At 63.9% G+C, this 115,343-nt stretch carries 100 protein-coding genes (2 of these 100 cut by a window edge); 61 read left to right on the forward strand and 39 right to left on the reverse strand.

What is annotated here, in order from left to right; translation table 11 throughout:
- Window positions 1–183, reverse strand: partial view of a helicase C-terminal domain-containing protein gene (locus KP001_RS18225; protein ID WP_217286969.1) — the 5' end (the start) only. The gene continues 2,313 nt to the left of window position 1, outside the view; 183 of the gene's 2,496 nt are visible here — the first part of the coding sequence; the start codon lies at window positions 181–183; the stop codon falls past the left edge of the window.
- Between the two features lie 383 nt (window positions 184–566).
- Between KP001_RS18225 and mnmL the strand changes: the two genes are divergently transcribed.
- Window positions 567–1,532: a tRNA modification radical SAM protein MnmL/YtqA gene (gene mnmL / locus KP001_RS18230; protein WP_217286970.1), complete on the forward strand. Its 966-nt coding sequence runs from the start codon at window positions 567–569 to the stop codon at window positions 1,530–1,532.
- A 211-nt stretch (window positions 1,533–1,743) separates the two neighbouring features.
- On the opposite strand, the gene KP001_RS18235 is transcribed toward mnmL, so the two are convergent.
- On the reverse strand, window positions 1,744–2,421 hold the full coding sequence (locus KP001_RS18235; RefSeq protein ID WP_217286971.1) for a hypothetical protein: 678 nt from the start codon (window positions 2,419–2,421) through the stop codon (window positions 1,744–1,746).
- Between the two features lie 161 nt (window positions 2,422–2,582).
- Between KP001_RS18235 and pdxR the strand changes: the two genes are divergently transcribed.
- Window positions 2,583–4,025: a MocR-like pyridoxine biosynthesis transcription factor PdxR gene (gene pdxR, locus KP001_RS18240; protein WP_217286972.1), complete on the forward strand. Its 1,443-nt coding sequence runs from the start codon at window positions 2,583–2,585 to the stop codon at window positions 4,023–4,025.
- 1 nt (window position 4,026) lies between these two features.
- Here pdxR and KP001_RS18245 read toward each other — a convergent pair whose 3' ends face one another.
- Complete coding sequence (locus KP001_RS18245) at window positions 4,027–5,013, reverse strand: hypothetical protein (protein WP_217286973.1); 987 nt, start codon at window positions 5,011–5,013, stop codon at window positions 4,027–4,029.
- A 159-nt stretch (window positions 5,014–5,172) separates the two neighbouring features.
- Between KP001_RS18245 and KP001_RS18250 the strand changes: the two genes are divergently transcribed.
- Entirely contained in the window at window positions 5,173–5,970 is a 798-nt protein-coding gene (locus KP001_RS18250) for an FRG domain-containing protein (RefSeq protein ID WP_217286974.1), read from the forward strand.
- A gap of 232 nt (window positions 5,971–6,202) precedes the next feature.
- Here the strand turns inward: KP001_RS18250 and KP001_RS18255 are convergent, their stop codons facing one another.
- Window positions 6,203–7,501 carry a BamA/TamA family outer membrane protein gene (locus tag KP001_RS18255; protein ID WP_302466976.1) on the reverse strand — a complete coding sequence of 433 codons (1,299 nt, stop codon included), beginning with the start codon at window positions 7,499–7,501 and terminating at the stop codon, window positions 6,203–6,205.
- A gap of 277 nt (window positions 7,502–7,778) precedes the next feature.
- On the opposite strand from KP001_RS18255, the gene flhA reads away from it, so the two are divergent.
- The 26 genes from flhA (at window position 7,779) to flaF (ending at window position 33,816) form a co-directional block, all read left to right on the forward strand.
- Window positions 7,779–9,860 carry a flagellar biosynthesis protein FlhA gene (flhA, locus tag KP001_RS18260; protein ID WP_217286975.1) on the forward strand — a complete coding sequence of 694 codons (2,082 nt, stop codon included), beginning with the start codon at window positions 7,779–7,781 and terminating at the stop codon, window positions 9,858–9,860.
- Window positions 9,850–11,268, forward strand: coding sequence for a flagellar biosynthesis protein FlhF (locus tag KP001_RS18265; RefSeq protein WP_217286976.1), 1,419 nt, complete (start codon window positions 9,850–9,852; stop codon window positions 11,266–11,268). Before flhA ends, KP001_RS18265 begins: the two co-directional genes overlap by 11 nt.
- 5 nt (window positions 11,269–11,273) lie before the next feature.
- Complete coding sequence (locus KP001_RS18270) at window positions 11,274–12,185, forward strand: AAA family ATPase (RefSeq protein ID WP_239027819.1); 912 nt, start codon at window positions 11,274–11,276, stop codon at window positions 12,183–12,185.
- Window positions 12,169–12,921 (forward strand): FliA/WhiG family RNA polymerase sigma factor, encoded by a 753-nt coding sequence (locus KP001_RS18275; RefSeq protein WP_199395706.1) that lies wholly within the window; start codon window positions 12,169–12,171, stop codon window positions 12,919–12,921. The genes KP001_RS18270 and KP001_RS18275 overlap by 17 nt, the downstream gene beginning before the upstream one ends.
- A gap of 9 nt (window positions 12,922–12,930) precedes the next feature.
- Entirely contained in the window at window positions 12,931–13,647 is a 717-nt protein-coding gene (flgF, locus tag KP001_RS18280; RefSeq protein ID WP_217286978.1) for a flagellar basal-body rod protein FlgF, read from the forward strand.
- Window positions 13,648–13,693: 46 nt separating this feature from the next.
- Window positions 13,694–14,482 carry a flagellar basal-body rod protein FlgG gene (flgG, locus tag KP001_RS18285; protein WP_217286979.1) on the forward strand — a complete coding sequence of 263 codons (789 nt, stop codon included), beginning with the start codon at window positions 13,694–13,696 and terminating at the stop codon, window positions 14,480–14,482.
- A gap of 6 nt (window positions 14,483–14,488) precedes the next feature.
- Complete coding sequence (gene flgA / locus KP001_RS18290; RefSeq protein WP_217286980.1) at window positions 14,489–15,208, forward strand: flagellar basal body P-ring formation chaperone FlgA; 720 nt, start codon at window positions 14,489–14,491, stop codon at window positions 15,206–15,208.
- A gap of 32 nt (window positions 15,209–15,240) precedes the next feature.
- Window positions 15,241–15,909, forward strand: coding sequence for a flagellar basal body L-ring protein FlgH (locus tag KP001_RS18295; protein ID WP_404813563.1), 669 nt, complete (start codon window positions 15,241–15,243; stop codon window positions 15,907–15,909).
- Between the two features lie 92 nt (window positions 15,910–16,001).
- On the forward strand, window positions 16,002–17,093 hold the full coding sequence (locus tag KP001_RS18300; RefSeq protein WP_217289652.1) for a flagellar basal body P-ring protein FlgI: 1,092 nt from the start codon (window positions 16,002–16,004) through the stop codon (window positions 17,091–17,093).
- Between the two features lie 13 nt (window positions 17,094–17,106).
- Window positions 17,107–17,448: a rod-binding protein gene (locus KP001_RS18305; protein WP_217286982.1), complete on the forward strand. Its 342-nt coding sequence runs from the start codon at window positions 17,107–17,109 to the stop codon at window positions 17,446–17,448.
- Window positions 17,438–17,740 (forward strand): flagellar biosynthesis anti-sigma factor FlgM, encoded by a 303-nt coding sequence (gene flgM, locus KP001_RS18310; RefSeq protein ID WP_217286983.1) that lies wholly within the window; start codon window positions 17,438–17,440, stop codon window positions 17,738–17,740. Before KP001_RS18305 ends, flgM begins: the two co-directional genes overlap by 11 nt.
- A 10-nt stretch (window positions 17,741–17,750) precedes the next feature.
- Window positions 17,751–18,251, forward strand: coding sequence for a flagellar protein FlgN (locus KP001_RS18315; protein ID WP_217286984.1), 501 nt, complete (start codon window positions 17,751–17,753; stop codon window positions 18,249–18,251).
- A 1-nt stretch (window position 18,252) separates the two neighbouring features.
- Complete coding sequence (flgK, locus tag KP001_RS18320; RefSeq protein WP_217286985.1) at window positions 18,253–19,698, forward strand: flagellar hook-associated protein FlgK; 1,446 nt, start codon at window positions 18,253–18,255, stop codon at window positions 19,696–19,698.
- Between the two features lie 11 nt (window positions 19,699–19,709).
- The gene (locus KP001_RS22095) at window positions 19,710–20,240 is read left to right on the forward strand and encodes a flagellin N-terminal helical domain-containing protein (RefSeq protein WP_239027820.1); all 531 of its coding nucleotides are present in this window, start codon (window positions 19,710–19,712) and stop codon (window positions 20,238–20,240) included.
- A 23-nt stretch (window positions 20,241–20,263) separates the two neighbouring features.
- Entirely contained in the window at window positions 20,264–20,629 is a 366-nt protein-coding gene (locus tag KP001_RS22100; RefSeq protein WP_239027821.1) for a flagellin, read from the forward strand.
- Window positions 20,630–20,786: 157 nt separating this feature from the next.
- On the forward strand, window positions 20,787–21,044 hold the full coding sequence (locus tag KP001_RS18330) for a flagellar FlbD family protein (protein WP_217286986.1): 258 nt from the start codon (window positions 20,787–20,789) through the stop codon (window positions 21,042–21,044).
- A 40-nt stretch (window positions 21,045–21,084) separates the two neighbouring features.
- Window positions 21,085–21,849 carry a flagellar motor protein gene (locus tag KP001_RS18335; RefSeq protein ID WP_217286987.1) on the forward strand — a complete coding sequence of 255 codons (765 nt, stop codon included), beginning with the start codon at window positions 21,085–21,087 and terminating at the stop codon, window positions 21,847–21,849.
- Entirely contained in the window at window positions 21,850–22,620 is a 771-nt protein-coding gene (locus KP001_RS18340) for a flagellar motor protein MotB (protein ID WP_217286988.1), read from the forward strand. It begins immediately after the preceding gene.
- 221 nt (window positions 22,621–22,841) lie between these two features.
- Window positions 22,842–23,894, forward strand: coding sequence for a glycosyltransferase family 4 protein (locus KP001_RS18345; protein ID WP_217286989.1), 1,053 nt, complete (start codon window positions 22,842–22,844; stop codon window positions 23,892–23,894).
- Entirely contained in the window at window positions 23,887–27,390 is a 3,504-nt protein-coding gene (locus KP001_RS18350) for a tetratricopeptide repeat protein (protein ID WP_239027822.1), read from the forward strand. The genes KP001_RS18345 and KP001_RS18350 overlap by 8 nt, the downstream gene beginning before the upstream one ends.
- 92 nt (window positions 27,391–27,482) lie before the next feature.
- Window positions 27,483–28,226, forward strand: coding sequence for a glycosyltransferase family 9 protein (locus KP001_RS22105; RefSeq protein ID WP_239027823.1), 744 nt, complete (start codon window positions 27,483–27,485; stop codon window positions 28,224–28,226).
- Window positions 28,227–28,229: 3 nt separating this feature from the next.
- Complete coding sequence (locus KP001_RS18355) at window positions 28,230–31,202, forward strand: tetratricopeptide repeat protein (RefSeq protein ID WP_217286990.1); 2,973 nt, start codon at window positions 28,230–28,232, stop codon at window positions 31,200–31,202.
- Between the two features lie 218 nt (window positions 31,203–31,420).
- On the forward strand, window positions 31,421–32,239 hold the full coding sequence (locus KP001_RS18360; protein WP_217286991.1) for a flagellin N-terminal helical domain-containing protein: 819 nt from the start codon (window positions 31,421–31,423) through the stop codon (window positions 32,237–32,239).
- 59 nt (window positions 32,240–32,298) lie between these two features.
- On the forward strand, window positions 32,299–33,042 hold the full coding sequence (locus KP001_RS18365) for a hypothetical protein (protein ID WP_217286992.1): 744 nt from the start codon (window positions 32,299–32,301) through the stop codon (window positions 33,040–33,042).
- Between the two features lie 5 nt (window positions 33,043–33,047).
- Entirely contained in the window at window positions 33,048–33,437 is a 390-nt protein-coding gene (locus tag KP001_RS18370) for a flagellar biosynthesis repressor FlbT (protein WP_217286993.1), read from the forward strand.
- Window positions 33,427–33,816, forward strand: a complete 390-nt coding sequence (gene flaF / locus KP001_RS18375) for a flagellar biosynthesis regulator FlaF (RefSeq protein WP_217286994.1) — start codon at window positions 33,427–33,429, stop codon at window positions 33,814–33,816. The genes KP001_RS18370 and flaF overlap by 11 nt, the downstream gene beginning before the upstream one ends.
- 233 nt (window positions 33,817–34,049) lie before the next feature.
- Here the strand turns inward: flaF and KP001_RS22110 are convergent, their stop codons facing one another.
- The 26 genes from KP001_RS22110 to KP001_RS18500 all read right to left on the reverse strand — a co-directional run bounded on the left by KP001_RS22110 (window position 34,050) and on the right by KP001_RS18500 (window position 73,753).
- A complete protein-coding gene (locus tag KP001_RS22110) occupies window positions 34,050–34,604 on the reverse strand; it encodes an O-linked N-acetylglucosamine transferase family protein (RefSeq protein WP_239027824.1) in 555 nt (184 codons plus the stop codon).
- Between the two features lie 8 nt (window positions 34,605–34,612).
- On the reverse strand, window positions 34,613–35,833 hold the full coding sequence (locus KP001_RS18380) for an O-linked N-acetylglucosamine transferase, SPINDLY family protein (RefSeq protein ID WP_239027825.1): 1,221 nt from the start codon (window positions 35,831–35,833) through the stop codon (window positions 34,613–34,615).
- 1 nt (window position 35,834) lies between these two features.
- On the reverse strand, window positions 35,835–39,152 hold the full coding sequence (locus tag KP001_RS18385) for an O-linked N-acetylglucosamine transferase family protein (protein WP_217286995.1): 3,318 nt from the start codon (window positions 39,150–39,152) through the stop codon (window positions 35,835–35,837).
- A complete protein-coding gene (locus KP001_RS18390) occupies window positions 39,149–43,045 on the reverse strand; it encodes a glycosyltransferase (protein ID WP_239027826.1) in 3,897 nt (1,298 codons plus the stop codon). Before KP001_RS18390 ends, KP001_RS18385 begins: the two co-directional genes overlap by 4 nt.
- A complete protein-coding gene (locus KP001_RS18395; RefSeq protein ID WP_217286996.1) occupies window positions 43,042–45,123 on the reverse strand; it encodes a glycosyltransferase in 2,082 nt (693 codons plus the stop codon). The genes KP001_RS18390 and KP001_RS18395 overlap by 4 nt, the downstream gene beginning before the upstream one ends.
- Entirely contained in the window at window positions 45,120–46,667 is a 1,548-nt protein-coding gene (locus tag KP001_RS18400) for an AMP-binding protein (protein ID WP_217286997.1), read from the reverse strand. The genes KP001_RS18395 and KP001_RS18400 overlap by 4 nt, the downstream gene beginning before the upstream one ends.
- Before the next feature lie 172 nt (window positions 46,668–46,839).
- The gene (locus tag KP001_RS18405) at window positions 46,840–47,898 is read right to left on the reverse strand and encodes a hypothetical protein (protein ID WP_217286998.1); all 1,059 of its coding nucleotides are present in this window, start codon (window positions 47,896–47,898) and stop codon (window positions 46,840–46,842) included.
- A 4-nt stretch (window positions 47,899–47,902) separates the two neighbouring features.
- On the reverse strand, window positions 47,903–49,504 hold the full coding sequence (locus KP001_RS18410; RefSeq protein ID WP_217286999.1) for a hypothetical protein: 1,602 nt from the start codon (window positions 49,502–49,504) through the stop codon (window positions 47,903–47,905).
- Window positions 49,505–49,512: 8 nt separating this feature from the next.
- Window positions 49,513–50,439, reverse strand: coding sequence for a glycosyltransferase family 2 protein (locus KP001_RS18415; RefSeq protein ID WP_217287000.1), 927 nt, complete (start codon window positions 50,437–50,439; stop codon window positions 49,513–49,515).
- Window positions 50,436–51,899, reverse strand: coding sequence for a B12-binding domain-containing radical SAM protein (locus tag KP001_RS18420; RefSeq protein WP_217287001.1), 1,464 nt, complete (start codon window positions 51,897–51,899; stop codon window positions 50,436–50,438). Before KP001_RS18420 ends, KP001_RS18415 begins: the two co-directional genes overlap by 4 nt.
- Window positions 51,900–51,913: 14 nt before the next feature.
- Window positions 51,914–52,645, reverse strand: a complete 732-nt coding sequence (locus KP001_RS18425; protein ID WP_217287002.1) for a class I SAM-dependent methyltransferase — start codon at window positions 52,643–52,645, stop codon at window positions 51,914–51,916.
- Window positions 52,624–54,540, reverse strand: coding sequence for an asparagine synthase (glutamine-hydrolyzing) (gene asnB / locus KP001_RS18430; protein WP_217287003.1), 1,917 nt, complete (start codon window positions 54,538–54,540; stop codon window positions 52,624–52,626). Before asnB ends, KP001_RS18425 begins: the two co-directional genes overlap by 22 nt.
- A gap of 102 nt (window positions 54,541–54,642) precedes the next feature.
- Entirely contained in the window at window positions 54,643–56,148 is a 1,506-nt protein-coding gene (locus KP001_RS18435) for a B12-binding domain-containing radical SAM protein (protein WP_217287004.1), read from the reverse strand.
- Complete coding sequence (locus tag KP001_RS18440) at window positions 56,145–57,122, reverse strand: class I SAM-dependent methyltransferase (protein ID WP_217287005.1); 978 nt, start codon at window positions 57,120–57,122, stop codon at window positions 56,145–56,147. The genes KP001_RS18435 and KP001_RS18440 overlap by 4 nt, the downstream gene beginning before the upstream one ends.
- Window positions 57,112–58,323: an N-acetyl sugar amidotransferase gene (locus KP001_RS18445; RefSeq protein WP_217287006.1), complete on the reverse strand. Its 1,212-nt coding sequence runs from the start codon at window positions 58,321–58,323 to the stop codon at window positions 57,112–57,114. Before KP001_RS18445 ends, KP001_RS18440 begins: the two co-directional genes overlap by 11 nt.
- A 161-nt stretch (window positions 58,324–58,484) precedes the next feature.
- Window positions 58,485–59,117, reverse strand: coding sequence for an imidazole glycerol phosphate synthase subunit HisH (gene hisH, locus KP001_RS18450; protein WP_217287007.1), 633 nt, complete (start codon window positions 59,115–59,117; stop codon window positions 58,485–58,487).
- The gene (gene hisF, locus KP001_RS18455) at window positions 59,114–59,869 is read right to left on the reverse strand and encodes an imidazole glycerol phosphate synthase subunit HisF (protein WP_217287008.1); all 756 of its coding nucleotides are present in this window, start codon (window positions 59,867–59,869) and stop codon (window positions 59,114–59,116) included. The genes hisH (KP001_RS18450) and hisF (KP001_RS18455) overlap by 4 nt, the downstream gene beginning before the upstream one ends.
- A complete protein-coding gene (neuC, locus tag KP001_RS18460) occupies window positions 59,866–60,999 on the reverse strand; it encodes a UDP-N-acetylglucosamine 2-epimerase (protein WP_217287009.1) in 1,134 nt (377 codons plus the stop codon). The genes hisF (KP001_RS18455) and neuC overlap by 4 nt, the downstream gene beginning before the upstream one ends.
- Entirely contained in the window at window positions 60,992–62,029 is a 1,038-nt protein-coding gene (locus KP001_RS18465) for an N-acetylneuraminate synthase family protein (RefSeq protein ID WP_217287010.1), read from the reverse strand. The genes neuC and KP001_RS18465 overlap by 8 nt, the downstream gene beginning before the upstream one ends.
- A 2-nt stretch (window positions 62,030–62,031) precedes the next feature.
- Entirely contained in the window at window positions 62,032–62,745 is a 714-nt protein-coding gene (locus KP001_RS18470; protein WP_217287011.1) for an acylneuraminate cytidylyltransferase family protein, read from the reverse strand.
- A gap of 246 nt (window positions 62,746–62,991) precedes the next feature.
- A complete protein-coding gene (locus tag KP001_RS18475) occupies window positions 62,992–65,337 on the reverse strand; it encodes a glycosyltransferase family 2 protein (protein ID WP_217287012.1) in 2,346 nt (781 codons plus the stop codon).
- 295 nt (window positions 65,338–65,632) lie between these two features.
- Window positions 65,633–67,711 (reverse strand): Lcl domain-containing protein, encoded by a 2,079-nt coding sequence (locus KP001_RS18480; protein ID WP_217287013.1) that lies wholly within the window; start codon window positions 67,709–67,711, stop codon window positions 65,633–65,635.
- A gap of 561 nt (window positions 67,712–68,272) precedes the next feature.
- A complete protein-coding gene (locus KP001_RS18485) occupies window positions 68,273–69,493 on the reverse strand; it encodes a tetratricopeptide repeat protein (protein WP_217287014.1) in 1,221 nt (406 codons plus the stop codon).
- A 153-nt stretch (window positions 69,494–69,646) separates the two neighbouring features.
- Entirely contained in the window at window positions 69,647–71,482 is a 1,836-nt protein-coding gene (locus tag KP001_RS18490) for a tetratricopeptide repeat protein (protein WP_217287015.1), read from the reverse strand.
- Between the two features lie 298 nt (window positions 71,483–71,780).
- Window positions 71,781–72,698, reverse strand: a complete 918-nt coding sequence (locus KP001_RS18495) for a glycosyltransferase family 61 protein (RefSeq protein ID WP_217287016.1) — start codon at window positions 72,696–72,698, stop codon at window positions 71,781–71,783.
- A gap of 185 nt (window positions 72,699–72,883) precedes the next feature.
- Complete coding sequence (locus tag KP001_RS18500; protein WP_217287017.1) at window positions 72,884–73,753, reverse strand: EamA family transporter; 870 nt, start codon at window positions 73,751–73,753, stop codon at window positions 72,884–72,886.
- 498 nt (window positions 73,754–74,251) lie between these two features.
- On the opposite strand from KP001_RS18500, the gene KP001_RS18505 reads away from it, so the two are divergent.
- Complete coding sequence (locus tag KP001_RS18505; RefSeq protein WP_217287018.1) at window positions 74,252–74,962, forward strand: cytidylate kinase-like family protein; 711 nt, start codon at window positions 74,252–74,254, stop codon at window positions 74,960–74,962.
- Here the strand turns inward: KP001_RS18505 and KP001_RS18510 are convergent.
- On the reverse strand, window positions 74,959–75,813 hold the full coding sequence (locus tag KP001_RS18510; protein WP_217287019.1) for a metallophosphoesterase: 855 nt from the start codon (window positions 75,811–75,813) through the stop codon (window positions 74,959–74,961). The genes KP001_RS18505 and KP001_RS18510 overlap by 4 nt on opposite strands.
- A 279-nt stretch (window positions 75,814–76,092) precedes the next feature.
- On the opposite strand from KP001_RS18510, the gene KP001_RS18515 reads away from it, so the two are divergent.
- From KP001_RS18515 to recQ, 24 genes are all read left to right on the forward strand, one after another.
- A complete protein-coding gene (locus KP001_RS18515) occupies window positions 76,093–76,521 on the forward strand; it encodes a peptide chain release factor family protein (RefSeq protein ID WP_217287020.1) in 429 nt (142 codons plus the stop codon).
- A gap of 355 nt (window positions 76,522–76,876) precedes the next feature.
- On the forward strand, window positions 76,877–78,124 hold the full coding sequence (gene rho, locus KP001_RS18520) for a transcription termination factor Rho (protein ID WP_135869296.1): 1,248 nt from the start codon (window positions 76,877–76,879) through the stop codon (window positions 78,122–78,124).
- Window positions 78,125–78,223: 99 nt separating this feature from the next.
- Window positions 78,224–78,427 carry a 50S ribosomal protein L31 gene (gene rpmE / locus KP001_RS18525; protein WP_183349277.1) on the forward strand — a complete coding sequence of 68 codons (204 nt, stop codon included), beginning with the start codon at window positions 78,224–78,226 and terminating at the stop codon, window positions 78,425–78,427.
- Between the two features lie 109 nt (window positions 78,428–78,536).
- A complete protein-coding gene (thyX, locus tag KP001_RS18530; protein ID WP_217287021.1) occupies window positions 78,537–79,226 on the forward strand; it encodes an FAD-dependent thymidylate synthase in 690 nt (229 codons plus the stop codon).
- 69 nt (window positions 79,227–79,295) lie between these two features.
- Window positions 79,296–80,201 (forward strand): DUF1385 domain-containing protein, encoded by a 906-nt coding sequence (locus KP001_RS18535; protein ID WP_217287022.1) that lies wholly within the window; start codon window positions 79,296–79,298, stop codon window positions 80,199–80,201.
- Between the two features lie 169 nt (window positions 80,202–80,370).
- Entirely contained in the window at window positions 80,371–81,444 is a 1,074-nt protein-coding gene (gene prfA / locus KP001_RS18540) for a peptide chain release factor 1 (protein WP_217287023.1), read from the forward strand.
- A gap of 58 nt (window positions 81,445–81,502) precedes the next feature.
- Window positions 81,503–82,390 carry a peptide chain release factor N(5)-glutamine methyltransferase gene (gene prmC, locus KP001_RS18545; RefSeq protein ID WP_217287024.1) on the forward strand — a complete coding sequence of 296 codons (888 nt, stop codon included), beginning with the start codon at window positions 81,503–81,505 and terminating at the stop codon, window positions 82,388–82,390.
- 68 nt (window positions 82,391–82,458) lie between these two features.
- Window positions 82,459–83,724 carry a UDP-N-acetylglucosamine 1-carboxyvinyltransferase gene (murA, locus tag KP001_RS18550; RefSeq protein WP_217287025.1) on the forward strand — a complete coding sequence of 422 codons (1,266 nt, stop codon included), beginning with the start codon at window positions 82,459–82,461 and terminating at the stop codon, window positions 83,722–83,724.
- 219 nt (window positions 83,725–83,943) lie between these two features.
- Window positions 83,944–84,582 (forward strand): ATP phosphoribosyltransferase, encoded by a 639-nt coding sequence (hisG, locus tag KP001_RS18555; protein ID WP_183349265.1) that lies wholly within the window; start codon window positions 83,944–83,946, stop codon window positions 84,580–84,582.
- 221 nt (window positions 84,583–84,803) lie between these two features.
- Window positions 84,804–86,093, forward strand: a complete 1,290-nt coding sequence (hisD, locus tag KP001_RS18560) for a histidinol dehydrogenase (protein ID WP_217287026.1) — start codon at window positions 84,804–84,806, stop codon at window positions 86,091–86,093.
- Between the two features lie 45 nt (window positions 86,094–86,138).
- Window positions 86,139–86,726 carry an imidazoleglycerol-phosphate dehydratase HisB gene (gene hisB / locus KP001_RS18565; protein ID WP_217287027.1) on the forward strand — a complete coding sequence of 196 codons (588 nt, stop codon included), beginning with the start codon at window positions 86,139–86,141 and terminating at the stop codon, window positions 86,724–86,726.
- Window positions 86,727–87,081: 355 nt separating this feature from the next.
- Window positions 87,082–87,705 (forward strand): imidazole glycerol phosphate synthase subunit HisH, encoded by a 624-nt coding sequence (gene hisH / locus KP001_RS18570; RefSeq protein ID WP_217287028.1) that lies wholly within the window; start codon window positions 87,082–87,084, stop codon window positions 87,703–87,705.
- A 184-nt stretch (window positions 87,706–87,889) separates the two neighbouring features.
- Window positions 87,890–88,618 (forward strand): 1-(5-phosphoribosyl)-5-[(5-phosphoribosylamino)methylideneamino]imidazole-4-carboxamide isomerase, encoded by a 729-nt coding sequence (gene hisA, locus KP001_RS18575; RefSeq protein WP_216508554.1) that lies wholly within the window; start codon window positions 87,890–87,892, stop codon window positions 88,616–88,618.
- 84 nt (window positions 88,619–88,702) lie between these two features.
- Complete coding sequence (gene hisF, locus KP001_RS18580) at window positions 88,703–89,461, forward strand: imidazole glycerol phosphate synthase subunit HisF (RefSeq protein ID WP_183349255.1); 759 nt, start codon at window positions 88,703–88,705, stop codon at window positions 89,459–89,461.
- Between the two features lie 241 nt (window positions 89,462–89,702).
- Complete coding sequence (locus tag KP001_RS18585) at window positions 89,703–90,032, forward strand: phosphoribosyl-ATP diphosphatase (RefSeq protein ID WP_216508553.1); 330 nt, start codon at window positions 89,703–89,705, stop codon at window positions 90,030–90,032.
- 131 nt (window positions 90,033–90,163) lie between these two features.
- Window positions 90,164–90,361, forward strand: coding sequence for a 30S ribosomal protein S21 (rpsU, locus tag KP001_RS18590; protein WP_183349251.1), 198 nt, complete (start codon window positions 90,164–90,166; stop codon window positions 90,359–90,361).
- Between the two features lie 13 nt (window positions 90,362–90,374).
- Window positions 90,375–90,818 (forward strand): GatB/YqeY domain-containing protein, encoded by a 444-nt coding sequence (locus KP001_RS18595; RefSeq protein ID WP_217287029.1) that lies wholly within the window; start codon window positions 90,375–90,377, stop codon window positions 90,816–90,818.
- 116 nt (window positions 90,819–90,934) lie between these two features.
- Window positions 90,935–91,501, forward strand: a complete 567-nt coding sequence (locus tag KP001_RS18600) for a CvpA family protein (protein WP_217287030.1) — start codon at window positions 90,935–90,937, stop codon at window positions 91,499–91,501.
- A 12-nt stretch (window positions 91,502–91,513) separates the two neighbouring features.
- Entirely contained in the window at window positions 91,514–93,271 is a 1,758-nt protein-coding gene (gene dnaG / locus KP001_RS18605; RefSeq protein ID WP_217287031.1) for a DNA primase, read from the forward strand.
- Window positions 93,272–93,323: 52 nt separating this feature from the next.
- Window positions 93,324–95,078 carry an RNA polymerase sigma factor RpoD gene (gene rpoD, locus KP001_RS18610; RefSeq protein WP_217287032.1) on the forward strand — a complete coding sequence of 585 codons (1,755 nt, stop codon included), beginning with the start codon at window positions 93,324–93,326 and terminating at the stop codon, window positions 95,076–95,078.
- Window positions 95,079–95,283: 205 nt separating this feature from the next.
- Window positions 95,284–95,961 carry a 7-cyano-7-deazaguanine synthase QueC gene (gene queC, locus KP001_RS18615; protein ID WP_217287033.1) on the forward strand — a complete coding sequence of 226 codons (678 nt, stop codon included), beginning with the start codon at window positions 95,284–95,286 and terminating at the stop codon, window positions 95,959–95,961.
- Window positions 95,962–96,131: 170 nt separating this feature from the next.
- The gene (gene folE2 / locus KP001_RS18620) at window positions 96,132–96,929 is read left to right on the forward strand and encodes a GTP cyclohydrolase FolE2 (RefSeq protein WP_217289654.1); all 798 of its coding nucleotides are present in this window, start codon (window positions 96,132–96,134) and stop codon (window positions 96,927–96,929) included.
- 125 nt (window positions 96,930–97,054) lie between these two features.
- Entirely contained in the window at window positions 97,055–97,726 is a 672-nt protein-coding gene (locus tag KP001_RS18625) for a TIGR04282 family arsenosugar biosynthesis glycosyltransferase (RefSeq protein WP_217287034.1), read from the forward strand.
- A gap of 164 nt (window positions 97,727–97,890) precedes the next feature.
- Window positions 97,891–99,693, forward strand: coding sequence for a DNA helicase RecQ (recQ, locus tag KP001_RS18630; protein WP_217287035.1), 1,803 nt, complete (start codon window positions 97,891–97,893; stop codon window positions 99,691–99,693).
- Window positions 99,694–99,895: 202 nt separating this feature from the next.
- On the opposite strand, the gene ilvA is transcribed toward recQ, so the two are convergent.
- The 3 genes from ilvA to KP001_RS18645 are packed head-to-tail and all read right to left on the reverse strand — an operon-like array spanning window position 99,896 to window position 102,916.
- Entirely contained in the window at window positions 99,896–101,104 is a 1,209-nt protein-coding gene (gene ilvA, locus KP001_RS18635; protein ID WP_217287036.1) for a threonine ammonia-lyase, read from the reverse strand.
- Between the two features lie 18 nt (window positions 101,105–101,122).
- Window positions 101,123–102,136: a cation diffusion facilitator family transporter gene (locus KP001_RS18640; RefSeq protein WP_217287037.1), complete on the reverse strand. Its 1,014-nt coding sequence runs from the start codon at window positions 102,134–102,136 to the stop codon at window positions 101,123–101,125.
- A gap of 42 nt (window positions 102,137–102,178) precedes the next feature.
- On the reverse strand, window positions 102,179–102,916 hold the full coding sequence (locus KP001_RS18645) for a hypothetical protein (protein WP_217287038.1): 738 nt from the start codon (window positions 102,914–102,916) through the stop codon (window positions 102,179–102,181).
- Window positions 102,917–103,062: 146 nt separating this feature from the next.
- On the opposite strand from KP001_RS18645, the gene trxB reads away from it, so the two are divergent.
- From trxB to KP001_RS18675, 6 genes are all read left to right on the forward strand, one after another.
- Window positions 103,063–104,013, forward strand: a complete 951-nt coding sequence (gene trxB / locus KP001_RS18650; protein ID WP_217287039.1) for a thioredoxin-disulfide reductase — start codon at window positions 103,063–103,065, stop codon at window positions 104,011–104,013.
- Window positions 104,014–104,140: 127 nt separating this feature from the next.
- On the forward strand, window positions 104,141–105,667 hold the full coding sequence (locus KP001_RS18655; RefSeq protein WP_217287040.1) for a YifB family Mg chelatase-like AAA ATPase: 1,527 nt from the start codon (window positions 104,141–104,143) through the stop codon (window positions 105,665–105,667).
- A 700-nt stretch (window positions 105,668–106,367) separates the two neighbouring features.
- A complete protein-coding gene (locus KP001_RS18660; protein ID WP_217287041.1) occupies window positions 106,368–107,621 on the forward strand; it encodes an amidohydrolase in 1,254 nt (417 codons plus the stop codon).
- A gap of 17 nt (window positions 107,622–107,638) precedes the next feature.
- Window positions 107,639–109,123 (forward strand): MFS transporter, encoded by a 1,485-nt coding sequence (locus KP001_RS18665; RefSeq protein ID WP_217287042.1) that lies wholly within the window; start codon window positions 107,639–107,641, stop codon window positions 109,121–109,123.
- Window positions 109,124–109,142: 19 nt separating this feature from the next.
- A complete protein-coding gene (locus KP001_RS18670) occupies window positions 109,143–109,841 on the forward strand; it encodes a trimeric intracellular cation channel family protein (protein WP_217287043.1) in 699 nt (232 codons plus the stop codon).
- Between the two features lie 570 nt (window positions 109,842–110,411).
- Window positions 110,412–111,653 (forward strand): GGDEF domain-containing protein, encoded by a 1,242-nt coding sequence (locus KP001_RS18675; RefSeq protein WP_217287044.1) that lies wholly within the window; start codon window positions 110,412–110,414, stop codon window positions 111,651–111,653.
- A 330-nt stretch (window positions 111,654–111,983) separates the two neighbouring features.
- Here the strand turns inward: KP001_RS18675 and KP001_RS18680 are convergent, their stop codons facing one another.
- On the reverse strand, window positions 111,984–112,430 hold the full coding sequence (locus KP001_RS18680) for a DUF2383 domain-containing protein (RefSeq protein ID WP_217287045.1): 447 nt from the start codon (window positions 112,428–112,430) through the stop codon (window positions 111,984–111,986).
- Between the two features lie 178 nt (window positions 112,431–112,608).
- Here KP001_RS18680 and KP001_RS18685 point away from each other — a divergent pair, with 178 nt between their 5' ends.
- Complete coding sequence (locus tag KP001_RS18685) at window positions 112,609–113,607, forward strand: YhdH/YhfP family quinone oxidoreductase (RefSeq protein ID WP_217287046.1); 999 nt, start codon at window positions 112,609–112,611, stop codon at window positions 113,605–113,607.
- A gap of 98 nt (window positions 113,608–113,705) precedes the next feature.
- Here KP001_RS18685 and KP001_RS18690 read toward each other — a convergent pair whose 3' ends face one another.
- The 4 genes from KP001_RS18690 to KP001_RS18705 all read right to left on the reverse strand — a co-directional run.
- The gene (locus KP001_RS18690) at window positions 113,706–114,188 is read right to left on the reverse strand and encodes an Hsp20/alpha crystallin family protein (RefSeq protein WP_217287047.1); all 483 of its coding nucleotides are present in this window, start codon (window positions 114,186–114,188) and stop codon (window positions 113,706–113,708) included.
- Between the two features lie 25 nt (window positions 114,189–114,213).
- Window positions 114,214–114,612 (reverse strand): Hsp20/alpha crystallin family protein, encoded by a 399-nt coding sequence (locus KP001_RS18695; protein ID WP_217287048.1) that lies wholly within the window; start codon window positions 114,610–114,612, stop codon window positions 114,214–114,216.
- A gap of 29 nt (window positions 114,613–114,641) precedes the next feature.
- Window positions 114,642–115,088: an Hsp20/alpha crystallin family protein gene (locus KP001_RS18700; RefSeq protein ID WP_217287049.1), complete on the reverse strand. Its 447-nt coding sequence runs from the start codon at window positions 115,086–115,088 to the stop codon at window positions 114,642–114,644.
- Between the two features lie 234 nt (window positions 115,089–115,322).
- On the reverse strand, window positions 115,323–115,343 hold the 3' end of the coding sequence (locus tag KP001_RS18705; protein WP_217287050.1) for a YidB family protein. Its footprint extends 381 nt past the window's final position; the window shows 21 of its 402 coding nt (coding positions 382–402); its start codon lies beyond the right edge, outside the window; it ends in the stop codon at window positions 115,323–115,325.

Genomic DNA, 115,343 nt, shown 5'->3' on the forward strand with positions numbered 1-115,343 from the left:
GCCAAAGGAGCAGGCGATCATGATGGCGGGGACGGCGTCCTTGTTGCCGCGGGCCAGGGGCTCCACGGTTACGACGATGCGCGCCTCGTCGGTGCGACCCAAAAAGAAGACTTCGTTGCCGTTTGCTTCTGCGATGGCGCTGCGGAGATGCTCGATGGCGAGAGCTGAAAAGTATTTTTGCATGGCCCGGTTGAAGATACAGGGTTTACCTGGGGGAGGCAACTGAAAAGCAGGGGCCCTTGGCTCCCCTCTTTTGACGGGAGGGGCCGGGGGGGGACGCCGCCATCATCGTGGAAGGTGGCGCCCTCCCCACCCCCTGCCCCTTCCGCAAGGGGAGTGGGAAGCATCAGCGTGCTGTTGAGCACGAATAAAGCGTTGCGGGCCAAACAGAGGCGGGCGAATGATTATTCGCCCCTACAGGGCAGGCCCTGCGAGACGGTTTTCAACACCCATCCCGCCGTGTTCCGCAGTGCGCTGGTGGATACGGCAGCAACAGGTGCATGGGCGTGGCAGCGTGATTGATCCGACGGGGCGCTATATGTTAGAAGAGAAGCCGAGGAGATTTCATGCAACGCTACAACGCATTTTCTGAAGAGCTGAAGCGGGTGTTCGGCTGCAAGGTGCAGCGGCTCTCGGTGGACGCGGGATTCACCTGCCCCAACCGCGACGGCAGCGTCGGGACGCAAGGGTGCATCTTCTGCGGCGGCAAGGGGTCGGGTTCCTACGGCATCCTGCAGGGGGTGGGGGTGGCCGACCAGCTGGAGCACGCCAAGGAGGTGATGGTCAGAAAGTACAAGGCCTCCCGCTTCATCGCCTACTTCCAGTCCTACTCCAACACCTACGCCCCGGTGGAACACCTGCGCCGGCTCTACGACGAGGCGCTTTCCGTGCCGGAGGTGGTGGGGCTGATCGTCGGCACCCGCCCGGACTGCCTACCGCCCGAAACTCTCGACCTCCTCGCCGAGTACGCCCGGCGCTGCTATTTCTGGCTCGAACTCGGCCTGCAGTCGCCGCTGGACCGCACCCTTTGCGCCATCAACCGCGGGCACGACCTCGCCTCTTTCAGCGCGGCTGTCAGCGAGTGTCAAAAACGCGGCATCAGGGTCTGCGCACATATAATCCTGGGGCTGCCAGGGGAAAGCCGCGAGGAGATGCTCTCCGGCGCGGAGTTTTTGAACCGGGCCGGTGTGGACGGCGTCAAGGTCCACCTCCTGCACGTGATGCGCGGCACCCGCCTGGCTGAGCTGTACCAGGCCGGAGAGGTGTCGCTTCTGGACCGCGACAGCTATGTCGGGCTCGTCAGTGACTTTCTGGAGCGGCTCGACCCGCGCATCGTGGTGCAGCGGCTGACCGGAGACGGCAACAGGAAGGACCTGATCGCGCCGCTCTGGTCGCTCGCCAAGTTCGAGGTGCTGAACTGCATAGACCACGAACTGGAGCGGAGAAAGAGCAGGCAGGGCTCGCGCTTTTGCCAGGCTCGAAGCACTCCGGAAGAAAGCGGACCTCACGCCACCCCGCCGGGGGGTGGGTGAAGCCGCAAAGATTGGGAGGTGATGGCACCTTCCCCCACCCCCTAACCCCCTCCCGCAAGGGGAGGGGGGATGGCGGCGGCAATGATGGCACCTTCCACCCCCTAACCCAGGTCTATAAACCCGCAAGGGGAGGGGGATGGCGAACATCCCACCGGAAGTTGTTGAAACTTTTGCAGGCGGCTCCGGGGCAGTGCCCCGGCTGATCCCGTTTCTAGTTCCAGGCGCGCGGCCTGGTGCTCAGGGGGCGGCTCCCTTCCGCGCGGGCCAGCATCTTCGGAGTTTCAATCCTCTTCGCCAGCGCCGGGCGCCAGAAATACGAGTCCTTCCCTTCCCCGCCGTCATCCCTCTTGATCCTCAGCAGCACGCCGGTTTCAGCGGCAGGTTCATAGCTGAACCTGGTCAGCAGCCGCGCCGGTCTCTTGACCTCGAGGCTGTAGCTGCCGTCTCCTTCCTCCGTCAGGCGGTCCTTGGTCCCCAGCGCGACCACCCCACGGTTACGCTCGACGCCCTGCCCCTCGCGGCGCTTCTCCAGATAGCTCAGCCAGATCTTGTTAGGTTGGCCCACCACCGTTCTCAGACCGACCTCGTCCTCATAACCCATCCTGCCGAAGGAAACCGCCGCGATGTCGTCCCGTGTCAGTCCGGTGACCCCCTTGCCGTTGCCGTCCCTCACGGTGAAGTCGACGTGCAGGGAGCCGTCGTTGGCGACCGTTACCCAGCCTATTTTCAATTCCATGCGTTCTGTCTGTTCGGTTGCAGCGGCTTTATAGGCAGACTTCCCGGCTGTGCCGGACCGTTCTCCGGCCGTGGCGGTCAGGGGAGACGCTGCCAGGAGCGCGGTAGCGATAATGGTGATGAGTGTGACGAGATGTGCGTGTGCCAGTTTCATAAGGTCCTCCTGGGGTGGGTGAAGTATTTACACCGCTTGCGATCTGGTGTAAGGATAGGACTCAAACAGTATCCCTGTGAAGGGCCACATTTCATAAATTTTATGGATACACTTCGTTTACAGTTTTTTTCTCAACTGGCGTAGCTGAGAGAGTGAGTCCCATGATCTACCTGAACCCTGAAAGCAAAAAGCCTTTGTATCAGCAGCTTTATGAGCAGTTAAAGCAGAACATCATCACCGGCGAATACGAGAAGGGGAGCCGGCTGACATCGACCAGGGATCTGGCGAAAAATTTATCCATCGCGCGCAACACGGTGGAGGCGGCCTACGACCAGCTCTGCATCGAAGGGTACGTGGAGGGGCGGCATGGCTCCGGCTACGTGGTGCAGGATCTCCAGGAAGATCTGCTCTATTTTCCTGACATGACAGGGGATGTGGAAGACGTGCAGCTCCTGTCCTCGGGCGGCAAAACTCACGAGCCTGAAGCGCCGCCCCCCGCGCAGGCCAGGGCGGTAAAGTACAACTTTTCCTATGGCGACTTCGATCCGCACTCCTTTCCCCACGCGCTGTGGCGGCGACTTAACAACGAGGTGCTGACCTCCATGAAGGTCGACTCCATCGCCTACTACGGGGACAAACAGGGGGAGCTCCAGCTACGGCGGGAACTGACGAAGTACCTGCGCCAGTCAAGGGGTGTCAAATGTTCGCCGGACCAGATCGTGGTCGGCGCGGGGCTCCAGGACCTGGCGATGATGATCTGCCTTTTATTTCCGCAAGAGGAGCGGATCCTGGGTATGGAGGAGCCCGGTTACGACTTCACCAGGGTCATCTTCGCGAACCACGGATACCGGGTGCTCCCGGTCCCGGTGGGCGAATCGGGCATCGACCCGGCGGAGCTCAAGAAAAGCGGGGCGCGGCTCGCCTACGTCACCCCGTCACATCAGCTTCCCACGGGGGTGGTGATGCCGATCCAGCACCGCATGAGGCTGCTGCAATGGGCGGAGCAAAGCGGCGGGGTCATCATCGAGGACGACTACGACAGCGAGTTCCGCTACCGTACCCGCCCCATCCCGGCCCTGCAGTCGATCGATCGCCAGGAGCGCGTGATCTACCTGGGAACGTTCTCCAAGGCGTTCGCGCCGGGGCTGCGCATGGGATACATGGTGCTGCCGCGATGGCTTTTGTCCAGGTACCACACCGTCTTCGAGCGCTATAAATGCACCGTCCCCAGGCTGCAGCAGTACGTCGCGGCGAGCCTCTTGTCGGGGGGGCACTGGGACCGGCACCTGCGCAAGGTCTGCCTCGTCAACAAGAAGAAGCACGAGGTACTGGTGCAGTCGATTCAAAGGGAGATGGGGGACCGGGTGCGGATCTACGGCTCCAACGCGGGGCTGCACGTCCTTTTGGAGCATTTCACCGGGGAGACCCAGGAAGCGATGGTGGAGCGGGCGGCGGCGTACCAGGTGAAGGTGTCGCCGACCCGGCAGTTCTGGCACAACCCGGACTCCGCGCCGGAAAACCTGATCATGATCGGCTTCGGCGGCCTCTCCGCGGAGGAGATCGCCGAGGGGATAAAGCTGTTGCGGCAGGCATGGTTCGGGTGAATCATTTCGGCGCGAGCGCCGGCTTCCGGGATGTGACGATGCCGGCCCAGTCGGGGGTGGGACTCATTTCAAGCCATGCCAGACTGATTCCGGCTGTGGGCGACGTTTGCCAGTAGTTCGAACGGTAGCCAAGGGACGCGAAGGCGGCATCGAAATTATCGTGAGTATCGTAGCCACCTGGAACGGTGGGGCTTCCGCTGTCGCCTCCACCCGAGGCGAGGCTCACCGTCCTGGCAGCGATGCGTCGAATGGCGGCGCGATTGGTCTCGTCTTTCATCGCTCCGAGGTTGCAAAGTCCCCTGCATCTGGTCGTTGCGTAGAACTGTTCCTGGAACAGGGTCGCGGTGGGAACCCAGCCTGCTTCTCCGAAATCAGCGAGTGCCGCGGCAAGTTCCTTGTAGCTGGCATAGGTCCCGGCGGCCCGGCGGGACTCCTGGGGATCCCCCGCGAGGGAAAGGGCCTTTCGTGCAATGCGTACGATCGCGGCCCCGGTGGCAGTGTCTTTCATTGCGCCGATGGAGCAGTAGGAAGGGAACCTGCAGGAGGGGGCGGCGGTGTAGAACTGCTCCTGGAACAGAACACGGTCTGCCGGGTCGGCCGCACACCAGTCGATACCGGCGAAAACGGCGGTGAACCGGTAGTCCGACCAGACCAGGTGTCTTTGGATCTTCACGAAAATCCGGATCTCCTCACCAGCCGCCGCATGCCTTTTGGTCACGGCAGCCAGGGTGCCGCGCAAGGAGGCGCTGAAATTATCCTGATCCCTGGAGTCGAACTGGGCGTGCGGTACGAGCGCCATGTTGATGACCTTCATGGAGCCCTGGTCGCGGGATACCAGGGCGACGCGGACTGGGCGCAGCGTCGTGGAGGGGGGAGGCTGTTTCAGTGGGATGATGGACAGGGTGGTGGCGCCGGTAATTCCGCAGGCGGCGAGGAGAGGGAGCAGTAACGTCAGGGCCAGGTACAGACAACGGATAGCGTGCGTCATCGTCGCACCTCCAATGAGCTGAAGTAACCGGCCCTTTTAATGTAACACCGATTGGGACTACCGCAGCCGGACGAGGCGACGCAGGGGTGCCTGGAAGATTATTTGTGGTTAACTCTTGTGGTGCTGCCGGTGGACGTTAGGGCGGTCAGGGAGGGCGCTATGGATTTTTCCGGGGAGATCACGTCGTTTGATGACTTCCGCAGGCTGATCATAAAAACGGCCCCGGGGTCGTGGAACTTCTTCCGGGGCGAGAGCCGCGATTTCTACACCCTGATCCCGAAGATCGGGCGGCTTACCCCGGACCCGGGGGGCGCGGGGCGGCGTCCCGCCGGCGAGGTGATGCCGGCCGACATCTACGGCGAGTACCAGGCGTTGCAGGAGTTCAAGAAGTCGGGGCGCCACCTGGTAGAGGTGCAGCCCGCGACGGAATGGGAGTGGCTGGCCCTGGCGCAGCATCACGGTTTGCCGACGCGGCTGCTGGACTGGTCGGTGAACCCGCTGATCGCCCTGTACTTCGCCGTCGCGGAGCCGTACTGCGACCTGGACCTGCGGCGGGACCGGCTCAACAACCCGGACTACTGCGGCGGCGCCGCGCTCTACATCGCCCACACCATGTACGGGCTCTCCGAGATCGACGAGAGGGCCAACCCCTTCGAGGCCGACACCTGTTTCTTCATGGCGCCGGTGATCGCCTCCCGCATCAAGGCGCAAAGCGGGGTGTTCTCGCTGTTAAGGAACCCGTGGCGGCCGCTGGAGCAACAGCTTTCCCCGAGGGAGCACATCCGCAAGTACCGCATTCCCTTCGAGTTCCGTGGTTTCTTGGCCCAGGAGCTGAAGCTTTTGGGGATCAACCACGCCTTCGTCTTCGCCGATCTGGACGGGCTGGCCCGCTACATCCAGGAGAAGGTTTCCGACAAGATCGATCCCCAGCAGTCCCTGGCCCACAGGCACACCTAGCGTCGCCCCCCCTCCCTTGACGGGAGGGGGCTGGGGGTGGGTGAAGCCGCAAGGAGTTGGAGGTGATGGCAGCTTCCCCCACCCCCTCCCGCAAGGGGAGGGGGGATCGTTGGCAAAGTGGCCGAATGCAGAGGGGGACAGGCACCTGCGGAGCCAAATGGAAAGGGGACAGGCACCTGCGGAGCCAGTCCCCTTTGATTTGAAACGTAGAACGTAGAACCTGGAACGTCCGTTAGAAGGGATACCCGAGTCCCACGAACACGGCGGCGCCGTCCTTGCCGAAGCCGACGTCGATGCGTCCCAGGATGTTGGGGCGCACCACGGCGCGGAAGCCGATGCCCGGATTCACCTCGATGTTCCCCGCCCGCAGGTCTCCCATCGTGTCGGCGACCCCGCCGATGTCCACGAAAGGCGCCAGCTCCCAGTCCGCCTTGACGTCGAAAACCTCCCACCGGAACAGCCTGATCCGCTCCTCGAGGTTGCACACCACGTAGCTGCTGTCTATGAAGCGGTTCCTGCCGTACCCCCTGAGGGTGTTCTCGCCGCCCAGGATGCTCTGCTCCAGGAAGGGGATGGAACTCCCGCGCGCCTGTCCCACCGCAAACCTGCCGGCGCTGATGAAACGGCTGTCCGGAACGGGGAAGAACCCTTTTACCTCCCCCTCGTAACGAACGAAGCGCGCGCTGCTCCCGAGCCCGGCCAGGCTCCCCTCGATGGTGGCCCGCGCGCGGATGCCGGAACTGGACATGGCGGCGGCGTCGAGGGTGCTGTAGACCAGTGACACGGATTGCGCGTGCGTGCTGAAGCCGTCGATGCCGGGTACCTCGGCCGCGCTGAACTGCTGCTGCAGGTTCGGGAGCTTTTTGACGGCCCCCTCGTCGATCTCCACCCTTCTCAGGCGATCCCCCAGGTACAGGGTGGTCTTGTCTGAGAGCGGGTACCCCGCCGACACGGTGTAGCCGAATTCGCGGTCGGCGAAGTTGGACTCGTCGGCGGCGCTGCTGCCGGACCCGAAGCCGAAAAAGCGGGCCGAGCCGTCGGTGAAGTTGTAGAGGAAGGCGTTGAGCTCGAGCTTCCGCTCCATGAGACTCTGGTCCCGTAGCCGCACCTCGTAGTCGGAATTCACCTTGCTGGATTTGGAGAGGTTGAACTCGATGCTGCGCAAGGGGGAGGGGTACATGGCGCCGTAGAGGGTCCCGGTCGTGCCGAAGTTCTCGTTGCGGTTCACCTGCGGGGCGAACAGGGCGGAAACCTCGTCCTTGTCGTTGTGCAAAAGGAACGCGGTGAGCGCTCCCCAGGTCACCCCTTCGTTGGGGCTCGAGGCGATGACGGGAAGCGGGATGGTAACCAGCTTCACGTACGGCTGTGCAGGCGAGGGGGCCGGGAGCACCGTCGACGGGATGTAGCTGGTGCAGCCGGTCAGAAGTGAAAAGAGGATCAGCGATAAGAGCGATAGCGCGCGCATTGTGGTCCGTTTCTGGGGAGACTCCTGGGAGAGCTGCGGGGAGCCTCCGTCGGGCGGGGAAAACATAGCGGCTCCCGCTCTTTTTGACAAGAAAAAAAGAATGCTTTAACCGTGAGGGTGCTGCGCCGGTCAAAAAAATGACTGGCGTGACTCTCCAAAACTGACGTCGGCGGCCCCGTCCCCTCCGGCCGCGCCGGATCCCCCCGGATCGCGCTCCCCGCTGTATTCACTCCGGTTTTCGCCCGGCACGCTGCCGCTGAACGGGGCTCCGGAAAATGGCACAGCGGTTGCACAAGGTCCCTCTGCAGAGAAAACCCCCAGGCAAGGCAAAGGAAACTGACGCATGGCAAACCCCTCGACGGACGCCCTGGCGCTCCCGGGACCCAAAAGCAATTCGGACATCTACATGGCCATCGCCCTGATCGGGGTGCTGGCCCTGATGGTGGTCCCCCTGCCTGCGTTCATGCTCGACATCTTCCTGGCGACCAACATCACCGTGGCGCTCGTGATCCTGCTGGTCTGCCTCTACACGGTGCAGCCGCTCGATTTCTCGGTGTTCCCCTCGATACTCCTCGTCACGACGCTGTTCCGGCTGGCCCTCAACATCGCTTCGACCCGGCTCATCCTGATGCATGGCAGCGAGGGTGTGGAGGCGGCCGGCGGCGTCATCAAGGCCTTCGGCCAGTTCGTGGTCGGCGGCAACTACGTGGTCGGCGCCGTCATCTTCCTGATCCTGGTCATCATCAACTTCGTGGTCATCACCAAGGGCGCCGGGCGCGTGGCCGAGGTGGCCGCCCGCTTCACCCTGGACGCCATGCCGGGCAAGCAGATGGCCATCGACGCCGACCTCTCCAACGGCATCCTGACCGACAAGGAAGCGAAGCTCCGCCGCAAGAAAATCGCCCGCGAGGCGGACTTCTACGGTTCCATGGACGGTGCCTCCAAGTTCGTGCGCGGGGACGCCGTCGCCGGGATCATGATCGTTCTCGTGAACATCATCGGCGGCTTCGTGATCGGCGTCTGGCAGAAGGGGATGCCGCTGGACCAGGCGCTGCAGAACTACACCCTGCTCACCATCGGCGAAGGGCTGGTGGCCCAGATCCCGGCCCTGATCATCTCCACCGCGGCAGGTATCATCGTGACCCGCTCCGCCGACGAGAACAACTTCGGGCACGAGATCGCCGGGCAGCTCTTGAACTACCCGAAGGCCTTCCAGGTCGCCTCGGGGGTCCTGTTCCTGTTCGCCATGATCCCCGGCCTGCCGCACTTCGCCTTCTTCCTCCTCTCAGGGGTTTCCTACATGGTGAGCAAGATGGCGGTGGAGAAGAAGGCCGAGATCGAGGACGTGGTGGAAACGACCGCCGGCGGCGCCGAGGAGAGCGACCAGATCAGTTCCATCCGTCCGCTGGACATGCTGGAGCTGGAAGTCGGCTACGGCCTGGTCCCCATGGTGGACGCGAGCCAGCAGGGGGAACTCCTGGACCGGATCCGCTCCATCAGGAAGCAGGTGGCGGACCGCATGGGCTTCATCGTCCCGCCGATCCACATTCACGACAACCTGCAGTTGAAACCCTACGAGTACAACATCCTCATCAATGGCGCCAAGGTCGGCGGCGGCGAGCTCTCGGGGCAGTACCTGGCCATGGACTCCGGCGGCGCGGTCGGGCAGCTGGAAGGGATCAAGACCACGGAGCCGGTCTTCGGCCTCCCGGCGGTCTGGATCAAGGGGAAGGAGCGGGAGAAGGCGCAGGTCTCCGGCTACACCGTGGTGGACAACACCACCATCCTCGCCACCCACATCAGCGAAACCATCAAGAAGCACGCCCACGAGCTGGTGGGGCGGCAGGAGCTGCAGCAGCTTCTGGACAGCATCGCGGCGACCCTGCCCAAGGTGGTCGAGGAGCTGGTTCCGTCGCTCCTCTCCCTGGGGAGCGTGCTGCGCGTGGTGAAGAACCTTCTGAAAGAAAACGTCTCCATCCGCGACCTGCGCTCCATCCTGGAGACCCTGGCCGACTACGGCGGGGTGACCAAGGACCCGGAGATGCTCACCGAGTTCGTGCGGCAGAGCCTCGGGCGCTACATCGTGGAGCAGTACAAGCGCGAGGATGACACCCTCTGCGTGCTCACCCTGGACCACGACATCGAGGAGACCATCATCGACTCGGTCCAGCTTTCGGAGCAGGGGAGCTACCTGGCCATCGACCCGCACGTGGCGCAGCGCGTCCTGGCCGCCATCCGCAGGAACGCCGAGCAGTTCGACGCCATCGGCGCGCTCCCGGTCCTGATGGCTTCCCCCTCCATCCGCCGTCACGTGAAGAAACTCACCGAACGGTTCATGCCCAACCTGGCGGTCATCTCGCACAACGAGATCCCGCCCAACATAAAAATCCAATCCTTAGGCGTGGTGGTGATCAATGCTAGTTAAAACATTCCAAGCAGGCGAGATGTCGGAAGCTCTCAGGATGGTCAAGGCCGAGATGGGTCTGGACGCCATGATCCTCTCCTCCAAGAAGGAGCGCAAGAAGGGTATCCTCGGCTTCTTCTCCAAGCCCTACTACGAGGTGACCGCGGCCCTGGAGCCCAGGCCGCAGCAGCGCCCCAACCCGTACCGGGAGGAGCCGGCGCCGGCGCCCGAGCGCGAACTTTCCACCCGCGAGGAGTTCCAGAACTCGATGCTCGGCCCCCTGGCGCGCGAGGTGCGCGAGCTGAAGCAGCGCATCGAGGCGCTCACCAAGAAGGAGGCGCAGCAGGCGGCACAGCAGGCAGCGCCCCAGGCACAGGAACCCCAGCCGGAAGCCGCCGCCAGGACCTTCGGAAAGGAGGAGCTCGAGGAGATCAAGCAGCTCCTCTACAACGCCGTCTCCGGCAACAAGGAGAAGGGGCAGCCCAAGCCGGTGACCTTCCAACTGGCCGGGCAGGCGCTCGAGCAGACCGTGTCCAAGGGCGCGCTCCAGCCCGACCCCCCGGCAGTCTCCTTCCCGGTCGAGCAGCCCCACGCCCCGGCGCCGGCGCTCAAGCTGGTCAAGGCGGCGGGGAAGGCGAGCGAGGAGGAGCTTCTTTTGGAACAGCTCGCCGACGAGCTCAGGAGCGAGGAGGTCGGACCGGAGGCGGTGGAGGCCCTCACCACGTCGGTGCGCGCCGCAGCCGAGGAGGGGGCGTCCCTGGAGGAGCTCCGCTCGCTGATGGCCGACAACCTGGCCGGCATGGTGAAATGCTCCGGCTCGCTGCGCATCAAGAAGACCGGCCCGCGCATCGTGGCCGTGGTGGGGCCGACCGGCGTCGGCAAGACCACCACCATCGCGAAGATCGCGGCCATGTACGCCTTGAACCGCCGCGTCTCCGTCGCCATGGTCACCATGGACAACTTCAGGGTCGGCGCGGTCGAGCAGCTGAAGACCTACGCCAAGATCATGGACCTCCCGCTGGAGGTGGCCGGCAACTCCCAGGAGCTCTCCGGCGCGCTGGCCCGTCATTCCGACAAGGACCTGATCCTCATCGACACCGCCGGCCGCAGCCCCAAGGATGCCGACCGTCTCGACGAGCTCAAGGGGTACCTGGAGAGCCAGAGCGGCATCGACGTCTACCTCTGCCTGTCGGCCACCACGAGGAGCCGCGAGATCGACGAGATCATCGCCACCTTCGGCACGCTGCCGGTGACCAAGCTCCTCTTCACCAAGCTCGACGAGAGCCGGACCTTCGGCTGCATCGTCGACACCTGTTTGAAGCACAAGATCCCCCTTTCCTATTTCAGCACCGGGCAGAAGGTGCCCGAGGACATCGAGGTGGCGACCTCCAGAAAGCTCGCCGCCATGGTAGTGCAGGAGTCTAACTGATGACAATGTCTTGCCTAGCAACAGACCAGGCCGAATCGCTCAGGAGACTGGCGGGGCGCGCCAACAAGACCGAAGTGCCGGACCAGCTCCAGGTGCGCGAAGGGCTCAGGGTGATCTCGGTCACCAGCGGCAAGGGGGGGGTCGGCAAGACCTCGGTGGTGGTGAACCTGGCCGCCTCCCTCGCCGCCTGCGGCCAGCGGGTGCTGATCGTGGACTCGAATCCCGGGGTAGGCGACATCTGCCTGCGCCTCGGGAAGGACGCCCCCTTCCGCCTGGGGCAGGTGCTCTCCGGGGACATCGCCCTCAACGACACGGTGGTGGACCTGGGTGGCGGCGTGAGCGTCCTTCCCGCGGGAATGGAGATGCAGCAGTACAGCGCCCTCTCCCCCTGGGAGCGGAGCGCCCTCCTGCAGTCGATGCTCCGGCTGCAAAACGATTACGACTGCTTCCTGATCGACACCGGCTCCGGCATGGCCGCCAACCTGACCAGCTTCGCCGCCATCGCCCGCGAGATCATGCTGGTGGTGACCCCCGAGCCCACCTCCATCACCGACGCCTACGCGCTCATCAAGATGCTTTCCGGCCGCGACAGCTCCTTCCGTTTCCGGCTCCTGATCAACATGTGCCGCGACAACCAGGAGGGGGAAACACTCTTTTCAAAATTGGCCGCAATTACGGGCCGCTTTTTGCAGGTACAGTTTGACCACGCAGGAACGATCCTGCACGACGAGCTCCTGGTGGAGTCCGTGAGGCGCCGCGGGGCTTTATGCCGGCTCTTCCCGGATGCCAAGGCGTCGACTGGGTTCAAAAATTTGGCACAGAAAATCAATGCGGAGCGGCCGGGGGGCGCAGCGACCATGCCGGTGGCTTCGGTGGCATCTAGCACCATGTGGAGGAACCATGAACTGTCTTCTTAAGGCGTATGAGCATGAGGCGCAACGCGGGGTCCCGATGAGCAGGGATGAACTGGTGGTCACCCACCTCCCGCTGGTTAAGTTCATTGTCGACCGGATCGCCTCGTCACTCCCCCCGCACCTCGACCGGGACGACCTGAGAAGCGCCGCGGTGATCGGCCTGATCTCCGCCGCCGAGCGCTTCGATCCCAGCCGCGGGGTACAGTTCAAGACCTTCGCGGAGCAGCGCATCCGGGGCACCATCATGGATGAGCTGAGGGCCCAGGACTGGCTCACCAGGAGTCTCCGGGACAAGTTCAAGAAGCTGGAGAAGGAGTTCTCCCAGCTCGAGCAGCGCCTGGGGCGCAACCCCTCCAGCGACGAGGTGGCCACCGCCATGGGGCTCGAGCTGAAGGACTACTTCAGGCTCCTGGAGGAGATCCATCTCCTCTCCTTCGTCTCACTTGACGACGCCTGGCACGACGAGGACGGCGCCCCCTTCGGCCTTCTCGACGTCCTGGAGGACAAGGGGACCGAGAGCCCGCAGAGCCAGCTCATCGCGCGCCAGACCGTGGAGCGGCTCGCCGAGGCGATCGACTCCCTCCCCGAGAAGGAGCGCATCGTCATCACGCTCTACTACTACGAGGAACTGAACCTGAAGGAGATCGGCGCCGTGCTCGATCTCACCGAGTCGCGCATCTCGCAGCTGCACAGCCAGGCCATCGTCAGGCTGCGCGGCAAGATGAAGCGCGTGGCCTAGGGGGAGAGCATGAACGCAGGGATGTACGCAGCCCTAACCGGCAACCTTTCCGCGCAGCGCAGGCTGGACGTGATCTCCAACAACCTGGCCAACGCCAGCACCACCGGTTTCAAGGCGGACCAGATCCAGTTCGAAAGCGTGCTGGCCAATGTCAAAAATTCGACACAGGGGCCGGTGTTCAGCAACGACCGCTACTCGACCGACTTTTCCGCCGGCAGCCTGCAGCGCACCGACAACGCGCTCGACGTGGCGCTGGAGGGTGACGGGTTCTTCGCGGTGAGCACGCCGCAGGGGACGGCCTATACCCGCCAGGGGAACTTCCACCTGGCCTCGAACGGCAGGCTCGTGACCGCGGACGGCTACGAGCTGCAGGGGGGAGGCGGCCCGATCACGGTCCCCGCCAACGGCAAGGTCGAGATCGGCCCCACCGGGCAGGTGAGCGTGAACGGCAACACGGTAGGGACCATCAGCGCGGTCGATTTCGCCAAGCCCTACGCCTTCAACAAGCTTGGCAACGGCCTGTTCCAGCCGGCCGACCCCAACGCCGCGACCACCGCCTCCACGGCCGGGATCAAGCAGGGGTACCTGGAGACCTCCAACGTGAAGGCCGTGGTGGAGATGTCGCGCCTGATCGAGACGAGCCGCTACTTCGAGATCTGCGCCAAGGCCGTCAAGACCTACGACGACCTCACCTCCCGCGCCGCCAACGACCTCGGGAAGGTCTAAACCCCTTAGAACGTAGAACGGCCGTCAAGCCGTTAAGGAGATTTCGATGATCAGAGCACTTTGGACCGCCGCATCCGGGATGCAGGCTCAGCAGCTCAACATAGACGTGGTGGCCAACAACCTGGCCAACTCCAGCACCACCGGCTTCAAGAAAAGCCGCGCGGACTTCCAGGACCTCATGTACCAGACCGAGAAGACCACGGGCGCTCCGGCCACCAACACCACCACCATCCCGACCGGCATCCAGGTCGGCCTCGGCGTCCGCCCCGGCGCGGTGAGCAAGATCTTCACCACCGGGACCATGGTCCACACGGGGAACGAGCTGGACATGGCCATAGAGGGGGACGGCTTCCTCCAGGTGCAGCAGTCCGACGGCACCACCGCCTACACCCGCGCCGGCTCGCTCAAGAAGGACGGGCAGGGGAGGGTGGTCACCTCCGACGGCCAACCGGTAATCCCGGAGATCGTCATCCCCAGCAATGCCACCAGCATCAACATCGGTTCCGACGGCACCGTGTCGGTGCAGCAGGCCGGACAGACCGCCTCCACCACGGTGGGGACCATCCAGCTCGCCTCCTTCACCAACCCCGCCGGGCTCAACGCCATCGGCAAGAACCTCTTCCTCCCCACCGATTCCTCGGGCAACGCCACCACCGGCACCGCCGGGCAGAACGGGCTGGGGACCCTCGAGCAGGGGTACATCGAGCAGAGCAACGTGAGCGTCATGGAGGAGATGGTGAGCATGATCGTCTCCCAGCGCGCCTACGAGATCAACTCCAAGGCGATCCAGGCCTCGGACGACATGCTGCAGCAGGCCGCTGCGCTCAAGAGGTAGCTCCTGATGCGCGGGTTTGTGCTGGCTCTCGCGATGCTCGCCCTGCCGCTCGCAGGCTTCGCCCGCGCCGCGGCCCCGGCCCCGGTCAACGTGGTGAGCGAGGCAACCGTCAAGGCGGCCATCAACGACTACCTGGTGCGGAAGGCGGCCCCCCTGAACGCCGACATCACCGTGAAGAAGATCAACTACCAGGGGGACCTGAAGCTCCCCGCCGGGAAGGTGACCTTCGACGTGGTGGCCCCGGAGCGCTGGGAGGGGTACGGCCCGGCCTCGGTGGCCCTCATGGTGCGGGTCGACGACCAGGTGAAGAAGAACCAGACCGTGCTGGTCGAGGTCGAGGCCCTGGCCGAGATGGTGGTGGCCGCGCGCACCCTGGAGCGGGGCGAGGTGCTCTCGGCCTCCGACCTCGCCATCGTGAAGCGGGACCTGGCCCAGGTGCAGGGGCGTTATTTCAACAACATCGACGAGGCTGTGGGGCTCCGCGTGAAGAGCACGCTCAGGGCCAACGCCCCGGTCAGAAAGGACAATCTCGAGAAGGTGCCCATCGTCAAGAGCGGCCAGGTGGTGACCATCGTGGCAGAGAACGACGTGGTGCGCATCACCGCGACGGGAAGGGCCAAGGGGGCCGGCGCCTCGGGCGACCTGATCACGGTGCAGAACCTCTCCTCGCAGAAGGAGATCGCGGCGCGCGTGATCGACGCGACCACGGTAAAGGTGGATTTTTGATGGACCGCAAGAAAAACGACAGCTTGACCATAGTGAAGGCGGCGGCCCTGTGCCTGCCGCTGTTCTGGCTTTCGGCCTGCGCGCACCAGACCGCGGAGGTGGCCACCCCCACCTTCGATGAACAGATCCCGGCGCCGCAGGTGAGCTACGCCACCGGCTCATTGTGGCAGGCCTCCTCCACGGGGCTCGCCGAGGACATGAAGGCGAGAAGGCGCGGCGACATCATCACCGTGGTGATCTCCGAGAACGCCAGCGCCAGCAAGAAGGCCGCCACCGGGACCTCGCGCGACTCCTCGATCAGCGGTGGCATCCCGAAGCTCCTCGGCCTGGAGAAGACCCCGATCAAGAGCTGGGCCGACCTCGCCAACATGCTGAGCGCAAGCTACGGCTCCAAGTTCGACGGCGCCGGTTCCACCTCGCGCCAGGAAACCCTGCAGGCGACCATCTCCGCCAAGGTGGTGGAGGTGATCCCCAACGGCAACATGCTCATCGAGGGAAGGCGCAACGTCAAGGTGAACAACGAGGACCAGATAATCGTCCTCACCGGCACCGTGCGCGGGCGCGACGTCAGCACGGACAACACCATCAACTCGGCGCTCATCGCCGACGCCAGGATCTCCTATTCCGGCAAGGGGATCATCTCGGACCGCCAGAAACCGGGGTGGCTCTTGAACGCGCTGGACAAGATCTGGCCGTTCTAGGCGGGCCGCCTGTTTGGGAATTGACGCTTCTCTGTCAAGATTCCGACGCGGCGGCCGAAAAGGGTTAGGTGAAACGCTTGAAAATTAACGTTATTTCAAAAAGCTCGCTGGCACTGCTCATCCTTTTGCTGCTCCCCCAGTTCGCCCTGGGGGCGCGCATCAAGGACATCGCCGCCTTCGACGGCGTGCGCGACAACCAGCTCATCGGCTACGGCCTCGTGGTCGGCCTGAATGGCAGCGGCGACTCGGACCAGACCAAGTTCCCGGTGCAGTCCCTGGTGGGCGCCCTGGAGCGGCTGGGGCTTACCGTGAACCGCGCCGACATCACGGTGAAGAACGTGGCCGCCGTCATGGTGACCGCCCAGCTTCCCCCCTTCGCCAAGCAGGGGAACAAGCTCGACGTGCTGGTCTCGTCGATGGGCGACGCCAAGAGCCTCGCCGGCGGCACCCTGATGTTGGCTCCCTTGAAGGGCGCGGACGGCCAGGTCTACGCGGTGGCGCAGGGGCCGGTCTTGACCAACTCCTTCTCCTACGGGGGGCAGGCCACCACCGCGGTGAAGAACCATCCCACCGCGGGCACCGTCCCCGAAGGGGCGCTCGTGGAGCGTGAGATCCCCAACGTGCTGGCCAACCGCCCGGTCTTGAAGCTCAACCTGCACCAGTCCGACTTCACCACCGCCGCCCGGGTCGCCGCCGCCATCAACGGCCGCTTCCAGGGCTCGGCGTCCTTGAACGACCCCGGGAGCGTGCAGATCAGCATCCCGGGCGAGTACAAGAACCGCGTGGTGGAGTTCGTGGCCGACCTGGAGCGGCTCGAGGTGAACCCGGACGTGCTGGCCAAGGTGGTCATGAACGAGCGAACCGGCACCATCGTCATGGGCGAAAACGTGCGCATCTCGACCGTGGCCGTCTCCCACGGCAACCTGACCGTGGTGGTCAAGGAGAGCCCGAGGGTCTCCCAGCCCGCTCCCTTCTCGAAGACCGGCACCACCACCGTGGTCCCGAGGACCGACCTGAAGATCGCCGAGGAGAAGGTGAACCTCTCCCTGGTGCGCGAAGGGGCCAACCTGGGCGAGGTGGTGCGGGGGCTCAACACCCTCGGGGTGACCCCCAGGGACCTCCTCGGCATCATGCAGGCCATCAAGGCCGCCGGTGCGCTCAACGCCGAGCTGAACGTGATGTAGGGAGGGCGCGGCCATGGATGTGAAGCCGATACCGGATAACGCGCTCCCCGTCACCGACCTGAAGGTGCAGAAGCGGAGCCAGGAGCAGAACCCGGAGCAGATCAAGAAGGTGGCGCGCGAGTTCGAGTCGATGTTCGTCGCCATGATGCTGAAGTCGATGCGGGACACGGTGGGAAAGGACACCCTGACCGGCGGGGGGAAAGGCGAAGAGACCTTCCGTTCCCTGCTGGACCAGGAATACGCCAACGCCGCGGTGCAGGGAGGCGGCATAGGACTGGCGCAAACCATAGAGAGGGAGCTGTCGCGCGCCTACGGCACGCCGGCTCCGGCTAAGGGGGTGCGGGATGCGGATTGAAGGTTCAGCTTACGTAGTCGACCTGAACCGATCGCAGCAGGTCCGGAACGACGCGCAACAGACGCAGGCGGTGCAGGGGAGCCGTCCGGCGGGGCGGGTGATCCCGTTCGACCGGGTGGAGATCTCGCCGCAGGCGAAGGAGCTGCAAAAGCTCAAGTCCGAGGTGGCGGCGATGCCCGACGTGAGGACGGACCGGGTGGCGCTCGCCAAGCAGAACCTGCAAAACGGCTCCTACCGCGTGGAGGCGTCGGCGCTGGCGCAAAAGATGATGGACGCGTACAAGACGCGTTAAGGGGGAATCGATGGATCGTAACGTAGTCGAACTGATAGCGGCCCTGTGCGAGAAGGGGGTGCTCCTCGACCAGATGCAGGCGCTGTTGCAGGAGGAGCAGGAGTGCATGGCTTCCCTGGACATGGCCAGGATGGAGGAGAACCAGCAGGAGATCACCGCCGGGATGGAACGGCTCGCCAGGCTCTCCGGGCAGTGCCAGGGGATGATCGCCGCCATAGGCGCCGACCTCGGCATGCCGGGGGAGAGCACGCTGTCGCCCATCATCGAGCGGCTCGGCGCGCCGGAAAAACAGGCGCTCAAGGAGGCGCAGGATTCGGTGACCGGCAACGCCCGCGCGCTGCATGGGGCGCTCGCGCTGCACCGGAGGCTGATAGAGGATTCCCTTAACGTGGTAGGGCGCTCGGTCAACTTCTTCAACCGTCTTTTCAACCCCGGGCAGACCTACGGCGGGGCGGGTGCCTTCGTGAACGCCGGGCGCGGCGCCAGCGGCTTCGTCAGCAAGGAGATCTAGCATGGGCATCAACACCCTCTTCGACATAGCCTCCTCGGGGATCACGGCCAACCGCCTGGCCATCGAGGTCACCGGCGAGAACATCTCCAACGTCAACACCGAGGGGTATTCGCGCCAGCGGGTGATCATGGAGAACAAGCCGGTGGGAACGGCCAACGGCTTTCCGCTTGGGACCGGGGTGCAGATCTCGGCGGTGCAGCGCAGCTACGACAACATGCTGCAACTGCAGCTGGTGAACGCCAACAGCAGCTACCAGGAGGGGCTCGCGCAGCAGTCGGCGCTGGAGCAGATCGAGCCGAGCTTCAACTCGCTCACCTCCGACGGCGTGGGGACCGCGGTCGCCAACTACTTCGGCGCCTTCCAGGACCTCTCCGTCAACCCCTCCGGCGCGGCCGAGCGGCAGGCGGTGCTGACCCGCGCCCAGATCATGGTGGACAGCTTCCACCAGGCCGACTACGGGCTCACCTCGGTCGCCTCGACGGCGGACAGCAACCTGGTCGGCATCACCGCCGAGGTGACCGACAACGCCCGGAACCTCGCCCTGGTGAACCAGCAGATCCTCGCCACGAGCGCCGTGGGGGGGAACCCCAACGAACTTTTGGACCAGCGGGACCTCCTGCTTAGAAAGCTATCCGAACAGACCGGCATGAGCTACAGCATCGCCAACGACAACACCGCCTCGGTCACCCTGGCCGGCGGGGGAACCCTGGTCTCCAGCACCAGGTACGCGACGCTCTACACCAACGCTACCGGTTCGCCCGCGACCAACGACATCATGCTCTCGGGGCTGGGCAACCCGCCCCCGGCCAACGCCCCCGGCACCGACACCCTGGTGGGCACCGTAGGCGACGGCGCAGCGATCGGAGGGAAGCTCGGCGGCACCATGGAGGTGCGTGACAGCATCGTCCCCAAGTACCGCTCCCTTTTGGACGAGATGGCCAACCAGGTCGCCACCCAGGTGAACACGCTGCACAGGGCGGGGTACGCGCTGGACGGCACTACCGGCAACAACTTCTTCGACCCGGCCGGCGTCACCGCCGGGAGCATCGCGCTCGACTCCGGTATCTCCGCCATCAAGATCGCGGCGGCCTTGCCAACCGGAAGTGATCCGATACCGACCAGCAGCGGCAACAACGTGAACGCGGTGAAGCTCGCCAACCTCGGCAGCACCACCTTCGCCTTCAGCACCGGGAGCGCCACCTTCGGCAACTTCTACAACTCGATGGTTTCCCAGGTGGGCGTCGATACCGAGGGGAAGCAGAACGTCACCGCCCAAAACGCCGCCTTCTTGAAGCAGCTGAACGCGCTTCGCTCTTCCAACTCCGAGGTGTCCCTGGACGAGGAACTTCTGAACCTGACCAAGTACCAGCGCGCCTTCCAGGGCTCCGCCAAGATGGTCAACGCGGGGAGCGACATGCTGGACACCATCCTGAACATGGTGCGATAGGAGAAACGATCATGAGAATCACGCCGGGCATGAGCGCCGACAACGCTATTTACAACCTGCAGCAGGGGCGAACCGCCATCGACCAGCTCCAGGAGCAGATCGCCTCGGGCAACAACATCAACCGCCCCAGCGACGATCCCCTTTCCACCAGGCAGCTCCTGGACCTGCAGGAGCAGATCGCCTCGGGGGACCAGTACAGCTCCAACATCACCAAGTCGGAGACGCTCCTGAACGTGACCAACACCGCTCTCTCCGGGATGGCGGACCTCATGCAGCAGGTGAAAAAGATCGCCGGCGACATGGTGGCCGGCACCCTGGACGCCGCCGGCAGCGCGAGCGCGGTGACCAACCTGACCCAGTTGAAGAGCCAGCTGATCGACATGGGTAACACCCGCCTGGGGGACCAGTACGTCTTCGGCGGCTTCTCCACCAGCCAGCCCTTCAGCTCCACCGGCGTCTTCAGCGGCACCACCGATATTCCGCAGGTCGAGATCGCCCCGAACAGCTCAGTGGGGACCACGGTGTCGGGAGGGACCTCCTAAACGGCGGCAAACCGCCGGCGGCGGTGGGGAGCGGGGCCACCGCGGGGCAGGGACCGGTCAACATCCTCGGTTCCATCGACGCGCTGATCCTCGCCATCAACAACAAGGACAGCGCCGGGATCCTGGACGGCGTCAAGAACGTGAAGGCGGGCGCCGACCAGATCACCGTGGCGCAGAGCGACGTCGGGGGGCGCCTGGTGCGCCTGGACAACATGAAGAGCATGATCGCCAACAACCAGAACACGCTGAAGACGGTTTTCGGGGACATCCAGAATGTGGATTACGCCAAGGCCGGCGTGCTGCTCTCCCAGCAGACCACCGCCTTCAACGCGGCGCTGTCGGCCACCTCCAAGCTGAGCCAGCTCTCGCTTTTGGACTACTTGAAGTAGGGTCGCCGCGTACCCCCGCGCCACCAAGGGCCGTGTGAGCTGGCCAGGCTCGCACGGCCTTTTCAGTTTCTTTTTTGACAAGGGCGGTGATAGCGCTAAAGCTTTCGGGGATGCATCCGAAAAACAAACTATCTGCCGCATTCCGCAGGGGGAGCACATGGTCAAGGTGACAACACGAGACGGTACCGAGATGTACCTGAACCCGGACCTGATAGAGGTCATCACGGAGACCCCGGATACGCACATCACCCTTTCCAACGGCAACCGGTACCTGGTGCTGGAGCCGGCGCGGGTGGTGATCGGCCGGATCGTCAACTTCAAGGCGCACCTGTTCCGGCACGCCTCGTCGGGCGTGCCCCGGCGCTACCTGCGCAAACGGGATGCGGAATGCTACCATCCCAACTGCAGGATCTAACCCGCTCGCAGGTGAGCGTTGACACGATCCAGGAAAAGATATGGATTTATCGACCATAATCGGAATCGTCCTGGGGCTTTTCGCCGTTTTCGGCGGCGCGGCCCTGGAAGGGCTGCACATGTCGGCGCTGATACAGCCGACGGCAGCCATCATCGTGCTCGGCGGCACCGCTGCGGCGACCATCGTCAGTTTCCCGCTGCCGATCCTGATGACCGCGGTCAAGGACCTGAAGAAGGTCTTCATGCCCCCCAAGGAAGACCCCGAGGCGGTGATCAAGAACATCATCAACTATGCAGCCAAGGCCCGTAGAAACGGCCTGATCTCCCTGGAGCAGGAAGCCCAGACGGTCAAGGATTCCTTCACCAAGAAGGGGATATCGCTGGTGGTGGACGGCATCGACCCGCAAAAGCTCAGGGAGACCATGGAGATCGAACTCAGCTCCTTCGAGGCGCACGGCAAGCACAGCGCCGAGGTCTTCGAGTCCGCCGGCGGCTTCGCCCCCACCATCGGCATCATCGGCGCGGTGCTCGGCCTGATCCACGTCATGAGTAACCTCTCCGACCCGTCCAAGCTCGGCGGCGGCATCGCCGTCGCCTTCGTCGCCACCATCTACGGCCTGATGACAGCCAACATCTTCTGCATCCCCTTCGGCACCAAGCTGAAGATCCGCCTGAAGGAGGAACTCCTGCAGAAGGAGATGGTGATCGAGGGGCTCATCGCCATCCAGAACGGCGAGAACCCCCACTTCATCGAGCAGAAGCTCAGGGCTTACCTGCATGACGGCGGCGAGAAGAAGGGGAAGTAAATGGCTAGGAAAAAGGAGCACGAAAAAGAACCCAACCACGAGCGCTGGCTGGTATCCTACGCCGACTTCATCACGCTTTTGTTCGCCGTGTTCGTGACGCTCTATGCCATGAGCCAGACCGACAAGAAGAAGGCCGAGGAGGTGCTCGCCTCCATGCGCGAGTCCTTCGGTTACAGCACGACCTCCGCAGGCGCCAAGCCCACCGTCATCGACGCCGGTTCCATGAGCGTCATCCCCTCCATTCACAAGGTGACGCAGGCTCCCAAACGGATGAGCAGCACCAGGACCCGCGGCAGCGAGCAGGATTTCCGTGCCACCAAGGCCTCCATCGAGGCGTACCTGATGAAGGCGGGGGCGCAGAACAAGGTCTCCGTTTCGGTGACCCAGCGCGGCCTGGTGGTGAGCCTGAAGGAGGCGGGATTCTTCGACAGCGGGAGCGCCACGCTCAAGCAGAGTTCGCTGACCCTCCTGAAGGACGTCATCGCCTCCCTGGCCAGCTATTCCAACGCGGTCCGCGTCGAGGGGCACACCGACAACATTCCCATCAGTACCGCCTCCTTCCCGTCCAACTGGGAGCTCTCCACCACGCGTGCCACCAACGTGCTGCAGTATCTCACCAAACAGGAAGATTTCGACCCCGCCAGGATCTCCGCGGCCGGCTACGGCGAGTACCGCCCGGTAGCCGACAACAGCGACGAAGAAGGGCGCGCCAAAAACCGCCGCGTCGACATCGTCCTTCTCTCCGAGCAGAGCGAGCGCAACGAGCCGTAGTCTCGGCGCGCGTCCGAGGGTCCGCCTATTAAAAGGGGACTGGCTCCGCCAGGTGCCTGTCCCCTTTTAATGGGCGGACGCCCTGTCAAACAAATGACCCCATCATCACCGCCCTACCATAAACCCTATTCTTTTCAATGTATTAGCCACCTGGCTACTCCGCTGGTACGGTAGTTGCTCACGTGTAGTGGTCGACCCATCACCACTGAGAGGTTTCTATCATGAAAGTTTCCATGCCCAGCGGCTCCATGCATGGCTGGGGCATTGCCGGCACCTACCTCGAGCGCGAGATCGCCCAGCTCCCCCCGGTACCGGGGGTGACGCTGCATTGCATGTCGCAGAACCTCGCGCCGCTGAACCCCGAGGCCTGGGACAGCATCAACATCGGCTACTGCTTCTTCGAGAACAGCATCGAGATCCTCAACTTCACCCGTCAGGCCGCGCGCCAGTGGGACTTCATCGTGGCCGGCTCCAAGTGGTGCGAGTACCTGCTCCGAATCGGCGGGGTGAAAAACTGCTGCACCATCCTCCAGGGGGTCGACCCCGAACGCTTCTACCCGCTGCCGCTCCCGCCGGATGACCGCTTCGTGGTCTTCTCCGGCGGCAAGTTCGAACTCAGGAAAGGGCAGGACCTGGTCATCGTCGCCATGAAGGTGCTGATGCAGCGCCACAGTGACGTCTACCTCTCCTGCAGCTGGACCAACCAGTGGCCCTTTTCACTTCTCACCATGGAAAACTCCCCTTTCATCACCTACCGCCACGACGACGAGGACTTCCTGAGCGTCCCGGGACGCTGCGCACTCGATAACGGGCTCGACCCGGCGCGCACCTTCGTGCACCCGCTGGTGCACAACGACGCCATCAGGGAAATCTTCGCCGGTACCCACGTGGGCCTGTTCCCGAACCGCTGCGAAGGGGGGAACAACATGGTGATGTGCGAGTACATGGCCTGCGGCAGGTCGGTGATCGCCTCCGACACGAGCGGCCACGCCGACGTGATCAACTCCACCATCGCCTACCCGCTCACCCGCTACCGCCCCATGGTGATCAACAGCGGCGGCGTGCAGACCGGCGTCTGGGAGGAACCGGACCTGGAGGAGATCATCGAAACGCTGGAACAGGTCTACCGCAACCGGCACGAACTCCCGGGTAAGGGGGCGCTGGCCGCCGAGGAGATGAAGAGGCTCACCTGGGGGGGCGCCGCGCGCCAGTTCCACTACCTGGCTACCAAGCTCGCCAACCAGGCGGAGCTCGCCCGGATGCGGGATGCCTAGCCTCATGATGCACAAGGACGACATGGCGCAGGAGTTCTCCCGCGCCCTGCAACTGCAGCGCGCCGGGCGCCTGGCCGAGGCGGAGCCGCTCTACCGCGGATTGGCCTCGGCGGGAGGGGCGCTGGCCGCCGACGCCCATATCAACCTCGGGGCGCTCCTCGATGAGACGGGGCGCCACGAGGAGGCGCTCGAGGAGTACCGCACGGCGCTCTCCCTACGGGAAGGCGACCCGCTCGCCCTGAACAACATGGGCTCTTCACTCTTTAAACTGGGACGCTTCGCCGAGGCCGCCGGGTTGTTCCGCCTCGCGCTTGTCAAGGCGCCCGACGCACTGGAGCCGGCCATCGCACTGGGAGGTGCGCTGCAGCGCAGCGGTGACGTTGACGGCGCCATCGCCTGCTTCAGGGACCTGGTGCGGCGCCGCCCCGACTGCGCCGACGCGCACTGGAACCTGGCCCTGGCCCTCCTCATGGCCGGCGAATTCCGGGAGGGGTGGGCGGAGTACCAGTGGCGCTGGCAACGGGACGACTTCACCTCGCCCAGGCGCGGCTTCCACGCGCCCGCCTGGGACGGCGCTCCGCTCGACGGCCGGCGCATCCTCGTGCACGGGGAGCAGGGGTTCGGGGATACCATCCAGTTCGCCCGCTACCTACCCATGGTGGCGCAGCGCGGCGGCATCGTCATCGCCGAGTGCCAGTCGGCCGCGCTGGCCCCCATCCTGCGCGGCATGCCGGGGGTGGCCGAGGTCTGCGTCATGGGGGAGCCGCTCCCCCCCTTCGACGTCGAGGTCCCACTGCTTTCGCTGCCGCACCTCTTCGATACGACCCTCGCCACCGTTCCCAACCACGTCCCCTACCTCTCCCCGCCGCCGCAGAGGCTCGGGCTCTGGCGGGCGAAGCTCTCCGCGGACGCGGGCTTCAAGGTGGGGGTGGTGTGGGCCGGCAAGCCGGTTCCCGACCCGTTCCGCTCCTGCCCGCTCGCGGCCCTGGCGCCGCTTGGCGGCATCCCGGGGGCGACGCTGTACTCGCTGCAGGTGGGCGAGGCGGCGGCCGCGCCGGGGGAGTACCCGGGGCTCATCGACTTCACCTCCGCCATCCGCGATTTCGGCGACACCGCCGCCTTCATCGCCCAGCTCGACCTGGTTATTTCCATCGATACCTCCGTGGCGCACCTGGCCGGGGCGCTGGGGAAGCCCGTCTGGCTGATGCTTCCCATGGCGGGCGACTACAGGTGGCTGTGCGGACGGGAGGATTCACCCTGGTACCCAACCATGCGCCTGTTCCGGCAGCAGACCCAGGGGGAGTGGGGCGAGGTGGTCGAGCGCCTGGCCGCGGCCCTCGCCGCTGCCGTGCAGGAGTTCCTGGAGCGGCGGCTCGCGGCGCACCCCTTCGACGGCGGTAGCCACTATCTCCTGGGCGCCTTCCTGGCCGCGGCGGGAAAGCCGCGCGAGGCGACGGTCCGCTTCACCAAGGCCGCCCAGCTTCTGCCCCGGCAGTGGCAGCCGCACTATGCCCTGGCGCAGGCACTGCAGCAGCAGGGGCGGTTCGCCGAGGCGGCGGTGAGCCTGGAAGAGGCGCTCGCCCTGGAACGGGAGGTGCCCGAACTGCACGAGGGGGTGGGGATCGTGAAGCAGGTGCTGGGGGAGCTGGAGGGTGCGCTGCAAAGCTACCGCGAGGCCCTGCGGCTTGACCCCGCCCTGGTCAAGGCACGCTACAACCTGGCAACGACTCTGAAGGAGCTGGGGCGCTTCGAGGAGGCGCTTGGCGAGTTCAGGGAAGTGGTGCGGCGCTCCCCGGGGTACGCGGATGCGCACTGGAACCTGGCGGTCTTCCTGCTCATGAACGGGGAGCTTCCCGAGGGGTGGCGCGAGTTCTCCTGGCGTTTCCAGAAAAGCAGCCAGGCGCCGCTGCGCAGGTGGGAGGAGTACCCCGCCTGGGACGGCGCGCCGCTCTCGGGGAGGACCATCCTCCTCTACGGCGAGCAGGGGGCGGGGGACACGCTCCAGTTCGTGCGCTACGCACCGCTGGTGGCCGGGCGCGGGGGGCGGGTGCTGATCGAGGTGCAGTCGCCCGGGCTCGTGCCGCTGGTGGAGACGGTGGCCGGCGTCGAGGCGGTCTTCGCCTGCGGCGACACCATCCCGCGGTTTGAGCTGCAGGCGTCGCTCATGGACCTGCCGGGGATCTTCGGGACCGACCTTGCCGGCATACCGGCAGAGGTCCCCTACCTGCACGTCGATCCCGCCCGGCTGGCGGCGTGCGGCTCCCTCTTCCCCGACGACGGCAGCCTCAAGGTGGGGCTCGCCTGGCGGGGGAACCCCGGACACCCCAACGACCTGAACCGTTCGCTTGCGGCGGAAAAGCTCTCCGCGCTCTCCGCGCTTTCCGGTGTGGGGTTCTACTCCCTGCAGTTCGGCGCCGGGGGCGAGCTCGCCGGGATCCTCCCCGTGACCGATCTCACCCCGGCCATCCGCGACTACGCGGACACCGCCGCGCTCGCCGCCCGGCTCGACCTGGTGCTTTCGGTGGACACCTCGGTGGCGCACCTCTGCGGGGCGCTGGGGCTCCCGGTATGGCTCCTGGTCCCCTTCGTGCCGGACTGGCGCTGGCTGACCCGCCGCGACGACTCGCCATGGTACCCGACCATGCGGCTGTTCCGGCAATCCGCCCCGGGGGATTGGGATGGCGTGCTGCAGCGGGTGGTGCGCGCCCTGGGCGAGCTCATTGCGACAAAACGGGGGGCACGGCAGGCACCGGCGGCGGATTCGATGCGGCAGGCCGAGCGCTACAACGACGAGGGGTGCACCCTCGACGGCGCGGGCAGACATGCCGAGGCCATCGCGCGCTACCGGCAGGCCGTCGCGCTCTGTCCCGGCTTCGCGGCACCGCACTACAACATGGGCAACAGTCTCTACATCTTGGGGCGGTTCGCCGAGGCTGCCGGCTGCTACCGGCACGCCCTGGCCGCCGATCCGTCCCTGGCGCAGGCATGGCACAACCTGGCCCTGACCCTCAAGGAGCAGGGTGAGTTCGAGGGGGCGCTGCAGGCGCTGCAGCGGGCGGTCGCGGTCGCGCCGGACTACCTGGAGGCCCGGCACAACCTGGGCGAGCTGCAGCACGCCATGGGGGACCTCGACACGGCCGCCGCCACCTTCCGCGCCATCCTGGCCGACGACCCCGGCTACCTCCCCTCCTGGAACGCGTTCGGTATCACGCTGCAGGTGCAGGGACGGCTGGAAGAGGCGGTGGCGTGCTACCGCCATGCGCTGCGCATAAAGCCCGACTACCTGCACGCGCTCAACAACCTCGGTGCCGCAAGCCGCGCCCTGTGCGACGTCGACACGGCCGTCGACTGCTACCGGAAGGTGCTCGCCCTCGATCCCGGCTATGCCGACGCGCGCTGGAACCTGGCCCTGGTGCAACTGCAGCTGGGGAGTACCGGGACGGCTGGCAGGGGTACCGAGCGGCGCTTCGACAAGGTGGATCCCTCCCGCGCCTGAACCTGCCGCAACCGCTTTGGGACGGCTCTCCCCTCCAGGGAAAGACCATCCTGCTCCACGCCGAACAGGGGTTTGGCGACACCTTCCAGTTCGTGCGCTACGCGCCTCTCCTGGCGGCGCAGGGGGCGACCGTACTGGTGCAGTGCCAGGCCAGGCCGATAGCGCCGGTGCTGGCCACGGTGCCGGGCGTGGCGCGGGTGCTGGTGCGGGGCGAACCACTCCCCGCGTTCGACTGTCACGCGCCCCTCATGAGTCTGCCGCACCTGTGCGGCACGCTCCTGGAGACGATCCCGGCGCCCATCCCGTACCTTGCTGCCGATGCTACCCTGGTGGAGCGCTGGCGCGCCGCCATGCCGCAGGGCGCTTTCCGCGTCGGGCTCGTGTGGGCGGGTAGGAAAACGTACAAGGACGATCTGAAACGCTCGCTTACCCTCTCGCTCTTCGCGCCGCTGGCGCAGGTTGCCGGGGCCCGCTTCTGCGCCCTGCAGGTCGGGGACGGGGCGGAACAGGCCGCGACCCCGCCGCCGGGGATGGAACTGACCGACCTCGGCGCCGGGATCAAGAGCTTCGCGGACACCGCCGCCATCCTGACCCAGCTCGACCTGGTCATCTCGGCCGACACCGCCGTGGCCCACCTGGCCGGGGGGCTCGGGGTGCCGGTCTGGGTGCTCCTCCCCATGGCCTGCGACTGGCGCTGGCTCATGGAGCGGGAGGATTCCCCCTGGTACCCGACCGCCCGGCTGTTCCGCCAGAAGCGCCGGGGCGAGTGGGGCGAAGTGCTGGAGCGGGTGGCGCGGCAGCTGGAACTGCTGGTCCGGGCCAAAGGAGATCGATAGTAGATGCAAAGCCGCGACGAATTGAAACAGGCCCTGGCGGAAAACCGCGTCGAGCGGGCGGACGAGCTGTGCCGGGAGCAGTTGCGGGAGACGCCCGAGGACGTCGACCTGCTTACCCTCTCGGGCGTGCTCGCGCGTCTCCTGGACCGCCCGGACCAGGCGCTGGAGGCCTTCTCCCGCGCCGCGACCCTCGACCCGGCGCAGGCCGAGCTGCACAACAACCTCGGCGTGATCCTCGAGGACCTGGGACGGTTCGAGGAGGCGCAGCAGCGCTACCGTGCCGCTCTGGAGCTGAAGCCCGATTACCCGGAAGCGATGGGAAACCTCGGCAACGCGCTTCTCAAGCTGGGGCGCCTGGACGAGGCCGTGGCGCGCTTTTGCGACGCCATAGCGCTCGACCCCGGCTACGGCAACGCCTACTACCACCTGGGGCACGCCCTGCGCGCGCAGGGAGAGTGGCAGGGGGCGGCGCGATGCTACAGGAAGGTGGTCGACCTGCAGCCGGACCACCTGAAGGGGTGGGTGAACCTGGGAGGTTCGCTGCTCGCCCTCAACGATTTCGAAGAGGCACTGGCCGCCCTGCGCATGGCGCTGTCGCTCGATCACGACAGCGTCGACGCCCACTGGAACCTCGCCCTCGTCCTCCTCGCCCTCGGGGAGTACCGTGAGGGGTGGCGCGAATACCAGTGGCGCCTGAAGGACCCGGCCGGGGGCTTTTCCGCCGGGGTCCCGGGAAGGCAGATGTGGGACGGGTCGCCGCTTGCGGGGCGGACCCTGCTCGTGCGGGCCGAGCAGGGGTTCGGCGACGCCATCCAGTTCTTCCGCTACGCCCGCCTGCTGGCGCGCCGCGGTGAAAAGGTGGTGCTCGAGTGCCGCCGCGAACTGCTGCCGCTTTTCGCCGCGCAGGGAGACCCGATGCTGCTCTGCGCCGCCGGTGACGCTCCCCCCCCCTTCGACACCTTCACGTATCTCATGAGCCTGCCGCACCTTCTGGGGACCACCCTCGAATCCATCCCGCCGCAGGGGGCGCCGCTCCGGGCCGATGCAGCGCTCAGAGAGCTGTGGCGCGAGCAGGCGGCCAAGGGCCCGGGGCTCAAGGTAGGGGTGGTCTGGGCGGGTAGCGCCGGTTACAAGAGGGACCGCTACCGCTCGCTCCCGGCGCGGGCCTTGGCCCCCCTGGCGTCGCTGCCGGGGGTGACCCTGTTCAACCTGCAGCTGGGCGCGGCTGCCGAGGACCTGGCCATCCTGTCCGCTGCCGGTACCGTTATCGACCTCACTCCCGCCCTCAAGGACTTCGCGCACACCGCCGCCTTGATCGACAACCTCGACCTGGTGGTCTCGGTCGACACCGCCGTGGCCCACCTCGCGGCGGCCATGGGGAAGCCGGTGCACCTCCTGCTCCCCTTCTCCTGCGACTGGCGCTGGCTGCACGGCCGCTCCGACTCCCCCTGGTACCCGAGCGTGACCCTGCACCGCCAGCCGGCTCCGGGGGAGTGGCAGCCGGTGGTCGACTCCGTCAGGGGCCGGATCGCCGCTCTTTGCGGCGGGGGAGGGCAGGACCCGAACCTGTTGTTTCGCGAGGCGAACCGGCTCAGGATGCAGGGGGATACCGACGGCGCCGTCACCCTCTACCGCGCCCTCCTGGCCCGGCTCCCGGAGTGCGCCGAGGTCTACAACAACCTGGGGCTCGCCCTGCAGGACCAGGGGCTTTGGGCCGAGGCGGAGGCGAGCTACCGGCGCGCCATGGAGCTGAAGCCGCAGTTGGCCGACGCCTACAACAACCTGGGGACGCTCCTGGTCGGCCGCGCGGAGCACGACGACGCCGAGCCCCTCTTTCGGCGCGCCGTCGCACTCGACCCGGCCTACCTCCCCGCCTATGTGAACCTGGGTTCCTGCCTGCAGGTGCTGGAAGAGCCGGCCCAGGCGGTCGATCTGTACCGCCATGCCATCGCGCTCGACCCCGGCTACCTGGAGGCGCGCATCAACCTCGGCACCGCCTGGCAGGATCTCATGCAGCCGCAGCAGGCCATAGAAACCTACCGGGAACTGTTGCGCCTGGCGCCCGAACACCCGGAGGCCCACTGGAACCTCGCCCTGAGCCTGCTGTCGGTGGGGGATTTTCAAGAGGGGTGGCGCGAGTACGAGTGGCGCCTGGCGGGATGCCAACCGGAGCTCGCCGTCCCGCTCTGGCGCGGCGAGGAGCTTTCCGGGCGCACCATCCTGTTGCAGTGCGAGCAGGGGCTGGGCGACACGCTGCAGTTCATCCGGTACGCGCCGCTGGTGGCGCAGCGGGGAGGGCGGGTGGTGGTGCGCTGCCAGATCCCGGCGCTCAAGCCCCTCCTGGCGCGGGTTCCCGGAGTGGCGGCGGTCTACGCGCCGGCAGACGAGCTCCCGCCCTGCGACTGGCAGGTCCAGCTCCTTAGCCTGCCGCACCTGTTCGGGACCACGCTCGAAAAGATGCCTCCCTGGCGCCCCTACCTCTTCCCCGAGGAGCGGCGCGCCGCGCTCTGGAGCCTCATGCTGGAGGAGGGGGCGACGCTCAAGGTCGGGCTGGTCTGGCGCGGGGGGCCGCTTCCCAGAAACCGCGCCTGCCCGTTCAAGGAGTTCGCCCCTCTTGCCGATATGCCGGGTGTGATATTTTATTCCCTGCAGCTGGGCGAGGCCCCGGATCCGGACCTCCTCCCCGCCGTCGACCTCGCGCCGCAGATCAAGGACTTCGGCGACACCGCCGCCATCCTGGCCGGGCTCGACCTGCTCGTCACGGTGGACACGGCGGCGGCGCACCTGGCCGGCGGCATGGGGATGCCGGTCTGGCTCCTCCTCCCTTACTCATGCGACTGGCGCTGGTTCGCCGAGCGCGAGGACTCCCCCTGGTACCCCGCCATGCGCATCTTCCGGCAGGGGCGCCCCGGCGACTGGCCCGGCGTGATGGGGCGGATCCGTGCCGCCCTGCAAGAGAGGTTGAGCTGCCAATAATTTGACAAAAATAATCGTAAGGTGGCGCTTTTCCGTTAAAGTTCTGGGGCCGCCGTGTCGATATTCTTTACAAACGCGCAGGACGCGCCGGCGATGAGGGGGTGAAATTCATCAGTTACTCGCCGTAGGGCAGGATGCCCGATAGTGAAGAAGACAGCATCGGCACGGTTTTCAACCCGGCAAGAATGCCGGCAAACACCCAGAAAAGGAGAAGTACCATGGCAACTAGCGACATCTCTCTCACCGCAGGCATGAGGACCAACCTTCTCAACCTCCAATCGACCAGCAAGCTCCTGAACAGGACCCAGGAAAGGCTCTCTTCCGGCAAGCAGGTCAACAGCGCTCTGGACAACCCGACCAACTACTTCGCAGCACAGAACGCCAACCAGCGCGCCAGCGACCTCGCCGACCGTAAGGACGGCATGGCCGAGGCGGTTCAGACGGTTTCGGCTACCAATGCAGGTATCACCGCCATCACCGGCCTGATCAACGCAGCAAAAGGTATCGCGCAATCCGCCCTTTCCACCAGCGACACCGGCACCAGGTCGAAACTGGCCACCCAGTACGACACCATTCGTAGCCAGATCGACAACATCTCCTCTGACTCCGGTTACCGTGGTCTGAACCTGCTGAGCTCCACCAACACCCTGACCGTAAACTTCAACGAAGATGCGAGCTCCAGCCTCAACGTCGTCGGCTTCCTCGGCAACGCAAGCGGCCTGAGCCTCAGCGGCGCCAGCGGCAGCTGGGCTACCAACTCCGACATCACCACCGACACGGCGAAGATGGATACGGCGATCTCGACCCTCAGGTCGAACACCCAGACCCTGGCGGCGAACCTGAACATCATCACCACCCGTCAGAACTTCACCGACTCCATGATCAACACGCTGCAGACCGGTGCTGACAACCTGACCCTGGCCGACATGAACCAGGAAGGTGCCAACATGCTGATGCTGCAGACCCGTCAGAGCTTGGGTACCACCTCGCTCTCGATGTCTTCGCAGGCAGCCCAGGCAGTACTCAGACTGTTCTAACCCTAGCTTTGCGGAGCGGGGTAACCCGCTCCGCAAGCCCTCTTCAGAGGGGGTAGCATATGTTAATAGATCGACTGCAACCCGAGAGCGTTTCAGTCAGCAGTTCCTCTCCCCAACTCACCTCCCTCTCCAGCTCTGTCCAAAATCCCCAACCAGAAAAGCAGAAAGCCGAAGACCCCGCAATCACAGACCAGGTGCTCTTTTCCGGGCAGGGAGACCGCAGGCTGGCGGGTATCCGCCTGCAAAACGAGCGGCAAAACAGCGCCGCAGCCGCCATCAGGGAGACGGACAAGGCGGCCCAGGATCTGGGTCAAAAGATTGACAAGCTGAAGGAACCTCTGGAAACGATAGTTAAAAATTTTCCTCCCTTCGCACCGCAAGACAAGGAAAGGGTCAGGCTCCTGAGAAGCTACACGGCGCTTCGCAAGGAGATCGACCAGCTCACTCTTCCTCCCCCTCCTTCCATCGTCGAGGCCCGCAAGCAGGTGGCGCTTCCCGAGCCGCTCGGTATGAATGCGGACGACAGTCAAATTGCTGACCACGTGGACAAACTTGACGCGGCGGCGCAGTCGCTGACGGCGCTGCGCGGCGACATTGCCGCCGGGACCACCTCGTTTGTGGCCGACGGGCGTTTCGCCAGCATCTTCTCCGCGCCCAAGGGCCCGGAAACACAGGTTTCGGAGCCCATCGCCAGCGAATCGCGCGCGGCAGAAAAAAGTGCCGAGATTGGCCAGCAATTTGCAGAATCGGTAACTCAGGGGGTGGCGCAACAGCACCCTCAATTCCTGAAAGGGTTGAGTTAACCGACATGTCCCTGAAAATTACCTTGAAGAGCAACGAGCGGCTGATCGTAGGCGGCGCCGTGGTCAGAAACGGCGGCAAGGGGACGGTTCTCTTCATCGAGAACACGGTCCCCATACTGCGCGAAAAGGACATCCTGGGCGAAAAGGACACCACCACGCCCTGCAAGAGGGTCTACTTCACCATCCAGCTCATGTATATCGACGAGCCGAACGTCCCGAACTACGTCAAGGCGTACTCGGAACTGGCGGCCGAGATACTGAAGGCGGCCCCGAGCACCAGGAGCTACATCGAGCAGTTGAACGAACGGATAGAGGCCGGGAACTACTACCAGGCACTCAAACTTGCGAAGAATCTCATCGAGTACGAAGAGGAGCTACTGAAAAATGCAAACTAACAACGCGATCAAGGAGTACGTCGGTATCCAGAAGGAGAGCATGTCGGGACGCGAGCTCGAAGCCTCCGTGCTGACCAAGGCGGGGCTGATGCTCAAGGCCGTCCAGGAAAACTGGGATGCCCCGGACCGCGAAGCCAAGATGCTGGAGGCGATAAAGTACAACCAGAAGGTCTGGAGCTTCTTCCAGGCCGAGCTGACCGAGCCCAACCACCCGATGCCCAAGAAGCTGCGCGAGGACCTCTTGAACCTGAGCCTGTTCGTGGACAAGAGGTTCTTCGAGGTGATGGCTTTCCCGACCGCGGAAAAGCTCTCCATCGTCATCGACATCAACTTCAACATCGCCGCGGGCTTGCGGACCAACCCCGAGAACGCGGGTTAGTCGCCGAAGCAGCTGATCTTCGAGGGGGATTGCCACAGGGTGGTCCCCCTCGCTCACGTTCTCACGCGTCGCTATCCCCGCGCGCCCGCATCATCCCGCCCAAGCAGAACATCAAAACCTCGAAACCAAAACCATCAGCCACGGAGAAAATCTGAGGAAATCCGAGAAAGCCTAAAAACACAAGCACGACACTTTGGGGTAAACCCAAAGACGTTAGGTTCCCTCAGAAGTTCTCAGATTTCCTCCGTGGCTAGCTTTTCGCGCGACGTCGCCCAAAGCTCCGCCAGCACCCCCTCCAGTTCCCGCGTGACGCCGGCCGCGTCCAGAAGCGGCGAGCGCCGCATCCTTTCCCGGGCACCCGCCCGGAACTCCCGTAGCGTCTCCCGGTCGCGCGCCACCTGCCGCGCCATGTCGACGTAGGCCGCCTCGCTGGTCGTCACCAGGTCGGCCAGCCCGCAGTTGGTGAGCAGGCTCGCGCCGGTGCGCGAACAGTGGCGGTCGCCGGCGAGGGAGATCACCGGTACCCCCATCCAGAGCGCCTCGCAGGTCGTGGTGGTGCCGTTGTAGGGGAAGGTGTCGAGCCCGATGTCCACGCGCTGGTACTGCTCCAGGTGCTCCCGGGTGCCGGGTTGTCCCTGGTCCAGCTCGATGCGCTCGGCCGCCACCCCCTGCTCCAGGAACTGCTCCAGGATGCGCTGGCGCACCCCCCGGTCCGCCAGCGGCTTCGCCTTCAGGAGCAGGCGCGAGTCGCCGACGGCGCGCAGCACGCGGCTCCAGAGCGCGATCACCTCCGGGGTCACCTTGGAGAGGTTGTTGAACGAGCCGAAGGTGATGTAGCCGTTGGCGCCGCAGGGGGGAGGGGCGATCTCCGGGGCCTCGGCAGGGGGGGCGTAGCAGCAGAAGGAGCGGGGAGCCTGAGCAGCACCTCGCTGTGCAGGCGGTCTTCGATCCCGGGGGGGTCGGCGAGCGCATCGGTGATGCGGTAGTCCATCTCCTTCAGCCCGGTAGTGTCGGGGTAGCCGATCCAGGTGACCTGGATGGGGGCGGGACGATGACAGAAGACGGGGAGCCGGCTGCCGGAGGTGTGCCCGGCCAGGTCGACGAGGATGTCGATGCCGTCGCCGGCGATGAGGGCCGCGGCGTTGTGGTCGGCCATGCCGTGGATGTCGCGCCACTGATCGCAAAGTTCCCTGAGGCGCCCGGTGGTCGCATCGGGAGCGGGGACGTTGGCGTAGCAGAAGATCTCGAAGCGGTCGCGGTCGTGCTGCTTGAGCACCGGCTCGATGAAGCTCGCCACCGCGTGTCCCCGGAAGTCCGGGGAGAGGTAGCCGACCCTGATGCGGCCGCCGCGATGGGGACGGTCCACTGTCTGGCGGTTGGGGCGGAAGGGACGGCTGCGCGCAGCCTTCAGATGCTCGGCGTAGATCCCGCGCCTGGTGAACTGCGGCGCGTAGTGCAGGGCGAAGAGGAGGTTCTGCCGGGCGTCCAGGTGGTCCGGGTCGAGGCGCAGCGTCTCCCGGTAGGCCGCCACCGCTTCCAGGCTCCTCCCCTGCGCGTGCAGCACGTTGGCGAGGTTGTAGGCGAGGCGCACCGAGCCGGGTGCCAGCTCGACCCCTGCGCGCAGCAGCGCCTCGGCCTCGGTCAAGCGCAGCGCCTCCTTCAAAAGGAGGGCGAGGTTGATGCGTGCCTCGCCGAAGCCCGGTTCGATGCGCAGCGCCTGTGCGAAGGCGGCCGCCGCCCGCTCCAGCTGCCCCAGTTGCCGCAGCGCGCCCCCCAGGGCGTTGAGGGCCTTGGTGTTCTCCGGCTCCAGGCTCAGGGTCCGGGCCAGCAAGCCGGCCGCCTCCCGCGCCTGGCCGTCCTCCCCCTTGAGCACCGCGAGTAGGTAGCAGGCCGCGGCGGAAGGAGGCTCCTGCCGCACCAGCTCCTCGAGCCGGGCGCGCGCCTCCTCCTGCATCCCCTTGCGCAGGAGAAGCTCCACGTATTTGAGCTGTGCCTGCCCCGAGTGCTCCTGGTTCATGTCAGCTCCGGTACAGGGTGAGCTGGCGCAGGTAGTCGAGCCGGGTGCCGAAGAGCCGGCAGGTCCCGGGCGTCCAGCGCCTCATCTGCGCCACGGCCAGCGACACGTTGGAGAGGCCGTTGCCCAGGAAGCGGTCGCAGCGCGCGGCGAGGAGGGTGTCGATGAGCACCTCTTCCCCCAGTGCCCGCCGGCTCGCCTGCTTCTGGTAGTGCACCCCCTGCACGTTCGCGGTGCGGGTTGAGACGGTGTAGACGAGCCGGCTGCCGAAGCGTTCCCGGTAGCGGGCCAGGATCCGGTCGTCGTCGGTGCTCAGGAAGATGCGGGCTTGCGGCGTCTCGCGCAAAAGCCGCTCCAACTCCGGGAGGTAGAGGGCGTTCAGCCTGGCGAGCCCCGGGTCCTCCCCCACCTTGTCCCCCCCCCGCACGTGCAGCCCGACGACCGGCGCGCCCGCCAGCTGCTGGCGGTAAAACGCCTCCACCCGCTCCAGGATGCGGGGCTGCACCTTCAGGTAGCGGTCGAACAGGTAGAGGTAGATCTCCTCCGTGGAGCGTCCGTGCAGCGGGTGACCGGCGGGGATCCAGGGGGCGAGGTCGTTGACCGCGTAATGGAAGTCGCTCACCACGACCTCCTCGTTGCGTTCCAGGTTCCAGAGCGCGGAGCAGCGGGACCAGGGACCGTCGAACTTGGCCAGGTTCTCGTGGCGCACGTTGTCGCGCTGCCACTTGGGGGGGTAGAAGCTGCGCCGGCGCGAGATCACGTCGTTGATGGTGACCTGCGAGACCGGCTCGAAGAAGTTGTTGAAGGCGTTCTCCAGCGGATCGTCGCTGAAAAGGGAATTGGTGCCCCAATGCACCACCGGCGAGCGCCCGGTCATCTCGGCCGCGAGGAGCTGCCCCAGCACGTGGTTCACGTCGCTCCAGAAGCCGTAGCCCCAGGCCTTGATGAGCAGCAGACGCTCACCCTGTGGCCGCTGCGGTGGAAGCTCGGCCGCCTGTTGTGCCTTCACCAGGAGGATGCGGGTGGCGCGCGAGTCGTCCCCCTGTTCCAGGGCGCGGGAGAGCGCGGCCGCCGCGGCGCCCGGCTGTCCGATGGCCAGGGCCACCGCGCCGAGGGTACGGCTCACGCGGGGACTCTGGTAGCCGCGGTCCCCGAGGTAGCGGCAGATCAGGTCGGCGGGGGTGACGAACCCCGCGCTGCCGAGAAGCTCGGCGCACTCGGCCAGGGTTTCGCTGGCGATCCCCTCGGCGGGGGATTCCTCTTCCCGTCCCTCCTCGCGCGTCAGGGCGCGCGCCTGGTCGGTGGCGGTCTGGGCGTTCAGGGTGTCCTGGATCTCGGTGAGGGTCGACTTGTCGCCCGCGCGCAGCGGCTCGAGGAAGCGCCGCAGAGCGGCGTCGAGCCTCCCCTCGCGCAACAGGTCGAGCCCCTCCTGTTTCGGGTCCGCTGCGGGAGGGACGTGGCGGCGGCACCATCTCCCCCAGGCGGCCAGCAGTTCCTGTTCCAGTCCCCTGGTGAAGCCGGCGCCGTCGGTGAGCGAGGCGGCGGCCATGGTGGCGCGCAGCGTCTCCCTGAGTCCACGCAGCCGGTGCCGGTCCAGCGCCAGGGCGTGGGCGATCTGCACGAAGCTGCGACCGTCGTGGGCGACGAGGGCGTCCAGCCCGACGCTGTGCAGAAGGGTCGCGCCGACGCGGGAGCGATGCGTGGAGCCGGCGAGCGTCACCACCGGGACCCCCATCCAGAGCGCCTCGCAGGTGGTGGTGGTGCCGTTGTAGGGGAAGGTGTCCAGGGCGATATCGACCCTGCCGTAGAGCGCGAGGTGATCCCGGTAGGACGGGGTGTTGCCGATGAGTTCCAGCCGTTCGCTGTCGATCCCGGCCGCGGTGAAGGCGTCGAGGAAGCGCTGCCGCCCCTGCGGGCAGGCGAGCGAGTATCCCTTGAGCAGGAGCCGTGAGCCGGGGACCGCGCGCAGCACGTCGCCCCACATGGCCAGGGTCTCGCCGGTGATCTTCGCCGGGTTGTTGAACGAGCCGAAGGTGATCCCCCCGGAGGCGAGGCAGGGGAGCGGTGCGACGGCCGGGGCATCCCCGGGGGGCGCGAAGCAGGAGAAGGTGCCCGGGAGCCTGATCAGCTCCTCGCTGTGGTAGCGCTCGGTCTCGCCGGGAGGATCGCAGATGGCGTCGCTGATGCGGTAGTCGATGCCGGTGAGCCCGGTGCTGAAGGGATAGCCGATCCAGGTGACCTGCACCGGCGCCGGCTTGCGGGCGAAGAGCGGCAGGCGGTTCCCCGCGGAGTGGCCGGAAAGGTCGACCAGGATGTCGATGCCGTCCTCGCGCAGCAGCTCTTCCGCCTGGTCGTCGGGGAGCCCGGCGATGTTGACGAAACGGTCGCACCGCTCGGCGAGCTCCGAGCTCTTCCCGTCCGGGACCGCGACGTTGGAATAGCACAGGACCCGGAAGCGGCTCCGGTCGTGGTGGGAGAGGACCGGGGCGATGAAGCGGGCGACGGCGTGCTCCCGGAAGTCGGCGGAAACGTAGCCGATGGTGAGGACCCGGTCCGGGTCGGGGACGTTGGCGTGGGGCTTCACCGCGCGGCGCTGCGAGGCGCCGAAGGCGGCGTGCTCGGCGAAGACGGTCTCTTCCGCGACGTGGGTGCCGTAGAGGAGGGCGAAGAGGAGCGAGCTCTGCGCCTCCAGGTAATCGGGCTTGAGCCGGAGCGCCTCGCGGTAATGGGCGATGGCCTCCTCGTGGCGCCCCTGCGACTTGAGCGCGTTGGCCAGGTTGTGGTGCGCCTCGGGGTAGTCGGGGCGGAGCCTCAGCGCCTGGCGCAGCGACTCGATGGCGGCGGCGCCGTTGCCGAAGCGCTCGTAGAGGATGGCGAGGTTGCTGTGCGGTTCCGGGTAGCGGGGATCGAGGCGGATCGCCTCCTGGAAACTCGCCTGCGCCTCTTCGCCGCGCCCGAGCGCGCTCAGGGCGAGCCCCAGGTTGTTGCGGTATCCGGCGTGGTCGGGCGCCAGGCGGCAGGCCTCTTGGAGTTCGCCCGCCGCCTCCTCCATGCGCCCCACCCGCGCCAGCGCGAAACCGAGGTTGCCGTGCGCCTCGCTCCACTGCGGGACGAGCTGCGCCGCCCGCTCGAAGTGGGGGAGCGCCTCGCCGGGACCGCAGAGCCGCTCCAGGGTGCAGCCCAGGTTGAAGCTGGCCTGGGCGAAATAGGGATCGAGCTGCAGCACGCGCCGGTAGCGCTCGGCGGCGCGGGAAAGGTCGCCGGAGGCGAACAGGGCGTTGGCCGCCGCGAAGAGCTCCTTCAGACTCTGTGACTCGGTCATGGCCGTCCCCCCGCCTGGAGCCGCGCCGCCAGGTCGGCAAGAGGGGCGGCCAAATGCTGCAAGCCGCCTCGCTGCAATCCGCCCGCGTATTCGTTCAGGAAATCGCCGCAGTCAAAGCCCTGTGCCGCCAGGCGCGCCACCTCGGCCTCCCCCCCGGCGCGGTCCCCTTGGAGCAGCAGGCAGACCGCGCAGAGCGAGCGGGCCGCCGGGTAGTCGGGCCACTTCTGCAGCATGGCCCGGCAGCGCGCGAGCGCCGCCGAGGTCTGCCCCAGGTAGAGCTCGCACTTGGCCAGGTTGAAGGTGGCCTCCTTGAGTTCCGGGGCGAGCTCGACCCCCCTCGCGGCGTGGGCCTGCGCCTGCGGGTAATCCCCCGAGCACAAGTACAGGTAGCCCAGGTTGAAGTAGGCCTCGGCATGGTCGGGCTTGACCCGGAGCAGCCGCTGCCAGAGTTGTTCCGCCTCCCCGGTGAGCCCGAGTTCCGTGGCCTGGCGCGCGAGTTCCGCCAGCGCCTCGTGGCTGGTGCCGGTCTCCTCGAGCTTCTGCAGCCCCAGCCGATAGTACAGCTCCTGCTTGGCGCGGTTTCCCGCCTGGTCCAGCTTGCCGTAGTGGTGCACCGGCACGTCGCAGGCGTGGATCGGGATCTCCTCACGGAGCAGGGAGAGCTCCAAAAGCTCGTGCACCGCCCCCTCGAAGCGCAGCGCCGGGAGGTTCGGGAACAGGCGCACCTTGTCGCTGCCGGTCCAGCCGCGCCCCCGCTCCTGTTCCGGGTACTCGCCGCCGTTGGCGACCCAGCCGCGCCGGGCCAGTTCTTCGGTGTAGTTCCTGGTGGTGAAGGAGTAGGCGATGCGCCCACCCTTGCGGGCCAGGTCGGCGAGCGGGCCGAGGTCGGTGGGGGCCAGCACCTCGTCGGCGTCCAGCACCAGGATCCAGTCCCCTGCCGCCTGGGCCAGCGAGAAGTTCCTGGCATCCGCGAAGCTCCCGGTCCAGGGGAACTCGAACAGCCGGGCCCCGAAGATGCGGGCGATGTCGCGGGTCCGATCAGTGGAGCCGGTGTCCACCACGACCAGCTCGTCGGCCAGGCCGCGCAGCGAATCGAGCGCGGCGGCAAGGTCGTGCGCCTCGTCCTTGACGATCATGCAGAGCGAGACGCTCCCGGTGCCTTTCACGGCGGGGGACGGGGCGCCGGCGAGCCCCCGGATCTGCAGGGCGGCGTCGATGCCGGAGTCGTCGAGCCCGAAGCGGGCGGCGGCGCGCTCGATCTCCCGGATCGCCTCGCCGTAGCGGGCGCTCCTGATCAGGAGTTCGATGAGGCCGTAGCAGAGTCCCTTGTGCTCCGGGTAGAGGGCGATGGCGTCGCGCAGGCGCTCCTCTTCGCGCGGCAGGAGGTCGAGCGCGGTGGCGAATTCGTGGTAGCGGCCGAGCGAGGCGATCTGCAGCGGGTCGAGGAGGAAGGCCCGCTCGGCGAGTTGCAGCCCCTGTTTTCTTTCGCCCCGCTCCCAGACCATAGCCGCCAGGGCACAGTAGGCCCGGGCGCAGCCGGGATCGGCCACCAGGACGCGGCGCAGGAGATCCTCGGCCCGGTCCCGCTCGCCCGCCTGCAGCGCCAGCACCCCTTGCTGCTCGAGGAGTTCGGGCGCCTGGTCATCAAGTGCGGCGGCCCGCTCCAGCTCGGAGAGCGCCAGGTCGCGCTCCCCGGCGGCCTCGTGGCAGCGCGCCCGCAACAGGTGCGTCGCCTGCGCCTCTCCCGGCGGGACGTGGGTGAGCACCTCCAGCGCCTCGCGGGTCTGCCCCGCCTCGGAAAGCACCCGGGCCAGGGCGAGGTAGGGGGCGGGGTCACCGTCGGCCAGGTGCACCCCCTGTTCAATCATGAGGTCCACCGCCTGCTTGAGCCTCCCGGCGCGGGCCAGCCGGGTCCCCTCGACCGCCGCCCGGTGCCTGAACAGACGCGCGGCCAGCTCCGGCGCCAGGGCCCCCGGCTCCCACTTCCGCTCCAGGAGCGGTCGCTCCCGGCGCAGTAGGAAATCGTCGTCGGGGCTGCCGTAGCGGTGCACGAAGACGTCACCGGCGACGATGCAGCCGTACCCCTTGAGCGCCGCGCGCAGCGAATAATCCTCGCCCCAGGCGTCCGAGGCGAAGCTGCCGTCCGGCTCGCCGACCTCGTCCAAAAGCTCGCGCGAGAACAGCAGGCAAAAGCCCGCCAGGCGCGGCACGGCGATGCGGCGGCCGTAGTGGTCCCCGGCGAAGGTCTCGGCGCGGCTCTCCAGCCCGGCGAGGTTCCGGTAGTCGCAGGCCACCTTCCCCTGGAGCCCGGGCGCCCGGTTGGTCATGGGGCCGCACAGGCCGGCCTTTTGCTCCCGGGCGAGTGTGTCCAGCATCCGCGCCAGCCACCCCCGGGTCACCACCACGTCCCCCTGCATGAGGACCAGCTCCCTCCCGACCGCCTCGCGCAGGCCGGCGCCGAAGCCGGCCGCGGGGGAGCGCCCGCCGCAGTCGATGAGGAGGTGGCCGCTGTGCCCGGTGCAGAACTCCTGCAGTTCAGCGAGCGCGGCGTCGTCGCCGCCTCGGAACACCAGGATCACCTCGTGCGGCTCCGGGGTATGGCGCTCGATGCTCTCCAGGGACTCGCGGGTGCAGGCGGCGTTGTCGCCGGCCGCCACCACGATCGAGGTGAGCGGGTGCACCTTGGGGCGGAGCTCCCGCTCCAGGAAGGCGATGTTCTCGCGGGCGGGCGCGCTGTCCGGGTTGATCTCCAGGGCGCGGCGGTAGTGCGGCAGGGCCGCCTGGTAGCGCTCCATGAGTATGAGGATCATCCCCGCGCAGAGGTGGGCCTCCAGGTCGTCCGGGTTCGCCGCCACGAACGCGGTCTGGTGCTGCAGCGCCTGGTAGAGCTCGCTTTTCAGGAAGGAAAGGAGGGCGTCCCGGTAGGTCTCGTTGCCGGGGTCGATGATGGCGGCCTTTTCGAAGTACTTCTTGGCGTAGCCGATCTCCCCCTTCTTGTAGAAGATGCGGGCCAGTTCCAGGTGGAAGCGGGGCGCGCGCGGGTGCAACTCGCTGAAGCGCTCCAACTCCGGGAGTATGGCTCCCTCCCCGGCCTCCAGCAGCGCCGAGAGGGTCTGGAACTGCTGCCACTCGTGGGGCTCCAGTTCCATCGGCGGGGGGGCGAGCGGTGCGAAGCGGGGGCGGTATTCCTTCTGCACCTCCAGGTACTCCAAGGTGGGGAGATCCCCCTTGCGGGACACGGTCTCCTCGGAAAGCCAGTAGAGCCCGAGGAACTGCGGGACGTGGACGAAGTCGCGCCTGAGCGCCGCGCGCAGCCACAGTTCGTAATCGGCGGCGCTCTTGAAACGCTCGTCGAAGTAGCCGATGTCGTCGTGCAGCGCTTTTCTCCAGAGCGGGAAGGGGCCGACGCAGCAGAGCTCCAGGAGGTTCAGCCGGTTGAATTCGGGCCAGTCGCGAAAGCCGAAGGACTCGTGCCGCTCGAAGGTGGCGTTCTCCTGTTTGGTGATGCGCATGTCCGGGTAGGCGAGCACGCACTCCGGGCGCTCCCGCAAGGCGCGCACCAGGATCTCGTAGGCGTCGTGCCTCAACCGGTCGTCCGTGTTGGCGTTGGTGACGAACTCGCCGGTCGCCATGCGGATGCCGCGGTTCCAGGCCTGGTAGACGGTCTCGCGCTTCCCGGTCCGCAGGTACCGGATGTTGTCGTAGCGGGCCTGGAACTCCGCCACGATGGCGCCCTCGTTTCCCGGCGAGGCGGAGTCGATGACGATGATCTCCAGCTCGGGGGCGATGGTCTGCGCCTCCAGGTCCTCGAGCTTGCCGCGCAAAAAGCGCTCGGAGTCGTAGGTGGAGACGATGGCGGAAACCAGGTATTTCTTCGACATGGAGAGAGTCACAGGATCACCCGGTCGCCCTGGATCAGTATGGGGAGCGGCGCCGGCGGGTTGAAGGGCGTCTTCTCGGCGGCGAAAAGCTCGCGCTCGCGGGCGAGCACCCGGTCCGCCTCGGCGGTGTAGCCCGCCTTGTCCTTGGATTTCTGCAGCGGGTGGTCGCGGAAGCCGGCGAGCATCATGTCGACGGAGAAGAGGCGCGCGCTCCTGAAGAAGCGGGCCCACAGTTCCAGGTCGGCGGCCAGCGGCAGGGTCTTGTCGATGCAGGCCCCGCTTCTCTCCCACAGGCCGCGGCGCCAGAACACCCCTTCCTGCTGGATGAACTCCTGGTCTGCCAGGTACTTGGCCCGGGAGTTGAGGGGGAGGTAGGAGAGGATGTGCTTTTGTCTCCCCTGCTCGTCGAAGCTGTTGGGGCGCCCCATGAGCCACTCCACCTCGGCGCATTCGGCGAAGATGCGGCCGGCCGCGTCGAAGGCGCCGGGGTGGAACATGTCGTCGGCGTTCAGCCAGGTCATGATCTCGCCGGTGGCGCGGTTCAGCCCCTCCTCGATGGCGGCGTACTGGCCGGCGTCCTTATGGCTGCGCCAGTAGGCGATGTGCTTCTCGTAGCGCCGGATCACCTCGACCGTGTCGTCGCTGGAGCCTCCGTCCAGGATGATCAGCTCCAGGTTCGGGTACCCCTGGGACAGGATCGACTCCAGGCAGTCCTTGAGGAAGTGGCCGTAGTTGTAGGAGGGGATCACCACGGAGAGGCGCGGCCGGGTGGGTGCGGCGGGGCGCGGCGCCGGGCTCTGCGTCATTTCCTGGAGCTGCTCCCAGCGCTCCCGGTAGTAGCGCACGTGCTCGCCGCGCACCGGGTAGACCAGGTCGCTCCTGCTGCCGTGCTTCAGGAGTTCCAGCGCCGTCGCGTAGTTGCGGTTCTGGGCGGCGAAGAAGGAGAGCCAGAAGTAGATGATGCCGTAGTTGCAGTTGAAGCTGTAGGAGACCACCTCGAAGTGCCGGATGAACTCCTGGACCCTGGCCTGCGGCAGCGCCGCGATGCGGCTGTCGGCGGCGAGGATCGCCTCGCGCCGGGCGGGATCGGCGAGGTCGCCGCGCATGGAGGTGATGAAGTCCTCGAAGGTCGGCCCTTCCGGCTCCGGCCCCCCCTGCGCCTGCTCCTCCAGGAAGCGGCAGATCTTCCCCACCGTGTCCAGGGTGCGCAGGTCCACGTCGTAGACGATCTCCATGCCGATGCTGTTCACCGCGAAGGTGTAGGTCTCCACCAGGTTCAGCGAGTCGAGGAGCCCCGAGTCGACCAGCTCCGTTTCCGCGTCGATGTCGAGCTCGAGCCCCTTGCCGCGCAACAACTCCGCCACGAAGTCGAGGAGCCTGTCTTCCAGCCCGGCGAGCCCCCCTTGCCGTTGGTGCGGCATGTCCAGCGCGTTCAACAACAGCGAAACGAAGGACTCCGGCTCGTCCGCCGGCTCGAATGGGGGTGTATCGCTTTGGAATTCGAGCGAGATGCCGGTGAGCTGGGCGATGTCGTCCAGGTAGCAGCGCGCCGCCTGCACGTTCAGGTGGATGCCGTCCTTTTGCAACAGGTGCGGCAGGGGGGTGCCGTCCTCCCCGAGGATGCGGTCCGCCGGGTCGATGACCGCGACCCCGGCCTGGGCGCACCACTGTTTCATGTGCGAGTTGAAGGTGCGCGCGATCTGAAGTACCTCGTCCGGGGAGACGCCTGGGAAGGTGAGTTCGTGCGCCGGCTGCGGAAAGACCAGCCAGCCGAACCTGCCCAAGCGGGAGAGTTCGGTGAAGAGCTGCTCGTAGAGCTGCTGCAGCGCCCTGAGCGCGTTGTTCAGCTGGAATTGCGAGGCGGCGCCGCAGAGGTCGTAGATGTCGTGGATGCCGAGGCTCAGGAACTTCCACTCATCGCGGTGTTCGGCGAAGAGCTCGCGCACCTTGTGCCCGGCGGGGTGCCCGTTGTAGAAGTCCGGGGCGGTGAGCGCACCGACCCATATGACGCTGACCTGCTCGGCGCCGGCCAGGGTCACCAGTCCCTGCTGCTTGAAGGTGTTCACGTTGCTGTTGCCGACTACTATCATAAAAGGCTGAATCCTTTGTTCAGGTAGAGTTCCTTGTTGCGGGCCCGGGAGATCTTGCCGCTGGAGGTCTTCACCAGCGTCATGTGCTCGACCACCTCGACCCTCTTGGGGACGGTCCCCACCTCCTCCATGACCGCCTTCTGCACCGCGATCTTGATCGGCGTCGGGGTGGCATTCGGGACCCGTTCCACCACCACGTACAGTTCCTCGGTCCCCAGCTCGTCGTCCCAGACGCCGAAGCAGACGGTGCGCCCGGAGTAGACCCCCGGCACCTCGGAGGCGACGTATTCCACGTCCTGGGGATAGATGTTCTTGCCGTGCACGATGAGGATGTCCTTCTTGCGGCCGGTGATGTAGACCTCGCCATCCTCGTCCAGGAAACCGAGGTCGCCGGTCAGGCAGAATCCGTCGCGCAAGGGGCGCGTCCCGTCCAGGAAACGGTGGAACAAAAACGGGGAGCGGATGCCCACCTCGCCGTCGCCGCTTTCCATCGGGTCGAAGATGCGCACCTCGACCCCGGGGATCGGTTTGCCGCAGGAGAGGACGTTGCGGGCCGGGTGCACCCTGGTCGAGTTGCCGCTCCAGGGGAGGGTCTGGGAGACCGCGAAGGTGTTCTCGGCCAGTGCGTAGCAGACGGTGAGCGACTCCGGCTTGACGGTGGGGAAGCGCTCCGCGAACATGGCGTGGCTCTTGGCGCGCGCCGGCTCGGAGCAGTTGATCCAGAGCCGGACGCTGGAGAGGTCGCGCACTTTCCCCTTCTGGGCCAGCACCTGGTAGGTGAAGTTGGGGAGGAAGCAGATGGTCGGGCGGCGCTCCTCGACGAGCTGCAGCAACAGGTCGGGCTGCATGATCCAGTCGAAGGGGTCGATCTGGTAGAAGGGGATCCCGGTCATGAGCGGCATCAGGTAGCAGGCGATCAGTCCCATGTCGTGGTACAGCGGCAGCCAGGTGGCGATGGCGTCCCCTTCGGTGAGGCGCAGGGTGGCGGCGTAGCTCTTCATGTGCTCAACCACCCCCTCGTGGGTCAGCACCACACCTTTCTGCATCCCGGTGGAGCCGGAGGAGAACTGCACCAGGGCGTTTTCGTTGGCGCGCGAAAAGTCCTCGTCCGACGGCTCCGCAGCGGAGCCGGGGGTGAAGATGGGGAGCGACCCGAACTGCTCGAACAGGTGCTCCCCTTCCTGGTCGGTGAAGACCGCGCCGAAACGGGTGATCTCGTGGATGTGCCCGAGCTTCTTGCCGTATTCCGCCGGGTTCACCTTGGAGGAGGGGTAGCTGATCTGTGCCGGGAGGTGCCCGGCTTTCATGGCGCCGATGTAGGCGGCCAGAAGGTGTATGTCGAGCTGCTTCACGAACAGCACGATGCTCTGGTGCGGCAGCGGGGCGAACAGGCCGGCGTAGTGGCAGACCCGGTCCCAGAACTCCCGGCGCGAGAACTCCTGCCAGGTTCCCTTGACCCGGACGGAGCAGCAGTGCGCGGCGGGGTTGTCCCGGACCAGCTCTTCGATGCAGCCGGGGACGTCAGGGGCGGCGGGGAATTTCATGGTGCGTCTCCTTTATCTTTCCAAATCCCCTCTCCCCCAGGAGAGGGTCAGGGTGCGGGCGTTGTTGTCAGATGATCTGATGCTTGCGTGGCGACTCCCTCACCCCCCCTCCGGGCACCCTCTCCCAGGGGAGAGGGGAATGGGGGAGAGAATCGCTAATTCTGGTTCTTTCTTACGCCAGCAGCGCTTCCAGGCGGTTGATGAGCGGCAGCGCGTGGTCGCGGTTGCCCGGGTTGCAGTGGTAGTCCTGACGCGCCCAGATGAGCGCCTCGCGCGGCTGCCCGAGACAGGTGAGGCAGTGCGCCTTCAACAGCGACAGCCCGTCGATCCTCTGGCTCTGGTTGATGTTGCGCCGCAGCGCCTCGTCGATGATGGCGAGCGCGGCGGCCGCGTTGCCCGAATCGATGAGCGCCATGGCCCCCTCTAAAAGGGCGCGCTGCTCCAGTCCGGGCCCCTTCGCGGCGCCCTTCGCCGGGGCGGGGACGAACAGTGACTCGAACTCCACGCGCGGGAAGTATTCCAGGCAGCCCCCCTTGGTGGCGTTGAAGACGTTGTGCCCCCAGCGCCTGGCGTAGTGGGCGAGCCTCTGGTACTGGTCGCGCAGCCGGTTCATGCACGCCTCGAACTCGAGCCACTCGAACTCCAGGTCGTAGCGCGCCGGCTGGGACTCCGAGTAGAAGTGCTCCTCCTTGTGGTTGGCGTAGCTCTCCTTGGTGATGGCCAGGAAATCGTGGTCGCAGCCGATGAAGTAAACCGGGTCGCACCCCATGTAGAAGGCGAGCATCAGGCTCGAGAGCACCACGTTCTGGGAGTAGGGGGGGACCGGCTGGGTGAAGTCGATCACGTCGTGGTCCAGCCTGGTGTAGTCGAAGTGGTAGAAGTGGGTCTCGATGAGCGGCCCGTTGTTCAGGTTGCTGTAGTACTGGTAGCCGGCGCTCGGCACGAAGAGCCGGGTATGGATGTTGAGCGATTTCACGTGGTTGATTGCCGGCAGGAAGGGCTGGTCCGGGCGGTCCCAGCCGGCCGGGTCGGCGAGCACCCAGTAGCCAGGGCGGATCAGGGTGGCCAGCGGGTGGTTGTGGAACCAGCTCGCCACGATGGTGACCTCGCCCGCCAGGTGGGAGAGATCCTGGCTCGCCAGCGACGGGCCGTTGCCGATCACGAAGGCGCGTCGCCCGGCGTGGCAGTTTTTCAGTGGTGCGTTCTTGCTCAGGAGTTCCTGGATGGTCATTCCTTTACCTCGGTGCGGCGGCTCTCAGTGCCATCCGGTTATGATGCGTGCTGACGGCGGACATCATCATGCGCCGCCCCGCCTCGCCGTCGAAGAGGAGGCGGGCGTCGTACTTGTCGGGGTCGAAAGGGTGCGGCGTCACCCCGGGGGCGAGCCGGTACAGCACGAAGTTGTCGGAGAGGTCGACGATGTCGTAGCTAACCCCGCAGGCCACTTCCAGGTAGAACAGGTTCAGGATCGGGTACTCGTGCGGCGACTGCACCACGTAGGTCGGGGGGCTGGTGCAGAAGGCGGCCACGATGTCGGCCCCCTCCTGGTACAGGTTGGGGGGCATCAGGTCGAGGTTGATCTTGCCCGGCCCGTAGGCCCCCATGAGCACGTGGCAGAAAAAGCCGGTGAAGCCGCGTCCGGCCATCAGGTAGACGTTGGAGTAGCCGTTGTTGACGTTGAAGAGCCAGGACTCTTCCGGTTTCAACAGGCGCGCCATGAAGGCGGCGATGTCGGTGAGCGGCGAGGCGTTGGAGCCCGAAGGGAGAAAGAGCCGCTTGAAGTACGGGTAGCGCACGATGGCGGCGCCGCAGAGCGGTACCGTCGCGGTGAACAGGATGAGCGCCAGCCCCGACCCCGCGCTGACCACGATGCCCATGCCGTAGGCCGCCGCGATGCAGAGAAAGACCGTGAGCGACTGGGTGTACCAGAGCGTCATCCGGAGCGGGAAGATCAGGCAGAGAAAGAGCATGGCGCAGCCGATGAGGAGCGCCGCGCGGGGGTCGCCGAAAAAGAAGAAGAGCGCCGCCAGGAAGATGAGCGGCAGGTGCTGCAGCGAGTAGTCCCGGGCCCGGTCGGAGAACATCGACTTCAGGTACGCCTTGGGGTCGAGCCGATAGCGGTAGTAGTAGTAGCCGAAGATGCGCGCGAAGAAGTTCCCTTCCGCGGCCACCTTCTGCATCGGCCGTTTGGGCAAAAGGAGCTTCACGACCACGAAGAGCAGCGCCGGGGCCGCGTAGCAGCCGGCGACGATCATCATGTCGTCCCTCCCCGGGAGGAGGCCATAGCAGAGGTAGGCCAAGGTCCAGACCGACAACAGCCCCGGGAACTTGCAGAGCTGTGAGAGCCCCAAGAGCACGCCCCCCGCCGCGACGACCGGCAGCGCGCCCGTCGAGGCGCCGTAGAACGCGACGCTCCCCCCAAAAAGCGTGAAGAAGAGCTCGTAGTGCTCCGGTTCCACGAACCAGTTCAGGTTGATGGGGAAACTGAAGCTCAGGCCGTAGAGACAGGCGGCGGCGAGGGCGACGGAGTCCGAGCCGGTCAGACCCAAGGCGAACAGGTACACGAGCGGAGTGAGCGTCGCGATGAACAGGACGTGGCAGCGCTGGAACTTCTCCAGCTTGTTGCCGAACAGGTCCCACTGCAGCGACAGGGAGAGCATCGGGATGGGAAAGCCGGTCTCCGCGAAGAACACCCGCGTCAGCGAGAGCCCCGCCACGCGGTACCCCGCCATGTTGCCGATGTGGTAGGCGTCGTAACCCGGCAACTGGCGCCAGAGCGGCACCAGGGCGACCAGGTAGAGGGTGAGGCATTTCAGGAGCAAGACAAGGATCGCCACCGGTTACCTCACATGAACTCGTTGGTGCGCTTGAAGGAGGAGATCCTGATGATGTCGCCGAGCGCCCCCATCCCCACCATGAGCGAAACGGCGACGCCGAAGATCATGTAGTAGAGCGACAGGGTGGGCATGCGCAGCATCGCGATCACCATGGCCGGGATGCAGACGAAGGCCACCATGGCCAGGGCCAGGATGATGAAGAACTTGATCGGGTTGAAGAAGACGATCCCCTGCACGATGAACTGCATGGTCCGGATCGAGTCGCGCAGGTGCTTCACCTTGGTCTTGCCGTCCCGCTTGGAGTACTGGATCGGGATGAACTTGACGAAGTAGAAGAGCCCCGAGGTCAGGATACTGATGCTGGTGGTGAAGGAGAAGGTGCCGCACAGAAAGGGCATCAGGTTGATGACGATCTCGCGCTTGAAGAGCCGGAAGCCGCTGTTGGGGTCCTCGATGCGGCTGTCGTTCAAAAACGACACGATCTTCTTGTAGATGCGGCGGAAGATCCGCTTGGCGAAGCAGTCGATGTCGTCGATGTTGGCCCGGTGCCCCACCACCATGTCGAACCCCTTCTCCATCTCGGCCACGAAACGGGGCAGGTCCTCGATGGGGTAGGAGCCGTCGGCGTCGACGATGCCGATCCACTGGTAGTGGGCCCGGTTCACGCCCGACTTGATGGAGTTGCCGTAGCCGATGTTGAGCGGGTGGTGCACGACGTGGATCCCCGGGATCTCTTCCAGCAGTTCCCCGGTGCCGTCGGTGGAGCCGTCGTTGACCACGATAAGTTCGCTGGCGATATGCAGCGCCGCCAGTGCCTTCTGGATGCGCTGCACCGTCTCTGCGATGCTCCCCACCTCGTTGTAGGCCGGAACCACCATGGTGAGTCCCGGCAGGGAGCTGGTCTCCCTCTCCCGTCTGTCTCTGTGTGGTGTCACTTGTTCTTCCCTTTCCCGGTGATGAACATGACCGCGTCGTTCTTTAGTGCCGCGAAGCCGAGCCTCAGGTAGTCGGAGGCGGAGTAGCGTATCGGCACGATGTATTTGCTGAACTGGTAGTTCTTGACGAGAAAATAGATCAGGAAAAACAGCTTGTTGTTGGGGAGGTAGATGAGCCTTTTGGTGATCAGGTTCTTAAGCCACGGGAAGGTCACCGCCACGGTCCCCAGAAGCGAGATGTTCTTCTGCACCTCCTTCTCCTTGGCGCTGAAGCTGTCCAGCATGGAGTAGTCGCCGGAGGTCCGGTTGATCTCCTCGTGGGTCAGGTCGGCGCGCACCAGGCCGTTCTTGACGCAGTAGCTGAAGAGCTCGGTGCCGGGGTAGGGGACGCAGATGGTGAACAGCCCGCACTTGGGCTTCGCCTTCAGGTAGAGCTCGATGGTGTCCAGCTCGTCCTGGATGGTCGAGTGCGGCAGCCCGATCATGGAATTGGTGTAGATGTTGATGCCCGCCTCGTTGAACAGATCGAAGGAGCGGAGCATCTGCTCGTTGTTCTGCCCCTTGCGGCTCAGGACCTGGCTTCTCAGCTCCTCGTTGGCGGTCTCGATGCTCATGCAGACCGAGGCGCACCCCGCCTTCTTCAGCACCGCGACCAGCTCGGGGGTGATGATGTCCGACTTGATCAGGCAGTAGAACGGGATGCCCACCCGCTTGCTGTACTTGTCGGCGAATTCCTCGATCCACTCGTCGTGGCGCACGATGAAGACGTCGTCGGAGAAGCGGATGTACTCGGTCGGGTACTTCGCCGTCACCTCGAGGATCTCGGCGATGACGTTGTCGACGCTCCTTTTGCGGTAGGTGGGGCCCAGGCCGTGGTAGACCCTGCGGTAGCCGTGGTTGAAGCAGTAGGCGCAGCTGTACGGGCAGCCGCGCGAGGTGTAGAAGGAGCGGAGCTTGAAGTGCTTCCAGTCCGAGTTCTGGTAGACGAGGTCGCGGTCGATGAAGGGGAGGGCGTCGAGGTCGGTGATGAGCGGCCGGATGGCCGTCCTCTGCTCTTTGGTCTGGATGTTGAGGATGCCGGAGAAGTTGCGAATCCCCTGCTCCAGGCGCTCCAGCACCTCGGCGAAGGCTTCTTCCCCCTCGCCGATGCAGACCCCGTCCGCCTCGACGTCGTCGACGGCGTCCGGAACGAAAGTGGTGTGCGGCCCGCCGAGGAGTATGGGGAGTTCCGGGTGGCTGCGGCGCAGCTGCGCGATGGTTTCCTTGAGGTCGGAGTAGTCACCGGACATGCAGGAGACCGCCACCAGCTCAGGGGCCTCGTCGGCCACCGCTTTCAGGGCCTCGGGCGAGACGGCGACCCGGCTCTCCCAGCCGCGCTTGCGGGCGATGGCGGAGAGTTGCATGATCCCCATCGGTTCCCCCGCTATGGTGATCCGTCTTACGACGAACAGTACTTTCATCGGTGCTCCGTTGGTCAGCGGCGCCGCGCCGCCACCAGGAGCTGATACCCCCCAAAGGGGAGGGAGAGCCGGAAGGAGACGTACACGAGCGAAGCGAGAAGCTTCTGTGCCGCGGAGTAGCTGCCGGACTCGAGGAAGGCCGCGCAGGCCCGGTCCGGGTTGAGGTTGATCAGGTGCTTGTACAGGTTGAAGAACGGGAAGCCCCAGGCCTGGCAGCGGACCACCGTGAGCCCGGCCGCCTCCAGCGCCTCCCGGATCTCGCCGGGGGAGAAGTGGCGGGTGTGGCCGACGCGCCGGTCGATCTCGAAGAGCGGGCCGCAGGGGACGGTGACGAAGAGCCACTGTCCGGTCATCGCCGCGAGCCTCGCGATCGCCTCGCGGTGATCGGCGCAGTGTTCGACCACCTCCATGCAGGTGACCACGTCGTAGCGCCCGGGCAGCTCCTCCCGGTTCAGGTCCAGCGTGGCGAAGTTCATGCCGGGGAGCTGGGCCCGGTTCGCCTCGATGACGGCGGGGGACACGTCTGCTCCAGCAAATTCCGTGCCCTGCAGCTCCCGGCTTGCCTGGAGCAGGAATTCGCCGTTGCCGCACCCCACGTCGAGGAGGGTGCGGGGGGCGGCCAGCTCCCTGACCCAGGAGAGGATCCGGGTGCGCCGGAAGCGGGGGGCCGGGGAGTAGCGGATCATGTCGTTCCACTTGTCCCAGGCGGCGTCGTAGAAGGCGGTCAGGTTCTCAGGCTGCGACATGCGAGACTCCAGTTGATGAATTGCAGGATGCCCAGAAGGGGAAAGCCGGCGCGGATGGAACCCTTCTTGTGCTCGTCCCAGAGGCGCTGCACCTGGTTCCAGTCCAGTTCGGCAATGTTTTCGCGTCCTTGCGCCAGGTAGTCGCGGAAGACCCCGGCCATCGGTCCCTCCTGGGCGAACCAGCGGTCCACCGGCGGCAGGAACCCGGCCTTGCGGCGGGTGAGGGCGGCGGCGGGGATGTCGTCGGCGAGCGCCTGCCGGAGGATCAGCTTCCCCTTGCGGCCGCGCCGCTTGGCCTCGTCGGGGAGGTCCAGGCAGAAGCCGACCAGGTCGTCGGCGAGGATGGGGACCCGCACCTCCAGCCCGTGCGCCATGCTGGTGCGGTCCACCTTGGCCAGCACCGAGGGGAGGTGGAACTGGATGTCGGCTTGTTGACGTGCCCCCAAAGATGAACGCGTTTTTGACGCCTCTCCAATGAGAGCGGCGTATTCCGCCACCGGGTCCGAGCCGGAGAGGGCCGACTGCAACCCGGGTGAGAAAATCCTGTTTTTCAGTGCGTTGCCGCAGATCCTGCGGAAGGTGGCGTGGTCCCGGTCAGGCCCCTCGGCCGCCGCGTCAAGAATCCGTTCCACCAGGATGCGCGCGCCATAGCGCTGACTGTCGGAGGGGAGGAAGCGGGCAAGGGAGCGGACGGCGTCGCGCAGCGGCGCGGGTAGGCGCCGGATGAGCGGGGTAAGCTCGCCGGCGAGGTAGGTGTCGTAGCCGGCCAGGAGCTCGTCGCCGCCGTCCCCGGCCAGGATCACGGTCGCTTCCTTGCGTGCGAAGGCGCAGAGCTGGTGCATGGGGAAGAGCGAGGCGTCGGCCAGAAGCTCCCGCATGCTGGCGAGCGTATCCCGGATGGTCTCCTCGTTCCATTGAAAGCGCACCACCCGGTGCTCGATCCCCAGGTGCCGGGCGTAGTCGGCCGCGGCGGGGCTTTCGTCGAAGCCCGCCTCGTCGAAGGCGAGGGTGAAGGCGGTAGGGCGCAGGCCGGCGCGGGTAGCCGAGCGGGCCACGGCGTAGGAGTCCAGCCCCCCGGAGAGGAAGAGCCCGAGCGGCGCGTCGGAGACGGTCTGGGCGGCCACGGCGCGGTCGAGCCGGGCGCGGAACTCCGCCACGCGCTCTTCCTGCGCGGCCGTCTTACCGGCTTCGCAAGGGGACTGGCCCCTGGCGGAGCCAGTCCCCGCCGGGCGCCAGAAGCGCTTCAGCTCGGTGCGTGCGGGGGTGGCCTTCAAAAGGGTGCCGGGGGGGAGCTGGCGCACCCCGGCGAGCCCGGTGCGGGGCGCGGGGAGGTAGTTGAAGGTGAAGTAGCTGTCGAGATCGCAGGGATCGTGGGGCGGCACCGGGTTCAGGGGGCCGAACAGGGCGAGCAGTTCCGAGGCGAAGAAAATCTCGCCCCCTTTGTCCTGGTAGAAGAGCGGCTTGATGCCGAGCGGGTCGCGCGCGAGCCACAGCGTCCGCTCGTAGCGGTCGGCCACGGCGAAGGCGAAGATGCCGTCCAGGCGTGACAGTGCAGCCTCACCCCACTGTACCCAGGCCGCCAGGAGCACCTCGGTGTCGGTACGGGTCGTGAAGCTGTGTCCCAGCGCCTGGAGCTCGGCGCGCAGCTCGCGGAAGTTGTAGATCTCGCCGTTGTAGGTGATGAGGTACCTGCCGTCGGGGGAGGGCATCGGCTGGCGCCCGGCCTCCGACAGGTCGAGGACGGCCAGGCGGGCGTGCCCGAAGAAGAGCCCCGGCTCCAGGTGCATCCCCTCGCCGTCCGGGCCGCGGTGGCGCACCCGCCCCAGCATGGCGGCGAGCCCGGCGCGGTCCCACTCCCCCTTGCCGGGGGCGTATATGCCGACAATGCCGCACATCGCTCAGCCCCGTTTCGGTCCGCGCAGGGACCGGGGCCGGGGCGCTAACGGTGGCGCGGCGATGTTGCAGGGGTGCAGGTTCATGTGGTTTCCTTTCCCGGACTAGCGGAACCTGGAGGTGAAAAAGTTGAAGGCGGCGGATTCGAGCAGCAGGGCGGAAATGCCGTGGCGAACGCGCAGCCGCGCGAAAGGCGCGTAGAAGAGCGCCAACAGGCGGGTGATCCTGAACTTCAACGTGTTGCCGGTGTCGACCTTGTTGATCTTGCCGTCGATGAAGTAGGAGCAGATCTGGATCATCCTGATCTCACGTTCCTGCTGTTCACTGTACCAGGGGGGAGTGTAATCCCCTTCGGCCTCGATTTCCACCCAGTCCTCCAGCCGCTGCGGCTTGCGGTAGCCGCTTTGCACGGCGAGCGCGTAAAGCTCGGTGCCCGGCAGGGGGCGGTACTTGTTGGGAATGAAGATGAGGGCGCTCGCGTTGTCGTCGATGAGACGCATCATCAGTTCCCTGGTGAGCCTCAGGTCCTCCATGGTTTCCCCGGGGATCCCCACCAGCCAGTTGTAGGCCGCCTTGATCTCGGGGTGCCGGGCCAGCTTCCGGTTCACCTCGACGATCTGCTCCACGGTGCAGTCCTTGTGCATAAGGTCGAGCATCCGCTGGGAGCCGGACTCGGCGCCGATGTGGAGGATGTTGGTGCCGGCCTGGGCCAGCTTGGTCAGGTAGGCGTCGCTCATGCGCACGATCTCGTTGATGCGCGCCCCGCGGAAACCGAGCCCCACCTTGATGCCGCGGCGCTGGATCTCGTCGATCACCTGCTCCACGTGTTCGAGGTTCACAAAGGAGTCGTCGTCGATGAAGTAGATGTAGGTGGCGCCGTACTTCTGGTGCACGAACTGGACGTGGTCGGCGACGTGCGCGGCGGGGAGGTGGCGGTACTTCTGCGCCATGTCCCGGTACTGGGCCGGCGAGGAGCAGAAGGCGCAGCGGTAGGGGCAGCCGAGCGCGCTGTACATGGGGAAGATCCGCTCGCTGCTGTCCAGTTGCCCGTAGTGGCCGAGGTCCTGCTCGACCAGGTGGTAGGGGATGTCGCGGTAGTCCACCATCTCGAAGCTCGCCTCGGGGGGGACCTCGCGCACCCCGCTTCCCGTGCGATACATGAGCCCGGGGATGGCGTCGAAGGGGGGGGCGTCCGCGTCGCCCCGCAGGCGCCTGGCCAGCCGGGAGAGCGGCAGCGAGCCGTACCCCTTGATGACGAAGTCGATGCTCGGCTCGTCGAAGACCTCCAGGGCGTTGAAGGTGGTATGCGGGCCGCCCCACGCGACCGGGAGGTCCGGGTGCTCGGCTTTGAGCCAGCGCGAGATCTCCAGCGCGTTCTTGATGGGGGGGCCGGTCATGACGCTCAGGCCGACCAGGAGGGTCTCCTCGGTGACCAGGCGGGCGATGTCCTCGTGCCAGGTGGCGGGGGAGAGGCGGACATCGACGATGTCGACCCGTATCCCGCTCTTGATGGTGTCAACCGCCGCGTACAGCACGCTCAGGGGCAGGTGGCGCACCAGGACGCTCCCCGCCATCCCCATCTTCGGGTATACCAGGACGACGTTCTTCATTGTTCTCCCTTCACTCCCACGAAGAAGAATTCGGTGGACTGCAAAACTCCCAGCTCGACCAGGCGCGCGTCCATGTCGCGCAGGTAGCGGGCCAGGGCGCGGTTCTTTTCCTCGTCGAACCTGAGCCCGCCGATGAACTCGTGGAAGAAGGCGTAGCGCTCCTTAAGGACCAGTTCCTTGAACGTGCCCGACAGCGCCTTATGCATCTCGCGGAAGCCTGCCTCGTTGTCGTTGGGGGACTGGAGCTTCTCTGCATCCTCGGTCTCGTAGCGCATGTTGGCGAAGAGCTTGCCGATCTCACCCTCGACCGCCTCGGGCGCCGGGACCGGGAAATCGGCGTGGAAGCCGTTGCCGGCGGACAACAGGGTCCTGAGCAGGTGGCAGAAGGCGGCGTTGCCCCGGGTGACCCGGTCGCGGGTCGGCTCGTGGGCGATCACGATGCCCCCGACGCGCAAGAGCTCTCTGACCCGCGCCATGACGCTTGCCTGGTCCGGGAAGTGGTGCAGCGCGCCGAGGAAGACTACCGCATCGAAGCTCCCGACGGCAAGCCCGGGATGTGCGAACAGGTCGCCGGAGAGGTAGGCGAGGCCGCCGCGCTCCCCCCGCCAGGGGTCCTCGTCGGCCATGCGGCGCGCCACCTCGATGCAGGCGGGGGAAAGGTCGATCCCGGTGACGTGGTGGCCGGCGCGGGAGAGCTCCAGGCTGAGGTAGCCCGGGCCGCAGCCGATTTCCAGGACGCGGGCCGCGCGCTCACCGAGCTGGTCGCGCAGGGTCTTCTCGATCAGCTCGAACTGTTCGTAGAAGTCGAGCTTCACGTAGGCCGGGTCGCGCCAGGGGTTGTTGATGAACCACTCGCAGCGCGGCGCCCGGCGCAGGTCCGGGATGTGGCCGTGGGCCATCCTCTCGTGGATCTGGTGGTTGAAGGCCCGGGCCTCCTCCTCCAGCACCGCCGCTTCACCGCGCTCAGTAGACATGGTGGCGCAGCCTCCATTCCCCGTTCACCTGCTCCCACAGGTGCGGCGAGCGCGCCTTGTCGATCACCTCCCAGAAGCGCTCCTCGGTGATCCCCATGTACTCCAGGATCTCGTGGAAGTACTTGGCCGGGAACTCGGCGTCGTAGCGCTTCACCAGGGCGACCGCCTCCTCGCGGGTGATCTTCTGGTTGCGCACCTCCTGGGCCGCGTCGTAGGTGGCCCGGCCGATACCGAACTTGATGAAGGTGGTGTAGTAGTGCAGGGGATCGATGCGGTCGTCGATGGAGCTGTACTTGGAGTACGACCCCTCGGTGCGCTCCACGTTGACCTGGAAGCCGGTGTGCTCGGAGGCGTAGTAGTAGCACTCCTGCGGGTCCCACTTCAGGTAATACCCGAGATAATGCACCTCGGTCCCCACCTCGCGCAGCACGTTGCCGTCGATGGGGAGGTACGGGTTCAGGTCGCGCGGGTCGACCTGGTACTGCGAGATCAGGTCGCGGGCCGAGACGCCCCCCAGGAACAGCGAGTCGAGGTCGCGGGTGGTCTCGAAGAAGGAGGGGGCCATGGTGGGGCGGTCGTTCTCCTTGATGTTGTTGCCATACTCGGCCTGGTTCTCGCCGTAGAAGACCAGCGGGATCCGGTACAGACCCGAGAAGCGGGGACCGATCAGGCGCTGCCCGATGATGAAGGGCTGGAAGGGGTGCACCAGGTTTTCGAAGGCGAGCCGGGTCAGCAGCCGGTGCAGCTTGCCGTTGGGGGTGTAGAGGATGTTGTCCAGGCCGGAGTGGATCCAGTTCTGGAAGTTGTGCCAGCCGATCTCGGTGTACTTGTGCGGCGCCCAGGTCACGGTGAGCGGGTTCATGCCGTACTTGTACTTGAGGATGTGGGCGGTGAAGGCGCTGTCCTTGCCGCCGCTCCCCGGCACGATGCAGTCGTAGCCGCCGTCCTTGCTCCGGTGCCGGTTGCAGAGCTCGATCAGCTCCTCCTCGCGCGTCTTCCAGTCGATGACCTTTTCTTTCATGTCGGCGAAGGTGCAGGCGCTGCAGACACCCTCCTCGTCGAACTCGATGGTCGGCTTCTTCTCGGTGCCGCGGTTCTTGAACTCCACCACGGAACTCGGGCGCTGGTTGGAGATCACGCAGCGCTTGCAGAACTTCACTTCTTCGGGCAGGCCGTAGTAGGCCTCGAGATGCTCGCTCATCTATATTTCCCCTTTGCAGTCAGCGTGGTCAGTTTTAGAAGTCCCCCCTTCCCCCGCGGGAGGGGGTTAGGGGGTGGGGGTAGGTGCCACGTTGGTGCTAATGGCAGGTTCACCCACCCCCCAGCCCCCTCCCGTCAAGGGAGGGGGAGAGTTGGAAACGGCTAGCGGCAGCTCTCCACCCAGGCGGAGAGGATGCCGAGGCCCGCGCCGCCGCTCTTCTCCGGGTGGAACTGGCAGCCGGTGATGTTGCCGCGCTGCACGGCTGAGACGAAGTTGTACCCGCCGAAGTCGGTGATTGACAGGATGTCGCTCTCTTCGGCCGGCACCGCGGCGTAGCTGTGCACGAAGTACATGTCCTCGCCCGGCCGCACCCCGGCGAAGGGGGTCCCGTCCCAGCGCCCGGGCTGCGGCGGCAGGATGCCGTTCCACGCCATGTGCGGGAGCTTCGCCACCGCCGGCAGGAGCTTCACCTCGCCGGACAGCAGGGCAAGGCCGGCGGTGACGCCGAACTCCTCGCCCCGGTCGAAGAGGAGCTGCATGCCGAGGCAGATGCCGATCATCGGCTTGCCCCCGGCCGCGTACTCCCTGATGCAGTCGATGAGCCCGCACCCGGTGAGGCGCTCCATGCCGGAAATGAAGGAACCGACTCCCGGGAGCACCAGCCCGTCCGCGGCCAGGAGTTCGGACGGCTCGCGGGTCAGCATCGGCTCGCCGCCGACCTTCTCCACACCGTTCACGATGCTCCTCACGTTTCCCAGCCCGTAATCTACTATGGCTATGCCCGGTTTTTTCATGGACGTACCTGGACCCCTCCGGCGAGAAGGGCCTCCTTGATCTGGCCCACACCCGCCAGGTTGTAGTGCAGGATGGACGCGACGGCGACGGCGTCGCAGGCGGTCTTTTGGAACAGGTCGAGGACGTGGCCGCAGCTGCCGATGCCGCCGCAGCCGATCACCGGGATGCCGGCGTCCTTGGCCGCCGCCTGCAGCAGCTGCAGGTCGCACCCCTTCTTGGTCCCCTCGGTGTCCACCGAGGTCACCAGGAGCTCGCCCGCCCCCAGCTCCTCCAGCTCGCGGCACCAGGAAAGGGCGTCCTTGCCGGTATGCTCGCGGCCGTTGTCGCAGTAGGACTCCCAGGCGGTGCCGTGGCGCTTGGCCTCCACCGAGGCCACGATGCACTGCGAGCCGAAGGTGCGCACCGCCTCCGCGATGAACTGCGGCGTCTTGACCGCCTGGGTGTTGATGGCCACCTTGTCGGCCCCCGCCTTCAGCGAGCGCTCGATGTCCTGCATGGTGCGGATGCCCCCTCCGACGGTGATGGGGACGAAGACGTCCCGGCAGGAGCGCTCGATGATGTCGAACAGGTTGTTGCGCCCGTAGAGGCTCGCCACCGCGTCCATGAAGAGGATCTCGTCGATGCGCTCTTCGTAGTACTTCACGGCCAGGTCGTGCGGGTCGCCGATCTTGCGCACCCCTTCCAGGTGGATCCCCTTGATCACGAACTCGTTCTTGATGTCGATCCTGGCGATCAATCGCTTCTTGATCATGCCGCCTCCGGGTGGTCGGCGAAGCGCTTCTGCACGCTCACTTCCCAAAGGCGCGGGTCCTTCAGAAGGTTCACGAACTGTTCGGTGCTGTTGCCGTTGCCGAAGTGGGTGGAGCGTTCGCCGCGCTGGGTGGCGCACTGCCCGATGGCCTCCAGCACCTCGACGCGCGACTCATGCACGTTGAGGATGCAGCCGCTGTGGCACCTGCCGTCCTGCCTGGTGCCGATGTTGATGGAACAGACCCCGTAGAAGGGCGCCTCGCGCACCGCGGCGCTCGAGTTGCCGATCATGAAGTCGGCGTGCTTCAAAAGGACCAGGAAGGCCTCGAAGCGCACCGAGGGGAAGATGCGGAAGTGCGGGTTCCCCCTGAGCGCCTCCAGCTCCTCGATGATGATCTCGGAGCCGGGGTCGTTGTTCGGGTAGATCACCACGTAGTCGCGTTCCGATTCCAGGAGCGCCGCCTTCACTTCCTTCACCTTGGCCAAGAGGTTGTGGAGGCTCGTGGTGACCGGGTGGTAGGTGAAGATGCCGTAGTGCTCGAAGGGGATCTCGTAGCGCTCCTTCACCTCGGCGAGGGAGGGGAGCGCGTCCGACATCATGAGGTCGAGGTCCGGGGATCCGATGCTGAAGATGTTGCCCCCGGGCTCTCCCATCCGCATCAGGCGCGCCTTGGCCTCGTCGTTGGCCACGAAGTGGAGATGGGCCAGCTTCGAGATGGAGTGGCGGATCGATTCGTCGATGGTGCCGGAGACCTCGCCCCCTTCGATGTGGGCCACCAGGATGTTGTTGAAGGCCCCCACGATGGCGCCGGCCAGTGCCTCGGCTCGGTCCCCGTGGATCACCATGAGGTCGGGCTTGGTCAGGTCGACGTAGTTGGAGAGCCCTTGGATGGTGTTGGCCAGGATGTTGTCCATGGAGTCGTTGGACTTCTGGTTGATGAACTTGAAGATGCGCTGGAAGCCGGCCTTCTCCACCTCGTCGCCGGTGTTGCCGTACTTGGGGAGGACGTGCATGCCGGTGACGAAGACGTGCACCTCGAAGCCCTCCTCGCGGTCCAGGGCGTGCATCAGGGACTTCAGTTTGCCGAAGTCGGCGCGGGTCCCGGTGAGAAAGAGTACCTTCCTAGCCATTGTCGATCTGCTCCCATGCCAGTTGGCGGTCCGCCTTGAGCGCGACCTTGGCCTTTTTGCCGAGCACCGTCTCGAAGTGCTCCGCCTTGATTTCACCGGTCCCCGGGCGTTTCACCCAGATGTTGTCGTAGCTGAAGGTCTCCCCCGCCGCGATGTCCCGGATGGTGACGATGCAGGCGTAGGCGAAGTCGATGGTGGGCTGCTCCTCGGGGAGCACCCCCTTCCGCCCGCCGCGCGCAAGGAAGATGGCGCGGCTCCCCTCGATGAGCTCTTTCAGCTCGACGGGGTCCATGGAGATCTCGATATCCGGCCCGGGCCACCCCTTGTCGGAGGTGAAGTGCCGCTCCAACAGCGAAGCCCCGAGCGCAACCGCGCCCAGGCAGGGGTAGTTGCTGAGCGAATGGTCGGAAAGGCCGACCGGGACCCCGGGGAAGGCCTCCTGCAGTTCGGCCAGCGCGCCCAGGCGCACCTTGTCGTAGGGGGTGGGGTAGATGCTGGTGCAGTGCATGAGCGCGAAGGGGACCCGGTGCTTCTCGAGGATGGCGACCGAGCGGGCGATGTTCTCCATGGGGTTCATCCCGGTGGAGAGGATCACGGGCTTGCCGTAGCGGGCGATGTGCTCGACCAGCGGGTAGTTGTTGCACTCCCCCGAACCGATCTTGTAGGCGGGAACATTGAGCTTTTCCAGCTGCACCGCGGCCGCGCGCGAGAAGGGGGTGCTCAGGAAGATGATCCCCTTCCCCTCGACGTAGCGTTTCAGCTCCGCTTCCTCGGCCGCGGTGAGGGCGCAGCGCTTCATGATGTCCCAGATCGACTCCTTGGCGTTCCCCGGGATGACGTCATTCGGGATCATCTCGTCCTCGATGACGTGGGTCTGGAACTTCACGCATTCGCAGCCGGCCGCGGCGGCGTCGTCCACCATACGGATCGCCTTCTCCAGGCTCCCCTCGTGGTTGATGCCGATCTCCGCCAACACCAGCGGGGGATGGTTCGCGCCGACCTTGCGTCCGGCGATGTCGAATTCTCTCATGCTTATCCTCTTTTCTCCTGCATCCGGTGGGTCATGAGCAGGTCGGCGATCAGGAAGTCCAGTTCGCTGTCAATGTCCAGCGAGCGCTCCGCGGGCATCAGGTAGGGCACCATGTTCTTGGGGTAGAAGGTGCGCTCCTCCAGGAAGACCCCGATTTTGATGACGTAGATGGCGCCATTGAAGCGGTACAGCTTCTCGCTCTCCTGGCGCCTGGTGATGTAGGGAGTGGAGCCGATCTCCTTCAGCAAACCATCCTCGCCGATGCGCCTCAGCCACTGCGGCGGGCGCTCGTTGTCGGTGACGCTGACCACGGAGTCGGCGTCCTTCTCGCGCTGCAGGGCGAGCGCCCGGTCGATATCACCGGCGGTACGAAACGGGGAGGTGGGTTGCAGCAGGAGGATGAGGCGCGGGCGGTACCCTTCGTGCTCCGCGAGCCAGTCCAGGGTGTGCCGTACCGCCGCCTCCGAGGTCGCCGTGTCGCCGGCGAGCTCGGCCGGGCGCAGGAAGGGAACCTCGGCGCCGCTGGCCTTGCCGGCCGCGGCTATCTCGGGGTCATCCGTGGAGAGAACCAGCTTGAGAGGGGTCTGCGCGTTGAGGGCCGCCGCCGCGCTCCAAGCCAGCAGCGGCTTCCCCGCCAGGGGGCGTACGTTCTTGCGCGGGACTCCCTTGGAGCCGCCGCGGGCGGTGATCAGGGCCAGGATTTCGCTGACTGCCAAGTGGCTCTCCTTCCTGTCGTTAATTTGACTCCGGGGGGAGGTAAGCACTCCTCTCCGGCCGTTGGATGATGTCGCTGCGTGCTCTTTTGGTGCGGCAATCCAAATTTGCAACGGACGTGCCAGAGAGGAGGTGGTGTGCTAACGGGTGGGAAACGCGGGGCTTTTTCGAAAGGCGGGTTGGCGGTCAAAAAGTTGACCGCAGCAGTGCGCTAGGGGACAGGCTCTGCAGGTGCCTGTCCCCTTCGATCAGGGCCGGCGCTCCAGGTTCAGGCGGAGGCGGGTCGGTCGCAGCGGTGGCGGCGGCGTCTCCCGCGGGCGGATGCGCCGGTCGGCCGGGTCCTTGCGGCACAGGATGTTGTAGGCGAACTCCCGCTCCGGTTCCGCGCCGGTCCCTTGCCGCAACACCGCGAAGGTGAAGGGGTCGATGGGGACCTGCTCCAAGGGGGCGGGACGGTTGAGCGGAGCCCCTTCCCGGCGCAGATGGTCCATGAGGAGGGAAGCGGTGCAGCGGTCGCCCCGGGCCACCACCCTGAAGGAGTGCAGCGCCATGGCGCCCGGCTTAAGCATCCGCTCCACGTCGCGCACGATGCTGCGGCACCCTTCCTCGGAATGCTGCAGTTCTCCGCACTCTCCGACGCTGAAAACGAAGTCGAAATAGTTCCCCGGGAGCAATTCGCTGAAGCCCCCGATCTCCCCGTCCACCAGCCTGATCCCGTACACGGGGCGCTGCAGCAGGTCCGCGCTTTCGGTGCGCAGCCGGTCCAGGTTCCACATCTCGTACTCCTGCTCCAAGGCGCGCACGATTCCCGAGGTACGGCTTCCGAAACTGAGGATCCTTGCCCCCTTCGGGATGTTGTCCCTGATGAAGGAGCAGATCAGGAGTTCCTGGTATCCCTTCAGGTCGCAGTCGGAGGGGCGGCTGCTCCCGGAGAGGCCCGCCGCATTCCTCTCGAACCAGGGGAAGTGGAGGCGCCTGGAATAGGTGAAGAAGCCGAAGTTTTCCGGCGTGATGCGGCTGCCGGCGCGACGCACCACCTCGGCCACCTGCAGGGGCGGGGGAGGAGGCTCCAGCGTCTGCGCCCCTTGCGCCCCAAAGAGATGCCGCTCCCGGATCACGACCCGCTCGGCCTCCTGGTTGTAGCGCTCCAGGTGGGCCTCCGAGCGCTGTCCCTCGCCGGGCCGGCTCCGGAACCCGCCCAGTGGCGCATGCAGCGTGTACAGCCGTGCGTGGCGGAAAAAGCGGGCCCACAGTTCCAGGTCCCCGGCGAGGGCAAAGTCGGGATCGAGCCCCCCCGCCTTGTCCCAGAGGCTGCGGCGCCAGAAGGTCGACTCCTGCTGGATGAATGGTGCGTTGACCTCGCCGCGCAGGTATTTCTCGCGGCTCCAGGCCGGCGGCTCCGAGGAAAACCCGGCCGCCTTGCCGTCGCTGTCCCAGAGCGTGGGGCTGCCGGTGAGCCACTCCACCTCGGGACAGCCGAGGAAAGCATCGCCGACCAGGTGCAGCGCGCCGGGGTGGTACTTGTCGTCGGAGTTGATCCAGGCGAGCACCTCGCCGGTGGCGCGCCGGAAACCCTCGTTGATCGCGGCGTAGTGCCCCCCGTCCGGGCGGCTCTGCCAGTAGGAGAGATGCTTTTCGTACTTCTTGATGATCTCGATCGAACCGTCGCTGCTGCCCCCGTCCATGACGATGTACTCGAGATTCGGGTACCCCTGGCTCAGCACCGAGTCGAGGCATTCCGCCAGGTATTCGCCCTGGTTGTAGGAGGGAGTGACGATGGAGAGCCGCGGCAACTGGCGTGGCACGATGACGCTTGGGGGCGAGAAGTCCCGGATCGGGTAGCGGATCAGCGGCGGCGCGCTGGAGCGGTGCGGCTCGGCGGGGAGTTGCAGGGCAAGTTCCCGGTCGATCACCTTCTTGCACTCGTCCATGTACTGGTCGCGGTGCTTGTTGCAGCGCTGCTCCGAGCTGTACATCCTGAACCCGCCGGTGAGCGCGTCCACAGAGTACAGAGGGGAGAGACGGCTCATGCGCATCCAGAGGTCGAAGTCGGCGGCGAGCTTGTACTCGATGTTGAGGGCGCCCCCGGCGCGGTCCCAGAGGCTCCTGCGCCAGTAGGTCCCTTCCTGCATCACCATGAGGCAGTAGCCGTACAGGAGTTCCTCGCTCAGCATCTGGTCGTGGCACCAGGTCTGGGTCATGTACTCGAAGGGGTGCAGCTTCCCGTCGCCGTCGAAGCCGACCCTCCTGCCGGTCAGAAACTCGACGTGCGGCAGCTTGTCGAACACCTCCCCCACCACGGTAAGACCCCCCTTGTGCAGCATGTCGTCCGCGTTCAGCCATCCCATGACCGGCCTGGTCGAGCGCTTGAAGCCGGCGTTCAAGGCCTGGTAGTGGCCGCCGTCCGGCGCGCTCTGCCAGTAGGCAAGGTACTTCTCGTACTTCCTGATGATCTCCACGGAGCCGTCGGTGCTGCCGCCGTCCATGATGATGTATTCCAGGTCGGGATAGTTCTGGCTCAGGATGGAATCGATGCACTGCTCCAGGTACGTGGCCTGGTTCAGGGAGGGGGTGACTATGGTGATACCTTGCATGTATCGTCCTTATCCCGTGGGTGGCGCTCGTGCTGCAGAGGGACGGCTGTGTCGCCGTGGCCGGTCCTGGGAAGTTTGCAGTTAACATGCCACGAGCCCGGGGAGCGCTGTCAGAATAGGCGTGCGACGCCTCCCCCTCCCTTGACGGGAGGGGGCAACGGCAGCTTCCAGCACCCGGCCGCGCCGCCGGTACCTGCTACTTCGTGCCTGGCGCCCTCGTTAAAAAAGGGTCACCGCCTGTGGCAGTAACCCTTCTTCACTTATTACAGCAACAAACCCGCTACATCTTAATCGTTTACGGAACCCGCAACAAGATCGTTCGCCTGTCGAAAGTCGTGCCAAAGTGGTTGGTTGCCGCAATCTCTATCACATTCTCTCCGCCTCCCAACGAAAAGACTCCGCTGAAGTTGCCGGAGGGGACGGCGAATTGAACGGGGACGGAAGTTGTAGTGCCGTTGTTGGCTATGCTGATGATGAGCGTGTCTTTTTTATGGAGGCCGTCGACATTGCCTGTGATGCTGAGAGAGGCGTCGCTCGTGACAGTACCATCGGCAGGTGCGTTGATAGTGAGCGCCGGTTTTTTCGAGGGGCGCCCGGTGACCTTCAGGGGCTGTGTTTGTGAGGCGGGATTGTAGTTAGCGTCCCCGGCTTGCCAAGCAGTTATAGTAGCGGTGCCTCCACCGATGATATGGATCATTCCTCCGGAGATGCTTGCCACTCTGCTGTCGCTGCTGGTGTAGCTGACCGCAAGCCCTGAACTAGCGGTAGCGCCCGGATCGAAGTCGGGATCACCTACGGATCTGGTAGCTATTGCTGGGAAAACCATGGTCTGGTCGGCCTTGAGTACCGTCAGCCCGACAGTGGCAGCTGCAATCGTATAGTTGGCGGTATCTGCAGGCGTGAAGATAACGGTCAGCGTATTGGGCCCCGCGTTCAGCACGGTGCCCGCCGCAGGTGAGTAGAAAAATGCACCGGCAACGTCGGCCGTGGCGTTGAGTTGTGTTGTTGAAAGAGCTGCACCGTACACGAGGTCCACCGGGTCCGCCCAAGTGATGGCGGGGGTCGCCTTGACGACGTTGATGGTCACTGTCTTCGTTGAGGTTTTGTAACGTGCAGTATCGGAAGGTGTAAACGTTACACTCAGTGTGTGGGTTCCCGCATCGAGCACCGTGCCTGCAACTGGCGTGTAGACGAACGTTCCTTCAACATCAGTCGTAGCGTTCAGTTGAACCGCAGCAATAGGCGTCCCGTAAACGATATCGTAAGGTTTGGTCCAGTTGATGACTGGTGTCCTCAGACCGGGTCCCCCGCCCCGAACTGGCAAGACGTACTGCAACGAGGTTTTAGCAACCCAACTGGTATAAAAGCTGCCAGAAGCCTTAACCCAGGCGCCGATGGTGTTTTTCGCGTAGGTACTGGATGACCAGTAATATCCGAGCTGGTAATTGAGGAAGACATGATATTTGAAATAGTCGGAATACTGGGCGTGGGAAAGCGTTTGCAGTTCGTTAAGATTTGGCAGACGCCAGTCATTATACCCAAGGTAGTTGGTGCTGTTCAGGGTCTCGATGAAGTCAAGCGCTTGCTGCCACGTCATCTTGCCGGCCAGTCCGGCATTTTTAGGCCATACCAGCCCGGTCAGGTTGTCTAAGAGGGTCAGGTCCGCTGGATTCGCGAGGCTGTTATCGGTAAAACGGGGATCCGGCCATTCGATTCCCATTCGCAAGTTGGCATCTTCAGTGCCGCTGCATGCCCGCCAGGAACCGTCACTCCCGGAACAGGTCTGTCTACCCGTTTCAGGCAGCGCCACAACACCGGGTCCCGCACCGCGCACAAACCAGGCATAGCTGTATAGGTTAGTGGCGACGCCGCCGTCAGCCATGTTTACCATCATAGAAGGGGAGGTTGACGTCCGGTAATGCTGGCTAAGAACGTTTGCGAACCCTTGCGACATCAACCATTGGGACTGGTCCGGCGCTCCGATGTTGACAAGGCTCTTGAGCTCGTTGATGTTTGGCAGACGCCAGTCGCTGTGCCCTAAGTAGCTGATGCTATTGTAGTATGCCGCGGTATCCAACGCTGTTTGCCAGGTGGATGTCCCCACTATGACCCCATTGGCAGCTTTATCATAGTTCCCTTTATAGGCGTTTTTTTCCCACATCAGTCCTGTCAGTTTATCGGTGATGGTCTGATCGCCGTTATCGGTAAAACGAGGAATAGGCCACGCCACGCCTGTTTGTAGAGCCCCGTCATCCCCTGCAGCATAGCTTGCGGCCTGCCCTGTCCGAGGGATCTCAACAGTGCCCGCGTATACGTGGAGTGGACGCAACAACGTCAACGTCAGTAGCAAAAACAGGGAAAGTTTCTGGATCACGGTCAGGCGCCTCCTTATCTCATGATGACTGCTGTTGCTGTGACTAAGGTAGTGACTGGACAAGGAACGGCTGAACAAGGCGCCAAATAGAAGTTGACGCATCTTTGTCGGCAATTCGCATGCCACCAGGGGTAACCCTTAAAAAACAGCAGGTTGTGTTCTCGGGGATGGTGGTTCAACGGCAAAACACCGCAGAATTGTGCAAATATTGCACAGCGGAATTGTTCAGGTGATGCGCAGTGGGAAGCGGCGATTGCCGCCAGTAATGGGTGAAATGCGGGAGTGAATGGAAGGATTCGGCCTCCCCCGCCTCGGACCCGCAAAGTCTCTGGGAGGATTGAAGGTTCTTGCTCATACTAGAAGTCGGGGGGGATGGGGGCGCCCCGGAACCCGGCAGAGCGAACGCGCCGGGGACTGCTGCATGGCGGGACAGGGTTGATCGGCAGTTAATGCACCAGTGATGGTACTCCTTTTGAGGGCAGGGGAGGCAAGGGGGAGCGGGAAAATGAAAAGGCGCCCGTCAGGGACGGGCGCCTCGTGGGTGGCTGTACTGAATCACACTTAGAATGTGGTGGAGGCGGCGTAATCCCACTCGTCAGCAGTTGGGTCGATCATCTTTCCCGTTATGTCCTTTCCTGAAAATTTGAAGACCATGTGTGCAGAGTCGATGGTGGCGTTGTTCGTGTCGTTCTGGCTCAGCATGAAGGTGACAGTCGCGCTCTGTGCATCAGAATCATAGCTCACGGTCATGGGGTTTTGCGGGATATAGGCTTCGGTGGGGAGAACCGGCTGCAGGTTGTTGTAATACCCCGCCGCCCCGCCGCTTGCCTTGGTGATGGTCCAGTTGGTCACGTCCTGTACCGATTGGGGGTCCATCTTCGAATCGAAGTAGAAGGTCAGGCTGAAGGCCTTGGACGAATTTGGGGTGGAGAGGTTGGTGACGTCCAGCAACATGAGCTGGTACGGGTCGTAACCCACCTCCGGGAGGTCTTGCGGTTTCTGCAAGATCGGGAAAAAGGTGTCGAGTTCGCCGCCGCCTCCAGCGACCATCTTGGGCTTCGCTATGGTCCTTTTCAGCAGTTCTCCCTGTGCCGCGTCAAGCCTGCTGAGCGTGTCGACTTCGGACTGCGCGCTGGTTGTATCCCCGAGCGCGGCATACGCTACGCCGAGCTCGAAGTGGGCCGCTGCCATCTTCGGCCTTAGTTTGATGGCCTGGGTGAGTTGCTTCACGGCGTCCTGGAATTTCCCTTCCTTGTTGTAGGTCACCCCAAGGCTGTAGTAGGGGTTGGGATCGGTGGGAGCCATCTTGGAGACCTTCTTGAACTGAGCCTCCGCCTCCGGTAGCCGGTTGGTCTGCAGGTAGAGCTGTCCCAGGGTATAGGGCGCCACCATGTCGCTCGGATTGATGCGCGCCGCGTCCTTGAACTCCTTTTCGGCCAGGTTGTACTTCTTCTGCTGCAGGTAGATGTTGCCGAGGTTGGTGTGCACCGAGTCCTGGGTCGGGTCGATGGTGAGGGATGTCTTGTAGGTCTTGATTGCCTCGTCGTACTTCTTTTGCGCCAGGTAGGCGTTGGCCAGGTAGTTGTACGACTGCGCGTTGGTCGGATCGAGGGAGATGGCGCGCTTGAACTCGCTGGCTGCCCGGGCGTAGTCCTTCTTCTGGAAATAGCCCGCACCGTTGGCCATGGCGTTGGTCGCCGCCTGGGCCTTCATGCTGTCCTGCGAGGTCAGCGTGTCGAACATGTCGCCCAGGTAGTCCCAGGCTGTCTTCTGGGTTGCCATAACATCCTCCGTGCTAGATACTCATTAGCCACCTGTCGTATCGGCATCCGGCGCTCGAAACTTTAATCGAAATTGCAGTGATGAATGAAAACGCCCGGTTGCGCTTCCAGGCCGACCGGGCGTTTTTGTCGTTTCGTTGGCGCGCCTGCCTCTCTAGGAGTTGGCGGCCTGCTTCAGGGTGTCGAGGCACTCGCGGGCGTCGCGGTTCCAGGGCTCCAGGTGGATCACCTTGCCGTAGAAGGTCTCGGCCTCCTCGGGGCGGTCCAGGATGGCGCAGATCTTACCGAGACTCATCAGTGTCTCGATGTTGAGGGGCTCCTTCCTGAGCTGGTCCAGGTAGATGTTGATGGCGCCATCCACGTCGTACCCTTCGACGAAATAGAAATCGGCGAGGTTCTTCTGGAAGGTGTTGTTGCCCGGAGCCAGCGCGGCCGCCTTTTCGTAGTTGCGGCGGGCGGTGTCCTTGTCCCCTTTTTGATAGGCGAGCACGGCGAGATCGTTGTAGGCCGGCGCGAACTCGGGATAGAGCGCCACGATGCCTTGCAACTTCTGCTCGGCCCCGGCCAGATCCCCACGGTTCACAAGTTCCTGGGATTTCAGGTAGTGGTCTTCAGCTGTCAAATCGTCCTCCTCCTCGGCGGCTGCCGCCGGTGTTGTGGCTGTCGCCGCTGTAGCCGGTGCCGCCGGCGCGGAGGCATTTTGCCTCAGTTCGGAGAGCCGCTCGCGCACCGCCATGTTGGCGGGTTCGATTTCGAGCGCCCTTTGCAGGAACGACTCGGCGGCCTCGGGCTGCCCGACCCCTTCGCAGATGATGCCGAGGTTCAGCAGTGTCTCCACGTCGCGCGGCGATCTCTCGAGCAGTTTCAAGTAGATGTTGATCGCCTCGTCGGTTTGCCCCATGTCGACGTAGAGGAGGTCGGCCAGGTTCTTCAGGTAGACGTCCTCGTCCGGCTCCAGGGCCACCGCCTCGCGGTAATGCAGCAGGGCCTGGTCGGTATACCCCAGTTGATAGCTCACGGCGGCGAGATCGTTATGGGCCACGGCGTGCCCGGGGTAGCTGGCAAGGTGCTGCCGCAGCGCTGCCGCAGCCTGCTCCAGGTCGTCGCCGGAGAGTTGCGGGCGCAGAGCGGCGTAGGCGTCTTCCGCACCCGCTGCGGGGAGTGGCTCCGTCACCGGCATCGGCGCCGGCTCGCTCTGCAAAGGTGCTGTGACCGGCTCGCTCTGCAGTGGTGACGTGGCCGGCTGCGCCGCGGCGGTAGGAGTGCTCCGTACCTCCACCGGCTGCGGCGCCTGTTGGGGGGCCGATTGCGGGACGGCGGCGATCAGTTTCAAGCCGGTGAATTCGGCGATGTGCTGGATGCGGAAGCGCTGCACCACCTTGAGCAGGAACTCGCGCAGCCCGTGGCTCGGGTACCCCTCCGGGAGATAGCCGACGCTGTCGTGCACCTCCCTGCGCCAAAGCGGGTGAGGAGCGACTTCAGAGAGCTGGGAGAGCTGTTGCGGGGTGTAGTCAGGCCAGATCACCTTGCCGTAGCTGGTGTGGTTGGCAAAGCTCTCATGGGCGATAGCTGTGAAACAGGTGTCGCCGTACGCCACCATGGCCGCGGAGTCTTGCTCCAGGGCTGCGGTCAGCTGTTCGTACGCGTCCCGCTTCAGGCGGTCAGTCGCGTCGAGAATAGTCAGGTACTTTCCGGATGCCATCTTGAGCGCCATGTTGATCCCGCGTGCCGCCGCCCCGGAGGGGAGTTTCAGCGCCGCCAGGTTGGCGTAACGCTGTTGCAGGTCCGCCACCACCGCCCATTCGCACTGCGTCGAGCCGGCGTCGACGACGATTACCTCCATCCTGCTAGCCACCGTCTGCTCCATCAGCTCGCCGAGGCATTCCCTCAGGTGCGCTTCCCTGTCCCGGGTCACGACTATGGCGGAAACAAGCGGTCCATTCTCCATAACGGCGATCGCGCCGCTGGGGCGGGTGACTAACTGGCTCATGTAATTCTCCATTTCGGGTTTGATGGACTGCGGGTACCCGTGTCGGGCAGGTGATCGAGGACACGGGGTAAACAGGGGTGAGGGAAGCAACTGCCATGCCAGCGCCGGCATGTCCGCTCAAGCATGGTGGCGGCGGCAGGGGGGAGTCCCCGCTCCGGCTGCGCCCCGTGCTCCGGGGGGCGGGAGATGCAAACGATATCCACGGGTTTTGGCCGCGTCCATGGCGGCGGAGAGATGCCGTGACGTCAGCAATCTGCAGCCTGGTCAAATTTTTGAAACAAGCGCCGCCCCACGAGAGTCAATAACCCGACAACTCCTTTTCCAAGATCATCTCCAGCATCGGCAGGTTCACCTCGATGTCGTAGCCGTGCTGGTACCCCTTGTAATGGCAGGAACTGGTGAGCTGGAAGTAGCGGTGGCGCAACCGGTGGCACGGAAGGATGTTGCACGGGGTTATGTAGGTGGGAGGAAATAGCTCGATTACCATGGAGCGCTCCGGCATGAAGGCGCAATGGGTTATGCCGGCGCCGTGGGGGCCGAGGAGCGTCGCGGCGTTGCAGGTATGGGCAAGCTGGTCTGAGAGGGAGAGCTCCTCCATGCGCAGCGTCAGGAAGTCGAAGCGCTGCAGTAGCGCCAGGAGTGCCTCTTCGTTGACCACCTTTCTCATGGTGTCGGGGTGCGAGTTGCGGGTGATGTAGAGGTGGCGGCGCGGTTCGGTGCGGGCGAAGTGCGCGCGGAGCGCCTCGCGGATCCTCCCCCGTATTTCCATGGTGGCAGGGTCGTGACCGGTGGTCTTGCGCAGCAGGTACATGCACTCGAGATGGTAGTCCAACGCTTCCGCTACCCTGATCCGGTCGGCCCGGATTCCCAGCAGTTGCAGCGACTCCGCGGCAAAGGGGGGCTGGGGCACCAGGTAGGTCCCGCTGAAGCCGGCTTCGTGGGCGGCATAGGCGACGGGAAGCATCTCGGTGCACCAGTGCCAGAAGTTGTAGCTCCAGTCGCCGTAGAGCGGCAGCACGACCCCGTCGAGGGAGACCAGCTTGCGGTTTTGATGCTGCATGAGCCAGATGAGGATCTGGTCGTTGGGGTAGTTGACGAAGCGGTTGATGATGCGGTTTCCCTGCAGCGGGATTCCCTCCTCACCGAAGAGGAAGGCGTCCCTGAACAAGCTGGGGCCACTGGGGCTGCCGGCGCAGCCGTTGAACACCTGGTACATTAATCTGCCTCCGGGGGGGCGATGGGTTGACGGATGCCGGAGCAAAATCCGTTCCGTCCGAACGACGTGAAGAGTCAACGGCCGCGGAGGCAAGTTTTTGGCCGGGGGGGGATGCCCACGAAGCAGAGGTGAGCGCGCCATGGCCAGCAGCGTTTAACCTGGAACGTAGAACGTAGAACCGGCCGTTATCCCCCTGCCACGATGAGAAAGACGCCAACCAGCATGATGATGGTGGAGACGATGCCCCCTTTCTCCTTGAACAGGTAGTGGCCGTAGAGCACGCCGAAGAGGAGGCTTAGCCTTTTTACCGCGATCATGTAGGCGACGTTGGTGAGGTTGACGGCAAAAACGTGGGTGAGGGCCTGGAGTGCGTAGCAGACGGCGGGGAGCACCACGGCTTTGGCCGTGCCGTTCCGCAGCACCGGGCGCAGCTCTCCGCGGGACTTGTAGAGGGCGAACGGGGTGAGGAAGAGTACCAATAGCGGCAGGTAGACGGCCGCGAAAAACAGTGGAGAGGAGGCGGCTATGGCGCGCTTGCCCAAGGTCGAGGTGAGGCTGTAGATGGTGGCAACCCCCAGCATGCACAGCGCCCCCTTCTCCCTGGCCAGCGCCTTCAGCGGCGCCAGCACCCCGGTTTCACCCCTGCCGGAGTTGAGCAGGTAGCCACCCAGTGCAATGAGCAGGATCCCGGCGCCTCCCATAGGGGAGATCCTTTCTCCCAGCAGCAGGTACGGGACCACCAGCAGTAAAAGCGGTGTCAGGGAGAGCAGCGGCAGGGTGAGCGACAGCGGCGAGAGCTTTAGGGCTTTGGTGTAGAGGACGATGGCGACCGCCTCCAGTGGAAGGCCGGTGAAGATGCAGAAATAGAAGTCGTCCCCCAGCTTCGGAATCGGGATAAAGGGAAGCGGGATCAGAAAGAGCGGCAGGGTAGGTACGATGCGCAGCCAGGTGACCAGGTATTCATTCCTGCCGGTCAGGGCGCGCTTGGTGGTTGCATCGCTGGTGGCGAGGAAGAAGGCGGACATAACGGTGAGCGGGAACCATAGCGGCGTCATGGCGCTAATGATAACGGAAAAAACGCAGAGCGCAGCACCACGAGGTGGAGCGTGGATTAAGTTCAAAGACTCCGCTGAGTTGCCGGGGGAAGCCGCCCCCCTTATCACCTCCCCTCCCTTGACGGGAGGGGGCCGGGGGTGGGTGAAGCCGCAAGGAATGGTAATGATGGCACCTTACCCCACCCCTACCCCCTCCCGCAGGGGGAGGGGGGGACTCAGGTTGCCAGCATGGGAATCCCGGGAAAAGCTGCTGCTCGCGGCGCTCACCGGAACGTGTCGTGTTCCCGGTATGTTTCCACGAAGCGTTGCACTTGAACTGGCGTTCCCCCCTTTGCGAAGGGGGGCAGGGGGGATTTGCCTTGGTAAAAATGCGGGAAGGGTACGAAAATTTGCAGTTCTGCTGCGCACAAAAAACAGCAGTGCTGTTGACGCCAGGGAAAACTGCGGCCTAATTAAAGACGTCGGCCTAGACAGTTAACAGTTCAGGAGGGCGTCGTCATGGGCAAGAACGTTTTGATCCCGTCGATTGAACAGAGGTTGCGGGGATTGATGGAGGTAGGGCGGCGGAACCTGCATGAGCACGGTTTTTCCGATGTGGAGCGGGCCAACCCGACGGTGACCTTGACCCGGGAGTTCGGCTGCGAGGGGTACCCCGTCGCCGAAAGGCTGCAGGGTATCCTTGAGAAGCGCAGCGGCAAGCCCTGGGTGGTGATGGACCGGGCCCTGCTCGACGCGGTCGTCAAGGACCACAACCTCGCGGAAGGGATCCTTAACAACTTGGGCACCAAGAACCGGTTCCTTGACGACATGCTCTCCACCTTTTCTTCGCACTGGAAGAGCGACAAGGACTACTACCGGTTGCTCTGTCGCCAGATCGTGGCACTGGCCACCGCAGGGAACGTGATCCTGGTGGGGAGGGGGGCTTCCATCCTGACCCAGAATACCGGCAACTGCTACCACTTCAGGATCATCGCCCCGATGAGCTTCAAGGTGAAGTCGGTCGCCGCCCGGTGCGGGCTCTCCGCCGACCAGGCGCAGGACATGGTGACCGAAAAGCAGCGCCAGCGCGATGCCTTTCTCAAGGATTTCCTGGGGCGCGACATCGCTGACCCGACCCTGTACCACCTCGTCTTCAACAACGCCCGCCTGTCCGCCGGGCGGATCGCGGAGATCATGGCCGACGTGGTCATGCCGCAGACGCGCGACTAGCCCAAGCCTCCCTTTTCGGCTCCCCCGGCCGTTTCCAAAGGAAGCAGGGTCACCAGCGCCACTTCGGGAGGGTTGTTGAAGCGGATCGGGAACCAACTCTCCCCCAGGCCGCCGTTGACGATCATGGTGCTCTTTCCTTGGCGGTACAGGCCGTAATCCCACTTTGGCAGGTAGCCCATGGAGGGAATGTAGGGAGCGCCGATCAAGGGGAAGCGGATCTGGCCACCGTGGGTGTGACCAACCAGCATCAGGTCCACGCCAGCCTGCGCCGCCTGCGGGAAGAGGTGCGGCGCGTGGGCCAGCAACAGGCGCGGTGCACGGGCATCGGCATGGGGCAGCGCCTCTGTCAGGCTGGCCCTCCCGGTCACCGGGTCGTCCACCCCGACCACCCAGAGCCGGTCCTCCCCTCTCTGCAGCATCTCCGCTTCGTTCTTCAGGACCCGGACCCCAGCCTGCTCCAGTTTTGCGTTGACTTGAGGCGCCAGTTGCGCCCTCCACTCGTGGTTGCCACTCACCGAGAACACCGGGCTCTTGGAAAACCGGCCAATCCCCCTGACCAGTTCGAGGGCCGGGTTCAGGCTCGGCGCGGTCCTCAGCACCAGGTCTCCAGTGACGGCCACGAGGTCGAAGGATAACCCACGCAGGATCGCCAGCAGACTCTCGCCGCGCTCGCCGAACTCCTTGCCGTGCAGGTCGGTTATATGCAGGATGGTGAAGCCGTGGAAACCTGTCGGGAGGTTTTGCACCGGCACCCGGTAGCGCCGCACCGCCACCGAAACCCTCTGGTAGTAGAGGTACGGGAAGAAGGCGATCCCGCCGGCCAGGAATGCACGCCTGCTGATAGCTGCCATGAACGCTCCCCCAGAATCAGCCGGAGATTATACCCAAGGTGCCTCCAGGCTGCCATACACCCTGTAGGGGCGAATAATTATTCGCCCGTCTGTTACGCCCCTGACCCTGCTCGCCATCGGCGTCGGCGGGGGACGCTTTGGCTGGGCAAATATTATTTGCCCCTACAGCGGCAGGCTGATCCCGGCGAAGGCCGCGCCGCCCCCCTCCTCTCGCCGACACCTTTTGACTTCCCCATTGCCGGACGTTATCATGGCCTTTCTTGAAGAAGGAGGGGGGTAATGGCTGATTTCGCGGTGAGCGAAGAAAAGAACCGCTGGCTGAAGGGGAAGATGGAGCAGCTCGGGGTCGCGGAAAAGGACCTGGAGGAGCGCTTCGTGCACGCCTCGGGGCGCGGCGGACAGCACGTCAACAAGAGCTCCTCCTGCGTCTACTTGAAACACATCCCCACCGGGCTCGAGGTCAAATGCATGGAATCGCGCAGCCAGTCGCTGAACCGGTTCCTGGCGCGGCGCCTGTTGCTGGAGAAGATCGAGGGAGCCGGTGGCGGCATGACCAGGAAGGAGTTGGCCGCGGAGAAGCTGAAGAGGCAGAAGGCCCGCAGAAAACGGCGCAGCGGTACCAAATATGGCACCGATGCTGCAACGGATGCCGGACAGGGCCCGGAAACGGGGTCTGTAGCGTCAACTACCCGGGACGAGAGCCAATAATTTGACTGTTCCCTGCCGCGGAACCCCTCGTGGTTTCAGGAGCCCGGGCGCCGCCCGGGGCACGAAGGGCGGAAAAATAAAGTTGACAAGGTAACGAGGGGAAGGGTATAAATTCTCAATATCCTCAATAAGACCTTTTGCAGACACCTTTAAATACCCCAATTTTTTCTCATACCGAACCGGTACCGACACCTCAAGAATAAACTCAAGGCTTACTTACTCACAGATCCTTTACACACTAGCGCTCGTTAGGCACGCCTCGCATGTTACCCATGCTGCATCGGTGAAACATTCCCGTATTCCCAGTCAGGCAATTTGCCGCTAGATCTATATTTGCGTCATATCAGGAGAACAGATGAACCTACAGGAACTTAAAGAAAAGAAAATCAACGATCTCACGGCCATTGCCAAGGCGTTGAACATCGAGGGGGCGTCCAGTCTCAGGAAGCAGGACCTGATCTTCGCCATCCTCAACGCTCAGACCGAGAAGAACGGCATGATCTTCGGCGAGGGGGTCCTGGAGACCCTGCCTGACGGGTTCGGCTTCCTGAGGGCGCCGGATTACAACTACCTGCCGGGCCCCGACGACATCTACGTGTCGCCTTCGCAGATCCGCCGCTTCAACCTGCACACCGGCGACACCGTTGCCGGCCAGATCAGGCCCCCCAAGGAAGGGGAGCGCTACTTCGCCCTCCTCAAGGTCGAGACCGTCAACCACGAGTCTCCCGAGGTCGCCCGCGACAAGATCCTCTTTGACAACCTGACCCCGCTCTACCCGGAAGAGAAGCTCATCCTTGAGACCACTCCGGACAACATGTCGAGCCGCGTCATGGAACTGGTCGCGCCGATCGGCAAGGGGCAGAGGGGCCTGATCGTCGCTCCGCCGCGCACCGGCAAGACGATGCTGATCCAGAACATCGCCAACTCCATCGCGCTGAACCACCCCGAGGTGTTCCTGATCGTCCTTCTGATCGACGAGCGCCCGGAAGAGGTTACCGACATGCAGCGCTCGGTGAAGGGGGAGGTGATCTCCTCCACCTTCGACGAGCCCGCCTCCCGCCACATCCAGGTGGCCGAGATGGTCATCGAGAAGGCCAAGCGTCTCGTCGAGCACAAGCGCGACGTCGTCATCCTGCTCGATTCCATCACCCGTCTGGCCCGCGCCTACAACACCGTGATCCCGCCCTCCGGCAAGATCCTCTCCGGTGGTGTCGACTCCAACGCCCTGCACAAGCCCAAGCGCTTCTTCGGCGCCGCGCGTAACATCGAGGAAGGTGGCTCGCTCACCATCATCGCCACCGCCCTGGTCGATACCGGCTCCAAGATGGACGAGGTCATTTTCGAAGAGTTCAAGGGCACCGGCAACATGGAACTCCACCTGGACCGCAAGCTGGTCGAGAAGAGGACCTTCCCCGCCATCGACATCAACAAGTCGGGCACCAGGAAGGAAGAACTGCTCATCCCGCAGGCCTCTTTGAACCGCATCTGGATCCTCAGGAAGGTGCTCCATCCCATGAACGTGGTTGATTCCATGGAGTTCCTGATCTCCAAGCTGCAGGGGACCAAGACCAACCAGGCCTTCCTCGATTCCATGAGCAAGTAAAAAAGTGTTGAAATCTTGCAGTGAAGGTGCTATTTATGGCTACTTTCCGGCAAGAACATCAAAGTTAGATAACGGGGTGCGCCCCGCCAGGAGGAAGATATGAAAGAAGGGATCCACCCCAAGTACGAAGAAATTACCGTAAAGTGCCTGTGCGGTAACCAGTTCCAGACCCGTTCCACCAAAGCGGAGATCTCCACTGAGATCTGCTCGCAGTGCCACCCGTTCTACACCGGCAAGCAGAAGCTGATCGACACCGCAGGCCGCGTCGAGCGCTTCCGCAAGAGATACAACCTGGAGAAGTAGGCTTTCGCGCTTGCGAATCCGTTCGGAGGGGATTTTGTCTATGGCGAAATCCCCTTGTTTCGTTTTCTATGGCCCGATTGCAAAACTACGCAGCATGTGAAGGATCTTCATGAAGGTTGCCCTTCTGCAGCACACCCCCGATCCCGAGTTGACCATCGCCCTCGCCGCACGGCTCTGCTATTCGTCGGCCGATATCGAGGCGCTCAAGGAGAAACTCTCCGGCGCTGACGTCAAAAAATTCCTGGACAAGATCATGTCGCTTGGGCACCAGTCGGTGCTGGAGCACGCTTCGTTCACCTTCGGCGTGGACGGGATCTCGCGCGTCACCAGCCATCAGCTCGTGCGGCACCGGGTCGCCTCCTTTTCCCAGCAGTCCCAGCGCTACGTCTCTCACAAGGAACGCTTCGCGGTCGTGACGCCGCAGTCCATCGCGGCTAACCCCAAGCACCTGGAACTTTTCGAAGCCCAGGTCGCCGCCCTGCATGCGGCCTACGCGGCCCTGGTCGAGGCCGGCGTCCCCGCGGAGGACGCGCGCTACCTGCTCCCCAATGCCACCGAGACCAAGATCATCATCACCATGAACGCCCGGGAGCTGTTGCACTTCTTCGCCGTGCGCTGCTGTGAGCGGGCCCAGTGGGAGATCCGTGCCATGGCCATCGAAATGCTCAGGCTGGTGAAGCCGGTGGCGCCGACCGTTTTCGACAAGGCCGGTCCGGGCTGCCTTGCCGGCCCCTGCCCCGAAGGCGCCATGAGCTGCGGCAAGATGGCCGACGTGCGGGAATTCTTCCGGGAGATGTAGGCCCACTCATTCCGTTTTTTCTCAGATTTTCTCCGTGTCTCCGTGGCTAACGGTTTTACGAGGTAATAAGTGTCAAAGATAAACATAGGCGGACAGGCGGTTCTGGAAGGTGTCATGATGCGGGCTCCGCGCTCGATGGCCATCGCGGTAAGAAGGCCTGACGGCGACATCTCGGTGAAGAGCGAGACGGTGATTCCGCTCTCCGAACGGTTCCCCATCACCAAGCTCCCCATCGTGCGTGGGGCCGTGGCGCTCTTCTCGTCGCTCATCATCGGCATCAAGGCGCTCAACTTCTCCGCCAACGAGGCGCTCGCCGAGGGGGAGGAGAAGGAAGAGATCAACGACTGGGCCATCGCCGGGACCATGGCGGCGGCCTTCGGCTTCGGCATCCTGCTCTTCTTCATCATGCCGCTCTACCTGACCAAGCTGCTCGTCCCGATCATCGGCGACTCCAACATCGTCTTCAACCTGGTGGACGGGGTGATCCGGGTCGTGGTGTTCCTGATCTACATCATCGCCATATCCCGGATGAAGGACATCCAGCGGGTGTTCCAGTACCACGGCGCCGAGCACAAGTCGATCTTCACCTTCGAGGCGGGTGAGGAGCTCACCGTCGACAACGTGAGAAAGTACAGCTGCCTGCATCCCCGTTGCGGCACCAGCTTCCTCTTGATCGTCATGCTGGTGAGCATCGTGGTGTTCTCTCTGATCCCTAAGCTGTGGCCCTTCTACTTCAAGGCCGGCTCCAGGATCATCCTGTTGCCGATGATCGCCGGGCTTTCCTACGAGGTCCTCAAGTGGACCGCGAAGCACGACAACCACGCGCTGGTGAAGATGGTGATCGCCCCGGGCCTCGCCCTGCAGCGGCTCACCACCCGCGAGCCGGACGATTCCCAGATCGAGGTGGCTATAAAGTCCATGCAGGTAGCCCTTGAGCTGAACGACGGCTTCAAGGACGACCGGCTGGTGGTTTAGCCGGGCCGCAGGGTAGGAACGCCCACACCCCAGCCCTCTCCCGGAGGGAGAGTGGGCATACGCGGTTCCCGCATCTGTAGGGACGAATAATCATTCGCCCGCCTTGCGGTGGAGCCAAATCTTTTCGATTGAATCAGGCCCCAGGGCCCTCTGAGGTGTTTTGATGTCCATGTTCGACAAAATTGCAGATCTTGAAGTACGTTTCGGGGAGCTGGAATCGCTCCTTTCCGATCCGGAGGTGCTGGCGAACCAGGTCGAGTTCAGGAAGCTCTCCAAGGAGCACGCCGGCCTCACCGAGCTGATCGCCGCCTACCGCGAGTACAAGAAGGTGCTCTCCGACATCGAGGGGAACAAGGAACTCCTGAAGGAGCCGGACCAGGAGATGCGGGAGATGGCCCAGGCCGAGCTGGAGACCCTCGAGGAGCGCCGCGAGCAGCTGGAAGGTGAGATCCAGGTGCTCTTGCTCCCCAAGGACCCCAATGACGACAAGAGCGTCGTCCTCGAGATCCGTGCCGGTACCGGCGGCGACGAGTCCGCGCTTTTCGCCGGCGACCTCTTCCGCATGTACAGCCGCTTCGCCGAGACCAACCGCTGGAAGGTCGAGGTCATCTCCGCCTCCGAGTCGGAGCGTGGGGGCTTCAAGGAGGTCATCGCGCTGGTCGAGGGTGACGGCGTCTTCGCGAAACTCAAGTACGAGTCCGGCACCCATCGCGTACAGCGCGTCCCCGAGACCGAGGCGCAGGGGCGTATCCACACTTCCGCCTGCACCGTCGCCGTCATGCCCGAAGCTGAGGACATCGACATCGACATCAACCCGGCCGACCTGAAGATCGACGTGTACCGTTCCTCCGGTGCCGGCGGCCAGCACGTCAACACCACCGACTCCGCGGTCAGGATCACCCACATCCCGACCGGGACCGTCGTCGCCTGCCAGGAAGAACGCAGCCAGATAAAGAACCGCGCCAAGGCCATGAAGGTCTTGAAGTCCAGGATCCTGGACAACATCGTGATGGAGCAAAACGCCAAGATGGCCGCCGACAGGAAGAGCCAGGTGGGGAGCGGCGACCGCAGCGAGCGCATCAGGACCTACAACTTCCCGCAGGGGCGCATGACCGACCACCGCATCGGGCTCACCCTGTACCGTCTCGACTCCATCATGGCCGGCGACATCGCCGAGATCGCGGATTCCCTGCGCGCCCACTACCAGATGGAAGCCCTGCAGGCACAAAGCGAAGGCATGTAACTCGATGCCTTCCGGGGGCACGGTTTTCGACGGCCCCACAACGTCCAGGTAATTTGACATGACCACCACCCCCGAAAAATGGGACGTCCTCAAGGTCCTCAATTGGACCAAAGGCTACCTTTCCGAGAAAGGCGTGGAAAACCCGCGTCTTGAGGCGGAGTGGATGCTGTGCGAGGCGCTGTCCATGGACCGGGTGGGGCTCTATCTCAACTTCGACAAGCCCCTTTCCGACGCCGAGCTGGCCGCCTACCGCAGCATGGTGGCGCGGCGCGGCAAGCGCGAGCCGCTGCAGTACATCCTGGGAACGCAGGAGTTCATGGGGCTCGAGTTCCGGGTCACCCCGGCGGTACTGATCCCGCGCCACGATACCGAGGTGCTGGTGACCGAGGCGGCCAAGCGCGGCACCGCCGCGCAGAGCGTTCTCGACATCGGCAGCGGGAGCGGCTGCGTGGCCATCGCGCTGGCCAAGGCGCTGCCGCAGGCCGAGGTTTGCAGCGTTGATGTCTCGGCCGAAGCCCTCGATGTGGCCCGCGGCAACGCCGAACGCAACGAGGCCGCCGTGCAATTTTTCCAGGGCTCCCTGTTCGAACCGTTTGCGGGACGACGCTTCGACATGGTAGTATCCAACCCGCCCTATATTCCCAATTCCGAACTGGCGACATTGCAGGCCGAAGTGCGCGGCTTCGAACCGATGGGCGCGCTCGACGGCGGGGCCGACGGCCTCGACTTCTACCGGCGCATCGTGAGCGACGCGCCCGGTTATTTGAATCCCGGTGGCTGGCTGATCTTCGAGGTCGGCGCCGGACAGGCACCGCAGGTGCTGAGGCTTTTGAAGGCGGGCGGTTTTGCCGGCGAAACCTTCACCCAGACCGATCCCGCAGGCATCGAGCGCGTGGTCGGCGGCAGGCTCGAGGGGACTGACTCCGCCAAGTGCCTGTCCCCTTAGGGCAGCCTTAACCAATTCCATCCGCCCCCTCGGGGCCTTGAACAAAAGAAAAGAACACAGAGGTAACAGTGGAAAAACTGGTAATCAAAGGTGGCAACAAGCTCTCCGGAGAAGTGACCGTTAGCGGGTCGAAGAACGCCGCCCTCCCCATATTCATCTCGACCATACTGGCACCCGGGTGCCACACCATCAGCAATGTTCCCTTTCTGAGGGACATCAACACCACCATCAAGGTGCTCGAGAAGCTGGGCGCCAGGGTCGACGGCCGCGGCAACGTGGTCAAGATCGACACCACCGATCTGAACAGCTGGGAAGCCACCTACGACCTGGTGCGCACCATGCGCGCCTCCGTGCTGGTGCTTGGCCCTCTTTTGGCCCGTTTCGGCCAGGCCCGCGTCTCGCTCCCCGGCGGCTGCGCCATCGGCGCACGTCCCATCAACCTGCACCTGAAGGGTCTTGCCGCGCTGGGCGCCGAGATCACCCTGGAGCACGGTTACGTCGAGGCGAAAGCGAAGAAGCTCAAGGGCGCGCGCATCAACTTCGACATCTCCACCGTCGGCGGTACCGAGCAGCTTCTCATGGCCGCCGCGACCGCGCAGGGGGAGACCATCCTGGAGAACGCCGCCCGCGAACCGGAGATCGTGGACTTGGCCGACATCCTCACTAAGATGGGTGCCAACATCGAAGGGGCCGGCACCGACACCATCAGGATCAAAGGGGTCGAGCAGTTGACGGCCGCCGAGCACGCCGTGATGCCGGACCGCATCGAGGCGGGCACCTTCATGATCGCCTCCGCCATCACCGGCGGCGACGTGAAGATCAAGAACATGCGCCTGGAGCACCTGGACGCGCTGACCTTCAAGTTGCAGGATGCCGGTGTGGAGATCATCAACAAGGACAACGTGGTCCGCGTCAAGGGTCCCAAGAAGATCCGCAACGTCAACATCAAGACCCGTCCCTACCCCGGCTTCCCGACCGACATGCAGGCGCAGTTCATGGCGCTCATGTGCATCGCGGAAGGCGCCAGCGTGATCTCCGAGAACATCTTCGAGAACCGCTTCATGCACGTATCCGAGCTGCTCCGTTTCGGCGCCGACATCATCTGCGAGGGGAACAGCGCCACCGTGAAGGGGGTCAAGAAGCTCTCCGGCGCGCCGGTCATGGCGACCGACCTCAGGGCCTCCGCCTCGCTGATCCTGGCCGCCCTCGCCGCCGACAACACCAGCGAGATCTCCAGGATCTACCACCTCGACCGCGGCTACGAGAACATCGAGAAGAAGCTGGCGGGCCTTGGCGCCGACATCGTCCGCGTCCCGGATGTCGACGGGCCGTAGATTCATCGGGTACTTGCAGTGAGAATGTTGCCCGATTAGTCTCGACGCCCACTATCCCCTCTCCCTCTGGGAGAGGGCTAGGGTGAGGGCGTCCAGCTTGGCAAACCTCCCTCACCTGCCCTTCGGGCACCCTCTCCCATAGGGAGAGGGGACCAGTGGAGAGGGACTAGCGAAAACCGCTGATCAGAAAAAATGCCATACTCCCATGGAGTTTTTAAAATGACCGACTACGTCACCATTGCCATCCCGAAAGGCCGTATCCTGCAGGACTCCGTTGCCCTGTTCAAGAAGATCGGCATCGACTGTGAAGAACTCCTCTCCGATACCCGCAAGCTCGTCTTCGAGAACCACGAGCAGAAGATGCGCTACATGATCGTGCGCGCCACCGACGTCCCGACCTACGTGGAGTACGGCTGCGCCGACCTCGGCATCGTCGGGAAGGACACGCTGATGGAGGCGGAGAAGGACCTCTACGAGCCGCTCGACCTGAAGTTCGGCTACTGCCGCCTGATGGTTGCCGAGCCGGTGGAGCTCTCCAGCAAGGACGATCCTGCCGCCTGGAACAACATCCGCATCGCCACCAAGTACCCCAACGTCACCGAGAAGTATTTCGCGGCGAAAGGCGTGCAGGTCGAGCTGATCAAACTGTACGGCTCCATCGAGCTGGCGCCGCTGGTCGGCCTCTCCGAGCGCATCGTCGACCTCGTTTCCACCGGCGAGACGCTGAAGCAAAACGGCCTGGTCGAGGTCGAGACGATCGCGGAGATCACCTGCCGCCTCATTGTCAACCGCGCGAGCCTCAAGACCAAGCACGAGCGCATCTCCAAGATCATCGAAGGGCTGGAGCAGCATATCTAACGACAAAGTAGCAGAAGGGACTGGCTCCGTTAGGTGCCTGTCCCTCTAGCGCACCTCGATCCAGCCTCCCCCTTTCGCAAAGGGGGATTGAGGGGGATTTGAATTCCTTTGCAGCCCAGGATGCCGTGGCTACCTCGGCTAAATCCCCCCTGGCCCCCCTTTGCAAAAGGGGGGAAACAGCAATCTTTGAATTTTATTGTCATGAATCGCGAGGTTTACAGATGCAGTTCCTCGACATCAGGGAAACAGATTTTCAGGCGAAGTTCGATGCCATCGTTGAGCGCGGCGAGGAGTCCGGTCGCGAGGTCGAAGAGGTGGTGCTCGGCATCATCTCCGACGTGCGCAGGCGCGGCGACGAGGCGCTTTTGGAGTACACCCGCCGTTTCGACCGGGTGGAGTGCGATGCGGCTGGCCTGGAGATAACGGAGGAAGAGTTCGCCAAGGCCTTCGCCCAGGTGGACGAGAAGGACCTCGCGGCACTGAAGCTTGCCGTCGAGCGTGTCGCCCGCTACCACGAGAAGCAGAAGCAGCAGACCTGGCTCTCCACCGAGGAAGCAGAAATCATGCTGGGCCAGAAGGTGACCCCGCTCGCCAAGGTCGGCATCTACGTCCCCGGCGGCAAGGCCTGCTATCCCTCCAGCGTCATCATGAACGCCGTTCCGGCCAAGGTTGCCGGCGTCGGCGAGATCGTCATGGTGGTCCCGACCCCGGGCGGTGAGACCAACGCCCACGTGCTGGTGGCCGCCAAGCTTTCCGGCGTGGATCGCGTCTTCAGGATCGGCGGCGCGCAGGCCGTCGCGGCACTTGCCTACGGCACCGTCACCGTCCCCAGGGTCGACAAGATCACCGGTCCGGGCAACATCTACGTCGCCACTGCCAAGAAACTGGTCTTCGGCCAGGTCGGCATCGACATGATCGCCGGCCCGAGCGAAATTCTCGTCATCAACGACGGCAGCGGCAACCCCACCCACATCGCGGCCGATCTCCTCTCCCAGGCCGAGCACGACGAACTCGCTTCTTCCGTGCTGATCACCACCGACCGCAGCTTCGGCGAGAAAGTGGCAGCCGAGGTGGAGCGTCAGTTGAAGGAGCTTTCGCGCGAGGCCATCGCCCGCAAGTCGTGGGAATCCTTCGGCGTCATCATCGTGGCCGGCAATCTGGAGGAAGCCATCACCTTCTCCAACCGCATCGCGCCTGAGCACCTGGAACTCGCCGTGGAGAACCCTTTCGAGATCATGCCGCTCATCACCAACGCCGGCGCGATCTTCATGGGCCACTACACCCCCGAGGCATCCGGCGACTACCTGGCCGGCCCCAACCACACGCTTCCCACCGGCGGCACCGCCCGTTTCTTCTCGCCGCTCTCGGTGGACGACTTCGTCAAGAAAAGCTCCCTCATCTATTTCACCAAGGGGGGCTTGCAGAGGGTGGGTGCGGATATCGTCCGGATCGCGACCCTCGAGGGGCTCGAAGCCCACGGCAAGTCCGTCAGCTTCAGGCTCGACAACTAGTTTGGAATTTATTGCGGCTTTGATCATCTAATTCAAGGAGGCGGCATGGCCAGGTCGGCAAACATCGAACGCATCACCAAGGAGACGCAGATCAAGCTCTCCCTCGAAATCGACGGCAAAGGCGAGGCGCAGATCTGCACCTCGGTTCCTTTCCTGGACCACATGCTGGACCTTTTTGCCAGGCACGGCCTCTTCAACCTCAAGGTCGAGGCCCACGGCGACATCGACATCGACTTCCACCACACCGTCGAGGACATCGGCATCGTCCTGGGGACCGCTTTCAAGGAAGCCCTTGGCGACAAGTGCGGCATCCGCCGCTACGGCCAGGCCACTGTGCCGATGGACGAGACGCTCGCCAGCGTCGCCACCGATCTCTCCGGTCGTCCCTACCTGGTCTACAACGTCCAGCTCCCCAAGGTGAAGATCGGGGATTTCGACGTCGAGCTGGTGCGCGAATTCTTCCAGGGGTTCGTGAACCATTGCGGCGCGAACCTCCACCTGAACGTGATGTATGGCGACAACGTGCACCATGTAGTGGAAGCCTGCTTCAAGGCCACCGCCCGCGCCCTCGATATGGCGACCCAGATGGATTCCCGCATCGAAGGGGTTATGTCGACCAAGGGGAAGCTGTAAGGCTGCCCTCACCCCGACCCTCTCCCGGAGGGCGAAGGGGCAAGGCACTGCTCTCACCCTGACCCTCTCCCGGAGGGCGAGGGGGAAAGGCCTGCCCTCACCCCGACCCTCTCCCGGAGGGCGAGGGGGGTAAGGCACTGCTCTCACCCTGACCCTCTCCTGGAGGGCGAGGGTCAGTGGATATGGCCCACCCTATGACCTTCCCGTCGAGTGGGGCGCGTCCATCCCCTTCCCCCGCTGGGGGAAGGTGCCCCGAAGGGGCGGATGAGGGCGGTGGCATCGCTCTAACCTTGCCGCGTCCGAAGCATTGCAATGAAGTCACAGGCACCGCACAGAGTGCCGGAAGGATAAAGAGATGATCGCGATCATAGATTATGGCATGGGGAACCTCCGCTCCGTGCAGAAAGGGTTCGAGAAGGTCGGCTGCGACGCCGTCGTGACCTCCGACCCCAAGGTGCTTTTGGACGCCGAGCGCGTCGTGCTCCCGGGCGTCGGGGCCTTCCGCGACTGCATCAGGAACCTCGAAGAGGGGGGCTTCGTCGAGCCGATCCTCAAGGTGATCAAGGAAGGAAAGCCGTTTCTCGGCATCTGCCTCGGTCTGCAGCTCCTCTTTACCGAGAGCGAGGAATTCGGCCTCCACAAGGGGCTCGACGTGATCCCGGGGCGCGTGCTCCGCTTCCCGGAAGGGATGCAGCAGGCGGGGGAAGACCTGAAGGTGCCACACATGGGGTGGAACCAGCTCGACATCAAACGCCCCTCCCCGCTGTTTCAGGGTGTGGAGCAGGGCTCCAACGTCTACTTCGTGCACTCCTACTACGTGAAACCCGATGACGAGAGCGTGGTGGCGGCGACCACCAACTACGGCATCGACTTCTGCGCCGCCATCTGGCGCGACAACGTGGTGGCAGCCCAGTTCCACCCCGAGAAGTCCCAGGACAAGGGGCTTGCCATGCTGAAGAACTTCGCGCAGATGAGATAGTCTCCTGTTCCGCTCAAAGAGCTTGCCTCCCCTCGTCCTCCGGGAGAGGGGCAGGGGTGAGGGCGCTTGAGGCTGCAGCAATTTTGCTCTATGGCAACGCCCTCGCCCGGCCTTCGGCCACCCTCTCCCGGAGGTAAAGGGGTTGCTCAAGGGACGAACTTTTAATTCGTGATGAGGGATTGAAATGATCATTATTCCGGCAATAGATCTGAAGAACGGCTGCTGCGTCCGTCTGGAGCAGGGGCTGATGGAGAAGGACACCGTTTTCAACGACGACCCGGGTGCGCAGGCGGCAGAGTGGCAGCGCCAGGGTGGCGAGATCCTCCATATCGTCGACCTCGACGGCGCCTTCGCCGGCGAGCCGAAGAACCGCTCCGCCATCGAGTCCATCGTCAAATCCGTCACCATCCCGACCCAGTTGGGCGGCGGCATCCGCGACATCGCCACCATCGAGGCATACCTGTCGCTGGGCATCGGCCGCGTCATCATCGGCACCGCCGCGCAGAGGAACCCCGCCTTCGTGAAGGAGGCCTGCGCCAAGTTCCCCGGCAAGATCGTGGTCGGCATCGACGCCAAGAACGGCATGGTCGCGGTCCAGGGGTGGGCCGAGGTCACCGGCATCACGGCGACCGAACTCGCGCGGCAGTTCGAGGGTGACGGAGTCTCCGCCATCATCTACACCGACATCAGCCGTGACGGCATGATGCAGGGGCCGAACATCGAGGCGACCAAGGCGCTGGCCGAAGCCATCAACATCCCGGTGATCGCCTCCGGCGGCCTCTCGTCGCTCAAGGACATCGAGAACCTGATCGCGATCGAGTCCTCCGGTGTCACCGGCGTGATCACCGGCAAGGCCATCTACTCCGGCGCCATCAACCTCGCCGAAGCCATCGCACTGACCAAGAAGCAGTAGCAGGAGTCTCGGAGGTAGCACCTACCCCCACCCCCTAACCCCCTCCCGCAAGGGGAGGGGGATTATGTTGTCTGGAGTTTTCAGATGCTGACAAAAAGAATCATCCCCTGTCTCGACGTCAAAGGTGGCCGGGTAGTGAAAGGTGTCCAGTTCCTGGGCCTGCGCGATGCGGGCGACCCGGTCGAGATCGCCGAGCTGTACGACCAGCAGGGCGCGGACGAATTAACCTTCCTCGACATCACCGCATCCTCCGACGAGCGCGACATCATCATCGACGTGGTGCGCAGGACCGCCGAGCGCGTCTTCATGCCGCTCACCGTCGGCGGCGGCGTCCGCACCGTCGACGATATCCGGCGGTTGCTGAACGCCGGGGCCGACAAGGTCTCCATCAACACCGCGGCGGTGCATCGCCCCGAGTTCGTTAACGAGGCCGCCGAGCGCTTCGGCTCGCAGTGCACCGTGGTCGCCATCGACGCCCGCTCCCGCGCCACCGGCGGCTGGGAGGTCTACACCCACGGCGGCCGCAACCCGACCGGCATCGACGCTGTCGAGTGGGCGCAGCGCATGGAAGAGCTGGGTGCCGGGGAGATCCTGCTCACCAGCATGGACCGTGACGGCACCAAGGACGGCTACGACCTGCCGCTCACCCGCGCCGTCGTCGACGCGGTCAGCATCCCGGTCATCGCCTCGGGCGGGGTCGGCGGACTTTCGCACCTCTACGACGGCTTCACCCAGGCCGGCGCCAGCGCCTGCCTCGCCGCCTCCATCTTCCACTACCGCGAGTACACCATCGAGGAAGCCAAGACCTATCTCCGCGAGCGCGGCGTGCCGGTAAGGCTGTAACCGCGTAACGAAGCGCCGGCCCTGTAGGGGCGAATAATCATTCGCCCCCCTTTGCCGCCTCACCGTTTCAGTTGGCGGTGGGCGGTGGCCGGGGCCGCTGCGGCTGGGCAAATAGTTATTTGCCCCTACAACGAATGCACGAACCTTCCTCTCCCTGCGGTCGAACCTGTAGGGGCGAATAATCATTCGCCCTTCTCGCTCTCGCCACGAAGAGGATTTCATTCTTCCAGAGGAGTTCACGATGGAAACACCCAAAGACGACATCATCGCCGCTGTCTACCGCGTCATCCAGGAGCGCAAGGCGAACCCGAGCGAAAACTCCTACACCGCGAGCCTCATGGCCAAGGGAATCGACAAGATCCTCAAGAAACTGGGCGAGGAGGCGACCGAGGTCGTCATCGCCGGCAAGGGGGGCAAGCGCGAGGAGATCGTCTACGAGACCGCCGACCTTTTCTTCCACAGCCTGGTCCTGCTCGGCTTCTACGACATCGACCCGGAGGAGGTCTACGCGGAGCTCCGGCGCCGCTTCGGCATGTCCGGCATCGAGGAGAAGAACTCCCGCGTCGGGTAGCTCGTTCCACAATGGCACAAATGCCTTGACAAAAAAGACCGCGATGGTATATTGCTGGTTCCTTGAATAATGTCTGCCGGCCCGTACCCACACAAGTCGTAAATCTAGCTAGAGAAGGGGGGGGAATATGAATGCCGGGAGTAAAGGTAAAAGAAACTGAACCGTTTGAGCTCGCGCTCAAGAAGTTCAAGAAGCAGTGCGAGAAAGCCGGAATCCTTTCTGAGGTCCGCAAAAGAGAGCACTACGAGAAGCCGAGCATCAAGAAGAAGAAGAAGGCCATTGCCGCTCGCAAGCGCGCTCTGAAAAAACAGCGCAAGATGGTCGACTAAGAAAGAGGGTTTCATGCAACTGAGGGAGAGGCTTAACGCGGAACTGAAGGAGGCGATGAGAAGTCGTGATACCTTGCGTTTATCTACCATCCGCATGGTACTCTCCTCGGTGAAAAACCGCGATATCGAGCTCAGGCGTGAACTGAACGATAGCGAGATCACCGAAACCATCGTTACCCTCTGCAAGCAGCGCAGGGAATCCATCCGACTCTTTAAGGAAGCAGGCAGGCAGGAGTTGGTGGATAAGGAGGAAGCGGAGCTCGCGCTCCTCATGGGCTACCTCCCCCAGCAGCTGACACGGGAAGAGCTGGCCGAGCTGGTGACGAAAGTCATAGCGGAAGTCGGCGCTACCGGCGGCAAGTCGATGGGCAAGGTCATGAAGGCCATCCAGCCCCAAGTCGCCGGCCGTGCAGATGGCAAACTGGTGAGCGAAGTTGTGAAGGAAAAACTCGCATGATCAATGCCCCCGGGACTAGTTCCCGGGGGACCTTGCGGGTTTTGGGTGTCATGAGTAGGGGCGAATCGCAGCGATTCCCCCTTCTTTTGCTTTGTGGCTAGTGACCAGGTGTTTGCATGATCCTTCTTGACATCCTTATCTGGGTCGTATTGCTTTTCTTTGTGGCGAAGGGGTTCTCGAAGGGGTTGGTGCGTGAGGCTTGCTCCCTGCTTGGCCTCGTCACGGGCGGCTGGGCCGCTTTCCGATACTATTCCACTCTCAGTCTGGGGATCAGGCACTTCATCAACCTCCCCCCGCAGGTCGCGCAGCCGCTGGCGTTCCTCCTTATCTTCATGCTGCTCGGCATGCTTTTCTATTTCCTCGGTCATCTGCTCACCGTCGTTTTGAAAGTCATGCTCCTGGGCGGGATCAACCGCGCCGGCGGGATCGTCTTCGGTTTCCTCCAGGGGGGCTTTATCCTCTGCGTGCTCCTCTACCTGGCCACCACCAAGCCGATGCCGGAGAAGGTGAAGGTCTGGATCCACGGATCCAAGACCGCGGCCGCGTTCGCCTCGACGGGAGGGGATATAGCGGCCGGCTGGGAAGGCGCCATAGCCCAGCACAGGGAAACCAGGGACGCCGCGGAACCAGGGGAAAAAAAAGAAGTAAAGGCGTCGACTCCGCACGGAGCGCATAAGAAATAAGGATCAACCGCAGTGTCGACGATACCGGACGAGAAGATCAGGGAAGTACGCGAGAGGGCCCCGATCCTGCAGGTTGTCTCCGACTACATGAGCCTCAAGAAGTCCGGGGCCAACTACCAGGGGGTCTGCCCCTTTCACGGCGAGAAGACCGCGTCGTTCAACGTGAACCCGGCGCGCGGCATCTTCCATTGCTTTGGTTGCGGCGTGGGAGGGAACTCCATCGATTTCGTCATGCGCATGGAAGGGCTTGCCTTCCCGCAGGCGGTCAAGTTCCTGGCCAAGAAGGTGGGGGTGGAAATCCCCGAGCGGGAACTGACCCGCGAAGAGAAGCGCAAGGTGGACGAGCAGGAGCAGGCCTACCAGATCAACGAGCTGGCCTGCGAGTTTTACCGGCGTGTGCTGGAATCGGACGAGGCGGGTGCCGCCGGAAGGGCCTACCTCGAGAAACGAGGGGTCGACCGGGACACCGCCGCCACCTACCGCATGGGCTTCGCACCGGCGGGATGGGACAACCTGACCAGTTTTCTGCGGCGCAAGGGGATCCCGCTCGACGCTGCGGAGAAACTTGGCCTTTTGAGAAAACGCGAGGGGAAGGACGGCTACTACGACACCTTCCGGAACCGTCTCCTCTTCACCATCGCGGACCTGCACGGGCGGGCCATCGGTTTCGGCGGGCGGGTCATGGACGACTCGCTCCCCAAGTACATAAATTCCCCGGAGTCCATCGTTTACCGCAAGAGCGAGGTCCTGTTCGGCATCGACCTGGCCAAGAAGGGGATGCGTGAGAAGGGGAGCGCCATCGTGGTCGAGGGGTACTTCGATCACCTGGCACTGTACCGGGCCGGTTTCACCAACGTGGTGGCGACCTGCGGCACGGCGCTGACCCAGCCGCACGTGAAGCTGCTGCGCCGCTACGCCGACCGCGCCTTCATGCTCTTTGACGGCGACGAAGCCGGCCGCAAGGCGACGGTCCGCTCCATGGAGCTGTTCCTCGAAGAGGGGTTTCCGGCGCGGGTGGTCGAAGTCCCGGCGGAGGACGACCCCGACACCTTCATCAACCGGGAAGGGGGCGCGGCCTTCCAGCCGCTTCTGGACAAGGCGCTCCCCATCTTCGAGTCGTTCTACAAGGGACTGCTCAAACGCATGGACGTGAGGGGCGTGGAAGGGAAGGTCGCCTTCGTGAACGAGGTGTCGCCGCGGCTGCAGAAGATCGCCGACCCGGTGGAGCGCGGGCTCTACGAGAAGGAGATCTGCCGGGCTGTGGGCATCGACCGCGCCATGCTGCTCCAGAAAGTGGGCATCCCGGCACGACCCCAGGCGCCGCGCCCGCAGCCCAAGGGGGCGCCGCAGCAGGCCGGCACTGAAGAGGTGCTGTTGACCCTAATGGTGAAGTACCCGGACGTGGTGCTAAGGGTTCGGGATCTCGGTGCCGATAAGCTCTTCAGCGCCAGCCACCTGAAGCTGGCGCAGGCCATCGTGGCACAGTCGGAAACGGGGGATCTCGATCTCCCCCTGGTGTTGGAACAGATCGAATCGCACGAGGAAAGAAGCCGTCTCTATTCGCTGTTCGTGGAGGACGCGCACCTGGAGGACCTTGATCCAGTCAAGGCCTTCGAACAGTGCTGCCAAGCCCTGGAACGACGAGCGCTCAAGGGGGGCGGCAAGACCCTGGCGAGGGAATTGGCCACGGTCGACCCGGATTCTCCGCGCTATCTGGAGATCCTGTCTGAACTTGAGCGGTTGCGTAATAAAAAATCGAAATTACTATAGTAGGATTCAAGCGGTAGCTGTGCTGGATTCAAGCTGTAGCGGAGCGTGGTAAATGGCCAAGAAAAGCATGGACGAAGTGAAGCAGCTTATCGACCTGGGCAAGGAGAAAGGTTTTCTCACCTATGAAGAGGTGAACGACCTGCTCCCCCCTGACATCGTCTCCTCCGACCAGATCGACGATGTGATGAGCATGTTTGGCGATATGGACATCGAGATCGTGGACTCCGCCCAAAAGGTGAAGATCCCCAAGATCAAGATGGACCTCGAGGAAGAGGAAGAGCACGAAGGCGGCGAGGGTGAAGAAGTAGAGTTCGAGCCCGGCACCCTCGGCCGCACCAGCGACCCCGTGCGCATGTACCTGCGCGAAATGGGTTCTGTATCCCTTTTGACCCGCGAGGGCGAGGTCGAGATCGCCAAGAGGATCGAAGTCGGCGAGCGCGACGTCGCCAGCGTCATCCTGAACACCCCGATCACCGTGCGCGAGGTCATCTCCCTGGGGGATCGTCTGCGCAAGCAGCAGATCGGCGCCATCGAGATCTCCAAGGACGTCGAGGAAGAGGTCCTGGAAGAGGGCGAAGAGGATCTGCAGGCGCTGCGCGTTCTCGGCATCATCGACGAGATCCACGAAATGTCCCAGCGCATGGAGCAGATCCAGACCGCGCTGGAAGGTAAGGTCTCCGCCAAGGAAGGCGAGGCGCTCAACACCGAGCACGGCGAGCTGAAGGTCAAGATGGCCGAGACCCTCAAGTCGCTGCGCCTCAAAGACCGCCACATCGAGAAGATCGCCCAGCGTCTGAAGGAGCTCTCCTGCAAGGTCGACACCGTCATGCAGGAGATCGCCGAACTGGAGAAGGAAACCAGCACCGTCAAGGACGTGTTCCTGGCCGCCTTCGAAGGGCTGAAGAACGCTTCCGATGCCGACTTCTCGAAGAAGATGAACATGAGCCTGGAAGAGGGGCAGAAGCTCGAGAAGCGCTACCGCTCCAGCGAGGCGAAGCTCAAGAAGATCGAGCAGGAGTCCGGCTTCAAGGCGAGCGAACTCGCCAACGCGCTCCTCGCCATCGAGGAAGGAGAGCACAAGGCCAAGCTGGCCAAGAGTGAGCTTGTCGAAGCGAACCTCCGCCTGGTGGTCTCCATCGCCAAGAAGTACACCAACCGCGGCCTGCAGTTCCTCGACCTGATCCAGGAAGGGAACATCGGCCTCATGAAGGCGGTGGACAAGTTCGAGTACCAGCGCGGCTACAAGTTCTCCACCTACGCCACCTGGTGGATCCGTCAGGCCATCACCCGCGCCATTGCGGACCAGGCCCGCACCATCCGTATCCCGGTGCACATGATCGAGACCATCAACAAGCTGATCCGTACCAGCCGCCAGCTGGTGCAGGAGATCGGCCGCGAGCCCTCCCCGGAGGAGATCGCCGAGCGCATGGCGCTGCCGCTGGACAAGGTCAGGAAGGTCCTCAAGATCGCCAAGGAGCCGATCTCCCTGGAGACCCCGATCGGCGAGGAGGAAGATTCCCATCTTGGCGACTTCATCGAGGACAAGGGCGTGGTATCCCCCCTCGAGGCGGTCATCAAGGCGAACCTCTCCGAGCAGACCTCCCGCGTGCTCTCCACCCTCACCCCGCGTGAGGAAAAGGTGCTCAGGATGCGTTTCGGCATTGGCGAGAAGAGCGACCACACCCTGGAAGAAGTCGGCCAGGACTTCGAGGTAACCCGCGAGAGGATCCGGCAGATCGAGGCCAAGGCGCTCAGGAAGCTGCGGCACCCGAGCCGGGCGAAGAAGCTGAAGAGCTTCGTAGAGTAGTCACCAAAGGCCGCACCGGAATCGCCGGCGCGGCCTTTTTTATTGGAAAAACAACCTTGGAACACAGAGGACGCAGAGGAAAAGCCGAAGCGGGCACGGAGTAAAGCCCCTTTGGTATCCCATAAGCCCTCGCCCTCAGGGAGAGGGCGGCCGCAGGCCGGGTGAGGGGCCTTCTGCGCGACATGATTTCAAATAGAGGTAAGCGATGAAGAAGAAAGCGGTAATCCTGTACAGCGGCGGGCTTGATTCCACCACCTGCATGGCGATCGCCAGGCACCAGGGGTTCGAGCCCTACGCCATGAGCTTCAGCTACGGACAGCGCCACCAGCACGAAGTGGCCCTCGCCAAAATGAACGCGCGCCCGATGGGGGCGGTGGACCACATGCTGGTCGAGTTCGACCTGCGGATGATGGGGGGGAGCGCCCTCACCTCCGACATCGCCGTCCCCAAGGAAGGGGTGGGTGAAGAAATCCCGGTCACCTACGTTCCGGCCCGGAACACCATCTTCCTCTCCTTCGCACTGGGGTGGGCCGAAACATTGGGGGCCTTCGACATTTTCATCGGTGTGAACGCCCTCGACTACTCGGGCTACCCCGACTGCCGGCCTGAGTACATCGCGGCCTACGAGACAATGGCCAACCTCGCCACCAAGGCGGGGGTGGAAGGGAAGAAAATGACCATCCACACGCCGCTCATAAGCCTCACCAAGGCCGAGATCATCAAGACCGGCCTGACCCTGGGCGTGGACTACGGCAAGACCCATTCCTGCTACGATCCGACCGAGGACGGCGCCGCCTGCGGCCTGTGCGACTCCTGCCGCCTGCGCCTGAAAGGATTCGCGGAGTTGGGCGTCACCGACCCGGTCCGTTACGTCAAGCGCTAGTCCCGGCAGATCTACCATCATTCAACCGTCCCTCCCTCTCCTTCCGGGAGAGGGCCGGGGTGAGGGTGCCATAATGGGCGATACCCTCACTCCGTGGCAACGCCCTCACCCCTTCCCCTCTCCCAAAGGGCGAGGGGGAACAGCGGCTGAGGAAAGGCATGAGCAAAGATATGGAGCAGAAGAAAGAAGGCAAGACCCTCACCGACGTGCAGCTTACCCGCGACACCCGCAACATCGCCATCGGCAAGGTGGGGGTGAAGGACGTCTCGTATCCCATCGTGGTGATGGACAAGAACAAGAAGTTCCAGAACACCATCGCGCGCATCAACATGTACGTCGACCTCCCGCACCACTTCAAGGGAACCCACATGAGCCGTTTCGTGGAGATCCTTAACAAGTACCGGGAGGACATCGCCCTCGACAAGCTGGAGGTGATCCTCTCCACCATGAAGGAGAAACTGGGCGCCTCCAACGCGCACCTGGAGATGGAATTCCCCTACTTCGTGGAGAAGAAGGCGCCGGTTTCCAGGGCGAAAAGCCTCATGGAGTACACCTGCACCTTCAGCGCGTCGCTTTCCGACCAATTCGACTTCGTGCTCGGGATCAAGGTTCCGGTCACCTCGCTTTGCCCCTGCAGCAAGGAACTCTCCAGCTACGGTGCCCATAACCAGCGCTCGATCATGACCGTCCAGGTCCGCTACAGCGAATTCATCTGGATCGAGGACCTCATCGACATCATCGAGGAGTGCGGCTCGTCGCCTGTGTATTCCCTGCTGAAGCGCGAAGACGAGAAGTTCGTCACCGAGCGTGCCTACGAAAACCCGCGTTTCGTTGAGGATATGGTGCGCGAGGCGACGGTGCGTCTGCTATCTATGGGAAATATCACGTGGTTTTCCGTTGAGGCAGAGAACTTTGAATCCATACACAAGCACTCCGCGTATGCCGCTATCGAGCGGAAAAAAGGATAGCCGCTTCTGCCACGTCAACAGCTTGACTGGCTCCGTCTGTGGATAAGTTTGTTGAAAAGTGGGAAAATTGTGGATAACTCTAGCTTTTAATCCTTCATTTAACTCCCTTAAGGTTTCTCTCTCTAATGAAACGCGCGCTCGCCATCTTCGCCAAGACGCCGTTGCCGGGAAGGGTGAAGACCCGTCTTTCCCCTCCCTTGTCGCCGCCCCAGGCCGCCGAACTTTACCGCTGCATGTTGCTCGACATCATCGAGCGGTCGGCGTTGCTTACGGCAGATATCGTGATCTTCTACGAGGGGAGTGCGGAGTTCTTCAGGAAAGCCGCCCCTGAAGCGCTCCTGGTGCGGCAGAGCACGGGGGGGCTGGGTGTGCGCCTGGAGCACGCCTTTGACGAGCTGTCCGGGAGAGGCTACGGCGCCCGCGTGGTGATAGGCACCGACTCCCCCGATCTCCCCATCGCGTTCGTCGAGGAGGCTTTCCGGAAGCTCGAGCAGGGAGGCGAGGCGGTTTTCGGTCCGGCAGAGGACGGCGGGTATTACCTGGTTGGAGTCAGGGACGGCTACGGCACCCTCTTTCAGGACATCCCCTGGTCCAGCGGCACGGTGCTGGAGTCGAGCCTCAGGCAGGCGGAGGCTTCGGGCCTGACCGCCGCGCTGCTCACTTCCTGGCACGACGTCGACAGCTGGGAAGATCTGCTGCGCTCGAGCCTCCTGGAACCTTCCAACCGGGCGCCCCGCACGCGCGCGTTCATTGCGGCGCTTGGCCTGGCCGCGCCGATTGCCGCAGACGCGGTCTGACGGCGCGGAGTTGACAACATTCCCGGACCTGCTTTGATCTATGGCGTGGCTCAGGCCACGCTTTTCGTTTTTCCAACTGCACGGCCTTAAAGGCGGGGCTGGGGGCTAGGGGCTAGCAAAGGCGAAAACCACGCAGCCTCCAGCTCCCAATCAAAGGGTTTTACATGTCGCTTTCCCACATCCAGATCTTAAATGAGGTCTTCGGTTTCAAGTCCTTTCGCCCGCGCCAGCAGGAGATCGTGGAGACGGTGCTCTCCGGGAAGGACGCCTTCGTGCTGATGCCGACCGGCGGCGGCAAATCCCTCTGCTACCAGGTCCCCGCCCTCTGTCTTCCGGGGACCGCGTTGATCGTCTCGCCGCTGATCTCGTTGATGAAGGACCAGGTCGATGCCCTGCGGGAGAACGGCGTCGCCGCTGCCTGCTACAACTCCGCTCTTGGCGAGGCCGAGGCGCGGCGGGTGCTGGCCGAACTGCACGCGGGGGAGCTGAAGCTCCTCTACGTCGCGCCGGAGCGGCTCCTCTCCGATGGTTTCATCGATCGTATCAAGACCCTCCCCATCTCCTTGTTCGCGGTAGACGAGGCTCACTGCGTCTCGCAATGGGGACACGACTTCCGTCCCGAATACGCGCAGCTGGGCATGTTGCGCGAGATTTTCCCGCAGATCCCGATGATCGCACTTACCGCCACGGCAGACGCGCAGACCCGCGCCGACATCCTCTCCCGGCTCGGGCTCCAGGACGCTACCTGCTTCTGCACCGGTTTCGACCGCCCCAACATCCGCTACAGCGTCATGGAGAAGAACAAGCCGTTCAGCCAGCTCATGGCCTTCCTGTCGACCAGAAAGGACGAGGCTGGGATTGTCTACGCCCTGTCTCGTAAGAGGGTCGAGGAGGTGGCCAGGAAGCTGTGCGAGGCGGGTGTCAATGCGGCCGCCTACCACGCGGGGCTGCCGGACAAGGAGCGCCACCAGGTCCAGGAAGCGTTCCTGCGCGACGACGTGAAGGTCGTGGTTGCGACGGTCGCCTTCGGGATGGGGATCGACAAGTCCAACGTCCGGTTCGTGGTGCACTACGACATGCCCAAGAGCATCGAAAGCTACTACCAGGAAACCGGGCGTGCGGGCCGGGACGGGCTCCCCGCCGACGCGCTGCTCCTCTTCGGCTACGGCGACATCGCCGTTGCACGGGGACTGATCGGCAACGGCGGCAACGAGGAGCAGAACCGGATCGAGCTGCACAAGCTGAACTGCATGGTGGGATTCGCCGAGGCCCAGACCTGCCGGCGCCAGGTGCTCTTAGGGTACTTCGGAGACAGCCTGGCGGCCGGGTGCGGCAACTGCGACATCTGCGAGAGCCCGCCGGAGTGTTTTGACGGCACCGAGGATGCCCGGAAGGGGCTCTCCTGCGTCTACCGTGTGGGGCAGCGTTTCGGGATGGGGCACGTCATCGATGTACTGCGGGGCTCGCAGAACCAGAGGATCCACGAGCTGAAGCACGACCAGCTCTCCACCTTCGGCATTGGAAAGCACCACTCCCAGGAGGTGTGGGGGAACCTCTTGCGGCAGTTGATACACCTTGGGTATCTGGAGCAGGATCTGGCCAACTTTTCCGTCTTGAAGCTCACGGAGAAGGCGCGGCCGCTGTTGCGGGGGGAGATGACGCTGGAGTTGGCGAAGCCAAGGGACACGAGGGTGGTTGAGAAGAAGACAGCGGCGAAGAAGCCGAGTTACGACGGCGAACTCTTCGGCGAACTGCGGGAGCTGCGCAAGCAGATTGCCGATGAGCAGCAGGTGCCGCCGTATGTCGTCTTCCCGGACGCAACGCTGGCCGAGATGGCGGCGCAGATGCCCAAGGACAAGTGGGAGCTCCTGAAGATTACCGGCGTGGGGCAGCATAAGCTGGCGCGTTACGGTGATGCCTTCCTGCGGGTGATAAAGGCGCACCAAAACCAGGGCCAAAACCATTAGCCACGGAGAAAATCTGAGAAAATCGGAGAGAAACGGAAAATCCGAGGCAAACAAAAGAAAAGGGGACAGGCTAACTTTAGTAAAAGTAGCCTGTCCCCTTTTCTTTGAACAACGGCAGGAGGTTTGAGAACCTTCAAAAGGTTTTGACTTGCTCAGACGGCCTCAGATTTTCTCCGTGGCCAATGGTTTTGCTTCTCGGTTTTTACTTAATCACCTCGATCTGGTACCCGCGCATGGTGAGGTGCCGGATCACTTCCTGGATGTGCTCGGCACCACGGGTTTCCAACTCCACCAACACTTCGGTCTTGCCTATGGGCAGGGACTCGGAACGCCGGTCATGGGTGATGATGGAGATGTTGGCCCGCGCCTCGGCAATCTCGGCTGCCAGACGCGCCAGGGCACCCGGCACGTCATCTAACTCAACCTTCAGCTTCAAGTACCGCCCCGCCGCCAGCAGACCTCGCTCCACGACCACGGCGATGGTCTTCACGTCGATGTTCCCGCCCGATAAAAGCACCACGGTCTTGCCGGTAATCTTCTTTACCTTGCCGTTCAACAGCGCCGCCAGGCCGACCGCACCGGCACCTTCCACCATCAGCTTGTTCCGCTCCATGAGCGACACGATGGCGAGCGCGATCTCCTCTTCGTCCACCAGCACGATCTCATCGACATAGTCCCGGACCACCGGGAAGGTGTTGCTGCCGGCGGTCTTGACCGCGATGCCGTCGGCGAGGCTGGCACGGATCGGTACGGTGACCACCTCGCCCGCTTTCACCGCCTGACGCATGGAGGGAGCCGCAGCCGACTCGACGCCGATGATGCGCACGTGGGGATGGGTTTCCTTGATGGCCCGGGCGATCCCGGCGATCAGACCACCTCCGCCGATGGGGACCAGCACGTTGGCCAGATCGGGTATGTCCTCCAACAGCTCCAGACCGATGGTCCCCTGTCCGGCCATCACCAGCGGGTCGTTGAACGGGTGCACGAAGAGCGCCCCGGTTTGCCCGGCCTGCCTCAGCGCGGCGGCGCAGGCCTCGTCGAAGTTCTTCCCTTCCAGCACCACCTCCGCGCAGTAGTCGCGGGTGGCGAAGACCTTCTGCGGCGGGGTGCTTTCCGGCATGTAGACCACCGCCTTGACGCCGAGCAGGTCGGCCGAGAAGGCGACGCCTTGTGCATGGTTGCCTGCCGAGGCGGTGATCACGCCCCCGGCAAGGGCCTCGCGCGACTGCGCCGTCATGAAGTTCAGCGCGCCGCGGATCTTGAATGCGCCGGTGCGCTGCAGGTTCTCGCACTTGAAGTAAAGGGGAATGCCGAGTCGTTCGCTGAAGTGGTGGGCCTGGATCAGTTCCGTGCGACGCACCCTTTTTTTCAGCCGCTGGGCCGCGTCGAGGATCAGGTTGTAATCGAGCATCTATCGTTTCCGTTTCAGTTAGTGTGCGTGATCGTGGTCGTGGCCGTGATGGTGTCCCTGGCATGTGCCGTGCGGGTGTTGATGCGGGTGCGCGTGGGCATGCGCCAGCGAAGCGGCTCTGGGGCGATGTCGGAATTGCTTGGCGCCCTGCGCCTCGGTGCAGCGCGCGCTCTCGACCTGCAGCGTGGTGTGGCTGATGTGGAAATGCTGGAACAGCTTCTCCTCGATCTTGCGCAGGATCTCATCCTGTTCCGAGTTGGAGCAATCCGGCACCACGACATGCGCGGAGAGGGCGATGATGTGGGAGCAGATGGTCCAGACGTTCAGGTGGTGCACCTCTGCCACCCCCTTCACCTCCTGCATGGCGAAGGCGACCTGGTTGATGTCGATGCCGCGCGGTACCCCTTCCAGAAGGATGTGCACCGACTCGCGTATCACGCGCCAAGAGCCCCAGAAGATGATGACGCCGATGCCGACCGAGATGATGGCGTCAAGAAGGTACCAATTGGTGAAGTACATGATGATGCCCCCCACGATGACACCGACGGAGGCGGCCGCGTCGCCGATCACATGGAGAAAGGCGCTGTGGACGTTAAGGTCGTCGTGTGAGTGCGAGTGCAATGCGCCGGCGGAGAGCAGGTTCATCACCAGACCGACTGCGGCGATGATGAGCATCTCGAGGCTCTTCACCGCTTGCGGTTGCAGCAGTCGCTCGAAGGCTTCATAGCAGATGATACCGGCGATGAGAAAGACGGTGCTGCCATTGATGAAGGAGGCGAAGACCTCGGTGCGGTGCCAGCCGAAGGTACGGGTTTCGGTGACGGGATAGGAGGCGAGCTTGATGGCGCCCAGGGTCAGGAGCAGGGCAAACAGGTCGAGGAACACGTGCGCTGCGTCGGACAAAAGTGCCAGGGAGTTGGTCCAGATGCCGCCCACAAGCTCAGCCACCAGGGTCAACGAGGTCAGCACTATCGCGTACTTGAAGCGTCCGGTTATGCTCTGGTCCAGGTGACTGTCGGCATGGGCGTGCATAGTGGATCCCGATGGGAGGGGCGGGGCCCCTCCCGTTTGCGGTTAAAAGCTGAGGCCGGCCTTTAGGGAATAGATCAGGCGTTCCTGGTATTCGACCTCCGCGGTGATGCCAACAAGCGGCAGCGGAGAGAATTTGACGCCGCCGAAGACACGCGGCTGGAACACGTCTTCTGAGTCAAGGCCCGGCGCAAGCGCCTTCAAGCGCCCCTTCGCCTCGCTGCTTACCCAGACTCCGCCCACACCGGCGTACGGTGTCACGATCAGGAACCCTTTGCTGATGGAGGCATCGATGCCGGCGGTCTGCAGATCGAGGTCGTTGACGCCGGAAAGCCTGCTGTAGGTGGCGCGTACGCCCAAGGCCGGCGTGGCCGCGGTCCCCTCGAGTATCGCCTTGCTCACCTCGATGCCCCAGAGCTTGACGTTGGAGTCGGGGACGTATGAATACATCGCGCCGACGTCGATCCCCATCGGGAGGCCTTTTCTGGCGCGCAGTTTCGGGATGACCAGGAAAGAGGGGGCATCGTTGCCATAAGCTGCGTTCCAGTAGCCGCTGTTGCTGATGTCGATTGCGGAGAGCTCGACGCCGATGTCGAATCCGGTGATCCCGAGCGGCTCGGGCGGGGCCGTGTTTTTGTAAGATATGGCGGCGCCCGCCTCCCTGGTGAGATCCCTGAACTGCTTCTGGGTCAGAGGAGCCGTGAAGCTGATGTCCTTGGCCATCGCCTGGGCGGCACCGGAAAGTGTGAAGGTCAAGGCTAACAATACCGCGAGCTTTTTCATGGTTCCCTCCTTTTCATTATACGCCACAACGGATTGAATCTTAGCAGAGCTCCCTATTGGGGTCAATCGGTTAGCCGCCTGGCGCCTTGCAATTTGAACTATATACTGTTATCTTTCCGGCAAAATTCTGTCGGAGGTCTGTACAAATGGAACCGATTCACCATCGTCTGATCATATTAGGCTCAGGTCCCGCGGGGTACACTGCTGCGATCTATGCGGCGCGCGCCAACCTGAACCCTGTCCTCATCACCGGGCTGCAGCAGGGGGGGCAGTTGATGACGACGACCGAGGTGGATAACTGGCCGGGCGACCCGGCGGGGGTGATGGGGCCGGAACTGATGGAGCGCATGCGCCAGCACGCCGAACATTTTGGCACCCAGTTCATCTTCGACCACATCAGCAAGGCCCAGGTGACCGCCCCCCCGTTCGTGCTGGAAGGCGACAACGGCGCCTACAGCTGTGACGCACTGATCATCGCCACCGGCGCTTCCGCGAAGTACCTGGGGCTGCCGTCCGAGCACGCTTTCAAGGGTAAGGGTGTTTCCGCCTGCGCCACCTGCGACGGCTTTTTCTACCGTAACAAGCCGGTCGCCGTCATCGGCGGCGGCAGCACCGCGGTCGAGGAGGCGCTCTACCTCTCCAACATCGCAAGCCACGTGACGGTCGTGCATAGAAGGGACAAGTTCCGCGCCGAAAAGATCCTGGCCGACAGGCTGATCGAAAAGACCAAGAACGGCAACGTCACCATCGAGTGGAACCATCAGCTGGAAGAGGTGATTGGGGACGAGTCCGGGGTCACTGGGATCAGGCTGCGCCACAAGAGCGGCTCCGACAAGCTGATCGACGTGCATGGCTGCTTCATCGCCATCGGGCACCAGCCCAACACCCACATCTTCGAAGGGCAGCTCGAGATGGACGAGGGGTACATCCGCACCAACTGCGGCTACGAGGGTAACTCCACCGCCACCAGCACCCCCGGGGTCTTCGCCGCCGGCGACGTGCAGGACAGGAACTACAAACAGGCCATCACTTCCGCCGGTACCGGCTGTATGGCTGCCCTCGACGCCGACCGCTACCTGGAGATGCTCAAAGCCTGACCCAAATCCTCCGCCCCCCCCCGCTGCGATGCGAAGGGGGCGAGAGGACGCCTTAACGACACGCCAAGCAGCGCAGACTACCCGCAGGAACTTACCCGAGTAATTTCACCATTAGTTGGGGGTTCTCATGCTTGCCAAGGTCCTCGCCAGCGCCCTCTTAGGGATCGATGCCATCCTGGTCGACGTCGAAGTCGACATCACCCAGGGACTTCCCCAACTGGCCACGGTCGGCCTTCCTGACGGCGCGGTCAAGGAGAGCAAGGACCGGGTCAAGGCGGCGCTGAAAAACTCCGGCTACGACTTCCCCAATCGCAAGATCACCGTCAACCTCGCCCCCGCCGACGTCAAGAAGGAGGGGGCCTCCTTCGACCTTCCCATCTCCATCGGCATACTCGCCGCCACCGGCGTCATCAAGGAAGAGCTGCTCAAGCGCTACATCCTCCTGGGGGAACTGTCGCTGGACGGCGGCGTGAAGCCGGTGCGCGGCTGCCTCTCGGTCGCCGTCGCCGCACGCGAGGCGGGGCTTGCCGGCATCATCATCCCGGCGGAGAACGTCTGTGAGGGGGGTGTGGTCGAGGGGGTAGAGGTGATCGGCGTCACCGAACTCTCCCAGGTGGTGGAGTTCCTCAACGGCAACCTCTCCATCGACCCGTACCGCGCCGATGTCGAGGCCCTCTTCAGCCAGGGGTGCGAGGCCGGCGACGACTTCTCCGAGGTAAAGGGGCAGGAGCACGCCAAGCGCGCCCTGGAGGTCGCCGCCGCCGGCAGCCATAACCTCCTGATGATCGGCCCGCCGGGATCAGGGAAGACCATGCTGGCCCGGCGCATCCCGTCCATCCTCCCCCCCATGCTCTTCGAGGAGGCGATCGAGACCACCAAGGTCTACAGCGTGATGGGGCTTTTGGAGCGGGAGCACGCGCTCATCTCCACCCGCCCCTTCCGCTCGCCGCACCACACCATCTCCGACGTGGGGCTGATCGGGGGGAGCAACACCCCCAAGCCGGGCGAGGTGTCGCTTTCCCACAACGGGGTCCTGTTCCTGGACGAGCTCCCCGAGTTCAAGCAGCACGTGCTGGAAGTGCTGCGCCAGCCCATGGAGGACGGCCGGGTCACCATCTCCCGGGCGCTCTCTTCCGTCACCTATCCCAGCCGCATCATGCTGGTTGCCGCCATGAACCCCTGTCCCTGCGGCTACCTCTCCGACCCGGTGCACCAGTGCTCCTGCACGCCCCTCATGATCCACCGCTACCGCTCCCGCGTTTCGGGGCCGCTACTGGACCGGATCGACATCCACATCGAGGTGCCTGCGGTGAAGTACCGCGACCTCGCCGACCGGGGCGAGAGCGAGAGTTCCGCCGCCATCGCCGCGCGCGTGGCGCAGTCGCGGGAGGTGCAGAAGGAGCGCTTCAAGGGGACCAAGGTGAGGAGCAACTCCCAGATGACCGCCCGAATGATCCGCAAGTTCTGCGAGCCCGACGAAGCGGGAAGCCGCATGCTCGAGGTGGTCACCGACCGCCTCGGCCTCTCCGCCAGGAGCTACACCAGGATCCTCAAAGTCGCCCGCACCATCGCCGACCTCGAAGGCGCGGAGGCGATAGCCGAACATCACATCTCCGAAGCCATCCAGTACCGCAGCCTGGACAGGAAGACGTGAGGAAGACGTAAGGAAGACGTAAGGAAGACGTAAGGAAGACGTAAGGAAGACGTAAGGGGACGTAAGGGGACGTAAGGGGACTGGCTCCGCCAGGTGCCTGTCCCCCTTGCCTTGGCAGATTAGGTGGTGTTTGGAAGAGGGGACTGGCGGAGCCCGTTCCCTTACGTCTCCCTTACGGGCAGCACGCCAGGGTCTCCTCCAAGACGGGCTGGGTATCCTATGTAACATCCGAATTACGAGTATATTCAACTCGCAAGAGGCTAAGCCTTCGGCGCTGGGAGTAAATTGAAAACGTAAAAGGCTGAGCCTTCAGCGTGAGGTGTCGCTTTCCCACCGGTACCCCTTTATTTATCTCCCCGGCTCCCCCCGATTACCTTCGCACCATCCCATACCCCCATACGCCATCACCCAAAACCGACCACGTCCTAGCCCTAGCCTTGAGCTAACATCAAGTTTTAGTGGTATTATCTGGCGATTGAGTTGCCGGATGTGTATTCGTAATCAGAAACATATTTATCATATTCAATTGGAAGGCTTGTGGATCGGCGTGGAATTTTGGCCCAGGATTGGCGTTCAAGGCTGACCCATGCAAAAAAGGAAAAGGCTCCATCCTTAGATGGTTAACGAATTAGGCGGGCCAATGTTCGGTGCCGGTTCGGGTGCAAAATTCAAATCTGGCTAACAAAATACGGGAGGAATTATGTCACCATTTGTCAGTTTCCTATCCGATCGGATCAAAAAGGCGCTCCCCATGGTCGAGGCCACCTATAAAGACCTCCATCAGAACCCCGAACTGGCGCTGCAAGAGGCACGTACCGCAGGCATTGTTGCGCAGAAGTTGCGCGAAGCGGGGTTTGAGGTGACGGAAAAGGTGGGCAGAACGGGGGTGGTAGGCATCCTGAAAAACGGCGCAGGCCCGACGGTCATGCTGCGCGCCGACATGGACGCATTGCCGATGAAGGAGGATACCGGAGTGCCTTACGCCAGCACCAAGGAAGCGGTCAACGCCAAAGGTGAGACTGTGCCGGTCGCGCATGCCTGCGGGCATGACATGCACACCTCGTGGTTGGTCGGCGCCGCGACGGTCCTCGCTCAGGCACGGGAGGCATGGCACGGCACGCTCATGACGGTGTTCCAACCGGCGGAAGAGACAGCCCAAGGGGCGCAGGCCATGATCGACGACGGCCTCCTTGAGCGCTTCCCCAAGCCAGACGTCATCCTGGGACAGCATCTGCTGCAGTTTCGTGCCGGTACTGTCGGCTATCATGCGGGACAAATTCTCACCTCCGGTGACAGTCTGCTAGTGCGTTTTTTTGGCAAGGGAGCGCATGGCGGCATGCCGCAAAATGGCATCGACCCGATAGTGATGGCATCCGCGGCGGTGCTGCGCCTGCAGACCATCGTCAGCCGCGAGATTTCTCCGCAGGCCCAGGTCGTGGTGACGGTGGGCGAGTTCCATGGCGGGACGGCGGAAAACATAATTCCGGCAGAGGCTTATATAAAGCTCAACGTGCGGACCACGGACCAGGCAGCGCGCGATCATGTCTTGGCAGCGATCAAGCGCATCTGCGTCGCCGAGGCCCGCGCCTCCAATGCACCGAAAGATCCGGAGTTCGAAGAGATCAACAGTTATCCGCTTACCGTCAACGATGCGGAAGTGACCCGAAAGGTTACTGATGCATTCCGTGGCCAGTTTGGTGATCAGTTGACCGAAGTGCCTCCCCAGGGTGCCAGCGAGGACTTCGGTCGTTATGGAAATGCCTGGAAAGCTCCCTATATGTACTGGTTCGTCGGCGGTACTGCGCCCGAAAAATACGATCAGGCGGTACGGGAAGGGGCGGTGGACCGACTGCCCGGCCCTCATTCGCCGTTTTGGGCGCCTGCGCTGTATCCGACCTTACAAACAGGTCTTGAAACCATGCTGACCGCTGCCAGTGTCTGGTTGGCAAAATAGATCGAGATCGGGGAGGCTTGGACATCTCCAGTGATAACGGCAATGCGGCGATTGCAGTAGGCTCTCCGGCACCCGGCGCCTACCGGGGAAACGACAAGCTCCTATTGGGTATCGTCCTGGCGGTCGTGACCTTCTGGCTCTTTGCCCAGACGACACTCAACGTGGCTCCCGACATGCGCGCCGAGCTGCGGATAGACGAGAGCTGGAGCAACCTCGCGGTGAGCATCACGGCCCTGTTCTCCGGCATTTTCATCGTAGTCATGGGGGGGGGCGCCGACCGCTTCGGGCGTGTGAGGATGGCGCTGATCGGCGTTGTTCTCAGTATGGTAGGGTCGTTGTTCATCGCAGGTTCGCCAACGGGAACCGTCGTATTCCTCATGACGGGCCGGATCATCCAGGGACTTTCGGCAGCCTGCATCATGCCCTCCACCCTGGCACTGTTGAAGGCATACTACGACGGCGCGCAGCGGCAAAGGGCCGTCAGTTACTGGTCCATCGGTTCCTGGGGGGGCTCGGGGCTCTGCTCCCTGTTCGGCGGTATCGTCGCCTCGACGATCGGCTGGCGTTGGATCTTCTGGATGGCGATTGCGGTCTCCATGATCAGTTACCTGCTGATTCCTGGGACGCCGGAAAGCAGGGGCGAGCAGTCCGGAGAACGCCGGCGCATCGACTGGTCCGGTCTTATCACCTTCATGATTTCCATGGTAGCCCTCAATGTCATCATCGGGCAGGGATCAAAGCTTGGATGGACGAGCATGATGATCCTCGGACTCGCCGCGGTCTTCCTCGTGACGGCAATCGCCTTCTTGAAGATCGAACTGAGCACGGAAAACGCCTTTGTGGACTTCAAGCTGTTCGCCAACAGCGCGTACACCGGTGCGACCCTGTCCAATTTTCTGCTTAACGGTGCAGCGGGCACGTTGCTCGTCTCCCTTACGCTCGTACAGACGGGAGCGGGCCTTTCCTCGCTGCAAGCCGGACTGCTTACCCTCGGCTACCTGGTCGCCATCCTGGCCACCATCCGGGTCGGTGAAAAGTTCTTGCAGTTGTGGGGAGCGCGCAAACCCATGCTGCTTGGGTGCGCCATAACCGCCCTCGGCATCCTGCTCACCTGTACGACATTTCTCTATGCCAGGCAATACATGATCGTGGCCGTCATCGGGTTCACCCTCTTCGGCATCGGCCTGGGCTTCTACGCGACCCCCTCCACCGACGCTGCGCTGTCTAACGTCCCGCAGAACCAAGTAGGTTCCGCGGCCGGCATTTACAAAATGGCCTCGTCGCTCGGGGCGGCATTCGGAGTGGCGATTTCGGCGGCACTTTTCACCGGGTTGAGCGCCGGACACCTGACCTACCGGGAGGGCCTTTTCGTCGGGCGCACCGACAACGTCCAGGTACGCTACGCCGCCGCGGCTGCACTGCTGTTCAACGCCTTCATGGTGATTGTTGCGATGATCGCTATCCTAAGGACCGTCTCCCCCGGCAGGAAAACGGAAAACTGAGTAGGAGGAAGGAGGTGTCATGGAACCCGTTGGGATCACGCTGGTGAAAAAGGAACTGACGGTGGATCACCTCGTACTGATACTCGATCTGGTCGGCACCTTCGTCTTTGCCCTCAGCGGAGCCATGGCGGCCGTTCGGCGACGGCTTGATCTCTTCGGGGTGCTGGTGCTCTCCTTTGCGGCAGCCACCTTCGGCGGGATCACCCGCGACCTTCTGATAGGAGCAGTGCCCCCGGCGGCGATCAACGACTGGCGTTATCTCGCGGTGTCGCTTTTGGCGGGAATCATCACCTTCTTCCGGCATCCCACGGTAAATCGGCTGGCAACCCGCGTTCTCATCTTCGATGCAGCAGGGCTGGGGCTCTTCGCGGTCGCTGGAACGCATAAGGCCCTCTCCTACGGCCTCAATCCGGTCATGGCGGCTCTTTTTGGCATGGTGACGGGGATCGGCGGAGGAGTGGCGCGCGACGTGCTATTGACCGAGATTCCTGTGGTCTTGCGAGCGGAGCTTTATGCCCTTGCCGCCTTGGCCGGTGCGACCGTGGTTGTCTGCGGGGCCGCGCTGCAGTTCCCGTCCGCCCTGGTATCGGTCGTGGGAGCGGCCTTTTGTTTCGGGCTGAGGTACATGGCCATCCGCAACAGCTGGAAGCTCCCCGTAGCCGGCGGTCATGAAGAGCCCACTGAGGAAACGCAGGGGACTCGAGACGTGAAAAAATGACACCCTGCTCCCGTAGAGCAGAAGGACCGGAGGAACATCACCAGGTCGAGCGCGCAGCAGGCGCCGTCTGAAGATGCCAAGGTTCAGGACGCTGAGCAGAGTCAATCCTGATGACCAAGTCAAATTACCATGTGCACGTTGCAATTTGGCATGGACGGGATGCAGTTCTGCACGCGCTCGTTTCAATTTATACCGACGCCTTGCAGGTTGTCACGTGCAGGTGCCAGGATTTCGGCCGGGCAGGGGGGGGCGTCGCGGCGGCAAGCAGGGATCTGGTCCGGAAGCAGAGTGTTGCATATGTGAAGGGGGAAGGGGATGTGTCTCTGTGACAGGGGGCAAGATGCCTGTCATAACTCCCGAATTCTAATTTGTATATGATTTTGTGCATTTTTTGTGACTCAACTCACCAGATTAGAGCCTGTATTTAGTTGTGCCTTCATGAAGGCTGGTATAATGTCTACCGTGCTTTATGTCAGTTTGAGTAACTCCCGTTAGTATGCCTGCGGCGCCTATGAGAGAGATATGCATAACTTGGACATAAATGTGAATGTGATTACCCCAGGGCCTGAAATGGAGATGGTGCAAAAGGCCAGGGAGACTTTGGGGGAAGGGGGGCTGAAGTCCGTCCGGTTCCCGGAACCGCTGGAGTCCGCCTTCGATGAGTACTACCGCGACAAGACCCTGAAACACGTCCGCGTTGCGCTGCTGACCGGGCTCATCCTCTACGCGGTTTTCGGACTGGTGGACGGGCTGCTCCTGCCCGCGGACCGGGCCCACATGTGGTTCATCCGATATGCTGTGGTCTGCCCCACGGTCATCGCGGGGCTCGCCTTCACCTACCTGCCCCATCTCAGGCGTTTCATGCAGCCGGTCCTCTCGCTGGTGATGCTGGTGGGGAGCCTGGGCATCGTGTCCATGGTCTATTACGATCCGACCCCCACCAAAAACTACTACTACTCCGGATTGCTGCTCCTCATCATGGGAGCGTTCACCTTTGTGAGTCTCAGGCTGCGTTACGCGGTCTACTGGGCGTTGGCGACCACGCTGGCCTACGAGGCCGTGGCCATTTACATCAACCATACCGACTTCACCATCCTGACCCAGAACACCTTCAGCATCGTCGCCACCATCATCATCGGGGCATTCTCCAATTCGCTGATGGAAAACTACCTGCGTCGCGACTTCCTGAACACCAACCTTCTCGAGCACGAAAACAGGCAGCTTCAAAAAGCCACCCTGGAGTTGCGCCGGCTCTCGATCTCCGACCCGCTGACCGGCCTGGGCAACCGTCGCCATTTCGAGGTCATGCTCGACCAGGAGTGGCAGCGCGCGCTCCGCTCGGAATCCCCCATTGCGCTCATCTTCCTCGACATCGACGTCTTCAAGAACTTCAACGACAACTACGGACACCAGGCCGGCGACAACTGTCTGAAGCTGGTCGCGCAGGAATTGGGGCGGTTCGCCAGACGGCCGGGGGACACCGCGGCGCGCTACGGCGGCGAGGAGTTCGTTCTGCTTCTCTCCGGCGTCGGCCTCGCCGATGCGGCCACCATCGCCAAGGGGTGCCGCAAGGCCGTGGAGGCCCTCCAGATCCTGCACAGTCACTCTCCGGTAGCGGGAGTGGTCACGGTAAGCGCAGGTGTTGCTGCCATGATTCCCGACCTGGACGCCGACAGACAGCTGCTGGTGGAGGCCGCCGATAAGGCGCTCTACCGGGCCAAGCTCAAAGGTCGCAATATGGTGGTCGCTTCGAGCCGGCAGGCGGAGGGGAGAGCCCGGCAGGTCTACCCGCAAGCCGCCAGCAGAAGGTAGGGTCAAGCCGGAAGCTTCTCAGCTCGATCCACCTGCCCCCTTTGCAAAGGGCGATTGAGGGGGATTTAAAGCTCCGTTGCAGGCGTGGGCGCTGCTTCATCCCGGCTAAATCCCGCCCCCCCTTCGCAAAGGAGGGAGCGTTAGGGCGCGCAGCGCTCCGTAGCATATACTGCTGCGGCTCCCGGTAATTCCCGGGTGCCACTTCGCGGAGGGGGACGCTGGGGCTCCTGCGAGGCGTCGTGGCCACGTGCGTTCCACATACCGGAAGGGGAAGGGCCGGAACCGCGCCAGGTTGCCGGCCCTTTGTCATATGGGGGCGCGGAGCGGGGATCAGAGTTCGCGGCGCGGGATGGAGAGGATCTCGTCTATGTAGTTCAGGTGCCGTTGCTCCTGCGAGAGGTTGGTGCGCAGAACGCTCATCACGTCCTCGGGAAACGGCTGGTCCACGGCTTCCTGGTAGGTGCGGTTGGTCAGTTTTTCGTTGCTCTTCATCGCCTCCAGTGCCTGCTTGGCGCCGGTGAGGCTCATGAGGGCGGTGAAGCCTTCGATCAGGTATCCCTTCAGATCCGGGGTCGGTTTGACCGGTGTCCCCCCCATTTGCTGTACCAAAGCGGTGAGGTTCGTGATGTGGGCACGGTGGTCATCCTGGTACTCCCTAAACCTTTTGGCGATGTCCTTGTACCCGATGTGCTTGATCGCCTGCTCGTAGGCCTCCACCGCATCGACGTCCAACTGGATCAGGTCGTTCAGTCTGTGGATCATTTCCGTCTTTTCCATATCCGCCTCCTGTGCAATATGTGAATTGTCTAATTTTTGTCGCAGGCATACATTGTAGCCGCAGTCCGGTTGATGGCAACGCCCCGGTCACACGTATGTTGCTGCGCTTGACCTCTCTTTGTCAGCCGTTATCATCCTTGTGTCGGGTCATCACATAGAGAGTTGCACGGAGAATGACATGCAAACCAGAACCAGCTTCAAAGCACTGGTAGTAGAGAAGGGGGGGGACCAGACCTTCACCAGGAGCATTAAAGAGCGGGACATAAACGAACTGGATGCGGGTGAGCTTTTAGTGCGGGTGAGCTATTCCTCGCTGAACTACAAGGACGCCCTCTCCGCCACCGGACATCCCGGCGTAACCAGGCAGTTCCCGCATACCCCGGGCATCGACGCCGCGGGAGAGGTGGTCTCCTGCAGCGATGGCAGCTTCACCCCCGGCGACCAGGTGCTGGTCACGGGGCACGACCTCGGCATGGAAACCGACGGAGGGTGGGGCGAGTACATCCGGGTCCCCTCGTCATGGGGGGTGCCGCTTCCATCCGGACTCTCCCTGCGTGAGAGCATGATCCTGGGGACGGCCGGGTTCACGGCAGGGCTTTCGGTGTTGAAGCTGGAGCGGGCGGGGGTAAGGCCGGAATCGGGCGACATCCTGGTCACTGGCGCAACCGGCGGCGTCGGGACCCTTGCCGTCAGCATCCTGGCCAAGGCGGGGTACCGGGTGGTGGCCGCCACGGGAAAGATGGGGGATGTCCCCTTCTTGACGGAGATGGGCGCCGCGGAGGTGATTTCCCGGGAGGAGGTGACCGCGGGAGGGGAGCGTCCCCTGATGAAAGAGCGCTGGGCCGGGGCGGTGGACGTGGTGGGGGGCGAGACGCTTGCTGCCGTCTTGAAATCGACCCGTTACGGCGGGACGGTCACCTGTTGCGGGCTGGTCGGCTCGGCAGACCTCCCGGTCAACGTCCACCCCTTCATCCTGCGCGCCGTGACCCTGGTCGGCATAGACTCCTCACGCTGCCCGACCCTCACGCGCCTGGAGGTGTGGCAGCGGCTGGCCGGGGCCTGGCGTCCAGCGTTTCTGGAGCAGATGGCGACCGAGGTGACGCTGGAAGGGCTCGAGGAGAAGATCGGCCGCATCCTGCGGGGTGGCGTCAGGGGAAGAGTGCTGGTGCGGTTGTAAGTCGACCCTCGGCCGGATTTTTTGATCCAGGCGATGGAACTGAAAAAAAGGCCAGCCCGTGTGGGCTGGCCTTTTCGTGTAGGCGGGGGGCAGGTGCCTCAGGAAATGGGGATGCGATGCCCGGTGCCGCGCTGCTGTTCCGGCTTGGGAAGCCGGATGGTGAGGACCCCGTGCTTGAGGTCCGCCCTGATCTTGTCTTCCTCTACCGGGTACGGCAGGAGAACGCTGCGGGAGAAGCTGCCGTAGCGGCACTCGGACAGGAAGCCTCCCGAGGCTCCTTTTTCTTCCCGCACCACCTTTTTCTCGCCCCTGATGGTCAGGCGCCGGTCGACCAGTTCCACCGTGAAATCTTCCTTTTTCATCCCCGGCACTTCCACCCGGACCACCAGTTCCTCCGCTGTTTCGTGCATGTCGACCAGTGGACCGCCTCGCTGCATGAACGCCGGAATGGCATCGGCTGTCATGTTTTCCAGCGTCCGTTCCTCTTTCTTTGCGGGCACCAAGTTGTTCAAGAGGGTGCCCACCTTGTCCTGTACATGTTCAAGGGCTTCGCGCCACTTTTCAGGTACGAGGGTTGCCATCCCTATCACCTCCTGTGCAACGTTGTCAGCTCACCTGCACCTCGATGCGGCGCGGCCTGGCGATCTCGGCCTTGGGAATGCGCAGGGTGAGGATGCCGTTGGCGAAATCCGCCTTTGCTTTGCCGTGGTCGAGGCTTTCCGGGATGGTGAACTGGCGGAAGTAACTGCCGAGCTCAAATTCCCGGTAAACCGCGCTGCCGGGCACGGAGTGGGCCGCGGGGGCGCTGATGGTGAGGACTCCCTTCTCCACGTTGACGTCGATTCTCTCTTTGGTTGCGCCCGGGAGGTCGGCGGTTACGAACAGGCCTTCCTCGGTTTCGATGATGTTCACTGCCGGGCGAATGAATCTCTCGTTCGACCTCGTCTCTTCACGGGCCTGGACGTTCATTTCGTCGTTTCGTTCGGTCAAGCTGTTGGGTGCCATGTTGACGACCTCCTTTCCTGTATTCTCGCTTACGAAAGCTTGATCTCGATCTTTTTCGGCTTGGCGTGTTCCGCTTTCGCCATGGTTATGGTCATGATGCCGTCCTTGCACTGGGCGGTGATTTTGTTGGCATCGATGTCGACCGGAAGCTCGAGGGTGCGGCTGAACTTCCCGGAGCCGAGCTCGGTGCGGTGCACGATCCCTTTCATTTCGGCAAAGGGTTTGCGCTCGCCGCTGATGGTGAGGGTATTCCTGAGCACGGAGAGCTCAACATCCTTGGGGTCGACCCCCGGCACCAGGGCTTCCACATAAACGTTGCCGTCGTCCTCGCTGAAGTTGACCATCGGGAAACGACGGGATGCCACCGGCGAGAGGAACGTCGGCCCAAAGGGGCGGTTCATGCCGGCGCCGCGGAAAGCTTCGTCAATCTCCCTTCTCAGATTGTCCAGTTCTCTGAAAACATCCCAACTTGCCATGTCGATTACCTCCTTTCGGTGTGTCAATTTCTGCGGGTAAGATAATCATCGTTTTTACGTTGTCAAGGGGGGGCGCGGTGAAAAAACAACGGGGTTACGGCACGTTGCACCCGTGTCGTTTGCTTTTGCCTCCATTAGCGGTGGTGTTGGTGAGGGGGGATCGCGAAAGGAGCCCTAAGGGGACAGGCACCTGACGGAGCCAGTCCCCTCCTTCGGTGAGAGGCTGGGGCGGGCCTACGAAAACCTGCTCTTCAG

The sequence above is a fragment of the Geomonas subterranea genome (assembly GCF_019063845.1).
Classification (GTDB): Bacteria; Desulfobacterota; Desulfuromonadia; order Geobacterales; family Geobacteraceae; genus Geomonas; species Geomonas subterranea.

Excerpts from the sequence above, each read along its gene's own strand:
- KP001_RS18700 (WP_217287049.1), bottom strand. The coding sequence starts at position 115,088 with ATGGCAAGTTGGGATGTTTTCAGAGAACTGGACAATCTGAGAAGGGAG.
- rpoD (WP_217287032.1), top strand. The coding sequence starts at position 93,324 with ATGGCCAAGAAAAGCATGGACGAAGTGAAGCAGCTTATCGACCTGGGC.
- KP001_RS18330 (WP_217286986.1), top strand. The coding sequence starts at position 20,787 with ATGGTCAAGGTGACAACACGAGACGGTACCGAGATGTACCTGAACCCG.
- KP001_RS18350 (WP_239027822.1), top strand. The coding sequence starts at position 23,887 with ATGCCTAGCCTCATGATGCACAAGGACGACATGGCGCAGGAGTTCTCC.
- mnmL (WP_217286970.1), top strand. The coding sequence starts at position 567 with ATGCAACGCTACAACGCATTTTCTGAAGAGCTGAAGCGGGTGTTCGGC.
- KP001_RS18660 (WP_217287041.1), top strand. The coding sequence starts at position 106,368 with ATGTCACCATTTGTCAGTTTCCTATCCGATCGGATCAAAAAGGCGCTC.
- KP001_RS18365 (WP_217286992.1), top strand. The coding sequence starts at position 32,299 with ATGTTAATAGATCGACTGCAACCCGAGAGCGTTTCAGTCAGCAGTTCC.
- flgM (WP_217286983.1), top strand. The coding sequence starts at position 17,438 with ATGCGGATTGAAGGTTCAGCTTACGTAGTCGACCTGAACCGATCGCAG.
- KP001_RS18640 (WP_217287037.1), bottom strand. The coding sequence starts at position 102,136 with ATGCACGCCCATGCCGACAGTCACCTGGACCAGAGCATAACCGGACGC.
- rpmE (WP_183349277.1), top strand. The coding sequence starts at position 78,224 with ATGAAAGAAGGGATCCACCCCAAGTACGAAGAAATTACCGTAAAGTGC.
- KP001_RS18305 (WP_217286982.1), top strand. The coding sequence starts at position 17,107 with ATGGATGTGAAGCCGATACCGGATAACGCGCTCCCCGTCACCGACCTG.
- KP001_RS18655 (WP_217287040.1), top strand. The coding sequence starts at position 104,141 with ATGCTTGCCAAGGTCCTCGCCAGCGCCCTCTTAGGGATCGATGCCATC.
- KP001_RS18345 (WP_217286989.1), top strand. The coding sequence starts at position 22,842 with ATGAAAGTTTCCATGCCCAGCGGCTCCATGCATGGCTGGGGCATTGCC.
- KP001_RS18435 (WP_217287004.1), bottom strand. The coding sequence starts at position 56,148 with ATGAAGAACGTCGTCCTGGTATACCCGAAGATGGGGATGGCGGGGAGC.
- flgK (WP_217286985.1), top strand. The coding sequence starts at position 18,253 with ATGGGCATCAACACCCTCTTCGACATAGCCTCCTCGGGGATCACGGCC.
- prfA (WP_217287023.1), top strand. The coding sequence starts at position 80,371 with ATGTTCGACAAAATTGCAGATCTTGAAGTACGTTTCGGGGAGCTGGAA.
- hisH (WP_217287007.1), bottom strand. The coding sequence starts at position 59,117 with ATGAAAAAACCGGGCATAGCCATAGTAGATTACGGGCTGGGAAACGTG.
- hisG (WP_183349265.1), top strand. The coding sequence starts at position 83,944 with ATGACCGACTACGTCACCATTGCCATCCCGAAAGGCCGTATCCTGCAG.
- KP001_RS18395 (WP_217286996.1), bottom strand. The coding sequence starts at position 45,123 with ATGATAGTAGTCGGCAACAGCAACGTGAACACCTTCAAGCAGCAGGGA.
- KP001_RS18250 (WP_217286974.1), top strand. The coding sequence starts at position 5,173 with ATGGATTTTTCCGGGGAGATCACGTCGTTTGATGACTTCCGCAGGCTG.
- KP001_RS18685 (WP_217287046.1), top strand. The coding sequence starts at position 112,609 with ATGCAAACCAGAACCAGCTTCAAAGCACTGGTAGTAGAGAAGGGGGGG.
- flgA (WP_217286980.1), top strand. The coding sequence starts at position 14,489 with ATGCGCGGGTTTGTGCTGGCTCTCGCGATGCTCGCCCTGCCGCTCGCA.
- KP001_RS18400 (WP_217286997.1), bottom strand. The coding sequence starts at position 46,667 with ATGAAATTCCCCGCCGCCCCTGACGTCCCCGGCTGCATCGAAGAGCTG.
- KP001_RS18385 (WP_217286995.1), bottom strand. The coding sequence starts at position 39,152 with ATGACCGAGTCACAGAGTCTGAAGGAGCTCTTCGCGGCGGCCAACGCC.
- thyX (WP_217287021.1), top strand. The coding sequence starts at position 78,537 with ATGAAGGTTGCCCTTCTGCAGCACACCCCCGATCCCGAGTTGACCATC.
- hisA (WP_216508554.1), top strand. The coding sequence starts at position 87,890 with ATGATCATTATTCCGGCAATAGATCTGAAGAACGGCTGCTGCGTCCGT.
- KP001_RS18445 (WP_217287006.1), bottom strand. The coding sequence starts at position 58,323 with ATGAGCGAGCATCTCGAGGCCTACTACGGCCTGCCCGAAGAAGTGAAG.
- KP001_RS18625 (WP_217287034.1), top strand. The coding sequence starts at position 97,055 with ATGAAACGCGCGCTCGCCATCTTCGCCAAGACGCCGTTGCCGGGAAGG.
- neuC (WP_217287009.1), bottom strand. The coding sequence starts at position 60,999 with ATGGCTAGGAAGGTACTCTTTCTCACCGGGACCCGCGCCGACTTCGGC.
- pdxR (WP_217286972.1), top strand. The coding sequence starts at position 2,583 with ATGATCTACCTGAACCCTGAAAGCAAAAAGCCTTTGTATCAGCAGCTT.
- KP001_RS18265 (WP_217286976.1), top strand. The coding sequence starts at position 9,850 with ATGCTAGTTAAAACATTCCAAGCAGGCGAGATGTCGGAAGCTCTCAGG.
- queC (WP_217287033.1), top strand. The coding sequence starts at position 95,284 with ATGAAGAAGAAAGCGGTAATCCTGTACAGCGGCGGGCTTGATTCCACC.
- KP001_RS18315 (WP_217286984.1), top strand. The coding sequence starts at position 17,751 with ATGGATCGTAACGTAGTCGAACTGATAGCGGCCCTGTGCGAGAAGGGG.
- prmC (WP_217287024.1), top strand. The coding sequence starts at position 81,503 with ATGACCACCACCCCCGAAAAATGGGACGTCCTCAAGGTCCTCAATTGG.
- KP001_RS18585 (WP_216508553.1), top strand. The coding sequence starts at position 89,703 with ATGGAAACACCCAAAGACGACATCATCGCCGCTGTCTACCGCGTCATC.
- KP001_RS18475 (WP_217287012.1), bottom strand. The coding sequence starts at position 65,337 with ATGCAAGGTATCACCATAGTCACCCCCTCCCTGAACCAGGCCACGTAC.
- KP001_RS18370 (WP_217286993.1), top strand. The coding sequence starts at position 33,048 with ATGTCCCTGAAAATTACCTTGAAGAGCAACGAGCGGCTGATCGTAGGC.
- KP001_RS18680 (WP_217287045.1), bottom strand. The coding sequence starts at position 112,430 with ATGGAAAAGACGGAAATGATCCACAGACTGAACGACCTGATCCAGTTG.
- rpsU (WP_183349251.1), top strand. The coding sequence starts at position 90,164 with ATGCCGGGAGTAAAGGTAAAAGAAACTGAACCGTTTGAGCTCGCGCTC.
- KP001_RS18505 (WP_217287018.1), top strand. The coding sequence starts at position 74,252 with ATGGGCAAGAACGTTTTGATCCCGTCGATTGAACAGAGGTTGCGGGGA.
- flaF (WP_217286994.1), top strand. The coding sequence starts at position 33,427 with ATGCAAACTAACAACGCGATCAAGGAGTACGTCGGTATCCAGAAGGAG.
- hisF (WP_183349255.1), top strand. The coding sequence starts at position 88,703 with ATGCTGACAAAAAGAATCATCCCCTGTCTCGACGTCAAAGGTGGCCGG.
- ilvA (WP_217287036.1), bottom strand. The coding sequence starts at position 101,104 with ATGCTCGATTACAACCTGATCCTCGACGCGGCCCAGCGGCTGAAAAAA.
- KP001_RS18405 (WP_217286998.1), bottom strand. The coding sequence starts at position 47,898 with ATGACCATCCAGGAACTCCTGAGCAAGAACGCACCACTGAAAAACTGC.
- KP001_RS18600 (WP_217287030.1), top strand. The coding sequence starts at position 90,935 with ATGATCCTTCTTGACATCCTTATCTGGGTCGTATTGCTTTTCTTTGTG.
- KP001_RS18675 (WP_217287044.1), top strand. The coding sequence starts at position 110,412 with ATGGAGATGGTGCAAAAGGCCAGGGAGACTTTGGGGGAAGGGGGGCTG.
- KP001_RS18235 (WP_217286971.1), bottom strand. The coding sequence starts at position 2,421 with ATGAAACTGGCACACGCACATCTCGTCACACTCATCACCATTATCGCT.
- KP001_RS18255 (WP_302466976.1), bottom strand. The coding sequence starts at position 7,501 with ATGTTTTCCCCGCCCGACGGAGGCTCCCCGCAGCTCTCCCAGGAGTCT.
- KP001_RS18645 (WP_217287038.1), bottom strand. The coding sequence starts at position 102,916 with ATGAAAAAGCTCGCGGTATTGTTAGCCTTGACCTTCACACTTTCCGGT.
- KP001_RS22095 (WP_239027820.1), top strand. The coding sequence starts at position 19,710 with ATGAGAATCACGCCGGGCATGAGCGCCGACAACGCTATTTACAACCTG.
- trxB (WP_217287039.1), top strand. The coding sequence starts at position 103,063 with ATGGAACCGATTCACCATCGTCTGATCATATTAGGCTCAGGTCCCGCG.
- KP001_RS18515 (WP_217287020.1), top strand. The coding sequence starts at position 76,093 with ATGGCTGATTTCGCGGTGAGCGAAGAAAAGAACCGCTGGCTGAAGGGG.
- KP001_RS18485 (WP_217287014.1), bottom strand. The coding sequence starts at position 69,493 with ATGGCAACCCAGAAGACAGCCTGGGACTACCTGGGCGACATGTTCGAC.
- KP001_RS18465 (WP_217287010.1), bottom strand. The coding sequence starts at position 62,029 with ATGAGAGAATTCGACATCGCCGGACGCAAGGTCGGCGCGAACCATCCC.
- KP001_RS18420 (WP_217287001.1), bottom strand. The coding sequence starts at position 51,899 with ATGAAAGTACTGTTCGTCGTAAGACGGATCACCATAGCGGGGGAACCG.
- hisH (WP_217287028.1), top strand. The coding sequence starts at position 87,082 with ATGATCGCGATCATAGATTATGGCATGGGGAACCTCCGCTCCGTGCAG.
- KP001_RS18425 (WP_217287002.1), bottom strand. The coding sequence starts at position 52,645 with ATGTCGCAGCCTGAGAACCTGACCGCCTTCTACGACGCCGCCTGGGAC.
- KP001_RS18245 (WP_217286973.1), bottom strand. The coding sequence starts at position 5,013 with ATGACGCACGCTATCCGTTGTCTGTACCTGGCCCTGACGTTACTGCTC.
- KP001_RS18270 (WP_239027819.1), top strand. The coding sequence starts at position 11,274 with ATGTCTTGCCTAGCAACAGACCAGGCCGAATCGCTCAGGAGACTGGCG.
- flgG (WP_217286979.1), top strand. The coding sequence starts at position 13,694 with ATGATCAGAGCACTTTGGACCGCCGCATCCGGGATGCAGGCTCAGCAG.
- KP001_RS18695 (WP_217287048.1), bottom strand. The coding sequence starts at position 114,612 with ATGGCACCCAACAGCTTGACCGAACGAAACGACGAAATGAACGTCCAG.
- KP001_RS18360 (WP_217286991.1), top strand. The coding sequence starts at position 31,421 with ATGGCAACTAGCGACATCTCTCTCACCGCAGGCATGAGGACCAACCTT.
- KP001_RS18335 (WP_217286987.1), top strand. The coding sequence starts at position 21,085 with ATGGATTTATCGACCATAATCGGAATCGTCCTGGGGCTTTTCGCCGTT.
- KP001_RS18595 (WP_217287029.1), top strand. The coding sequence starts at position 90,375 with ATGCAACTGAGGGAGAGGCTTAACGCGGAACTGAAGGAGGCGATGAGA.
- KP001_RS18495 (WP_217287016.1), bottom strand. The coding sequence starts at position 72,698 with ATGTACCAGGTGTTCAACGGCTGCGCCGGCAGCCCCAGTGGCCCCAGC.
- rho (WP_135869296.1), top strand. The coding sequence starts at position 76,877 with ATGAACCTACAGGAACTTAAAGAAAAGAAAATCAACGATCTCACGGCC.
- flhA (WP_217286975.1), top strand. The coding sequence starts at position 7,779 with ATGGCAAACCCCTCGACGGACGCCCTGGCGCTCCCGGGACCCAAAAGC.
- KP001_RS18380 (WP_239027825.1), bottom strand. The coding sequence starts at position 35,833 with ATGAACCAGGAGCACTCGGGGCAGGCACAGCTCAAATACGTGGAGCTT.
- folE2 (WP_217289654.1), top strand. The coding sequence starts at position 96,132 with ATGGAGCAGAAGAAAGAAGGCAAGACCCTCACCGACGTGCAGCTTACC.
- KP001_RS18340 (WP_217286988.1), top strand. The coding sequence starts at position 21,850 with ATGGCTAGGAAAAAGGAGCACGAAAAAGAACCCAACCACGAGCGCTGG.
- KP001_RS18690 (WP_217287047.1), bottom strand. The coding sequence starts at position 114,188 with ATGGCAACCCTCGTACCTGAAAAGTGGCGCGAAGCCCTTGAACATGTA.
- hisB (WP_217287027.1), top strand. The coding sequence starts at position 86,139 with ATGGCCAGGTCGGCAAACATCGAACGCATCACCAAGGAGACGCAGATC.
- KP001_RS18670 (WP_217287043.1), top strand. The coding sequence starts at position 109,143 with ATGGAACCCGTTGGGATCACGCTGGTGAAAAAGGAACTGACGGTGGAT.
- hisD (WP_217287026.1), top strand. The coding sequence starts at position 84,804 with ATGCAGTTCCTCGACATCAGGGAAACAGATTTTCAGGCGAAGTTCGAT.
- KP001_RS18275 (WP_199395706.1), top strand. The coding sequence starts at position 12,169 with ATGAACTGTCTTCTTAAGGCGTATGAGCATGAGGCGCAACGCGGGGTC.
- flgF (WP_217286978.1), top strand. The coding sequence starts at position 12,931 with ATGAACGCAGGGATGTACGCAGCCCTAACCGGCAACCTTTCCGCGCAG.
- recQ (WP_217287035.1), top strand. The coding sequence starts at position 97,891 with ATGTCGCTTTCCCACATCCAGATCTTAAATGAGGTCTTCGGTTTCAAG.
- asnB (WP_217287003.1), bottom strand. The coding sequence starts at position 54,540 with ATGTGCGGCATTGTCGGCATATACGCCCCCGGCAAGGGGGAGTGGGAC.
- KP001_RS18490 (WP_217287015.1), bottom strand. The coding sequence starts at position 71,482 with ATGAGCCAGTTAGTCACCCGCCCCAGCGGCGCGATCGCCGTTATGGAG.
- KP001_RS18355 (WP_217286990.1), top strand. The coding sequence starts at position 28,230 with ATGCAAAGCCGCGACGAATTGAAACAGGCCCTGGCGGAAAACCGCGTC.
- KP001_RS18510 (WP_217287019.1), bottom strand. The coding sequence starts at position 75,813 with ATGGCAGCTATCAGCAGGCGTGCATTCCTGGCCGGCGGGATCGCCTTC.
- KP001_RS18500 (WP_217287017.1), bottom strand. The coding sequence starts at position 73,753 with ATGACGCCGCTATGGTTCCCGCTCACCGTTATGTCCGCCTTCTTCCTC.
- KP001_RS18440 (WP_217287005.1), bottom strand. The coding sequence starts at position 57,122 with ATGTCTACTGAGCGCGGTGAAGCGGCGGTGCTGGAGGAGGAGGCCCGG.
- hisF (WP_217287008.1), bottom strand. The coding sequence starts at position 59,869 with ATGATCAAGAAGCGATTGATCGCCAGGATCGACATCAAGAACGAGTTC.